We start from the raw sequence: 83286 nt of genomic DNA, 5'->3' as shown, positions 1-83286 counted from the left end.
GGGTGATTTGTCACCAACATCAGCAAGCGCCCACATGAATTACCTGATCAAATTGTTAAAGAGCTGGTCGCCGAAGCCGTGCCCCGTTGACGTGTGGCGTATACTACCCGATTTCCTATCGGGGTCAACAGTGAAACACATATTTATTAGCAAAAACCTCACATTGGACTCAACAGCACCTATGTCAGCGGCCAGTGCCTATATGTTTTAAAAGAGACAAACCTACAGGGCTGCTAAGCGTGCACGCAATTCCTCACGCCGATCATTAGTAACGAAGGCTTCATCAATAGCATTAACGGTCAATTGCCGGAACACGGACTTATCCCACCCGAATGCTTCGGCGCAAGCCATATGATTCGACAGCATGCCGCCACCAAAATAGGCAGGATCATCTGAACTAATAGTAACCTTAAGCCCTTCCGCCAGAAGTTTCGGAAGCGGGTGATCACGTAGATTTTCAACCACTTTCAAACTGACATTGGAAAGTGGGCAAACAGTAAGAACAATCTGTTCGCGACGCAAACGCGCCACCACCTCATCGCTTTCTAAGCAACGCACTCCATGGTCAATGCGCTGAACATCAAGAATATCCAATGCCTCATTGATATATTCAGCCGGCCCCTCCTCACCCGCATGCGCCACGCGCACAAGGCCTAACTGTTTAGCGCGGTTAAATAGATCGACGAACTTTGCCGGCGGATTGTTTTGCTCAGCACTATCTAAACCAATGGCATCCAGCATTTTCCAATAAGGCGCCGCTTGCTCCAGCACATGAAGCGCCTCTTCTGCAGGGCGATCACGCAGAAAAGCCATGATCAAACCTATCGTAAGATCCAGCGTTTCTTCTGCCTCTTGCTTGGCCTTTAACAGCCCACTCATCACGACGTCTAACGGCACGCCGCGCTGAAGATGTGCCTGAGGGTCAAAATGCACATCAATATGGACAACGCCCTCGCCTCGCGCACGCTTAAAATAGTCCATGGCCAGGTCGTAAAAGTCCTCCTCTTTGCGGAGCACGTTCATACCCTGAAAATAGAGAGCCAAGAACTCCTGCAGGTTGCTAAAAAGATAAGCATTTTTAGCCTCCTGCACTGTCGCATAAGGCAAATCAATGCCATTACGCTGCGCCAAAGCAAACATTAGCTCCGGCTCAAGCGAGCCCTCAATGTGCAGGTGGAGCTCTACTTTAGGAAGGTCACGTAAAAAATCATGCATTGCGGGCTCCTTACTATTGCGCGTGTTAGGTACTGCGTTCATCCATTTCAAGCAGCTTACCGGCGTCAAGATGCCAGTGGTACTCAACGCGGGGCAGCAGATCCAACGAGCCAATCTGATGAATAAAAAAGATAGCGCTTCGATTGACCAGCCACAGGTCCAACGAGAAAGCAACATGTTGCGCAGTGGGTGCATCGAGGCCAGCGAAAGGCTCGTCAAGGATGACCACGCTAGGATCGCGTAGCATCAAGCGCGCTAATGCTACGCGTCGCGCCTGCCCACCGGAAAGCTGCTGACCTCTTTCACCTACCGCAGTATCTAGCCCATCAGGAAGTTGGTTCACCCAGTCGTTCAAAGCAACAGCCTTTAATACCTCATGAAGCATTGCATCGCTCGCGTCGGGGCTAGCAATACGCAGATTTTCTGCTAATGAGGCATCAAATAAATCTACTTGCTGCGTGAGCATAGCCAATTTGCTTGCACGGCTCGCTGGCGATAGATGCCACGCATGCACACCGGCAATCATAATGTCACCCTGCGTCGCTCTTAGGCGCCCCATCAGCAGGCTGGCCAGTGAGGACTTTCCCGCTCCGGAGCTGCCGGTAATCACGGCACGCTTTCCAGCAGGCAATTCAAAGCTAATATCGCTTAACGCCGGGACAAATGACTGCGCATAGGTCATAGAAAGCTGATAAGCAGTGATGTCAAAACCTACGCCTACGGGTAGCGTAACGGGTGAACCCATTGGCTCGCGACCAGCCGTTAATTTATTTAGCCGACGCACTGCGGCGTAGCTAGCACCGAGTTTCATAAAGCTTGCGGGCAAAGCAATAAACGCCTCATTAGCACCGAGCGCAATCAGCACAGCCATAACTAAAATGGGGCCTGTCACCCACTGCTGATGAAATGCCACACTTGCGAGCCACAAAACGCCTATTACCATTAATCCACTAACGGCACCTACAAGGCAGTTAATCAAAGCTGTCCTGCGGCCTAAGGAACGCTGATTACTTAATGCCTGCTGCTCCTGACGGGCAATAAGCGACCGATGCCATTGTGAACTTTGATAACTAATTAACTCTGCGCAGGCCTGCACCTGATCGACAGTCAAGCGACGAAGAAGCTGCTGATCAACGACCTGCTGATAGCTTTGCGAAAAACCCCAGGTAGCCGCAAAAAATGTCACTACCAGCCAAAGCAAACCCAACGTTATCGCCATTAGCAACGCAACGCTTGGCAACCATATAGCCACGAACAACGACACCGCCAATACGCTAAGCAACGCCACGACAGGGGGCACCAGAATGCGTAAATAAAAATTATCCAAGGTGTCGATATCAGCCGTTAAGCGACTCAGCCAATCACTCGCCCGCTCTGCGCGCAGGCGAGCATCGTCAAACCCTGTTAAATAGCCGAATACGCGATAACGCAGATCAGCCAGCAGCGTTAGTACCGTATTGTGGTTATAGAGCCTCTCAACATAACGGGCAACGGTGCGCACAAGAGCAAAAAACCGAATGCCTCCACCAGGCACATAAACGTCTAGGCGCGCGGGAATACCCAACGCAAAGGCGATACCGGTCAATGCACTCGCGGTAATAAACCAACCGGAGAGCCCCAGTAGCGCCAGCCCAGCCATTAAAGTAATCCAGACAAGAAGAGAGCCGACTAAAAAACGCCGACGTCGCAGTATTAAAAGCTGCAACCAGGGGCGGAAATCACGATAAATATTAATCATGAGCGGACCTTTTCCAACAGGCCCTCTTTAAACACAAAATGTCGCTGAGCAGATGCAATCACCGCCGCATGATGGGTCGCGATCACCAGCGTACGCCCCTCTTTGGCTAGCGCTAGCAATGCTGTCAATACAAACTGCTCGGTCTCTACATCTAAACTCGTCGTGGGCTCATCTAATAACACTAGCGGGGCATTACTGAGGTATACACGAGCGAGAGCCAGGCGCTGCGCCTGCCCGCCTGACAGGCCCACTCCACGCTCGCCAATCAGCGTGTCCAGGCCTTTAGGCAACTGAGTTAAGAGAGAGCCTAAGCCTGCACGCTGCAGCGCGGCCAACATCTCGTCACGGGAAGCGTCTGGCGCCGCTAAACGCAAGTTATCCTCCAGGCTGCCGTACAACAAGCATGGCTGCTGATCCAACCAGGCATAACGGGCACTCTGCCAGCGCACCGTACCCGCACTCGGTGCAACAAAGCCTGCGAGCAAAGCTAATAGCGTCGACTTGCCGCTTCCCGATGCGCCGCTAATAACCACCGCATCGCCCTGCTGAATGGTTAGATCGATAGGCCCTACTACCTGGCCACGCCCGGGATAAGCAGCACAAGCAGCCGTTAGCTCGATAGCCGATGCGCCTGATAATGGCCTCGCATGTTCGTTGGCACTCACCATGTCGGGTACATTAAATATATTCACTACGCTTTCAGCGGCGCCAAGAGCCGCTGCGCGGTCATGGTAATGCTGTGAAAGCGTACGCAAGGGCTGGAAAAACTCAGGTGCTAACAACAGTACGGCTAGGCCCGTAAAAAGCGTCAAAGATGGTGAAGGCCCATATTCAATGTAGCCCAGCAGCCCGAACCCCACGTACATAGCCACAACAGCAATCGCGACGGAAGCAAAGAATTCAAGTACCGCTGAAGAGAGAAAGGCAAGGCGTAAAGTGCGCATACTCAGGCGCCGATAATCGTCGGTGGCATACCAAACATCCTGCTGCACGGCACCCGTACGACCAAATAGCTGTAGCGTTGTCATGCCGCGCACGCGGTCAATAAAATAGGCAGATAGTCGGGATACGGCGACAAACTGGTCGCGATTAAGACGCTCAGCCCCCATACCCACAAGCGCCATAAAAAGAGGAATTAACGGCGCTGAGAGAAGTAGAAAAATGGCCACTAAATAATCCAGCCACCCCACTACTATCAATATTACGAGAGGTAGAAAGAGGGTAATTAGCAGTTGAGGATAAAATCGGGCGAAATAGCCTTCCAGGGCATCGATATGCTCAACCACCTGATTGGCTAGAGAACCGCTATGCTGACTAGTTAGCCATACAGGGCCTAGTGCAGAAAGCTTGTCCAATAGCTGCGCTCTGGCTAGCTGACGAATACGCAGACCGGCTTCCAAACTCAGCGTTTCATAGCACCACTGGCACAAGGCTCGCAGCATTACACAGCCAGCTAGCAAACCAAACACGGGCAGTAGTGTTAACGGCGAGCGATCCTGCACTACCAACTGCTCGATAAGCCATGCAAGCCCCACGACTAAAACAATAGTTTGGCTACCCGCCAGCACTCCGCAAAGCGCCGCACCGAGCAAGCGGTTGCGTTGCGTTAAAGCCAATTCTTTCAGCCAACTACGCGGCGTTAAGACTGCCACTTTCGTTACCATGTGCTCAGTGATATCCCTCACCTACACGTACTTTGCCGCGGAACACCCAGTACGTCCAGGCGGTATAAGCCAAGATGACAGGAATAACAAACACCATCCCTACCAGCAGGAACAGCTGAGACTCTGGAGCGGATGCGGCGTCCCACAGCGTGTAATTGGGCGGCACGATAACCGGCCATTTGCTGACAATAAGGCCTAAGTAAGTAAAAAAGTAGATACCAATCGTGGCGAGAAAAGGGGCAAGTTCGCGACGCTTTTGCACCGTGCGATAAACAATAAAGGAACACACCAGCGCCATCGCCGGAAATATCCAAATTAGCTGAATATTACCAAACCAACGCTCCCAAACACGTGGATTTACAAAGGGTGTCCAAAGGCTAATCACCGCAAATACGAACAGCACTAGCGCGAGTAACATAGGGGTGATTTTATACGCCCAGTCTTGAACGTGGCCTTCAGATTTGAGTATCAGCCAAGTGGCGCCTAGCAATGCATAGCCTGCCATTAAGCCAAGGCCAGTCAACACAGAGAAAGGCGTCAGCCAATCAAATGCACCGCCAACATAGACGAAATCTTCAACCGGAAAGCCTTGAATATAGGCACCGACCACGGCGCCCTGAGCAAAGGCCGCAATGGCCGATCCCCAGCAAAAAGCACGGTTCCACCAATGCCGGTTACGCCGTGACTTGAAGCGAAACTCAAACGCAATGCCGCGAAATATCAAACCAGCCAGCATCAAGAAAACGCCGATATAAAGCGCTGGCAAGAAAACTGAATAAACCAACGGGAATGCGCCTAGCAGGCCAGCACCACCCAGCACTAGCCACGTTTCGTTGCCATCCCATATCGGCGCGACCGAATTCATCATTACATCGCGAGCATCTTCATCGGGCGCAAAGGGGTAGAGAATCCCCAACCCTAAATCAAACCCATCCATCAGCACATACATCATGATGCCGAAACCAATGATGAAGGCCCAGATTAACGTCAGATCAAACATTTCCATGCTCAGTTCCTCTCCGGGTCAACATCATCGTCAAAAGGGGTATTCGCAGCAGATAGTGGCCGCATAGGACGATGGACATTCATATCTGTCGTTTCACGATCGTCTTCCGGCAACATACCGTTGCGAACGACCCGCGTGAGATAATAAATCCCTGCATAGAACACCACGGCGTATACCAGGATATAACCAATCAGTGAAAACAATGCCATGGAGCCGGTGAGCGACGGCGTTAAACCCTCTGCATGCGTCATCATGCCGTAAACCAACCACGGCGCACGACCAGACTCTGTCACTATCCAGCCCGCCAGCACCGCGATAAAAGGCAGGGAAATCATGCCGGTTAAGGCCTTTAAAAATAATCGTTGGTGATAAATACGCTCGTTGCGACGCAACATCAGTCCTATCAGCGATACACCAATCATTAATAGCCCAATGCCGACCATGACCCGGAAAGCCCAGAACACAATAATCACTGGCGGCTGCTCTTCGACAGCCACTTCATTGAGGCCGGGTATTTCCCCGTCAGGCGAGTGCGTCAAAATAATGCTGGCCAGGTTAGGAATACCGAGCTCAAAATTATTGGCTTGCGCCTCTTGGTCAGGAATAGCGAACAACAGCAGCGGGACGTTAGTGGAAGTCTCCCAATGACCTTCCATAGCGGCGACTTTAGCCGGCTGGTGCTCTAGGGTATTTAAACCGTGGAAATCACCCACCACCGCCTGCGCTGGGGTTAAAAACAGCAGTAACCAGAGGCACATAGATAGCGCACGACGATTGGCCTCGGGGTCGCGACCACGCACTAAAAACCAAGCGCTCACGCCGGCAACGACAAACCCACCGGTAATAAACGACGCCAGGGCCATATGGACAAAGCGGTACGGAAAAGAGGGATTAAAAATTGCCTCAGACCAGGAAGTGATGTGAAATCTGTTGTCAATCAACTCTACGCCAGCCGGCGTATGCATCCAGCTGTTGGCTGACAGTATCCAGAAAGCGGATATAAAGGTGCCCACCGCAACCATGATGGCCGCAAACAAGTGAACTCCTTGAGGAACTTTGCCGCGCCCAAAAAGCAATATCCCCAGGAAAGCAGCTTCTAGGAAAAAGGCTGTCACGACTTCATAACTGAGCATGGGGCCTAAAAAGTTAGAGGCCGCCATCGAGAAATTACTCCAGTTCGTACCGAACTGAAACGACATTACGATGCCCGACACTACGCCCATGCCGAAAACGACAGCAAAGACTTTCGTCCAGAACAGAGCCAAACGATCCCAGGCAGGATTATGCGTTTTGAAAAACAGCCCCTGAAGCAACGCAATGTAGGAAGCGAGGCCGATGGTAAACACCGGGAAGATAGTGTGGAAACAGATCACAAACGCAAACTGCAATCGTGATAACAATAGTGGATCTAGTTCCATGTCACTCCCCCAAAACCTGAATCGGCATCCCGTTAATGGGCTAACACAAGCCTAGCTAAAGCTTAGTCGATAAAAGGCTTCTAGCTATACTCACTAAGCTTATTTAGTCACTAATATGGCCTTTCTCAAGCGCCCTCTTAGGCAAACATTATATAACAGGTGCTACGCGGCCAAGATGAGTCGCATTGACGCACCGGACAGCATAGCACCGCCTTTTTTCTGTTATATCAATCTTCCCTTACCTAGACATCACCACAATACTCACCATATACCCGGTGTAAGCCACAAAGAGCGCCAGCAAGATACCGCCTTCTAAACGATTAATTCGACGCGGGCGCCCCCGCCACGAGAATGCAAATAAAATCATAAGCAGCGTCATACACGTCATAACGCTCCAATCGCGCACCAACACCTCACGCCCTGTTTCAATGGGCGCGATCAAGCCAGCAATCCCGACCACTGCCAAGCTATTAAACAGGTTAGAGCCCACGATGTTACCCAGCACCATATCGTGCTCTTTGCGGCGCAAAGCACTAATAGAGGATGCAAGCTCTGGCAAAGACGTGCCGACGGCCACAACGGTCAACCCAATAATCAAGTCACTGACGCCAAAGCGCACGGCAATTTCAACCGCACCCCACACTAGCAATCGCGAGCTTGCCACCAACAAAATCAAGCCTAACAGCGTCCACATGATGGACTTGCCGCGGGACATGGGCTTGTTTTCAAGGGTTTCTGTCACCTCAGCGACAAGCGCATCGTTGGACTGATTACGCGAACGAATGATGCTGACAACAATGAACACAACCAGTACTAACAGCAGGCATAGCGCTTCCCAGCGCGTCACTATGCCGTCTAACAACATCCATCCAGTGACTAAAGTACATAACATTAGCAGCGGCATTTCTTTACGAATAACGCTGGAGTGCACTGCCAGCGGCGCAATAAGTGCCACAGAGCCCAGCACCAAGCCAATGTTGGCGATATTCGAGCCGTAGGCATTGCCCACCGCCAAGCCTGGATTACCTTGCATCGCGGCCAGCACCGACACCATCATTTCAGGTGCTGAGGTACCAAAACCTATAACCAGCATGCCGATCAACAAAGGCGAAAGCCCGAGCCAGCGCGACGTTGCCGCGGCGCCTTCAACAAATTTCTCGGCACTCCAAACTAGCAACGCCAATCCGAACGCAACCGCTAACACTGGTAGCAACATTTCATTTCCTTATGGGCGTAATGACAGGCACACTTTTCAGGTGCTGTTTTCAAGTTCAGTTTCAGGCGCTATTTTCAAGCAATATGGCTAAGCTTTCTATCAACGCATTGCTCTATCAACGCACTACTATAAAGTGCTATGACAAAGTGCGATTTACTAGCATCATGTTCAAATGCTATTTCATGAGTTTTACGTTTAGATACGCAGACCCAGACAGACATTGTATGAAGCTGGAATGCATTAGGCAGTGCGCATCCACTGTTTACGTCGTCCATGATCCATCGCGAAGCAATCGAGACACTCGTCGAGGCTCTGATCAAAGGCTTTTTCTTTGCGCTTTTTAGACGACATTTTAGCCAAACGACATTGCTAAAATAAGTGCTTGACCGCCTAATGCGCCACATCCTAGTAGCTTTGCTACGAATACGCACTGAGAGTTTTGGCTTTTGCCCTCACAACGCTTCATTAAACGCCGCTCGTTACCGGTTAACACACCACTTGTTGACCTTTTACCGCCTGAGACTAGAACTCAGCGTCGACGTCTGCGTGCCTGTCATGAGTGCGACTGGGTGTCGGCACTGCCGCCATTAAGCTCAGGTGAAAAAGCCACCTGCCCACGCTGTTCGCACGTGCTTGTTAAACGCCATCGCTACCCAGCACAGCGCAGCATGGCATTAGCCTTAGCAGCACTCACCGCTCTTATTCTAGCGGTGTCATTTCCCTTTATTAGTTTCAGCGTCAGCGGCGTTAGCAACCGCATTGAACTATCGCAAACCGCGACTACGCTTATTAGCTTTCATCAACCCGTAGTCGCTATTGCCGTCATCATGACCATTGTCGTGCTGCCCGCCGTTTATTTACTTGGGGTGCTGTGGCTTCAGTTTGGTCTATTACGCGACCGCCCCCTACCCTTTAGCCGTGATATTGCACGCTCACTATCGCATCTAACGCCCTGGATGATGGCCGATGTATTTATTATTGGCGCCCTGGTAAGCCTGATAAAGATAGCTGGCTTAGCCGATGTTTCTCTGGGCATTTCGTTTTGGGCGTTTTGCGCATTTGCGCTGCTATTATTAATGACCACGCAATCCATCGACGCCGACTGGATGTGGTTTTCTCTAGAAGGTGAGCCGCTCTCTCCCGACGGTACGCAAACAGGTATGCCCGCCGCTGGCCAAGCATTAACCGGCTGCCCAACCTGCGGGCTTATCAACAGACTTTCAGGGCGTGGTCGAGGGCACTGTACCCGCTGCCATGAGAAGCTGCACCAGCGCCTGCCTCATAGTTTGCAGCGCACTTGGGCTTTACTTGGCGCATCAGCCATTATGTATATTCCCGCCAACATCTACCCCATAATGACGACCACGAGTTTAGGCAATTCAACGCCTTCAACTATTATTGGCGGGGTCGTTCAGCTTATCCAAATGGGCTCATGGCCTATCGCTATGGTGATCTTTATTGCCAGCGTCATTGTCCCTATGGGCAAGCTGGGTGCGTTAACGTGGCTTTGTCTGGTCGTTAAACGAAGCAATGCGCTGAATGCCCAAAGCCGGACTCGGCTTTATCGGCTAACCGAATTTATTGGTCGATGGTCGATGGTCGACGTCTTTGTTGTGGCTATTTTAGTTGCTCTAATCCGCGCAGGATCTTTAATGTCGATTACACCAGGCCCCGCATCACTCGCTTTTGGCTCGGTAGTAGTACTAACCATGCTGGCCGCCATGACATTTGATCCACGCTTAATTTGGGATACCCCCCTCCCAGCTCGCCGCTCTCTTTTACGCCGTAAAACGGCCACCAAGGAACCTGTTGATGGCTAATGAAACACCGACAAATACCGACCAAAAAAGTACCGACCCAAGCGACGGCACGGATTTAAACAAGGCGAAGACATCGCGCCAAACGCGACTATCGCCAATTTGGGTCGTGCCCATTGTCGCTATTGCTATTGGTATGTGGCTGGTTTACGACAATTATTCCAGTCGCGGCACCCTGGTAACGCTTACCATGGACAGCGCTGAGGGCATCGAAGCAGGCAATACGCTGATTCGCAGCCGCAATGTTGAAATTGGGCGCGTGCAGAGCGTAAGGCTATCCGACGACCTTTCACATGCAGTGATGACCGCACGCATTCAGCCTGAAGTTGAAGACATGCTACGCCAAGATAGCCGCTTTTGGGTGGTCAAACCGCGTATTGGCCGTGAAGGCATCAGTGGCCTAGGCACCGTGCTGTCGGGCGCCTACATTCAGCTTGAGCCCGGCACCGATGAAGCGCCGCGTCGCGAATTCCCCGTGAGTGATATCCCCCCCGTCGCACCTGCCGGCCAAGCGGGCCTACGTCTTAGCCTCACTAGCCAGCTAGGCAACTCGCTGAGAGTAGGCGACCCTGTGTCTTACCAGGGCTATACCGTCGGCCGTATCGAGGAAAATCGCTTTGAGCCTGAGTCACGCACGATGCAACACAAGGTATTTATCGAAGAGCCCTACACACAGCTAGTCACCGACAGCACGCGTTTTTGGACAACGAGCGGCGTAGATTTTCGCTTAGGCGCCGATGGCGTGCGCATTAACGTTGAGTCCATTGAAGCGCTACTTGGCGGAGGTGTGACCTTTGGCGTCCCCGAAGAGCTTCCCATGGGGCAGCCGGTTGAAGCCGACGCACACTTCATTTTGTATGCCGATGAAGACACCGCACGAGAAGGCACGTTTAACCGCTACTTAGAGTATGTACTGCTGGTAGACGAAACCGTGCGCGGCCTTTCGAAGGGAGCACCGGTGGAGTTTCGCGGTGTCCGCATGGGTACCGTTGCAGCCGTGCCTTGGAACTTTACCGCCCCTCAGCCAGATTCACGGTCGCGCTTTGCCATTCCTGTGCTGATAAGAATTGAGCCTCAGCGCATGGGTATTGAGAATAATGATATTGATTTGGCAGAATGGGAGGGACGCTTTAATCGCATGTTTTCACTAGGCCTGCGCGCTTCGCTTAAAAGCGGCAGCCTCCTGACCGGCGCGCTTTTTGTCGACTTAAACTTCCAGCGTGACCTTAACGAAAGCTATGTGAGCGAAGAGTTCTCTGGCCGAAAAGTATTTCCAACGGTGGCTGGTGGTTTTGCACAAATACAGGCGCAGGTGACCGACTTACTCGACAAGCTCAACTCGCTGGAAGTAGAGCCCCTGTTGACCGGCCTAGATCGTAATCTGCAGGCCTCTGAAAGCGTTCTCAACGAAGTGCGTGACGTTAGTGCCTCTATCAATCAGCTGCTTAGCAACCCTGAAACTCAAGCCGTAGGCGGCAACCTCAACGCCACTCTTGAAGAGCTGCGTAGCACACTGCAAGGATTATCCCCGTCTTCACCCGCTTATCAGGATCTTACGGCGGCTATTGAACGCCTCGACCGCTTGATGCGTGATTTACAGCCATTGACACGCACGTTGAGCGATAACCCAAGGGCGCTTCTGTTTGATAATTTAGATACCCAAGATCCCATTCCGCGCGCACCACGCGACTAAAGGAGACAAATATGTTGATAGGGACAAGTTGGTTGACGTGGCTGAGGTGCCTACCGGCACTGCTGATTTGCCTTTTGGTGTCAGCGTGCGCCAGTAGCGTTTCGCCACCGGCCCGCTATATGCTGCCGAGCGATCAGGCGGTTATTGCATCAGGCCAGCCCAGCAATACACTGCGGCTGAGCGCTCCACGACTCGCCCATTACCTAGATGTCGACGGCATCGTAATGCAGCTGGACGACATTACGCTGAACGCCGCGCGTGAGCATCAGTGGGCCGAGGGTCTGGGTAGGCAGCTTGAACGCGGGCTGCGCGCTCGCTTAACTCAAGCACTGCCGACGGTCAGGGTAGTCCGTGCCGAAGGCTCACAGTCAGATGCCCTCACGCTACGCCTAGATATTGATCAGTTCCAAGGCCGCTTCGATGGTTTTGCCGTGACGAGTGGCCAGTGGCAACTGCTGGATAGCCAGGGTGAGCTGCTGGTAATGGAAAACTTCTATGCACAAACAAGGCTTGAGGAAGACGGCTACCCCGCGCTGGTGCGCGCCCTAGGCAGTAGCTGGGATCAAGCCGCTGAGCTTATCGCCCAAGAGATACGTCAAGGCGGTTACGTCGACTGACCTGTGACATCAGGTCATCACGGATACTAGGCAGCTAAACAAGCTGCCTAGTTATAACCGTGTTACACTGCCCGGCTTATTACCGACACGTAAGTTTTCTGATGTGTCCGTGCACATCAATCCGCAGCGCTTCTCAGCGCTGTCGCTTTCATGTCACCTGTCACGGTCACACACGGCTAACCAACGACCATCGCTGTCCAGTGAATTATCTGACACACTTCGCTGCCGCGCTGGTGAATCAACCTCGCTTTTTGAACATTACATCTAGTGGCACCCACTACTTACCAGTACTGACTCACTAGGTGGCTGCGGAGAACGCATGAGCTTTTCTGATCTTGGCCTGCACGCCGATTTGTTACGCGCTGTCACAGCGCAAGGTTACACCGAACCTACTCCGATTCAACGACAGGCTATCCCTGTCGTACTAGAAGGTCGTGACATGTTAGCCAGTGCCCAAACGGGCACTGGCAAAACAGCTGGTTTTACACTTCCCATGCTGCAACGACTTAACGACGGCAAACGTCCGGCAAAACGTCAGGTGCGTGCGCTAGTGCTGACACCGACACGCGAGCTTGCCGCTCAAGTAGGTGAAAGTGTTTCCACCTACGGCCAGCATCTCTCGCTGCGCTCACACATTATCTTTGGTGGCGTTGGCCAGCAGCCTCAAATCGATGCGCTTAAAGCCGGTTTGGATGTGCTCATCGCAACGCCCGGCCGCCTGCTCGACTTACACCAGCAGGGGCACGTTGACCTGTCCGCGGTTGAAATTTTAGTGCTTGATGAAGCCGACCGTATGCTCGACATGGGCTTTATTCACGACATTAAGCGCCTATTACGCTTAGTGCCTAAAAAACGTCAAAATTTACTTTTCTCGGCAACATTTTCTAATGAGATTCAAACGCTTGCTCAGCAGCTTCTGGACAACCCTGCGCTGATTGAAGTGGCACCGCGCAATACGACTGCCGAAAAAATTGAGCAAGCTATCTATCGCGTCGATCGTGAGAAAAAACGCGAGCTGCTAGCCCATTTAATCCAGCAGAACGGCTGGTTCCAAGTACTTGTTTTCACACGTACCAAGCATGGCGCTAACCGCCTAGCCGAGCAGCTCTCCAAACAAGATATTCCTGCTATGGCTATCCATGGCAATAAAAGCCAAGGTGCCCGCACTCGCGCACTAACGGCGTTTAAGAGCGGCGACCTGCAGGTGTTGGTAGCGACCGATATCGCTGCGCGCGGCCTGGATATTAACGAACTGCCTCACGTGGTCAATTTTGACCTACCCAACGTGGCTGAAGATTACGTCCACCGTATTGGCCGTACGGGGCGCGCTGGCAGCAATGGCGAAGCTATTTCGCTGGTATGTGTCGACGAAGACGCATTGCTGGGCAGCATCGAACGCCTGATCAAACAGACGCTGCCAAAGCATATTGAACCCGGATTTGAGCCTGATCCTAGCATCAAGGCTGAGCCGATCGAAAACGGCCGTCGTAACCAGCGGCAGCCGCGAGCTAAACGTAAACCCGAAGGCCAAAGTGCCAATGCCGGTGGCGGTGAACGTAAACGGCGCGCTCGTCGTTAATTGATACTGTCGGAATATGTAAAGGTCAACCCTTTGCATATTCCAAACAGCTGTTTTAGCATCTCTTTCCAGCCTTTTGGCGTGAACAATTTTTCATGGAGTGATTATGGCGTCATCCCACCTTATGGCCGACTACCGCCAATGGCTGACCTTTCAACGTCAAGAACAGCTCAGCCGTGAACATCAAGGCATTGTGCAGCGTCTCGAAGATGCGCGGGCCTCCGCAAAGCAAGTGATGCAGGCCTATCGCAGCATGGCTGAAAAGGCATCCGTTGAAGGTGCCTGCTACCGCACACTGTTTTTACGTCAGCGTGACGATGATCATGCTCTGCCTTGCGAAGGCTGGCTGTTCGTGCGGCGCGTGCTGAGCGAAGGCAACAGCACTCGCGTTCGGGTCACTCTGCTGGAAACCTTCACTCTTGAAGATGGCATTATGGCGCCCGGTGATAAGCCTGCACGCAAGCTGACCTTAGAAATATTTGATCAGCTGCACATGGATAAGGGTATGCGCACTAGCGTTAAAGTGGACAGCCTGGATACCGCACAGGACTATCACTTCATTACGTTACTTGATGCGGTTCGCGGGGACTTGCGCCCTCACCTCAAGTAACTCGTCAATGGCTAATCGTCGTTCGATTACGTTTATTTTACTGATGGTAGCGGTGGGGCTGAATTTACGCCCCGCCATGTCATCGGTTGCCCCGTTATTAACTCGCCTGCAAGAAAGTGCAGGGCTTTCTGCTACTGCCGCGGGGTTGCTAACAACGCTTCCAGTGCTATGCCTAGGCCTGTCTGCCCCGCTTGCCCCTTTGCTAGCTAAACGCATTGGCAGCGAACGTACGCTTAGTGCCGCGCTGCTATTACTTGCTGCAGGACTGATTTTGCGCGGCTTACCCGTTCCCGGTGCGCTTTTTATCGGCTCGGCAATGGCTGGCAGCGCAATCGGCATTGGCGGCACGCTACTTCCTGCGTTGGTTAAGCGGGAACTTCCCGATAGCGCAGATCTGCTCACCGGCTTATACACCATGGCGCTGTGCCTAGGGGGAGCCTTAGGGGCCGGGCTTAGCGTACCGCTAACGCAGTTGCTTGGCAGTTGGCAGGCAAGTTTAATGAGCTGGTCGCTACTGGCACTCTTTGCGCTCGCTTTATGGCATTTTCAAATGCCCCGCTCTGTGCTGACAGCCTCCCCCACTCGCTCAAAAAGTGGCACATTACGCCTGCTTAAACAGCCGCTCACTTGGCACGTTATGCTGTTTATGGGATTACAGTCCTCCATGGCCTACATTGTTTTTGGCTGGCTGCCGACGCTGCTAGTTGATCGCGGCTATAACGAAGCCGATGCGGGCTGGACAATGGCCGTTTCGATTATGTGTCAGCTTGCCTCTGCTTTGGGCGCACCATGGATTGCACGAATGGGCCGCGACCAACGCCCTGCGCTGCTGCTGGTCCTGCTGTGCACGGGTGTCGGCCTATGGATGTTACTGGTTGCACCGTTAATGTGGAAATGGCCTGGCGCGGCAATATTAGGCATTGGACAAGGCGGCAGCTTTAGCCTTGCACTAAGCCTATTAGTGTTAAGAACCGCCAACTCGCGTCTAGCCGGGCAGCTTTCGGGCCTCGTCCAGGGCGGCGGTTACACCTTGGCAGCTTTAGGCCCTTTCGGCGTCGGAGTATTGCTTCAAGCCGGTGCCGACACATCGACCATCGCCTGGCTGTTGATTGGACTCATCGGCGTTTGCTGCGGTTTTGCCCTGCTGGCAGGTCGCAACCATCGCTTAGACGATCAAACCGGCGAACTGCTAACACAGGGCGTTGGTCGCATCGGCTGATCGTCGATTTCCTACAAAGCCACAGGAGATGGCTATGGCCACCTACTCCCGTCTTGCAGACAACATTCCCCGTCAAGAACGCATTTTAGTTATCTACACCGGCGGAACCATAGGCATGCGCCAGGAGGCGCAAGGGCTTGCACCCAGCGGCGATTTCGCCTCCCGCATGGACTCAGCCTTGGCCCGACTATCTCTGGCACAGCGCCAAGCCCTACCGTCTTATGAGGTCATTAGCTACGCTACCTTGATTGACTCAAGTGCGGCAACGCCACTTACCTGGCAACAGCTAGCCAGTGATATCAATGAGCGGCTGATGGCCTACTCAGGTTTTGTGATTATTCACGGTACCGATACGCTGAGCTGGACAGCTGCTAGCCTTGCTTACCAGCTCCTAGGTTTGGATCGACCCGTGGTTCTCACCGGCTCTATGCTGCCGCTAGAAGCACCCGGCAGTGACGCACTGGATAATTTACACGGTGCGTTGCAGTTCGCCGCCAATCCCGCATTACAAGAAGTGGCTATTTACTTTGCGGGACAGCTTTTGCGCGGCACCCGCACCATTAAGCACCACAGCCAAGCACTGAAGGCGTTTGCGAGCCCAAACTATCCACTACTTGGTGAGCGCGTGGGCGACGATTTCGTTTATTACCCTAGCCGCGGGCTTGGCCTGCAGCAGCGCGGCGCTCCTCGGTTTGAATTACCCGATTACCGTTTGGTCGACCGTGGAGAAATCGTACGAATTACGCTTTGGCCAGGCATTTCAGCCTGGCAACTCGGCACATGGCTAAGCGATTCGCGAGTTAAGGGCGCGCTACTGGAGCTATGGGGTGCTGGCAATCTGCCTGACGACCCTAGCTTGCTGAACGTGCTCGCCAAAGCCAGCGGCGAAGGCAAGCTATTAGCCGCAATTAGCCAGTGCCAGCAAGGTAGCATCCACCTGGGTGCTTACGCGGCCGGGCATGGGCTTAGCGATGCAGGCATCCTTTCAGGCGATGACATGACGCCCGAAGCGGCGTTCACTAAGCTTGCGCATCTGCTAGCGCAGCCACTATCTCTAGACGATCAACGCCAACGCTTTTTGACGCCCCTCGTCGGTGAACGATAGCGCACTGATCGTTTTGCACACTGGCTTAAGATGAGATTCACGCTATGGTGTAGAGTAACGTCCCCTTTGCAGGAGCAATAGATCATGGAAAAGCCGGTTCACCATTTCAGCGAGCTCTTCGAGCAGCTAGGCCTTGCATCTGATGCCGATTCAATCGAACGCTTTATTCAGCGTAATGCGCCGCTGCCCGACACAATGCCCCTTGCCGAAGCGCCCTGCTGGAATGAAGGGCAAGCAGAGTTTCTGCAAGAAGCGGTCGCTGAGGATGCCGACTGGGCTGAGGTGGTTGACCACTTGGACGCCTCTTTGCACAAACCCCATTGACGTATTCTCTAACGATTAACTTGCGCTGCTTCGATTCGACGCCTGAACCAAGCCCCTATTAGCAGCAATAATGCTAAGGCGATGAGCGGCAGCACGACATCAAACTGCAGCGCATTTTCTTCTTCAATAGCCTCTAACGCGCCGTAAATGGCGCTACTGTAAACACTCCATTTCACGGATAAGCCTAGCGCCGCCGCCAGTAGAAACGTTTTTAGCGAAATGCCTCGCAACCCGGCTGCAAAATTAATCACCGAGTGTGGAAAGCCTGGCAATAATCTCAGCGCCGTCTGAGTCATCAAATCACTGCGTTGCTCTAGCGTGTGCATGACTTTTAACGTCAGACCGCCGGGGTTCCAGCGCTTGCCTGCCCTCGCCGCTATTTTATAAGCGCCCAATGCACCCACAACGCTACTTAGCGTCAACATCATAGTGGCCATTAACGGCGGGTAAAAGGGCGCAATCAGCCATAGGCCGATACTGCCGGGCAACCCTATCGCTAAGGTCGCTGCCATAATCAGCATCACTGAAACAATCACCGCCGGGTGATGCGATGCTTGTGATGCCCACTGCTTAATCGCCATCAAATCAGGCGAATACCATAACCACACATAAGCCAGCATGGCACAGCACGCAAAGCCAAGCGCCCATCGCCACGGATGTCTCGGCGCTTTATTCATTCAGCCTTGCCTCTACGCGCTCAAGAATCTGCCGGCTTACTTTTCCGACCAGCGGCTTAGCGGCTTTATTAACGGCTCTTTCCATTAACCGATTGCGAATTTCATAGCTCAGCGTCAGCGCTACTTCAGTACCTTCAGGCACGCCTCTAAGCTGGTAGCGGCCCTGGTTCTTAACGCCGTCCAACGACTCCCAAGCGAGAACATGCGGGGGCTGAATGTCAGTGACCTGCACATCAAATGCCCAATCCATACCTACAGCGCGAACGTGCCACCGATAGCGGTTCTCACCCAGCGTATCTATAGAGCGAATTAAATCTGAATAATCAGCAAAGTCTTCCACACGGCGCAGCAGTTCAAACACACGCTCTGGTGATGCATTAACGATTTCACTGTGCTCAATGGTAGCCATTGGTTGCCCTCTAACAGCATGGACGATTAGCGTAGCATGTTGGTATTAATGCTGCCCGCCAACCCTGCATTTCGCATAATTATGCGCTAAAACTGGTCAGTTTAGCGGTGATTGCGTAAAATGCTGCCCTTCCGGACCGGACCCCGGAACGCCGCAGCCGTTAATCACGGCCCGCGATCAATAAATTCTCCGACAAAGAGTATTTCTTATGTCATCAACACCCCCAGTGGCTGCTGGCAGCACCACGACCGTTGTTATCTATTCCGGCGGAATGGATTCTTACACCGTGCTTCATCGCGCGCTGCGTGAAGGGCTCAATGTCCATGCGCTGTCTTTCGACTACGGTCAGCGCCATGCCCGCGAGCTCGATACGGCCCGACAAGTTTGTAACGCGCTTGGGCTACCTCATCAAGTTGTCGATATTCGCGCCATTCATGGTTTGATCGATAATTCAGCGCTTACTAATCCACACCAGGCCATGCCTCAGGGCGACTACGCCGAAAACAACCTTCGCTCCACCGTCGTGCCCAATCGTAATATGATTTTGATCTCGTTGGCGATTGCCAAGGCGGTTAATATTGGCGCTGGGCGAGTCGACTATGGCGCCCATGGTGGCGATCATATTCTTTACCCCGACTGCCGCCCTGAATTTGTTGACGCTATGAACCACGTAGCGGGCATTGCCAATTTCGAACCTGTAAAGCTGCACGCTCCTTACCTTTCTGCCAGCAAGGCAGATATTCTGCGCGACGGTTTGGCCATGGGCTTAGATTATCGCCATACCTGGACATGCTATGAAGGTAGAGAACGGGCCTGTGGCGTTTGCGGCAGCTGCACTGAACGACTCACGGCCTTTGCCGCTAATGGCGTGACGGACCCACTACCCTACAGCGCAGATGTCGCAGCAGGTCAGCGCTGATGTATCACGTCAAAGAAGCCTTTTACACTCTCCAGGGAGAAGGCGCTCAGGCGGGCAGAGCGAGCGTATTTTGTCGCTTTAGCGGATGTAATCTGTGGTCAGGCCGAGAGGCCGATCGCGCAACGGCGAAATGCACGTTCTGCGATACCGATTTTATCGGTACTAACGGCCTAAATGGCGGAAAGTTTGCAGACGCCAACGCCCTCGCTGAACACATTGTATCGCTGTGGCCCGAGCTAAATAATAAGGCGACTCCCTACGTGGTATTCACCGGTGGAGAACCGTTATTACAGCTTGATGAGGCGCTCATAGAAGCCCTACACAACCATCGCTTTGAAGTAGCGGTAGAAACCAACGGCACTCTAGCGCCACCGGCTGGTATCGACTGGCTATGCGTTAGCCCAAAAGGCAACAATTCGCTAGCCGTTACGCAAGGGGATGAGTTAAAGCTGGTTTTCCCTCAGACGGATGCACCTCCAGAACAGTTTAGCGGCTTTAGCTTTACTCACTTCTACCTACAGCCCATGGACCTTGCGCCACTGAATAAAACTGCGTCTACCGTTGCCCAAGCGACGGCCTATTGCATGGCCAACCCCCAGTGGCGCCTATCGCTGCAAATACACAAATTAGCAGGTTTTGATTAATGTCCTTATTCGTTCAACAACTGACGCATATCGACGTCTCTCTTTGGTGCCCCACGCAAGGTTTGGTGGGCTGCAGCTGGCAAGTAGACGCCATACTCGATGGCGAGCTCGGCGAAGACGGCATGCTGTTTGACTTTGGTGAAGTAAAACCGTGGATTAAGCGCACGCTGGACAGCGGGTTAGATCACACTCTGCTAGTGCCGACGCTTGCACCCGGCGTAAGCATTACGGACTGCGCGGAAGGTATCTGCGTTAATGCTACCGCGCCTTACACGATGGAAGTCCGCGGCCCTAAGGAAGCATTTACTTTACTGCCCTGGCCTGCCATCACCGCCCCCCGTATAGCCGAGCACTTAAGCCAGATACTTACCGAACGTCGGCCTGACAATGTCCATAGCGTTACGCTAACGCTAAGCGAAGAGGCCACTGAAGGTGCCTCGTATGGCTATAGCCACGGCCTCAAACGCCATATCGGCAACTGTCAGCGCATTGCTCACGGGCATCGTTCCAGGCTGTATATATGGCAGCAAAATGCACGTCAGCCACAGCTTGAACAGCAATGGTCGGAGTGGCTGAATAACCGCTACTTACTCGAAGAGGCTGATATCGCCGCCCAGGATAACGAGCGCCTTACCTGCCGCTATCAGGCAGCTCAAGGCGATTTTGTCATTACCCTGCCTCAGCAGCAGTGCACGATATTGCCGGGCCCTACCACGGTGGAAAATATAGCGGTTTGGCTAGCGAAACAAGTTGCCACGCAAAGCGGACAAGCAACGCGAATCCAGGCATTTGAAGGTATTAACAAAGGCGCTATTGCTATGTCTACGCCCAGTCCCAGTGTTACGCCATGAGTGAAGGATGCCGTGCGGGGTGCGGCGCGTGCTGCATCGCGCCTTCAATTAGCTCTTATATTCCCGGCATGCCGGCAGGCAAACCGGCAGGCGTAAGATGCGTGCAGTTGGATGAGCATAACCTGTGTCGCCTATTTGGCGATCCTAGCCGCCCAAGCGTTTGCACGCGCTTTAACTTTGACCCCAGCGTCTGTGGCGAGCACTGCGATGAGGCACTCGCCACACTGACCTGGTTAGAACAAAGTACCTGCTAAAGCGGCGAAGCTCGCCACTAACCTTCCGCACCCACCGGAATAGCCGTACGGCGGTCTAATAAGCTGACCCAGCGCGTCAGCACTGGCGCATCGCTGTGGCTGACCTCGCTCAATAACCGTCTAAAGCTGTCTTTAGCCTGCTGATCATTAGGTTCAATGTGCGTCAGCCATAGCTCTAAGGCCGCTAGTTCCTGATGACGATTGCCGTGCTCTCGAGACTGATTAATAGCCATTTGTGCAAGCGCCTTCACCTCATGAGCCGGGTAGCCAAGCAAGCCGCGAACTTTTGCCAGCTGGGTGGCAAGCTCAGGTAAAAAGAGCGTCGTACGCTCACGGGCAATCACCAAGCACTGCTCAAGATAATCGTCTGCAGCGCTTAATTCGCCTAGCTCAATACAGGCGTCAGAATACCAGAATGCCGGCCGCTGATAGCGGTCGCGCCCATTAAGCTCAGCCATTTGGTCCAAACTGTCGCGAATATGCACTAAGCCTGCTGCGTCTCCCACCAGCGCTCGCTGCCAGCCAAGAATGCTCTGTGCGGAAATTTGCCACAGCTGCAGGTCTGGGGTAGCCGTCATGGCCGCTGCCCGCTCGGCGTGACGCGCGGCTAAATGCACATGACCTATTTGACGGTAAAGCGCCGCGGCGACGAGTAGAGCCATTGCCAACGTACCCGGATGAGCAATCTTTTCAGCCAAACGAATGGCGGCAGACACTTGGCGCTCGGCGCGTTGATAATCGCCGCGCAAACAAAGCGCCCAGCCTTGAAAGCAGGCGGCCGACACCTGCGGATGATCAGAGAAAGGCAGCCACTCAATCATCATCTGCGCATTGAGGGGATCAATTTCATCTAAATGATCGTGCGCCTGCTGAATACATCCTGCCCAATACTCACAGTTAGCGCGCGCATAGTCCGCCAAACGGCGATAACGTGGGTCTTCAAGGCGTGCGGCAATATCAGTAAGCGTTGAAGCCAATGCAAACGCGTCCGCATGAGCATATCGTTGGCTTCGCCCTACCCACAGCCCCCACTTCACTAAAAATACCTGCTCTAAGTCTTCTGGATCTTCCAAGCTATCAATGCCTGATTCGCGCAGCAGCTCACGGGCGCGCACAAAGCTCTCATGGGCGATAGGCGAACCGTGACCTTCTAATGAAAACGCCGCTTGGCCACGCACTGTTAGTAGGCTCACTTCACGCTCAATTTCGTGATCTACGTGGCGTAAACTGGCCAAGCCAGCATCGGCCATACGCAGCGCAGTGCGATTAGCACTCACTTTAAGCGCTTCCCGAGACGCCAATTCAAAATAGCGTGCGCCACGGGCATAGTGACCGCTACGCCGGAGGTGCGTTGCAAAATCGCCGGGATGACGACTAATCCACACCGGAAAGCGTTCCTCAATTAAGGTGACTACCTGTTGGTGTAGCTTGACACGCACATCACGCGGACAAGAGAGATAGGCCGCCTCCTGAAGCAGCTGATGGCTAAACTGATACTCGTGCACACCGCTGTCATTCTCGACCGGTTCGACAATTTCTAGTAGCCGCATATGCTCAAGCGCCTGGCCAAGGCGCGCTTGATCCCAACCGCTGCACTCAAGCAGAAAGTCCAGCCTGAAGCGCTTGCCAAGCACGGCAGAGACATGGGCAATTTCGCGATCACCTTCTAGCTGATCAATCCGGCTAGCCAGCAGCCCCAACAACCCTTTGGGAAGCTCATCAAAATGGACGCTGCGCCCTTCTCGACGGTCCATATCTAGACGACGACAAATCTCCTGCATATAAAGCGGCACGCCATCGCAGCGCTCTATAATTTGATTACGCAGCCGCGGGCTTAGGTGGATTCGGTAGCGACGTGAAAGCTGTGACAGCAGCCGCGATGATTGCAGCGCATCAAGATTGCCCAAGCTAATTTTCTGATCCCAATGCAGCTTCACCGGTAGAGCATCACGCCCATGGTGACTAGCAACCAGCATAAAAGCGGTATTGATAGGCAGACGTGCCTGCAGCCCGGAGAGCACTTTAAAAGAAGGTTCATCTAGCCACTGAAGATCATCGATCATCAGCACCAGCGTGCGCGTTTCTGCCTGGCGCTCAATTAAGCGATGCAGCAGCATGACAACTAGCTCTACGGCTTCACCGCTTTGCGCCAGCTGAGTAATCTCTTGCACTTTATGTACGCCCAGCGCCTCTTCCAACAAATGCTGACGATCAGGATCGAGAGGCTCTAATTCTAGCGTTATTTGTAGCGCCTGGATGACCTCTACACTTAACGGCTGCTTTAGATACCAGCTAACCAGCGTACGGGCGACGCCATAGGCATCAAGTGCTGACATACGCGTCGTAGGCTGCCAGCAGATAGCCGCATCGCGGCTAAGCTCCAGTTGGCGAAAACCCACCATGAGCGCAGATTTACCCATGCCCGAGGGCCCGCGAACCAGCACGCTTTGACGCAGGCCAATACCGGCCCGGGCTAACGCATCGCGCAGAGTGCGCAGTGCGGTTTCGCGACCGACTAAGCTAGGCGGCAGCGCATCGCGGCCGCCTTCATTTTGCCCCAGCACCAGTGCGCGTAATCGCACGCGGCCATCACTGGCCATCAAACGAGATACTAACCGTGGCTGAAGGTCGAGTGCTGGCGGCATGTGCTGGCTCGCTTCTTGAGAGATAACCAGCTCACTGCCTTCAGCCGCACTCATCAGTTCCAGCGACGTTTGCGTGACCTGGCCCAGCGGGTCAGCCAATTGGCGCTCGGGCAAATACACCACTCGCCCACTGTGCAAACCAGCGGCCAGCTCAAATTGCGGTACGCTGCCTTCACCGGCCCAGTGACGCACGATTTCTAACGTCAGCGCCTGACGGCAATGCTCATAAAGCGCGACTAATTCAGCCAGCTGGTGTGCAGGGCCATGGGTGCCAAAGCAGGCTAACCCTAAACCACCGGTCGCGCCCGGCAGCCAGAAACCGCCTAAATGGCGGCACTGCTGCTCCAGCCAGCGCAATAGTTCTAGCTGTAGCGCAAGGCAGTTACGCATCGCCGCACGGTCTTGCCAATCCCCTTTTAAGCGCAGCCGAATAGCCATGACCGAAAGCTGGCGAAGCTCTATTTCATCTTCACGTAGTGGTTTACTGTCAACCGCCAGTGCGCGAGAAAAAGCGCCCTGAGGACTCATCAAGCGCGAATCGTGATGGCCGTCAGACCAAAAGCTGGCCAACTGCACAAAGCTGGGTTCTGGCTGCTGCCCTGACAGCGCCAATAGCTGTAAATAGCTATTGTAGTGCTCATGAGCAGCGGCCATTTTGTTCTGCTCAGCCAACTGGCGAACCAAACGTTCGTGAAACGGACCGTAGCCGGAAAACCGACTCACCAGTGCTTCTAAAATAGCGCCCGGCAAATCAGCGTGAGCCTCCAGCACTTGCTCAGCAAAGCGAACCACGCGCTGGCGCCATTCATTACGTACCTGCACTAGCCAGCGCTGAAACTCACTACAGCTAGACAGTTGCAGCTCTTCAATGAGATCGCCTTGATAGCAGCACATTAGTGCCTCAAGGGTATCTAAATCTCGCGGCCCCTCAAGCAGCTGCTGCAGGGTATGCAAATCCACCTGCCAGTTTGCCGGCAGTTGAAAGGCAATCGTTTGACGAGACACGCTTAGCACCTGGTCAGCGCTCTCACCAAGCGACTGGCGCAAGCAGTGCAACGCATGACGCAAATTGGTTCTACCGGAGGACAGCCCTTGGTCAGGCCACAAAAGCTCTGCTAGCGCCGCCCTATTAACCGGCTGGCGATGCAGCAGCAGATAAACGAGCAAGGCTTTGACCTTGTCGTAGCTGAAATGGGTTAACGCATCCTCGCCTTGAGTGAGCGAAAAATGGCCGAAAAGAGTTAATTGATCAGTCTCACGAGCATCGCGCATGATAGACATCCTGCCTAGGCTAGTAGCGGCTTAAGCGGGCACACCGCTATGAAAACGAAAAGCCGTATCGGGCGAAGTAATCAGCTCCGCTTCACGCGCCACAAAAAAAGCGATTCGATCATCGATTGCATTCGATGTTTGCTGGCGAGCCAGCATTAGATAATCTTCAAAATGACGACCTTCTGACTTCACTAGCGTACGGTAAAACTTGGCGAGCTCTTCGTCTAAATAGGGAATTAAGCAAGCAAAGCGCTCACAGCTACGTGCTTCAATCAGTGCCCCGATAATTAATATATCGATCAAACGCTCAGGGTCATTGCTGCGCATATGCCGCCGAAGTCCCTCAGCGTAGCGGGAGGCCGTTAAATGCTGATACGCCACTCCTCTCGACTCCATCAGCGAAATCACTTGCTCAAAATGCAGCAGCTCTTCTCGCGCCAGCTGCGACATTTTGCTCAGCAGCAGAGGTTGATCAACGTAGCGATAGAGCAGGCTCATTGCCGTCGATGCGGCTTTCTTTTCACACTGCGCATGGTCAATCAACAGCGTCTCAGGATGTTCGATCGCCCATTGCAGCCACGCGACAGGCGTGGCGCAGGCTAGGAACTGATTGAGGCTTTCAGGCAGAAGATCATCGGCTCGCAGCCCATGAGGGGCGGCCTGCAAAGCACTTAACTGTATCGACATAACACAACCACCGACCCCACGTATCATTATGGTATAGCACATAAGCGCTTGGCGCTTAGTTCCCAGAGATTTACTTAGCACGCTTACTTGCATGACTCATGACTAATATAGTAAAGAGATTAAAAATCCTCCATGCCTTTTATTAGCGCATCAACAGCCTATAGCAGCTCAACCCATGGTAACGCGCTGTAACCACAATCACACCCGCCAAACGCCTAGCCTGTCACCAAAAATGCAAAAATTGCCCTATTTAGTGGCTGAGAAGGTTAATTAAACATGCTTTTAGTGGGTTGCCGTCGCAACATCAGCACAAAGCACAAGTGTCTGTTCTGCTTGCCAGCTTAACATTGTCGACAGTTTGTCGTAGAATCTCAGCCATCCAACCAGGCGCTGTTTGTCAAGCGTGTACCACATGCTATCGGCCACACTTTTGAACGCTGTGCAGCTCACACCCTGCAACGTGCAGACCGTTAGCATGAAAATGAAAAAAGCAAATGAGAGGGCCCCAACGTGATTGAAGCTTACCGCCAGCATGTCGAGGAACGTGCCGCTGAGGGCGTCCCGCCCAAGCCCCTAAACGCTGAACAAGTCGCTTCATTAGTTGAGCTACTGAAAACACCGCCGGCTGGCGAAGAGGAATTCATCCTCGAGCTGATCACCAACCGGATCCCGCCAGGCGTTGATGAAGCCGCTTATGTCAAAGCGGGCTTTTTAACCGCTATCGCTAAAGGTGAAGCAACGTCTCCGCTGATCGATAAAGTGCATGCTGTCAAATTACTCGGCACCATGCAGGGCGGCTACAACATCGTTTCTATGGTTGAGCTGCTCGATAATGAAGAGCTAGCCCGTGAAGCTGGCGAGCAGCTTAAGCACACGCTACTTATGTTCGACGCCTTTCACGATGTTGAAGCGCGGGCCAAAAATGGCAATAGCGTTGCAAAAGACGTTATTGAATCCTGGGCAGAGGCTGAATGGTTCCTGTCTAAACCTGCATTAGCAGAGAAAATCACCCTCAGCGTGTTTAAAGTACCGGGTGAGACGAACACAGATGATCTGTCACCGGCTCCAGATGCCTGGTCACGCCCCGACATTCCGCTACACGCCAATGCGATGCTCAAAAACGAGCGTGATGGCATTGAGCCAGCAGTGCCTGGCACAACGGGCCCGCTAAAGCAGGTTGAAGACGTTAAAGCACAGGGCTTTCCTGTCGTATACGTGGGCGATGTTGTAGGCACCGGCTCTTCACGTAAATCAGCAACCAACTCCGTTTTATGGTTCTTCGGTGACGATATTCCTTACGCACCGAATAAGCGCGCTGGCGGCTTCTGCTTTGGCAATAAAATCGCGCCTATCTTCTTCAATACGATGGAAGATTCCGGTGCTCTGCCGGTTGAGATGGACGTAGCCAACCTGCACATGAACGATGTTATCGACATTTATCCCTACCAGGGAAAAGTGTGCAAGCACGATACCGACGACGTCGTCACCACGTTTGAGCTTAAAACGCAGCTGATTCTTGATGAAGTACGCGCAGGCGGTCGTATTCCGCTGATCATTGGCCGTGGCTTGACAGGCAAAGCTCGTGAGTCACTGGGGCTGCCAACGTCAGAGGTTTTCCGCCTACCCGACCAGCCTAAAGATACTGGCAAAGGCTTTACCTTAGCGCAGAAAATGGTGGGTAAAGCGTGTGGTCTGGAAGGTGTTCGTCCGGGCATGTATTGCGAGCCGAAGATGACCACCGTTGGCTCACAGGATACGACTGGCCCGATGACCCGCGATGAGCTGAAAGATCTTGCTTGTCTTGGCTTCCAAGCTGATTTGGTCATGCAGTCTTTCTGCCACACCGCCGCGTATCCTAAGCCGGTCGATGTAGACACTCACCACACTCTTCCCGACTTCATTATGAACCGTGGCGGCGTATCGCTGCGTCCTGGCGATGGCATTATCCACAGCTGGCTGAACCGCATGCTGCTGCCTGACACTGTCGGCACCGGTGGCGATTCACATACGCGCTTCCCGCTCGGCATTTCCTTCCCTGCAGGCTCAGGCTTGGTAGCCTTTGCCGCGGCGACGGGCGTTATGCCGCTGGATATGCCGGAATCGGTACTGGTTCGCTTTAAAGGCCAGCGCCAGCGAGGCGTTACGCTGCGCGATTTGGTTCACGCCATTCCGCTTTACGCCATCAAACAAGGCTTGTTGACCGTCGACAAGTCGAATAAGATCAACGCTTTCTCTGGCCGTGTGCTAGAAATCGAAGGCCTTGAAGACTTGACCGTTGAGCAAGCGTTTGAGCTTTCCGATGCATCTGCCGAGCGCTCAGCGGCCGGCTGTTCGATTACGCTTTCGGATGAGAGCGTCACACAATATCTGAAATCCAACATTACGCTGCTGAAGTGGATGATGGGCAACGGCTATGGCGATGAGCGCACGATTAGTCGCCGTATTGAAGGCATGGAAGCATGGCTTGCCAATCCAAGCCTGATGCGGGCTGACAAAGACGCCGAGTACGCTGAAATTATCGAAATTGATCTGGCTGAAATTAAAGAGCCGGTTCTATGTGCGCCGAATGATCCAGACGATGCGCGCCTGCTATCTGACGTAGCGGGCCAGAAAATCGATGAGGTCTTTATCGGCTCATGCATGACTAACATCGGCCACTTCCGTGCGGCCGGAAAATTGCTTGAAAAGCAGCCGGCAGGTAGTTTAAAAACTCGCCTTTGGCTGGCACCACCGACTAAAATGGATCAGCATCAGCTGACCGAAGAAGGCTACTACGGTATCTACGGCCGCGCCGGTGCGCGGATGGAAATGCCGGGCTGTTCACTGTGTATGGGTAACCAGGCCCGCGTTGCTGCCAAGAGCACCGTGGTGTCCACGTCTACACGTAACTTCCCGAACCGACTTGGCGATGGTGCTAACGTGTACCTCGCCTCTGCGGAGCTGGCTGCCGTTGCCGCAGTAGAAGGACGCCTACCCAGCGTTGAAGAGTACCAACGTTATATGGGTGAATTTGACGCCATGGCTGGCGAGATTTATCGTTACATGAATTTTCACGAAATTGAGGAGTATCAGAAGATCGCCTCAAACGTGATTCCGGTCTCGCAAGAAGCCTGACCGCCCCATCGCCGATGCTCGCACCATCACAGCCAGCGTGACTTATCACACTGGCTGAGTCGATGACCGAACGCCCCGCCACTGTGTAACAGAGCGGGGCGTTTTTTTCTTTTGCATAAGGAGCGCATGATGCCCCATTCCATTCAAATCGTGACACCGGACCTATGCGACGCACATCCTGACGTTGCGGTGCTTGACCCCATGTTTGCCAATTTTGGTGGTCTCGACGCTTTTTATGGCCCTATCCGCACCATCAAATGTTTTGAAGACAACTCACTGGTTAAGCAAGCTGTTACCGAACCCGGCAACGGTGCCGTATTAGTAGTAGACGCAGGTGGATCATATCGCTGCGCCATGCTGGGCGATATGCTAGCAGAACAAGCGGTAGCAAACGGCTGGGCGGGCGTGGTGATGTACGGCTGCGTACGCGATGTTGATATTCTTGCCAACCTTCCACTCGGCGTTCAAGCACTAGGCAGCCATCCGCGTAGAAGCAATAAACACGGTGAAGGCCAGCGCGATGAGCCAGTGGCGTTTGCTGGGGTCACGCTTAAACCCGGCCAGTGGCTGTATGCAGATAACAATGGCATCATCCTTGCTGAGCGCGAGCTGCCGCTATCTTAAGCGAATTTTGCCATAACGGACCAATGCTTGCTTAACCACGTTGCTCTTCTACGATCCTCTTGCCAGGCGTGGCAGTTGCTGCCACTCTGGTAATTCATTCTAAACATTTAATGACAATGCAGCCGTTGACCCACCTTGGCTCTGCCTTACTACGCACATTGCGCGATCATCTGCGTCCATTGATCGCCTATCATTTATTTTTCACTCTGCTCGCTTCGGCCCTGCTGCTGCCCGCTATTACCTGGGTGATACGTGGCTTGGTTGCCCAGCTAAATCGCACCGTAGTGACCAACGATGAACTGATCGCTCTGCTGTTTAGCCCGCTGGGGCTTATCGGCATGCTGGTTGGGCTTGGGTTCACGTTTCTAATTATTTACTGGCAGCAAGCCGGCATGCTACAAGTAGCGGTCAGGCCGCGAGACAACCATTATCGTCTCGCGCTTGAGGCACTCTGGCTAAGCACCCGCCGGCTGCCTGCCCTAGCGGGCCTGGTCTTTCTCCAGGTCGGTACGCATCTACTTCTGCTAGCGCCCTTTATGGCAGCCCTTGCTTGGCTCTATAGCGTGTGGCTAAGCGGCATAGATCCCTACTATTTACAGCGTGTGCGTCCACCCGCACTATGGTATTTCATTGCATGCGCCCTGCCGCTAATCGCCGTTTGGATATGGGCAGCATCGTGGCTCTATCTACGCTGGCTGCTGGCCCTTCCATTAGTGGCGCTGGAAAATTGTCCCCCTTGGCTGGCATTAAAGCGTAGTGTTAGCCTAACTCAAGGCTGGCGGCGCTCTATTGGTGCGGCTGTACTTCTACTGTTAGTGATTATTATTAGCCTACCTTTCCTGGCTACTTTGCTGTTCGACCGCCTTTTCACACCAATGTTGTGGTGGCTTCCCGAGCACAGCGCAGTACTTATTCCCGCCATGTTGGCGTATTTAATTGGCTATGTACTACTCACGCTCACCATTACCTTTGTCGGCATTGCGACTAATGCGCTGCTTTCTGCATGCCTCTATATGCAGCTGGCTCATCATGAGCCTCGTCCCGCGCCCCCAGCAACAGATGCCAATGCAGGCAAGCTTGCCTGGGCAGTTGAGCTTAGCGTGTTTATTTTTGCGGGTCTGCAGGCCTGGTGGATACTCAATAGCTTTGAGATACGAGACAATGTTGCCGTCATTGCTCATCGCGGCAGCTCTATAGTGGCGCCTGAAAATACCCTGGCAGCCGTCGATCAGGCGCTAATCGATGGCGCTGACTATGTCGAAATTGACGTCCGCTTGAGCACAGATCAACAGGTTATGCTTTACCATGACCGAAGCTTGGCAAGATTAACCGGTGATAACCGTGAGTTTGATGATTTAACCCGAGAACAGCTTAGCCAATATGATATTGGCAGCTGGTTTGGCGATGCTTTTCAAAACGAGACCATACCGGGCTTAGATGAAGCACTCAGCCTTGTGCGCGGTAAGGCAGGCTTAATGATCGATATGAAGCCGTCACCTGGGCAGGAACAGGCATTAGCCGATGCCGTGATAGATACTTTAAATGCCGAGAGTGATCTGCGCTACCGCTGCTGGGCAACCCAACAAAGCGCCTTCGATGGATACACTGCGTGCGGTTTTCCCAATGCGCTTTTAGCTACGCGCGTTGCCACCATGTCGCCGTCCTTACTCACGCATATTCATGAACGAGCGCCAGCCCTGCGCGTCACGCTGCTGGCACAGCTAATTCTTCCTGGAACGCTAGATAGGCGCGAATTTGATGCGCTCGGGTTAAGACACAACCGTATCACTGAAGGGGAAATTCGTTTAGCGAGGCTATATGGTTACGAGATACACGCCTGGACGGTTAACAGCAGTGCCCGAATGTCGACCTTAATCGACCTGGGTGTCGATGCCATTATCACCGACTACCCAGATCGTTTAACGGCGCTTATTCACGACCGCCGCGAGTTAAGCGACGGTGCACTAATGCTGGTGAAATTGCGTAACTGGCTACGCCAATAAACCGCTAATCACCCATAACGACGCCTTCACGGCGCGGGTCAGCACCACCAAACAGCGTGCCGTCCTTACGACGCATAATGGCCTGCAGCCCGCTAGTCAGCTCACGTTCGCTGACGGTGTGTCCGCGCTCGCGCAGCGCATCTATCGTGGCTTCAGAAAAACGTCCCTCCTCAACAAACACATCACCGCCCAAGGTAATCGCATGAGGTAGATTCAGTGCTTCTTGCGCATTGAGCCCCCAGTCGCGCAGCGCAACCAATGTACGGGCCGTGTAGTGAATAATCGCTGCGCCACCTGGCGAGCCTAAGCTTGCCACTAGCTCGCCGCTTTCTTGGTCAAACACTAGCGTTGGGCTCATGCTAGAGCGCGGCCGCTTGCCCGGCTCTACGCGATTGGCCACCGGCTCACCATCCACCTCAGGTTCAAATGAGAAATCGGTCAGCTCATTATTGAGGAAGAAACCACCGGCTAAGCCTGTACCACCGTCGGACAAAATTCGTGAGCCAAACGCTTGTTCAATGGTGGTGGTCATGGCTACGGCATTGCCGTCTTCGTCGATAATACTAATATGGCTAGTGCCATATTCAGGCTGGTCTGGCTGAGAAGCCCAGGTTATCGCCAGTTCACCAGGATTACCTGGCTCGGCGCTGTCGCCCATGCTCATCTCGCCAATCAGCGCGCTGCGCTGCTGAAGATAGCTTGGTGCCAGCATCAACGACCAATCGCCACCGGGTGCGTCTACAAAGTCGGGGTCCGCAATATAACGACCGCGGTCCGCAAATGCTAAACGCGAGGCTTCTAAGAACTGATGCAACCACCCACTGCTAGAAGCACCATTATTTAACGGCGCTTCAAGCAACGGCTGCTGGTCGAGCATGCCTAGAATCTGCATGACGGTTAGATGGCCAGACGACGGCGGTGGAAAACCACACACTTCCCACTGCTGCCACGGTGTGCACAGCGGCTCGCGGTCAAAGGCTTCATAGCCGCTCATGTCCTCCAGAGTCAGGGTGCCGGGACGCTCAGGATGGCTCTGAACCAGCGCTACGATATCCTCTGCCACCGCGCCTTCATTTAAAGCATCGCTGCCTTGGGCAGCTACGCGTCGGAAAATTTCTGCTAAGGCTGGGTTTTTAAGCGTTTCACCCACGGCGATGGGCTCGCCTTCCTCATCATAATAAAATTGGCTGGCTAGAGCGTCTTGACGCAGGTATTCATCGCTAGCAAGGGTAGTATGCAGACGATTGCTAACAGCAAACCCTTCCTCTGCTAGCGTAATGGCGGGCTTAAATAGTTCTTCCCAAGCCAGCTCACCATGTTCAGCATGTGCTTTTTCAAGCATTCGAAGCGTACCCGGCACACCCACTGAAAGCCCGCTGGCCACCGCGTCCATAAATGCTATGGGCTCGCCGTCTTCCATGAATAGCTCACCGGTTACGCCTTGTGGCGCCGTCTCGCGGCCATCGTAGGCGCGAATGTCTGCGCCATCGTAATACATCAAAAAAGCACCGCCGCCAATCCCGCTGGATTGAGGCTCAACCAAATTTAATACCATCTGCACTGCGATGGCGGCATCTATCGCGTTACCACCAGCTTTTAAAATCTGGTAGCCCGCGTCGGTCGCCAACGGGTTAGCTGCAGCGACTGCAAATGAGTCGGCGGACCAACCCGGCTTTTCTTCATAGCCCGACTCGACTTCAGGCGAGATTGAAGGTGCTTCATAGCTAAAACCCCAGCCATATATCGGCACTACCAGCAAACTTGGCAGTGCAAATTTCATCTGTTTTGGGGACATCACAACGCCCTCCCGCGTTTTTTTGAAATGACCAAACTGGCGATAACAGTATCTATAAAAGCTACTTATAAAAATCACTGATGATAGCGATCTTTTGAAAGAGACTACCAGTCAACGGCAAAAACTACCCCTAGCAGGATAGCTTATGGAAACATTAACGCCCGACACACTGGCCGGACGCAACATAAAGACAAGCATTTGTAGATTAATCGATTTTTTGACCTGCCAGCATAAACCATGTTTCCAATACCGCATCTGGATTGAGCGATACAGAGTCAATACCTTGCTCCATCAGCCATTTCGCTAAATCAGGATGATCAGAAGGTCCTTGGCCGCAAATGCCCACGTACTTGCCCTTGGCTTTACACGCCTGAATCGCCATGGCGAGTAGTTTTTTAACCGCTTCATTTCGCTCATCAAAGAGATGAGCCACAATGCCCGAATCACGATCTAGCCCCAGTGTTAGCTGAGTGAGGTCATTGGAGCCAATCGAGAAGCCGTCAAAATACTCAAGAAACTCATCCGCGAGTAGCGCATTTGCCGGCAGCTCACACATCATGATGACTTTCAGATCGGAAGGCCCGCCACGCTTCAAGCCATTAGCCGCCAGCAGTTCAACGACGTTACGCGCCTCATCTGTGGTACGTACAAAGGGCACCATAATTTCGACATTTTCAAAGCCCATCTCGTCACGCACCCGCTTCAGCGCACGGCACTCAAGCTCAAAGCAGGGGCGGAAGGCCTCTGAAATGTAACGTGAGGCGCCACGAAAGCCCAACATCGGATTTTCTTCGCCAGGCTCATACAGCTTTCCGCCGATCAGATTCTCATATTCATTGGATTTAAAGTCGGACAGCCTCACGATCACGCGCTGAGGGTAAAACGCAGCGGCGAGCGTTGAAATCCCTTCGACCAGCTTGTCGACGTAAAAACTGACAGGGTCCGCATAGCCTGCCGTACGCAGATCGATAACCTGCTGCAAATCCACAGGTAGCGTGTCGTACTCAAGTAGCGCCTTAGGATGGACACCGATCATACGGTTAATAATGAACTCCAAACGCGCTAAGCCAACACCCGCGTGAGGCAAACTTGCAAACCCAAAGGCACGATCCGGATTACCGACGTTCATCATAATTTTAAAGGGAATTTCCGGCATGGCATCGACGCTGGAAATTTTGCAGTCAAAATCCAGCAGCCCAGCATAGACATTACCTGTGTCACCTTCCGAGCACGACACGGTGACATCAATACCCTCTCGCAACTGAGTCGTGGCATCGCCACAGCCAACCACCGCAGGAATACCTAGCTCACGGGCAATAATGGCGGCGTGGCAGGTACGCCCGCCACGATTAGTGACGATAGCCGACGCACGCTTCATGATCGGCTCCCAGTCTGGATCCGTCATGTCCGTGACTAACACGTCACCATCGTTAATCTTGTCCATGTCATCTGGGCTTAAAATGACTTTAACGGCACCGCGTCCAATGCGCTGCCCAATCGCCCGTCCGGTGATCAGCGTGCGGCCTTTCTCTCGCAGTTGAAAGCGCTCAAGCTTGCCGCCCTCCTGCTGGGAAACCACCGTTTCAGGGCGGGCCTGAACGATATACAGCTCACCATCATCGCCATCCAGTGCCCATTCAATATCCATTGGGCGCTGGTAGTGCTGCTCTATCGTCATTGCCTGACGCGCTAAATCCATTACCTGCTGATCATTTAGACAAAAACGCCCACGATCTTTGTGCGGAACATCGATAGTTTCTACCGACTTGCCGGCACTGGTTTCTTTGCCGTAAACCATCTTAATCAGCTTTGAGCCCAAATTGCGGCGCAGGACTGCGGGGCGACCTGCTGCTAACGTCGCTTTATGCACATAGAACTCATCCGGGTTAACCGCACCCTGCACGACCGTTTCGCCCAAGCCCCATGAGGCCGTTACAAACACGGCATCGCGAAAGCCAGATTCAGTGTCAAGAGTAAACATGACGCCAGCTGCGCCGGTTTCAGAACGCACCATTTTCTGCACACCGGCAGACAGCGCAACGTTCTCATGAGCGTAGCCGCGATGCACTCGATAGGAAATCGCGCGATCATTGAATAAAGAGGCAAAGACTTCATGCACCGCGCGCTTAACATTGTCGAAGCCTTCAATATTCAGGAAAGTTTCCTGCTGACCGGCGAAGGAGGCATCCGGTAAATCTTCGGCTGTCGCCGAGCTGCGCACGGCTACTTTTAGCTGAGAATGTTGCGCCTGCAGCTGAACGTAAGCATCACGCAGCGCTGCTTCAAACGCTGGGGGCAGCGGCGTATCAATGATCCACTGACGGATATTGCTACCCGCTTCGGACAGGGCCTTAATATCGTCTACGTCTAAGCGAGCAAGCGTTGCATTAATGCGTTCATTCAGCCCTTCGTGAGAGAGAAATTCACGATATGCGTGGGCAGTAGTGGCAAAGCCGCCGGGCACGGTGACGCCAGCACCTGACAAATTAGAAATCATTTCACCTAGCGAGGCATTTTTACCACCCACGCGCTCGACGTCCGTCATACCCAGCTGATCGAACCACAGAATGTACTCTTCCACGTAACCCCCTCGCTCTTAGACGTCGACATGACCACTGATACAGTCACGAAAACCACGGACCATGAATTATTGACTGAGACACCGTAGCACCGCGCTCACGCATTCGCCATTGGTCTAATAGCGAAGGCAGTGGAGGATTTTTACAACAGCAAGCCGTTTTAGGCCAATTCTGTAGTCAGCGCTATTTTTGGCAGACTTTTTTTTGCAGGGCGATTTTAGACAGGGCCATTTTAGACAGGAGCATTGCGCACGTTGTGCTGTTAAACCGGTCAGCCCACAATAGGTGAATCACTCACAGGCGGATTTTATTATGAAGCGCACGGCTTTTTTTATTTCTGATGGCACCGGCATTACGGCGGAAAGTTTAGGGCGCAGCCTGCTAGCCCAGTTCAGCGATGTTGACATCAACATGCTGACAAAGCCCTATATCGATACGCTAGAAAAAGCACAGGCGCTGGCAGAGATTATTGAAGCAACGGCCAGTCGTGACGGTCAGCGACCTATCATCATTGACACCATTGTTGATCAACAAATTCGCAACGTTATTCGTCAGGCGTCGGGCTTTAAAGTGGATATTTTTTCAACGTTTTTAGAGCCTTTAGAACAAGAGCTGGACACCCACTCATCGTATAGCGTTGGCCGAACGCACTCGATTGGTAGTGACGATGTGTATATGGATCGCATTCACTCGGTGCACTTCGCACTGGACAACGACGATGGCGCACGAACCCATCAATACGACAAGGCAGACATCATTCTGGTGGGGGTTTCACGCTGTGGTAAGACGCCGACCTCGCTCTACTTAGCGCTGCAGTTTGGCATTCGGGCCGCGAACTACCCGCTGACCGAGGATGATCTGGATGAAGACGGCATGCTAAAACTTCCCAAGGCGCTCGCGCCCCATCGACAAAAACTGTTTGGGCTGACCATTGATCCACGTCGTTTGGCCGCCATTCGCAATGAAAGACGCCCTAACAGTCGCTATAGTTCAATCGATCAATGTTTGCAGGAGGTAGATCAAGCGGAGTCGCTATATCGCACGATGCATATCCCTTTTATTGATGCGACACGCTTCTCAGTTGAAGAGATTTCGACACGCATGATTGCCGAAACTGGGTTAGCGAGGCGCTTTTCACCCCGCTAATATTGAATGGCGAATCGTCACATGCCTTTGGGTGCAAAAATACCCGGAGCGTTGCGCCAGTAGCCTTTATAGTCCATTCCAAAACCAAACACATAGCGGTCGGCCACTTCCAAGCTGCAGTAGTCGGCCTTTAAGCCGGGCACCGCTTTGCGATTGTGCTGTTTATCGACCAGTACAGCCGTCGTAACGCTGGCGGCCTTCGCTTCTTGGCAGTAGGCCAAAATACCGGCTAACGTTGCGCCTTCATCTAAAATGTCATCGACAATAACGACATGGCGTCCGGCCATAGGGACTTCCGGCGAGACGCGCCAAAAAAGCTCGCCGCCGCGCAGCTCATTGCGATAACGGGTGGCATGCAGGTAATCCACTTCTAGGGGGAACCCCAACCGGGTTAGCAGGTGGCCGGTGGTAATCAAACCACCATTCATTACGCAGTAAAAAACAGGTAGCTTATCGCCTAAATCTCGGGTGATCGCTTCCGCCATACGATCAAGCGCCCGCTCTACCTCTTGCTGAGAGATTAAGCAGTCGGCGTTATCCATTAACTCACGCATTGAGTCCAGTGACTCCAACGCTTCTTTATCCAACTTCGACATCTAACAACTCCGCGGCGGTTTAAAAATCGTCATATAGGTTAGCAAGTGCGCTTAAAGAGTACTGGCATTCGACTGGTTGGCCAGCGCTTCTAATTTAGCGTGGGTGCGACGCCAGCGCCCTAACGCGCTGAGTGCATCTAAATCTGGTCGTGCGCGGCTGTAACGAAGCTTGGCGGCACGCTTAGCGTCGATATCTTGGCAGGCGTTCATTACCTCAAGTGCCGCGACGCGGTCATTGCATACCAGCAGCATGTCGCAGCCTGCGGCTAAGGCTGCCCGGGCGCGATCCTTGGGTTCACCGGCTTCGTGGGCACCCGCCATGCTTAAATCATCAGAAAAGACGCAGCCCTTAAAGCCCATCGACTCACGCAGCATGCCTAACCAGCTAGGCGAAAAACCAGCGGGTCGGGAATCAAACGCGCTGTAAATAACGTGGGCGGGCATAATCCCTTCTAGCTGACCTGCCAGGTGATAAAAGGGCACTAAGTCATGCTGTTTAATCACATCAAGCGGCCGATCATCCACCGGCAGCGCGACGTGAGAGTCGGCAGCGACACTGCCATGACCTGGGAAGTGCTTACCGACAGCGGCCATCCCCGCCTCATGAAGACCTTGCACAAAAGCACCGCCAAGCACGGCCACTTGCTGCGGATCATGGCTGAAACTGCGATCGCCAATCACGCTTGATATACCGCTTTCAACATCAAGCACCGGGGCAAAGCTTAAGTCCAAGCCACAGGCGGCCATTTCCATACCCAGCAGCCAACCAGCATCTTTTGCCAACGCGAGGCCGTCTTCTGCGTTAGCGCTATAGCACTCGCCAATGCGCGCCATGGCAGGAAGGCGTGTCAAACCCTCTTTAATGCGCTGAACGCGCCCGCCCTCCTGATCAACCGCGATCAATAAATCCCCCCGCACGCGGCGAATATCACTACAGAGCTTGCGCACCTGGTAGGCGCTTTCGACGTTACGGGCAAATAAAATGACGCCCCCTACCGTGGGTTCAAGCAGCAAGTGCTTTTCATCGCGAGTTAATGCTGGGCCTTCAAGGTCAAGCATGACCGGGCCTAGAGGTTGAGTCATCGTGAGAAGTCCAATAAGAGGGGCAATGATTTTAGACGATCGTTTATCAGTGTCAAAGATGGGGGCATTTGAAGCCCGCCCCCAATACAGCTCAGCATCGTTTAGTCAAAGCACTGCCTTTCTCCGTGCAACCAAACGGGGGTGCCGGGCAACGACAATGCAAAGATATGTAGCAAATCGCTGTTGCGTAGCCGAATGCATCCGTGCGAAGCGGCGACGCCCATCGGCTGATCGGTAGGCGTACCGTGCAGATAGATATAGCGCCGCTGCGAGTCAACCTGACCGCCACGATTCACGCCTCTTTCTAACCCACACAGCCACAGAATACGCGTCAAAATCCAATCACGCTGCGGGTAGGCTTCGCCTAACGCTGGCGAGAATACTTCCTCAGTCCAGCGGCGGCCACGAAATACCGCATTCTCGGGCAAGCCACTGCCAATCGCGGCGCGCACATAGTGCCAGCCATGCGGCGTCTTACCGCTGCCATTATGCTCACCAACACCGGCAACGCCAGAAGAAATAGCGCACTCATGCAGCACTTTAGGCCCCCGCCAACAGCGCAGCAGCTGCTCGGTAGTATCTATCTCAAGCCAGATGTTCTCGGTTGGGGGTAGCTCAGCTAACCTTGGCGTTCGCATGGTGTCCTTCTTCTAAAGTTGGGGGTAGTGGCGCATTCATCGCAGCCACGACTACCGGGCGCAAGCGCCGGATTAAGTCCCGCACCGATACCTGCTCGTGGTAATCCTTTTCCGCAATATCACGCAGGGCATCAAGGCCTGACAGGGTGAAGATAACAGTGCCTAGCATGAAGTGTAGCCGCCAAAAGCGCTCTGCATCGGGCAGTTCAGGGGTTGCTTGGCGCACTAGCTCAGTGAAGCGCGTAAACACATCCCCATATTCTTGCTGTATATGTCGCCTTAAATGCCCTTGAGCCTGACTGTAGGCTAAGCCTAGCAGGCGCATAAAGACCTTCAAGCTATTACGCTCAGCGGGCACCGCAAGAACCGTCGTTGCCATAGTTTCAAGCAGCGTTTCCAGCGGTATCACCTGCCCATCATGCTGAGCCTCAAGCTCATCAAGCGCAGTGTGAAAACGCAGCGTAAAAGGATCCAGATAGCGGGAAAAAACAGCCTGAATTAAGGCTTTTTTGGAGCCAAAATGATAATTCACAGCAGCAAGATTGACGCGCGCCTTGCTAGTGATGTTGCGCAGCGAGGTTTCAGCAAAACCACGCTCTGCAAACAGCACTTCAGCGGTATCAAGTATACGGGTCACCGTATCAGATTGAGCCATGATGCTCTCCAGAGAAACAGGTGTTTAAAACATCGCAAAATACTATGCCATAACCTGGGTAGTCTCAACGCTTGATTTGTCACCACAATGCCTCGGCACTTATAAGGAAAAGCTGCATAAGAAAAAGCTTAGTTTCAAATCATTGAAGCTCCCAGAGCGGTAAATATTGGTATTGACAAGGCCATATACTGGACAGAGACACATACTGTATACTTAAACACTTACTGTTTAAGTTACCTTCATTTTATGACTGTCTATTCACAATTCTGGAGCTTGGTATGTCGCGTCCACTAACCGCTCGCCAACAGCACGTATTTGATTTTATTGTTAAAACCATGGGCGAATTTGGCTACCCTCCGACGCGCGCTGAGATCGCTAAAGCACTCGGCTTTCGCTCACCTAACGCCGCTGAGGAGCATCTACGCGCACTTGAACGCAAGGGTGTGATCCGCATCATTCGCAACACGTCACGCGGTATACGCTTGCCTAACCAAGAGCCTCAAGACGTATTGGACACATCTGTCAGTACGCTGTCTGCCACGATCGAGCCTGCTCAGGCGGGCCTGCCGGTCATTGGTGAAGTTGCCGCCGGCAGTCCTATTTTGGCTGCCGAGCATATCGACCGCTACTGCCCGCTGCCTGCTGAGTACTTCACCCCCAAAGCGGATTACTTGCTGCGCGTACGTGGCTTATCCATGAAAGATATCGGTATTTTAGAGGGTGACCTGCTGGCCGTGCACCGTACTGAGCGTGTCCGCGACGGTCAGATAGTCGTTGCCCGCTTAGATGATGAAGTCACGGTTAAACGCTTTAAGCGCCAAGGCCATCAGGTCACGCTGTTCGCAGAGAACGCCGACTTTGCGCCGATTGAAATCGATCTACGTTCCCAGTCGCTCGATATAGAAGGCGTTGGCGTTGGCGTGATTCGCGGCGGCAATGGCCAGGCGTTAGGTTAAGCCAGGCATAACGTCATTTATCAATGCCTTCATCAGACCTAATAGAGGTGGTCGCAAAAGCGGCCACCTCATAGCGATAAAGTAGCCTTATTGATAAGCCGCTTAGCTAAATACCACCGTTTTATTGCCATGGATCAGCACGCGGTCTTCTAAGTGCCAGCGTAAACCGCGTGCCAGTACCGCTTTCTCAACATCACGCCCAAAGCGCACTAAATCAGTAGGCGTATGGCAGTGGCTGACACGGTGGATATCCTGCTCAATAATGGGGCCTGCATCAAGCTCCTCGGTGACATAATGGCAGGTAGCGCCAATCAGCTTAACGCCCCGCTGGTAGGCCTGGTGATAAGGTTTTGCTCCCGCAAATGAGGGCAAAAAGCTGTGGTGAATATTGATCACTTTGCCTGAATAACGCGCGCACAGTTCGGGTGGTAGGATTTGCATATAGCGTGCGAGTACGATGCAGTCCGCCTGCGCGCTATCGATTTCAGCCTGTACCTTCGCAAATGATGCCTGTTTATCGTCAGGGTCTACCGGCACGTGGTGGTAAGGAATTCCGTACCACTGCGTCAGCGAACGCAAGTCGTCATGATTGGAAATAACGCCGACAATATCGCAATCCAGCTCCCCCGACTGCCAGCGATAAAGAAGGTCTACTAAGCAGTGCGATTCTCGCGACACCATCAGCACTACGCGCCGACGCTTTTGAGTATCAACCAATGCCCATTGCATGCTGAATTCGCGGGCTACCGGTTCAAAGGCGGCACGCAGCGCTTCTACCGAGATGCCTACTGAGTCTGCCAAGATTTCATAACGCATAAAAAAGCGGCCGGTCTCTAGGTCCGAATGCTGGCTGGCTTCAGTAATCGACCCGCCTTGCTGAGCAATAAAGCTCGACACGCGTGCAACAATACCCACCCGATCAGGGCAAGAAATAACTAAACGATAATAATGCGACATGTGGGCTACTCTTGACCTATTTCAAACATCACTAATGAAAAACTAACCGGATAAACCGGCTTAACAAACCATCACCTTGGCATGTTAACGACGCTGCATAGTGTATCGGAAGGACAACGATGATTGTTAGCCGCCCCTGCCTTCCCGTATAGTTAAGTCACTACTTTTTAGGCTTTTCATAACTGATGCATTCTTCACGCGTTCAAATTCGTCCCCGTCGTCGTCCACCGCTGCGCATATTGCCGCAGGGGGGATGTGGTGAGATCGGAATGAATCTAACGCTATACGGCTATGACAATCACTGGATTGCCGTTGATTGCGGCATGATGATTCGCCAGGATCTTCCTAACTCACCGCTTCAAGTACCCAACGTAGATACGCCGAAGGCGCTGGGGATCGTACCCAAAGCACTGTTTATCACCCATGGTCATGAAGACCACATTGGCGCAGTCGCTTGGCTCTGGCCCATGTGGAACTGCCCTATTTATGCCACGCCGCTGGCAGCAGGGCTACTCAGATTAAAATTCGCCGAACATCAGCTTAGCAGTGCGGCGATACACGTCATTGAGCCTGGCGAAGCTCTAGAAAGCGGCCCATTCACTCTACGTTATTTGCTTTTAACGCATTCCATTCCCGAAAGCTGTGCCCTGATGATGCTGGCCGGTGGCTACCGCGTTTTACATACCGGCGACTGGAAACTTGATCCCGAGCCGCTGATTGGCACGCCCATCAGTGCCGCTCAATTTAAAGCACTTGCCCCCATCGATTTAGTCGTCGGCGACTCAACCAACGCCCCTATGCCCGGTCACTCAGGCAGCGAGGGGGACGTCGCTCGGGCGTTAGCAAAAACACTCAGCCGCTGCGAAGGCCGCGTCGTGGTCTCGTGCTTTGCAAGCAACTTGGCCCGCGTGCTTGCTATAGGCCGCGCCGCACACCAGTGTGGCCGGCGTATCAGCTTAATGGGCCGCTCGATGGAGCGCATGGTCAGCGTAGCGCGCGGGCTGGGATACATGGATGACTTACCGCCCCTGGTGCCCAATCACGACTTGGGCTACCTGCCGCCCGATGAAGTCGTCATTATTGCGACAGGCAGCCAAGGTGAGTCCCGGGCAGCGCTGCAGAGGCTGGCTCAGGGCCGCCACCCTTCTGTCGACTTACAGCCCGGCGATAACGTTATTTTTTCGGCCAAGGTCATACCCGGCAACGAGCGCCCTATTGATCAGCTTAAAAAGCGCTTAACCCAGCTGGGTGTACGTATTTACGACGAGGTGAATCACCCTGAGCTGCATGCGACCGGCCACCCTGCTCAAGAAGAGTTAATTAAGCTCTACCAGTGGCTGAAGCCTAAACACTTGATGCCTGTTCACGGCGAAGCAAGACACCAGCAGGCGCATCAGACAATCGCTGAGCAGTTGGGTATTAGCGCACCGCTAACGCCGGTCAACGGTGATTTATTACGCTTTGACAACTACGGCCTTCACTGTGAAGCACACCATGTGCAGCCACCCTGCATTGTTAATCAGAACAGCGTTGTTCCACACCCCGGATTAGATGCGGCCATTTCCACGGCTCGACGCGGTAGCCTATATTTAGCACTGCCCGTGACCATTAGCGATCACGGCTGGGCGCGTATTGGCCGCTTAATGCTAGATGCAACAAATGCCAGCCCGCTGGATGAAGACAGCTTTATTGACTGGCTTGATGAGCAGCTTGATCAGATTGCCGCCGACACACTCGCAGACCTGCGACAGGCGCTGCAGCCACGCTTGATTCATTGGCTGGCAGATCATATGCAGCACATGCCTGACGTGCACCTGCAAATTACCGCGGCTGAAATGCAAGAGACGTCCTAGCAGACCAGCGTTCTTAATCGTTAGATTTTTTTCTGGGTAGCTAGATGTTTTTCCAACGCGCCACATCCTGTTGATCAGAGTGACGCTCTGCGACCCAATACTCGCCCTGTGCGGAATGCTCTTTCTTCCAGAAAGGAGCCTGAGTTTTTAGATAGTCCATAATAAAATCACAGGCTTCGAATGCTTCACGGCGATGAGCGCTGGCTACAAGCACCCGCACAATTGCATCGCCTGGCTGCATATGTCCTACGCGATGAATAATGCGCACAGCGTTTAGCGCCCAGCGCTGCCCGGCCTGCTCACCGATCGCCTCGAGCGTTCGCTCAGTCATGCCAGGATAGTGCTCAAGTGTTAAACCGGTGACATCGGGCGTTTCATTGAAATCACGCACCAGGCCCGTGAAGCTCACCACCGCACCAATATCGGTGCGCTCTGATAATACCTCATCATATGCGTAGGCCATCGAGAAAGGCGCTGCTTGAATGGCAACCTTAATATCCACGCTTAGCCCCCCGTGACCGGCGGAAAAAATGCTACTTCATCGTTATCGGTCACCAACGCATCATCATTCGCCATCACTTGATTGATCGCGCATAGCGTACGCTGATCGGCCAATAGGTTGTATCGCGAATCGCGTGCAGCCAGTGTCGCTTTTAATCCGCGAATATCACGGCTGGAAAGTGTATCCAGCCCCACGAAGGTCTCGCTCTCGCCGACGCGCTCGCGTAGCTCGGCTAAAAACTTAACGCACACGCACGGCGAAGGACAGCGCTCACTCACGCTGACTTCACCTGCAGAGCCCTCGCCGGTGACAATGGGTGCCTGCTCGCTTAAACGCTGGTAATTACCACGCTGTCCGCCCTGCTTGCTATCGAGCTGAATGGCATCGATACGCATATTTTTATCGACCGCTTTGCACATATCGTAAAGGGTCAAACAGGCGACGGAGACAGCCGTCAGCGCCTCCATTTCAACTCCTGTACGGCCATTTAAGCGACACAACGATGTGACGTGAACACAAGATTGTGCCACATCAATTTCAAACTCAATCGATACCTTAGAGAGCGCTAAAGCATGGCAGAGAGGTATTAGCTCATGGGTTCTCTTCGCTGCCTGAATACCAGCGATACGCGCAGTTGCCAGAACATCACCCTTGGGCAATTGTCCGTCACTGAGTAGCGTTAATGTTTCGGGCTGCATCACAATACGCCCTGAGGCAACGGCTTCGCGGCGGGTTTCTTGCTTATCGCCAACGTCTACCATATTGGCTTCACCACGAGTGTTGAGGTGGGTTAGATGCATAGTAATCACCTTTGCTTTTGTGAAGGCCGCGTCGTTGAGGATTGGGGCATTGAAGGTTGGGTCATTGAAGAATCGGATGCTGAAGGCAGCGCCTTATTTTTTGCATCTACCCAGCTCACGATCCAGCGCGCGATAGCATCAATATCATCAAGATCTAGCCGGGGCACACCGTCAGTCACATCAATTGAAGGCGGCTGGTTCGCTGCTATCGCCGCCACCCATGTCCCCGTCAAAATTGACGCATCGCCAATGCCATCCCGGTACAGTACCAGCTTAGGTATTGGCCAGGTTTTAAAACCTTCGACAATCACAAGGTCGGGGTGATGCGGCACCAGCATGGCGATCAACTTAGCCAAGTCAGGCTCAGCCTGCCCGGGCGTTTCCTGCATCAGTGCAAACCGCTGATGTGAAGCCACCAGCACCGGAGCCGCACCGGCGCAGCGTAGCTTATGACTGTCCTTGCCGGGCTGATCTACATCAAACGAGTGATGGGCATGCTTAATCACGGCCACTTGTAGGCCATGCTCATTCAACTGCGGCAATAGCTTTTCTAATAGCGTCGTTTTACCGGTGCCACTCCAAGCAGCTATGCCCAAAATGGGAAAGGGTGCCGCTAGTTCATTTTTCATGCTGCCGACGCTCCTGGTTACCACTGGCGCGCTGTCATCCAAGCGATGCACGCGGTGTTCAAAACGCTAATGTTATTCGCCCTCTTGCTCTTGGGGTAATAGCCAGTTCAGCACAATACCCACTAGCGCAGCTAAGCTGACGCCCTGCAGCGTAAACTGGCCATCCCCAAACTGCATACCACCAATTCCAAACACCAGTATCAATGAGACCACTACTAGATTGCGGGGTGCCGTTAGCGATTGCCCAGCACGTACAAGTGTATTCATTCCTACCACTGCGATAGAACCAAACAACAGCGTCATAATGCCGCCCATCACAGGGCCCGGAATGGTTTGCAAAAATGCGCCTAGCTTAGCAACAAAGGCTAATATAATGGCGACGATCGCGGCGACTATCATGTACTTTGGGTTAAATGCTCGCGTGAGAGTCACTGCCCCCGTTACTTCTGAATAGGTTGTATTGGGCGGCCCACCAAATAAAGCAGCTACCGTCGTTGCTAATCCATCGCCGAGTAAAGTGCGATGCAGACCCGGCTTTTCAAGATAGTTTTTGCGCGTCACCGATCCAATAGCCACCATATCACCAATGTGTTCAACCGCCGGGGCAATAGCAACGGGGATCATGAACAGGATAGCGGCCCAATGAAAACTTGGTGCTGTAAAGCTGGGCATCGATAGCCATGCGGCCTCATGAATCGGCGTAAAGTCGACCACACCCATTAGTAGCGCTAGCACATAGCCCGTAAAAATCCCGCCAATAATCGGCAATAGTCTTAGCAGCCCACGCCCAAAAACGGCGAGCAGCAGCGTCACCAGCAAGCTGGTCATTGATAAGAAAATGGCGGCACCATAGCCAATGTTATCGCTAGTTTCACCTGTGGCCATACTCACAGCGACGGGCGCCAGCGCAAGACCAATTACCATAATGACTGGCCCGACCACGACCGCAGGCAGTAGCCGGTGCAGCCAAGCGGTACCTTTTAAGCGCACGGCTTGTGAAATAACCACATACACCAAGCCAGACGCCATTAGCCCACCCATCGTAGCTGGAATGCCAAAGCTGGCTACCGAGCCTTGAATAGGTGCAATAAAGGCAAACGATGAGGCTAAAAACACCGGTACGCTTTGGCTAGTGACTGAATGGAACACCAGCGTGCCCACACCAGCTGTAAACAGAGCGACACTTGGATCAAGCCCGGTTAAAAGAGGCACTAATACCAAGGCACCAAACGCGACAAAGAGCATTTGCGTACCGGTTAATAGCACTTTTGCCCACGACTCAGTTTGGCCGGCAACGTCACACATCGGTGATATCCTAGAGATGATTAAATTGTAATGTGCAAAAAAATGCCCCTAACGCAGAACGTAAGGGGCAGTCTGAAAAAGGACGCTTAGCGCGTTCCGAAAATCTTATCGCCAGCGTCGCCTAGCCCTGGAACGATATAGCCATTTTCATCCAATCGGTCATCAACGGAAGCGGTATAAATTTCGACATCAGGGTAGGCTTCCTGCACCCGCTTAATGCCTTCCGGTGCGGCGACTAGCACAATCACTTTCATGTGTTCACAGCCGCGCTCGCGCAACATATCTAACGTGGCGACCATAGAACCGCCTGTTGCCAGCATAGGATCAATGACAATCGCCATGCGCTCTTCAATATCGTTGGCAAACTTGGCGAAATAAGGAACCGGTTGCAGCGATTCTTCATCGCGGTAAAGCCCTACGACGCTGACCCGCGCACTGGGGATAAGGTCCGTTACGCCTTCCAACATGCCAAGTCCGGCACGTAAAATGGGCACAACGGTGACTTTTTTACCCTTTAACCGACGCGTGGCGATCGGCTCGCCGTTCCAGCCCTGAATCTCATGGTCTTCAAGTTCCAGACCTTTGGTTGCTTCATAGGTCAACAGTTTGGCGACTTCACCTGCTAGTTCACGAAAGCTCTTAGTGCTCAGATCAACTTCACGCATCAGCCCCAATTTATGTTGAACAAGCGGATGGTTAATAGCGTAAACACTCATGGGACTTCCTCACTGCAGGGGATTCAGAATGGCAACCTGAGATCTTTCATTAGGCGCAAAATTGCGCACATTCTAACCGCAACCCGTTTCTAGGTTAAGGGGTTTCCGGTAATTGCCACTCAATAGGCGCTCGCCCCTGCGCTTGCAGGAACTGATTTGCTTGTGAAAAATGCCGTGTACCGAAGAAACCTCGGTACGCTGAAAGCGGTGAAGGGTGAGGTGCTTCGAGTATTAAATGCCGGCTTTGATCAATTAACGCGATCTTCTGGCGTGCATGCCCCCCCCAAAGGAGAAATACACAGGGAGGCGAATGCTGGCTAACCGTCTCGATAGCGCGATCGGTAAACGGCTCCCATCCTTTTCCTCGATGGGATGCCGCATTACCCTGCTCAACGGTGAGCGAAGTATTCAATAACAGCACGCCCTGTCTCGCCCACGCTTCCAGATGACCGTGGCGCACCGGCGTAAAGCCGACATCAGTGGCCAACTCTTTATAGATATTAACCAGCGACGGCGGCACGGGAATACCGGCCTGCACAGAGAAACACAGGCCGTGCGCCTGATGGGGGCCGTGGTAAGGATCTTGGCCTAGAATGACCACTTTCACTTCGCTTAACGGGGTCAGTTCGAAAGCACGAAACCACTGCGTAGAGTGCGGGTAGATAACTTTTTTGGCCGACTTTTGCTGTGCTAAAAATGCCTTTAGCGCCAGCATGTAATCTGCCTCAAACTCATTACCCAGCCACTGACTCCAATCGTTGGGAAGTGGATTGGCCATACTTACCTCTTCAGTTGATCAACAAGCGGCTCAACGTAAGCGACGCCCATGTCCCAGGGAAACTGGATCCAACACTGCTGAGCCACTTCTGTCAGATATTGATCGACTAAGGGGCGGCCGTCCGGCTTGGCATAAATAGTGACAAAGTGCGCCTTGGGTAGCATTTTACGCACTGCCCGCGCCGTTTTACCGGTGTCGACTAAGTCATCAACCAGTAGCCATCCGTCGCCGTCGTGCTCGACGCCCTTCATAATATCCAGACCGCCCTGATCCATATGGTCATAGCTTTTAATGCACACGGTATCGATCAGCCGGATATCCAATTCCCGCGCAATTAATGCAGCAGGAATTAAACCGCCACGCGTAATCGCCACGATGCCTTTAAAATCACGCTCGATCATCTGGTGACAAAGCGCACGCACATCGCGGTGCAGCTGATCCCAGGAAACAGTGAAGTGTTGGTGATAACGGTCGCTGCTCATGGGGATTACTCGTCTTCGTTGAAAGAACAAACTGCGAATACGCTGTAACCGGCATCGCGAATTTTCTGTGAACCACCCAGCTCAGGCAGATCAATAATAGTGGCTGTCTCAACGACGTTGCCACCGCTGCGTTGAATGAGATTTGCCGCTGCCATCATCGTGCCACCGGTCGCTATCAGGTCATCCATCAACAGAATGCGGTCATCCTTTTGGAAAGCATCGGAATGTAGCTCGACCTCCGAGTGGCCGTACTCAAGCGTGTACGTTTCACTGATGGTTTTGAACGGCAGCTTGCCCTTCTTACGCACCGGGACAAAGCTGCAACCCAATTCATATGCCAGCGGTGCGCCAATGATAAACCCACGAGCATCGATGGCCGCGATGGCATCCAGGTTCATTTCTTGATAACGATGAACAAAGCTATCAATCAGCTTGCGAAAAGCCGCGCTATTTTGTAACAAAGGAGTGATATCACGAAAATTTACGCCCTGCTCAGGCCAGTCAGGAACCGTGCGAATGACGGACTTAATGTAGTCGCCGTAGATACTCATCGCGCCTCTCATCGATTAGTAGAAAAAGTAGTAAAAAAACAGTAGAAAAGAGTCAAAATCAGGGGGTCATCACCCCATGAATAGATATCTCGCGGCAAACAGCAGCGACAAAATAATGACAGCTGGATTCAGATCGCTGAAACGGCCCGACAATGTTTTGATGGCAACATAGCTAATAAAGCCCAGCGCAATCCCCTCAGCAATGGAGAACGTCAGTGGCATCGCCAGGGCTGCAATCAAAACCGGCGCGGCATCGGTAGGGTCATCCCAGTTGGCATGCGCCAAGCTACCCGCCATCAATACCGCAACGTATAGCAGCGCACCGGCGGTGGCGTAGGCAGGAATAGAGCCGGCTAGCGGTGCAAAAAACAGGCTGATAAGGAACATCACGCCAACCACTACTGCGGTCAAACCGGTACGGCCGCCCGAGGCAATACCCGCGGTTGATTCAATATAGCTCGTCGTGGTTGAAGTACCCAACGCAGCACCCGCCATAGACGCGGTACTGTCTGCCATCATGGCGCGACCAATGCGGGGCAGCTTGCCATCTTTATCTAGCAGCTTACCCCGATGAGCAACGCCCACTAAGGTGCCCGAAGTATCAAATAGGTCCACAAACAAGAAAGCGAAAATCACGCTGAGCATCGCTACATCTAACGCACCCATCAAATCCATCGCCATAAAGGTAGGTGCAATGGAGGGCGGCATCGACATTAATCCACCGTACTGGTTATGCCCAAGCAGCATCGCCAGTACGGTGATGCCCAAAATACCGATCATTACTGCGCCGGTTACCCGCAGGTAAGAGAGAGCGGTAATAACAAAGAAGCCCAGCAAGGCATAAATAGCCGGCGGCTGAGAGAGATCTCCCAGCGAAACGAAGGTGGCAGGATTAGCAACGACAATCCCTGCGTTTTTAAGCGCAATCATCGCCAGGAACAGCCCGATACCGGCCGCAATCCCCAGCCGCAACGACATCGGAATGGCATTAATAATCCATTCGCGAATTCTGAAAATACTGAGTAAAAAGAACGTCAGACCAGAAAAGAACACCGCTCCCAACGCTGCTTCCCAGGTGTAGCCCATCCCTAGCACTACGCCATAGGTAAAGAAAGCGTTCAATCCCATACCAGGCGCCTGGGCGATGGGGTAATTAGCCCACAGTCCCATCACGAAACAACCAATAGCCGCCGCTAAGCAGGTGGCCACAAACACTGCGCCGTAATCCATCCCCGCTTCAGAAAGGATGCTTGGGTTGACAAAAATAATGTAAGCCATCGTCAGGAACGTGGTGATCCCTGCGATAACTTCTGTCTTTACATTGGTTTTGTGCTCGGAGAGCTTGAAGTAGTTATCCAGACGTTTCATGAATATTGTTGTCCTTAGCGCTAACGCCGCATCAGCATGCGTTCCGGTGCCCAGAAAAGCCGCACATACTACCGAAACGCTCCACGTGATGCGAGCGCCCCAGCATAGCGGCCCCTAATCGCGAGAAAGTCCCGCGGCTTAATGCCAAGCAATCTTCAGGCCATGGGCTAACCAATTGGTCAATTCCATAACGCACCAATATAATAATCACCGCTGCTATAGGCCTTACTATGGAAGGCCTACCTGTTAAACCCGCGGCTGCGTAGCCAGAATACGCTCTACAGTTTCAACGATGACCTGCGTTTGTGGATCGATTTCAATATTGACCTGATCCCCAGGCGCCCGGTCTTGAAGAGTAGTGCGTGCCAGCGTTTCAGGAATTAAATTAACGCTAAACTCAGCACCGGCCTCTGTTTGGCGCACGTCGCCTATCGTCAAGCTAATGCCATCGACACCGATATAGCCCTTCTCAAATACGAAGCGGCCAAGCCGTTCGGGAAGGGCAAACCACAGGCGACGATTATTGGGTGCCTCTTCAATCGCCACCACGTCTGCCATAGAAATAATATGACCCGACATCGAGTGCCCGCCAATTTCATCACCAAAGCGCGCCGCCCGCTCTATATTGACGCACTGCCCTGGCGTAATGGCACCAAGATTGGTCAAACGCAGCGTTTCGCGCATTAAATCAAAGCTTACGTTATCACCCTCGATCGACGTTACCGTCAAACACACTCCGTTATGGGCAACCGATGCGCCGATCTCAAGGCCCGCTCGCATTGAGAGAGGCATTTCAACTATGTGCACGCGAAACTCATCCAGTTCACGCACTGCCACTACCTTCGCAACCCCTTGCACAATGCCAGTAAACATAAAGCTCTTATCTCCTAAATTTCAGCGCTAGCGGAATTCTGGGCACAAGCTTACTACTGGTGCCTCGCTCTTGCGCACTCTTCTCCAATATATTGCCTGCTAACCCGATAATGCTGAATGGCTAAGCAACCTCTCACCCAGTCAAGCCAAACATATGACCAAGCATATTGATTAGTGAAAAATACGAAAAAAGTGACCAATGTCAGGAAATATCGCTATTTTTCCAGCTTAAAACATACAATCAGACGGATGTGATTGACAGGGCATGTCGGCATATTTAAACTTTGGTCGCAAATTTAATGACGCCGATTTGTACCCATATTGCGGGCGTCCACCTACTTATTGGCCAAGCCATTGTTAGGTGAAGTGCAGCTAATAGGGTGTGTCCAGCGCTGATGGTCACCCAGGCGGGTGGCTTTTTTTATTTTCAGCCCTCCCCTTGGCCACTTGAAATTTGCACCCCCGCACCCGTCTTCGGCCTACCGTTAAGGCAGACGCTATGATTGAACTTAGCAACGTCAGTAAAACCTACTTCAGCAACACCTCTGTCGGCAAAAGAAAGGGCAACGACAAAAACGCTGTCCATGCACTCAAAAATGCCAGCCTCAGCGTTCCGAAAGGCGCAATTCATGGCGTCATTGGGCTTTCCGGCGCAGGCAAGTCCACGCTAATTCGCTGCGTCAATCTACTTGAGCGGCCCACGAGTGGCAGCGTTACGGTAGATGGTCAAGAAATGACGCGCCTAAGCAACGCAGAGCTTAATCGTGCACGCCACCGAATTGGGATGATCTTTCAGCACTTCAATTTGCTCACCACACGTACAGTATTCGACAACGTCGCGCTTCCCCTTGAACTAATGGGCCAAAAACGTCACGCCGTGCTTGAGCGCGTTATTCCGCTACTGGAAATGGTTGGCCTGGCGGACAAAGCCGATCAATACCCTGCTCAGCTTTCTGGCGGACAAAAACAGCGCGTTGCCATTGCGCGTGCCCTGGCTAGCAAGCCGCAGGTTCTACTTTGCGATGAAGCGACCTCGGCACTCGACCCGCAAACTACCAGCTCAATTCTGGAGCTGCTGCGTGACATTAATCGTCAGCTTGGCATTACCATCTTATTGATTACTCATGAAATGGAGGTGGTGAAATCGATTTGCCATCGAGTGAGCCTGATTTCTGACGGCAAACTGGTTGAAGACGCTGAAGTGGGCGACTTTTTCACCGCGCCGCGCACTCAGCTGGGTCGAGAATTCCTCAATGATTTCCTGCAGCTAACGCCGCCTAAAGAGCTGATTGAACGACTCATGGACGCGCCCGGCCATAATACTCACCCTGTAGTCCGTCTCACCTTCTCGGGCGACGCGGTCTCAACGCCGCTCATTTCGCGCCTTGCCCGCGAATGCGGTGTCGACGTCAGCATTTTGCAGGCTAAAGTAGAATCTATTCAGGAACGCACCCTAGGCTTAATGATTGCAGAGCTATTAGGTACGGCGGCGCAAACTCAGCAGGCCATGGCGTATCTTGAATCTCATCAATTGCAGGTAGAGGTACTTGGCTATGTCCAGCGCAATGATTGATCTTATTTTACAGGCCACGCTGGACACTCTTTACATGGTGGCCATATCGGGGCTGATTTCAACGCTGGTTGGCCTACCGCTAGGCGTATTGCTTTACGTCACGCGCCCCCGCCAAATATTAGCAAAGCCTGTGCTTAACCAAGCGCTTAGCGTCATTACTAACATTGGCCGTTCAATCCCTTTTATCATTTTGATGGTGGCCATCATTCCTTTTACGCGCATGCTTGTTGGCACGTCGATTGGCATCAATGCGGCTTCGGTGCCGCTAACGATTGCCGCCATTCCGTTTATTGCACGCTTGGTTGAAGCGGCGCTCAATGAGCTTTCACCGGGACTCATTGAAGCCGCACAAGCAATGGGCGCCACCCCCTGGCAGATCATTTGCAAAGTACTCATTCCAGAGGCTCGCGGCGGCATCATGACGGGCTTAACGATTACCGTCGTAACGCTGGTGAGCTACTCGGCCATGGCAGGTGCAGTCGGTGGCGGTGGCCTAGGCGATTTAGGCATACGCTATGGCTATAACCGCTTCAACCCGACCATTATGCTCATTACGGTCGTGATTCTGGTCATCATGGTGCAAGGCTTCCAGAGCCTAGGCGACTACCTGGTTCGTAAAAGTGATCGCAAGTAGCTATTTATTTGGCCCATTATAATTACTCGGCCACATATAACCAAAACGAATTAGACACAGAGTTTTTATTCCCGCATCATTGCAGCATTATCTACAACGTGATTGGAGAAACGCCATGCAAAAGCTCATTATCGGTAGCCTGACAGTCCTAGCCCTTGCGGTGAATGTCGCCAACGCAGAGACTCGCAGCATCAAAATGGGTACCGTTGCGGGCCCTGAAACAGAAGTAATGGAAGTAGCGGCACGCATCGCTAAAGAAGAATACGACCTTGATGTCGAAATCATTGAATTTACTGACTTCGTCACACCTAACGTTGCGCTCGCGGATGGCAGCTTAGATGCTAATGCCTACCAGCACGAACCCTACCTAGACACCATGATTAACGACCGTGGTTACGAGCTCGCGGTGGCAGGCTACACTTTCGTTTATCCGATTGGCGCTTACTCGGAGAAATACGACAGCATTGATGACTTGCCTGACGGCGCACAAATTGCTCTACCCAATGATCCGACCAACGAAGGTCGTGCGCTGATCTTGATGCACAATGAAGGCCTGATCACCCTTAACGATCCGGAATTCCTTGAAGCAACGCCTATCGATATTGCTGAAAACCCGCGCAACTTCCGCTTCCGTGAAATTGAAGCAGCTCAGCTACCGCGCGTACTGCCCGATGTTGACATGGCGTTCATCAACAATACCTTTGCACAGCCAGCGGGCTTAAGCCTTGATGACGCCCTGATTAAAGAAGGCCCTGAGTCGCCTTACGTCAACCTGATCGCCGTGCGTGCGGGTGATGAAGAGCGCGAAGAGATTCGCCAACTGGTCGATGCCTATCAGCGTGATGAAGTCATTGAAAAAGCGGAAGAGTTATTCAAAGGCGCGGCCGTTCCCGGCTGGACTAAGTAACGCCAAGCACTGCCTCCTTCGCAGTAAAAAGATATGCTAAGCCGGCCCTGCGCCGGCTTTGTGCGCTTTGAAAAAAACACCGGTCTTATCCGGTTTCTAAACAAGGAAGCCACATGCAAACCACAGTCGATTTCTCGATGCTTAACCGCCAGCTGGAAGCGCTGCTGGACACACGGGACTGGCTAACCAACAGCGCACAGACAGGCGCGTTTATCGCTCAACAGCTTAGCGATTTAAACTGGGTAGGTTTTTACCTTCAGCGTCAATCTGACGTACTCAGCCTGGGGCCCTTCCAAGGCCATCCTGCATGCCATCCGATCCCCTTCAGCAAAGGTGTCTGCGGTGCCGCTGCGCGCCAGCAAACCACTCAGCGAATCGACGACGTACATGCAGTTGAAGATCATATTGCCTGCGATGCCAACTCACGCTCCGAGCTCGTGGTTCCTATCGTTGTCAATGGCCACCTCTGGGGCGTACTAGATTTAGATAGCCCACTGCACGGGCGCTTCACGCAGCAAGATCAAGCTGGCATTGAAGCGCTTGTTGCCACCTTTATTCAGCAAACTGATTTACCCAATTTCACCGCCGAAGCTAACTAGCACAAATACAAAAACACCTCATGCGTTATTGCACGAGGTGTTTTGAGATAATTGGTAGGACCAGGCGGATTTGAACCGCCGACCTCCACGATGTCAACGTGGCGCTCTAACCAACTGAGCTATGGTCCTAAAATTGATGCTTGTAAAATTTGGTAGGACCAGGCGGATTTGAACCGCCGACCTCCACGATGTCAACGTGGCGCTCTAACCAACTGAGCTATGGTCCTACTGGCACTGCTCGCAGACACAATCGTGCCAAGCAACGGATGCGAATTGTACGTCCTTACCACTGAATTGCAAGCTTTTTCCCTGCTCTGCTTCGCTTCTTTGCACGACTCACTCGATAACAAATTATCGTCTAACCCGTGCACTTATATTATTACATCGCAGGCTAAGTATTTTAGTATGATGGCCATTATCTATAGGGAGGTAAGCCATGCTCGGTATTTTGCTAGGAAGCATCGCCATCGCGCTGTTATTAGCCACGCTCATTGCGCGCATCGAATTGCACTGGTGGTGGATTCGCAGTTTTGAATTTCCACGCTTACAGATTGCATGCGTAGCGCTCGCGGACTTTATACTGGCGGCTAACTTTGTTGATTCAGGACGCTGGCAGTGGATTGCACTAGGCGCATCAGGCATTACCTTTTTGGTTCAGGCCTATTACATCTTGCCATGGACACCGCTTTGGCCTGTGCAGGTTCAAGCGGCAGAAAGTCCAGATAAAGGCCGCACCATTACGCTGCTAATCGCTAACGTTTTAACGCCAAATCGGCAGGCCCAATCGCTTATCGACATGATAAACAAGCATCAGCCTGACATCGTACTGACGCTTGAGTCTGATCAGTGGTGGGAAGACCAGCTAGACCCCGCATTGAAAGAAAACTGGCCCAATAGCGTTAAAATCCCGCTCGACAATCTTTACGGCATGCACCTCTACTCGCATTTGGAGCTAACCAATACTTCCATAGAGTGGCTGATCCAAGACGATATTCCGTCTATTCATACTACCGTCACGTTAGAAAACGGCGATAAGCTTTGCCTCTACGCACTGCACCCACGCCCGCCTGCGCCCAGCGAGAGTGAGAAATCTTTGTGGCGCGACGCGGAGCTGTTACTCGTCGGCAAGAAGATTTATGACAACCCACAGCCGACGCTAGTAGCTGGCGATCTTAATGACGTAGCGTGGTCACGGACAACACGGCTCTTTTGTCGCGTTGGCGGCATGCTCGACCCACGCCGAGGCCGCGGGTTATTCAGCACCTTCCACGCTAAATATCCAATGTTACGCTGGCCTCTGGACCATATTTTCGTGACCGAGCACTTCACCTTGGTAGGCATGCAGCGCCTAAGCTACTTCGGCTCAGATCACTACCCTATCCTCGCGACCTTTTGCTATCGCCCCTCGCGCAAAGACGAGCATGAAACGCCCGAAGCCAGCGCAGAGGAACAGGAAGAGGCCAGCGAAACGATTCAAGAAGGCAAAACCGAACATCAAGAAACCTAATTGCTGACGCCCCCCAAAGGCCGGGTTACTCGGGAATACCGCCTTGCGTCAATACGGCCGGATCTAACAGGCGCTCAAGCGTTTCCCTATCCAGGTCTGTATTCTCCTCAGCAACATCAATGATCGGCCTACCCGCCTGGTAGGCCTTTTTGGCAATAGCGGCCGCTGCGTTATAGCCAATCACACCATTTAACGCCGTTACCAGAATAGGGTTGCGTGCCAGGGGCGCTTTCAGATTCTCTTCACGCACCTTAAAGGTCGCAATTGCGCGATCAGCGAGCAGTCGAGAAGTATTGCTCATCAAGTTAATTGAAGTGAGCAAATTGGAAGCCACTAGCGGCAGCATGACATTCAATTGGAAGTTACCGCTTTGTCCCGCAACGGTAATCGCCGCGTCTAAGCCAATAACCTGTGCAGCGGCCTGAGCGGCTGACTCGGGAATCACAGGGTTTACTTTACCCGGCATGATTGAGCTGCCGGGCTGCAGCGCCTCAAGCTCAATTTCACCCAGCCCAGCCAGCGGTCCTGAATTCATCCAGCGCAGATCATTGGCAATTTTCATAATCACACAGGCCAGACCTTTTAACTGCCCTGACAGCTCTACCGCCGCATCTTGTGACGAGAGACTGGCAAAAAAACTATCGTTAGGAGCAAACATTAACCCCGTCTGTTCACTGAGTTCCTGAGCAACCTGCTCAGCGAATCCATCAGGGGCATTGATGCCAGTGCCCACCGCAGTGCCACCCTGCGCTAAACGGCAAAGCCTTTGCATTGCGCTATCAAACCGCTCGATGGCTTGATTGAGCTGGCTTGACCAAGCGCCTAGCTCTTGATCCATGCGTAGCGGCATAGCATCCATTAAATGGGTGCGGCCCGTTTTAACGATATGGCTTAGCTCACTAGCACGGCGGTCAATCGTGTCACGCAAATGTACCAGCGCGGGCCGGAGAGTTTCATGCACACCAATGGCGGCCGAGAGATGAATAGCGGTTGGAATCACATCGTTGCTCGACTGCCCCATATTGACGTGATCATTGGGAGTGACGTCGACACCCTCTCGGGACGCCAGGTTGGCCAACACCTCATTGACGTTCATGTTAGAGGAGGTACCTGAGCCGGTTTGAAACACATCAATGGGAAAATGCTGATCATGAATACCGGTTAGCACTTCACGCGCAGCTTTCTGGATCGCTTCTCCCCGCTCATTATCAAGCTCCCCCGATGCTTGATTGACACGTGCTGCGGCTAATTTGATGCGAACAACCGCATGAATAAAGGCCGGGGGCATGGGCGTGTGAGAAACCGGAAAGTTATTAATTGCTCGCTGCGTTTGCGCACCGTAAAGGGCATCTGCGGGCACTTCCAACTCACCCATGCTATCGCGTTCAATACGTGTTGCCATTGCTGGTCCTCCTATGAATATGACGACTCCTCCTGGTCTGAGCGCAAAGCCGTGATATCGTTCGCCAAGGGTTGCCAAACGCTTATCAAATAAAGCCTGCTTCAAAAAAAGACGTCTTCAATAAAGTCTTAACGAACTGCTCAGCACATGCGTTTAAAGCCAATGTTGCACCGCACAAAAGTCTTTGCTATGCTGCATGGCAAGATAACGCGTATAGATGCCAGTACGTAAGCAGTACCCACCTCTGGATGGCTGTTTCTGGCAATCTATTTTAGCAGTGCTGTCTCTGGCCGTGCTGTTGCAACCCTAGAGGGAATGGATATGAATACTGTTAATACGAATGAAATGACCCAGCAGTTTGACAATATGTTTATGGCGCCTGCACGTGCTTTTATGACATTAAGCGTTGATTACGCTGAAAAAATGATCAATGCTCAGATGGATGCCAGCAAAGCCTATACAGACACAGGCATCGCGCAGATGCGTCAGATGATGAACGTAAAAGACGCGGAAGGCCTGCGTAGCTATATGGAAAGCCAGCAAAACGTTGCTAAAGAATTGGCCGAGCGCGCTAAGGGCGATGCAGATAAAGTAGTGTCATTGCAGCAGGATTTTATTCAGAAAAGCCAAAAATTGACTGAAGACAATGTCAAGCAAGCGCAAACCGCCGCTAGCAAAATGAGCAAAACCGCTTAACGCTTTACCCATATTATAAGCGGGTGAACCAGCTCGTTAAAACGCCACCGCAGGCCCTGCCTACGGTGGCGTTTTAGTGGTTGTCGAATCATTTTTTACCCCTATTGATAAACCAGTCCTTACCAACCCAGGGCAGACTTTACAAACGGTATCGTCAGTTTACGCTGAGCCGTCAGCGACGCCTTATCAAGCGTTTCAACCGCACGACAAAGCTCACCTAGCTCACGCGGGCCTCGATGTAGAATATAGCGACCCACGTCGTCGGGTAGCTGTATGCCTCTCACGCTGGCACGTAGCTTTAGAGCAGCCAAACGCTCGCTGTCGTCATCTAGCGGATGAACGTGAAAAGTAACCCCCCAGGTTAACCGCGAAGCGAGATCAGGCAACTGCACATTTAATTGGCGTGGAGAGGCATTAGCAACAATCAATAGCCTTTTACCTGCGTCCCGCAGCCGATTAAAAGCGTGAAACAGGGCCTCTTCCCAGCGCTTGCGCCCGATTACGCACTCCAAATCATCGATAGCCACAAGATCCAGCCGCTCGATATCTTCCAGCATCAGCGGCGGAAAGTGGCCTAAGTCGCCCAGCGGCAAATACAGCGCGCGCTTATCTGCATCTGACGCTGCGTGACAGGCCGCTTGAAGCAGGTGACTGCGCCCTACGCCAGGCGCCCCCCACAGGTATAGAAACTGCTCACCCTCTACCGTTAGCTGCTGGGTGACATGCTCTACTAGCGAAGCGTTCGCACGCCCCGCATAGTAGTTATTAAACGTGGCATCATCACGTAAACCAATGCCCAGAGGAAGCTGTGCCGGTGTTCGGCTCATGGTGACTCCCGTTTATCATCACGACTCAACTCATCATGATATGACGAACTTACCTCGATAATTTTTGGCTGATCGTCGGTATTTTTATCGTCGTACAGCTCGCTGTGCTGATAGCGTACTTTGACTTCTTTAAGCAGCACCAAAATCACCGCAGCCACCGGTAGTGCCAACAATACCCCGGTTAAACCAAACAGCTTTCCACCCGCCAACACGGCAAAGATAACCGCTACCGGATGTAGGCCAATTTTATCGCCCAACAGCTTAGGTTGAAGTACCACGCTCTCAGCCATTTGACCAATGCTGAAGACTAAAATTACGCCCACCACAGCCCACCACGTGGCGTATTGAAAGAGCGCCACCACAAGCGCGATCACCAAGCCGACAATAAAACCCAAGAACGGTACGATGCTCACCAGCCCGGATACGAAGCCGATCAGCAGGCCGAAGTTAAGCCCCATCAGCGTCAAACCTACTGCATAAATAATCCCTAAGCAGAGCATGACCAGCAGCTGTCCGCGTAAAAATGAGGAAAGTACATCATCGCAGCGGCGCGCTAAGCGAAAGGTATCATCAGCCCACTGACGGGGGATTAAATTAGCAATATTGTCGAGCAACCGATTCCAGTCTAAAAGTAGATAAAAAGTCACCACGGGAATCAATGCAACGTAAGTCACCCAGGACGCAAACGCCATCCCCGAACGACCAATCTGGCCCAGTGCCTGCGCTAAATAACCACCCGCATCGCGCCAGTTCTCAGCGAGCGTTTCACGGGCATTGGTTAACTCTGCGGTCAAGTCATAACCTGTCCACTCCTGCACCTGGGGAGCCAGTATGTTTTCGACCCAGTTGAAAATACTCGGAATAGCTTCTCCCAACTGCTTAAGTTGCTGAACAACCAGCGGTATCAATATCAGTAAACTCACCACTAGAATGATGAGCAGGACTAAAAACACACTACTCACCGCCAGGGGCCGATTCATACCCCAGCGCTGGAAGCGATTAGCCAGCGGGTCGGCCAAATAAGCGAGAATCATCCCAGCAATAAAAGGCATCAGCACTGAATCTAGCAAATATATAGAACCGCCTATCACTACCAAAAACAGGACACCCCACCAAGAATTGCGCATGCTTCCCTCTCAAATATGGATTTAAATCGATCATTTTCACTAAGCGTTACTATGCCGTATATCAGCAAAACCTGCTCGTAAGCTTTTCAACATGTTTCACAGCGGTGCGGCCTGCGCCACTGAGTGTTACAATCCGCTTCAGTTATCGTCCAGCACTGGCCATGTCGCCAGCACTACCAGCACCGCTATTTGCTTCACAGGATCTGTCATGACCGAGACCTCTTCTTCTTCGGCTACTCCTTCCCTCAGCTACAAGGACGCAGGCGTCGATATTGATGCCGGTAACGCCCTGGTTGACCGCATTAAACACGTTGCCAAGCGCACTACTCGCCCAGAAGTAATGGGTGGACTTGGCGGCTTTGGCGCCCTGTGCGAAATACCGGCAGGCTACCGGCAGCCCGTTCTTGTCTCAGGCACCGATGGAGTCGGTACCAAGCTGCGCCTAGCCATGGATCTTGGCAAACACGACACCATTGGGATTGATTTAGTCGCGATGTGTGTCAACGACTTGATCGTCGCCGGCGCCGAGCCACTGCTATTTCTTGACTACTATGCCACGGGTAAGCTCGATGTGGATATTGCTGCCGACGTTGTCACCGGAATTGGCGCTGGCTGCGAACTGGCGGGTTGCGCGTTAGTCGGTGGCGAAACCGCCGAAATGCCGGGGATGTATGAAGGTAGCGACTATGATTTAGCAGGCTTTTGCGTCGGCGTCGTTGAAAAAGCAGACATTTTGGATGGCAGTAAAGTCTCTGAAAACGACGTTGTGTTGGGCCTTGCATCATCAGGCCCGCACTCCAACGGCTACTCGCTGATCCGCAAAATTCTTGATGTTAGCAATGCCTCGCTCGACACCGACATTGACGGTACGACCCTAGGCGATGCGCTGATGGCGCCTACCCGCATCTATGTTAAATCACTGCTGTCTTTAATGCGCGAAAGTGATATCGCCGTGCACGCGCTATCGCACATCACCGGTGGCGGGCTGCTGGAAAATATTCCCCGCGTTCTGCCTGATGACCTGGCTGCCCACATTGATATTCATAGCTGGACACGCCCCGCCGTGTTTGATTGGTTACAGGCACACGGCAATGTCAACGAAACCGAAATGCATCGCGTCCTCAACTGCGGCATTGGCATGGTGGTGGTGGTCTCACAGCAACAAGCGGATGAGGCAGTCGCTTACCTAGAAACGCAGGGCGAAACCGTGTACCGCCTGGGCAAGATCGTTAAACGCCAAGAGGAAGCCGTCATTCTGGAGAGCCTCCCGGCATGACCAATACGGACTACCAAAGCGACACCATTAAAGACGTAACGCCAGAACCTGTCGGTGCTCGACGTATCGTTGTACTGGTTTCTGGCAATGGCAGCAATCTGCAGGCGCTGATTGATGCTCAGTCACATGACCGCTTAGGCGGTGGTGAAATCGTTGCGGTCATATCCAATATCGCTGATGCCTACGGCTTAAAGCGAGCCCATGAAGCAGGTATTGAAGCGGTCGCGCTGCCCCATCGCGAATATGACAGCCGCGAAGCCTATGATGGCGCATTGATTAAAGTCATTGAACGCCACGAGCCGGATCTCATCATTCTGGCAGGCTTTATGCGTATTTTAACGCCTCGCTTTGTGCAACGTTTCCTGGGACGTATGCTCAACATCCACCCGTCGCTGCTGCCCAACTACCCGGGGCTTAATACCCACGCGCGGGCTCTGGCCGACAGCGTGGAAAGCCACGGCTGCAGTGTCCACTTTGTGACCGAAGAGCTAGACGGCGGCCCGGTGGTATTACAAGCCGAGCTACAGGTAAGTACTGATGACACGGTAGAAACGCTTCAAGAGAAGGTACGCTCGCGCGAACATCTGCTTTATCCGATTGCGGTACAGTGGTTCTTAGAAGGCAGGCTGCAGTTCAGTGCAGATGGCGCCAAAATGGACGGACAGCTGCTACCCGAATACGGAATGCGCCTCTCCCATGCCGATGCGGCGGAAGAGCTTGATGAGGAGCCTGACGACGAATCGCACCTGTAATAGCGTTCAGCAAACGCGCCAGGACTGAGTTGAAAAAATTGAAACAAAAAACGCCTGACGGAGATTGATCTTCCGTCAGGCGTTTTTCATAGCGAGCCTTAAGTGCGCGGCAACGTAACCCCGCGCTGGCCCATGTACTTGCCACCACGATCTTTATACGAAGTAGCGCATACTTCATCGGACTCTAAGAATAGCATCTGCGCAACGCCTTCATGAGCATAGATTTTCGCAGGCAAATTCGTCGTATTAGAGAACTCAAGCGTTACATGGCCTTCCCACTCAGGCTCAAGCGGCGTGACGTTAACAATAATGCCACAGCGCGCGTAGGTAGATTTACCTAAGCAAATAGTGAGTACATTACGCGGAATGCGAAAGTATTCTACCGTACGCGCTAATGCGAATGAGTTTGGCGGAATAACACAAACGTCGCCTTTAATATCGACGAAGCTTTTCGCGTCAAAGGCTTTAGGATCGACAATCGCCGAGTGAATATTAGTAAACACTTTGAATTCATCAGCACAGCGAACGTCGTATCCGTAGCTTGATGTGCCATAGGAAATGACGCGCTGATCGTTCACATAGCGCACCTGTTCAGCCTCGAACGGCTCGATCATTGCATCGCTTTTGGCCATGCGACGAATCCAGTTATCAGATTTGATACTCATCTAGTACGTTATCACTCGCTAAAGGAAATGGTAGGGCCTTCGTTTTGGCTCATGTTTACCGCTTCGGCTACTTTTTTGGCAATCGCTGCAAAGGTTTGGCTCACCGTACCTTCTGGCTCAGATACGACGCTCGGCCTGCCTGAATCCGTTAACTCACGGATAGAAAGCGTTAATGGCAGCCGTCCAAGCACTTGGGTATCGTACTCTTGGGCAATGCTATCACCGCCTCCGGTACCAAAAATAGCTGCTTCATGGCCACAATTTTCACAGTGGTAAAGACTCATGTTCTCAACAACGCCCAACACCGGCACGTTAACTTTGCGGAACATTTCAATCCCTTTACGGGCATCTAATAGAGCAATATCTTGCGGCGTTGTGACGATCACGGCGCCTGCTACCGGCACTTTTTGCGCCAGCGTTAGCTGGATATCACCGGTGCCTGGGGGCATGTCAATCAGCAGAAAATCTAGGTTATCCCATTGGGTTTGCGTCAACATCTGCTGAAAGGCACCCACCACCATCGGTCCACGCCATACCATTGGCTCACGGGTGTTAACCATAAAAGCCATCGACATGGCTTGAATACCATGGGCCTCAAGCGGTAGGAATTTATTATTGGCCGCGGCCTGTGGGCGTACGCCCTCTTTAACACCGAGCATTTGTGCTTGGCTGGGTCCGTAAATATCAGCATCAAGAACGCCCACGCGATAATTCTGTGCGGCTAACGCCAGCGCCAAATTAACGGTGACGGTAGATTTACCCACGCCGCCTTTGCCTGATGCCACTGCAATAATATGCTTAACCCCATCCATCCAATGGCACTCCTTTCATTGTTAGGCGCTTAATTAAAATAGCCCCTTAGATTAATCGTTGAGTGAATGATACTCCTCAGCGCAACAATCATAAACCAACAAGCAAAAAGCGGACGCCGGTTGCCCGGCATCCGCTCTTATTTTCAGCATCAGCGCTTAGCGATAAAGGGTAAGCGCTTAGTCACGTTTCAGCCAGCATTCTGCTCTGATTCTTGACTGCCGCCGTCGCTATCGTTGGCGCTTTCATCGCTATTGTCAGGCGTATTCTCTTCATCAGAGCTGTCTTGCGAAGTTGCTGCGGCTTCGCTGACTGAGTTTTCTGCATCCGCTAAGCGGCTGTCTAGTGTGGAAAGCTCATCACGCCATTCACCTAGCTGGCTCTCTAAACGCTGCAGCTGACTTTCACGCTCCTCAAGATTACTCTCGACACTCGCCACTTCTTCGCGTCCAGCGTCTAGAGCCGTCATCAAATCGTCAAGCTCACCCTGAGCAGTGGAAACGTCCTCATTTAGGCTAGTTTGCTGCTCGGTCGTTTGGCTAATCTGCTCTTCCAGTGCAGACAGCTCTTCTTCCTTAGCACTTAAATCGTCTACCGCTTGGTGACGCTGCTCTTCAGCCTGCTGGCGTGCAGCTTCGGCCTCTTGACGGGCATCCTCAGCGCTCTGGCGAGCTTCCTCAACCTGCTGCAAATTACTTTCTGCTTCGTCACGGGTGTTGGCGATTTCGTCTCGCTCTTCGCGCAGTCCCGTCATATCGTTTTCAGCATTTTCTAACTGCTCATTCAATGCTGAAATCTCTTCTTGCAGCTTATCCCGCTCAGCTTCAAGCTCTTCTAAGCGCGTCTGAACCTCGCTGACGTCACCCTGAGCACTCTGGAGCGCAGCGTTAGCCTCATCCTGCTGTGCCTGCAAGGAATCCCGCTCTTCCTGCAACGTAGCGAGATTCGTTTCGGCTTCATCAATTTCGCTAACGCGCTGTTTCATCTGACTGTTTTCTTGCTCAGCACTTGCTAGTTGCTCTTCAAGGCTATCGACACGATCTTGACGTGTGCTCGCATTAGACTGCGCCATGATTGCCCAAATAACCGCGATTGACGCGATGCCTGCAATGGCTTTTACTCGATTGTCTTGAAAGAGCGCTTTCATATCCGCTTGTTTGACCGGCTCCGGCTCCGGCTTGTTGGCTGGCGGCAGATTGTCTGAATGGTTATCTGAATGATTGTCTTCTGACATTATGCGTTCCTCTATGATCTACGCTTAGATTGGCAAGCCAAGGTGTGTCCAAACTGAAGAAATGCTTTAGCAACAGTGATTCCCTAGCGGCGGACGATTACCCTTTCAGCATACACAGCTCACTGCATCTAGCCAGTCTGTTAGTAAACTCTTATAGCCATGCGACGGCCGGGCTACCGCTTAGCTTAAAAGCTAATGCTGCTGACTAAGGTGAATGTTTACCTTCATGAAAGCCTGACGCCTGTCCCTCCAGCACGTCAAACCATGCAAGGGTCGTGTGTAATGACACCACGCTGCCGACTATAAGCAGCGTAGGTGGTTTTATGTCGCCCGCCAAGAAAGCATCGGGCAGCGATGAAAGGGTTCCCACGTGCGTGCGCTGCTGACGCGTAGTGCCTTGCTCGATAAGCGCAAGCGGCGTTTCTGGTGACAGTCCGTGCTCTATCAGCGCCTGACTAATGACTCTAACGCTGCCTAACCCCATATAGAACACAAGCGTTTGCGCGGGTCGGGCAAGTGCATCCCAGTCAAGCTCGCATTCCCCCTGTTGCAAGTGTCCGGTAACAAACCGAACCGACTGCGCATGGTCCCGATGGGTAAGCGGAATACCCGCATAAGCGGCGCAGCCTGAGGCTGCCGTGACGCCAGGAATGACTTCCACGCTAACCTTGGCGGCCCGCAGCGCTTCTAGCTCCTCGCCTCCTCGGCCAAATATAAATGGGTCACCGCCTTTGAGGCGTACGACGCGCTTCCCTTGATGAGCCCACGCCACCAACGCTTGATTAATCTCATTTTGAGGCACGCTATGCAGCGAACGAGCCTTGCCAACATAGTAGCGCTGCGCTTCGCTAGGTATAAACGCCAGAATTTCATCACTAACTAAGCGGTCATAGAGCACCACTTCGGCCGCTTGCAGGCGTTTATAGGCCTTGAGCGTCAGTAATTCTGGGTCACCAGGGCCGGCTCCGACCAAACTCACCCAGCCATATGGCTGATCACCGTGCTGTCGTCCTGCTTCCAAGAAACCACCTCGAGGAATAAAAATTAGATTCTATATATTAAAAAGTAATTAATTTTATCATTAAATACCGATAACGCCTCGAATAAATTAGTGCGCATGACTTTGCTATGGGGCAGGCCATGTAACGCTGAGCATAGGGGTTGCCGAGTACCGCTGCGGCGAGCCTTTAACGAGCCTCATTGAGCGAGCCGATCAGGCGCTGTATAGCGCAAAAAGCGTAGGCCGCGACTGCGTTCGTCTTCTACGCTGATAGTGACACTAATAGTTCGATAAATAAGCCGTCTTATCGCTCATCATTTCCTCACAGCAGCAGGAGCTCCATCATGGAAAAGCTCGCCAGCCTAATCTGTGAACCATGCAGTAAGAATGTGCCACCGCTGAGTCCAAAAGAGGCATTCACACGGCTAAAAAGCCTTAGCCAGTGGCAGATTGTCGAGCACGATGGCATCATGAAGCTGTCGCGATGCTTTAAGTTTCGCGATTTTGCTAGCGCCCTGGCATTCACTCAGCGCGTTGGCGATATTGCAGAGCAGGCTGGCCATCATCCCGTTATTATCACGGAGTGGGCCAAAACCACCGTTACATGGTGGACCCACACTATTAAAGGCCTGCAACTAAATGACTTCATTCTTGCCGCCAGAACTGACGAGGTAGCCGATTAAATGTTTGAGCATATTGAGCGAGTCCCAGGAGACGCCATTCTCGGGCTGATCGAAGCTTTCAAAAAAGATACCAATCCACAAAAAGTGGATTTAGGTGTTGGTGTTTACCGCGACACTCAGGGCAATACACCGGTAATGCGTGCCGTGAAGGAAGCAGAAGCTCGCCTGCTCAAGAATGAAACGACGAAAACGTATATTGGCTCTCACGGTGCCCCAAGCTATGGCGAAGTAGTGCTGCCCATGGTATTTGGCGCTGACTCCTCCGTATTAAAAGCCAATCGTGCCAGCGCTACCCAGTCACCCGGTGGTACCGGCGCCCTGCGCCTAGCGGCTGACTTCATCGCATCGCAGCTGCCAGGCAAAGGCATTTGGGTCAGCGACCCCACGTGGCCAAACCACCACGGCATTTTCACCGCCGCGGGTATTGAGCTTCACAAGTATCCCTATGTGGATCCCGATAACCGTCTGGATTTTGACGGTATGCGCGCCGCGCTAAAAAGCATTCCACAGGGCGATGTCGTTGTGCTGCACGCCTGCTGCCATAACCCGACTGGCTTTGATCTTTCCCATGATCAGTGGCAGGAAGTATTAGAGATTGTTCACGAGCGTAAGCTACTACCGCTAATCGATTTTGCTTACCAAGGGTTTGGCGAAGGTTTAGAAGAAGACGCTTACGGCGTTCGCTTGCTGGCTGAAAATCTTGATGAAGTCATTATTACCAGTTCTTGCTCGAAAAACTTCGGCATTTACTGTGAGCGCACCGGCTGCTTGATCATGGTGGCTAAAGATAGCGAGCAGATGGGCAACATCCGCTCACAGGCGGCAATCGTTGCTCGGGAAAACTATTCCAACCCACCGGCTCACGGCGGCTCTATTGTCAGCGAAATTCTACATGACGCAGAGCTTACCGCGATGTGGCGTGAAGAGCTGACCGAAATGCGCGACCGCATCAATACCCTGCGCCGCGATTTTGTTGAAGCACTGAAGCCTTACGGGCTGGACCAGAAATATGCGTGCGTTGCTGAACAGCGCGGCATGTTCTCCTACACTGGCCTAACGCCGGAACAGGTCGATCGCCTACGCGATGAATTTGGCATTTACATGGTGCGTTCAGGCCGTGCCAACGTAGCGGGGTTTTCTAATGAGAACCTGCCCTACCTTGCCAAAGCTATTGCTGCCGTCAACGACTAGCATTACGTTTTGTAATGCGCTAAATGCTCAGGCAATGCCTGGGCATTTTTGTATCTTGGGATGCCATATCGACTTGTGTACAATTACGCGCTTGCCGCCAGAGCCTGGGGCGCCCGTGCGGCGCTCATTGCAACGCAACGCCTGACCGATTAGTCAATTCCTCGGCACACTCAGCGAAGCCTTGTAAACAATCATCACACTTTAGAGGCCTATCATGGCGGCTGCTAGCACCCACTATCCTTGGTATAAAAAAGAAGATACCGACGCGTTCTTCGCGCTGTTTCAAAACAATATTGCCAATTTCGTTATCATCGCCATTACGATGCTAGGCATGGGATTCCCCTCCTCCATTGTTTATGGACAGGTATTGCCTGGCGCCGCAGTCGCCGTGATGGTGGGAAATTTTTACTATGCCTGGAGTGCGACAAGGCTGGCGCATAAAGAAAACCGCGCTGATGTGACGGCGCTGTCTTACGGCATATCAACCCCCGTTATGTTCGTGTTTTTATTCGGTGTTTTACTGCCCGCTAAGCAGCTTACCGGCGATGCGGAAATGGCCTGGAAAGTCGCCGTGGCCGCCTGTTTTATCAGTGGTGGCATCGAAGCTGCCATTAGCATTATCGGCCGTTGGGTGCAGCATCACCTGCCTCGTGCCGCCATGCTTGGAGCCGTTGCGGGTGTCGCACTCACATTCATCGCCGGTGAAATGCTATTTAAGACGCTTGAAATGCCGATCATAGGCTTGCTGGTGTTAGCGATCATCATCGTCGGCCTAGTCGCGCGGGTCAGCATGCCTTTCAAGCTGCCCGCATCCCTGTTTGCAATTATCGTCGGCACGACCATGGCCTATTTAATTGGCGATGCGGACACAGAGCGCTTTAGCGATGCTTTCACTCACCTAGGGTTCTACCCATTATTGCCTAACTTGGCATGGTTTGAAGGGTTGGGGCTGTTGCTAACGAGCATGCTCGCCATACTAACGGTAGTGCTGCCCATCACGCTCTATAACGCTATTGAAACAATGAATAACGTAGAGGCAATGGAAGCGGCCGGCGACAAATATGATGTACGCGAGTGCCAGGCAGTGGACGGTGTAGGCACCATGATTGGAGCACTATTTGGCGGCGTGTTCCCGACCACGGTATACATTGCAACGGTGGGCGCCAAGTGGATGGGCGCAGGGCGAGGCTATAGCCTGCTCAATGGAGCCGTCTATGCGCTTGCAACTATGTTTGGATTAATTGCCGCGCTGGCAGCGATTATTCCCGTTTCGGTGGTCGCGCCTATTTTAGTCTTTGTGGGCATGTCGATGATTGCGACGGCGTTTCAGGCCAACGATACACGCTACTATCCTGCTGTTGCGTTAGCCATGCTGCCCTACTTCGCAAACTATGTGATGACACGCTTCAACCGTGGCGCTGGCGAAGTGGTTAGCGACATTTCCAGCGCCATTGTGGTCATGGGTCAAGGCGCTATGTTTATGGCAATCTTGCTGGGCGCCATGACGGTGTCAGTCATCGATCACCAGTTCAAACGCGCGGCAGTCTTTGCGGCTATTGCAGCAGGCTTTTCGTTTATCGGCTTAATGCATGCGCCTAAACTCACCTTTAACGCCGCACCCGAATTTGTAATGGGCTACTTAGCGATGGCGTTACTATTTTTATATTTTTCGTTTCAAGAGTCAGTTCGAAAACGCTAATTGACGAATCCCGCCTGCCGGTGTGGGCGGGATAAAATACGCGTTAGCACTCGCCAAGCCATTAAACCTGCCAGCAGATTTCCCACTGCCCCACCGGCCGCTAGCCCCCACCAGCCGAAGAGCTGAGACCCCACCCATAGGCAAGGTAGGTAGCAAACAAATAGTCGCGCACTGGACAAAAGCATCGCGCGCAACGGCCAACCCAGGGCATTACCGGCAGATACCACTAACATGCAGACGCCAAGAGCGGCATAGCTAGGCAGTAGGAAGCGGATCAACAGCGTCAGCTCACTTTGTACATCTGGATTGCCTGCTAACGCCATGGCCAGCCAAGGAGCGCCAAGCGCCAGCACCACGCCAAGGCCTAGCTGCCAAAACAGCGCCACTTTGATAGCTAATTTCATCAGTTGGTGTATTTGCCCCCAGTCGTTCGCTCCATAGCAGCGCCCTAGCCACGGTGGCAGTGACATTGTCATTGCCAAAATCACCATTAGCGAAAGCGTTTCCAAACGGCTCGCCAGCCCCCAGGCGGCTACTTCGCTTTCACCCAGGCCTGCAACCACAGAGATAGCCAACATGGCCGCTAAGGGTGGCATCAGTTGGCTGACCATGGCCGGAGCGGCGATCCCAGTAAACGGCCGCCATGACTGTTTTGTCTCTAGCCACAATCCTTCTGAGGATGCCCACTGGCGGCGGGCCAGTTTCAAACCTGTGATCGCCAGCCCTACCGAGAAAGCAATCGCGGTAGCCCAAGCAGCGCCTGGCAACCCCCAGCCCTGCCAATCACCTACACCAAAAATAAACAAAGGATCAAGAACCAGGTTGATAAGACTGCTGAGCACCATCATTTTACCCGGTAACCGAGTGTCTCCATGGGCGCGAAATACGCTATAGCTAAAATACAGCAGCGCACCTAACCATGTAGATAGCAGCTGAGGCCCCCAGTAGACACGGATATAGGATAGCGTCGTTTCATCCGCTCCCAGCAGTTGAAAAATAGGCACATGAAATAGCCACAAAATGATTGCCAATAAGCCAATTACTCCACCGCCGGCCATCAACACTAGGCTGCTTAGGCGCCTGGCACGCTCTTCTTCTCCAGAGCCCAGCGCCCGGGATATAAGCGCGGCAATAGCGATACCCATTCCTACCTGAATACCAATAATCAAAAATGACAGCGGAAAGGTAAACGACTGAGCTGCCAATGGCGCGGTTCCCAAACGAGCAATGAACGCGCTATCAACCAGTTGAAAACCCAATAGCGCCAGCACGCCAATGGCCATAGGCCACGTTTGGCGCCATAGGGTTGTGGCCAACTCTTTTTGATGCATAACGGCTACCAAGCAGTCTCTCCTTACTCTTACTACAGGGGTTAATATATACGAGGGTTAATACATACAGGCGTTAATACATCATTGACTTAACGTAAAACGCCACCGCCCTTTTAAGGGGCGATGGCGCAAGTACTACAGTACTTAATTACTGACGAATGCCTTCGAAAGTCACATAGAGCTCAACTTCATGCATCGCTTCAGGGAAATCGCTCATGTCGATGCCGTAATCGCTCAGCAACAACGTGGTGGTGCCTTCAAAGCCGGCGCGAGAATTGCCCCACGGGTCATCGCCTTCACCCAGTAGCGTCACCGGCATTTCGATTTCTTGAGTTTCACCATGCAGCGTTAGGTCACCCGTTAGCACGCCTTCGTCTTCACCCGTTGACTCAAACCCTGTCGAGGTGAAAGTAGCCGTCGGAAACTCGCTTGCGTTCAGAAAGTCGCCGCTCAAGATATGACGATCACGCTCAGCGTGATTGCTGTTCAAGCTATCAACCTGAACTTCGATTTCAGCAGAGGATGCATCAAGGTCTTCAGAATCGTAAGAAAACTGACCGTCAAATTTTTCAAAACTACCTAAAAGATAAGAAAAACCCAGGTGGCTAATTTTAAACTGCACAAACGCATGCTGACCTTCTGTATCAAGCTGGTAATCAGCAGCCTGCGCTTGGCTCAATGGCACCAGTGCGAGCGCGGCAATAGCAGATGCAAATGCGGTCTTTTTAAACATCATTGATAATTCCTCTCTTTATTGAAAAGTCACTACTTATTGGAAAGTCACTGCGTTGGCTCAAGGCCGTCGCGTGTTTACAAAAAACGTATATTATTTAGAGAACATAGCAACCGGCAGCGCTTTTTTCTGAGTGCCAGCAGCCCAAAATGTATCAAATCAGTTTACGCCGCGAGCGCTGCGCTGGGCGTGAACAGGATTCATCATACGCACCAGAGTCTTATTACGGTCAAACCAGTGGTGTTTTAGCGCGGCAAGCGTATGGCCCGCTGCTAAAAGCATCAGCGTTAGGGCGCTATACCAGTGCACGTCGCCTGCAAGGCTTGCCTGATTGGGAAAATTTTGCAGTAACGCAGGCACTTCAAACCAACCAAAGACGCTGACGCCGCGACCATTGGCGGTAGAAATTAAGTAGCCACTGACCATGACCAATAGCACAGCCGCATATAGCCCGATATGCCCTAAGTGGGCAGCAATCACTTCTAAGCGACGACCTTCTAGCCGGGGTGTGGGCTGGAATAAACGCCACACTAAGCGCCCTAAAGTGGCGAACAAGAGCAAAATACCAATTGAGCGGTGTATCCATGGGCCTTGATTATACCAAGAATCATAATAGCCCAACCCCGTCATCCACCAGCCTAGTGCAAATAAACCAATAATGGCCAAAGCACTTAGCCAGTGAAGCAAAATACTAACAATACCCCAGCCGCGCTGCGTGTTACGCCACATTGGTTATTCCTCACTTTATTGACAACTGTCTACTGTGACGACTGGTGCCTACTGAAGGCTAATCATTTATCAGCAGTTAGCATACCCATTAGCGCTAGTGGAATCTGCTGAAAAAACCAGCAAAAACCATTCGTAAAAATCATTGATTAGCTCGCTAGCAATAGCTATCAGCAACACAGTGGCCACATTGACCTGGGTGGACATAAAGCTTAATCGTAAGAACCATGACTCAATTCATTCTAAAATATAGAATGATAAATGCAATTTAAATCAATTTTTATATTTTATTAGCAGGCTTACAATGGTAACATGTTCGAAAACGAACATGGCGAAATCGCCACCATTACATATTAAAGCACGCCAATGAGGTTAACTATCATGAACAAATTTACCGCAGCCGCCGCCATCGCTCTAACGCTTTTCTCTGGTGCCGCACTGGCAGAAAGAGGCTCGGATGAATTCAATGAAGTCGCTCACGCTACTTCCCAGGTTCAGCACCAAACAATTACCGAGCGCAACATGACGCCAAGCGATTTAACTGCCGTGAATGGCGGTGGTGCAAAAAATGCGGTTAGCCACCCAAAATCAACGGCTCAATATCAAGGTAATGGCGGAAAAGACATCGCCCTTACTGAATTGACGTCTAGAAATTCGTAATAGAGATCGCTGTCGGTTCTTATCCAAGCCGATATCCAGTGGCGCTTCGTAAATCATGCCAGTGCCGCTGGAAAACAAACAACCCCACTTCTGGTGGGGTTGAGTCGTTTCAAAACACTTAGGTAGGTCATCGGTCTTTTAGACTGTTTTGGCCATTAGTGCATCTAAACCGCGAGCTAAATCGCGCTGAATGTCCGCTTGGCTCTCAAGCCCAACCGCAACGCGAATGAGTCCCGGCGTAATTCCCGCTGAGGCTTTTTGAGCATCAGAAAGACGCCCATGTGTGGTCGTAGCTGGATGCGTAATAGTGGTTTTAACATCCCCTAAATTACCCGTAATAGAAAGCATTCGAGTCGCATCAATAACCTGCCAAGCGCCCTCTTGACCACCCTGCACTTCAAAACCTAGCACTGCGCCAAAGCCTTTTTGCTGCTGCTTGGCCAACGCATGCTGTGGATGTTCTTCCAAACCGCTGTAATACACCTTAGTCACCGCCGGGTGGGCGTGTAACCAGCGTGCAAGTATCAAGGCGTTTTCACAATGTGCCTTCATACGCAGTGACAAGGTTTCTAAACCTTTGGTAAAAATCCACGCATTGAAAGGACTCAAGCATGGGCCGCACGTACGCACTACGCCAAACACTTCTTCAAGCAACGTATGGCTACCTACCACGGCGCCGCCAATTGCGCGGCCTTGACCATCCAAGTACTTGGTTGCTGAGTGAATGACTAAATCCGCGCCAAGCGCCAGCGGCTGCTGAAGTGCCGGAGTAAGAAAGCAGTTATCAATCGCTAACAGCGCATCATGCTGCTTAGCTAACGCGGCTAGGGCCGAGATATCGGCGATCTCAGAAAGCGGATTAGACGGCGTTTCAGCAAACAATAACCGCGTCTTTGGCGTAATTGCAGCTTCCCAGGCAGAGAGATTGGAAAGCTCTACATAGCGTGTCTTGATACCTAGTTTTCCTAGGTATTTATCGAACAGACTCACCGTGGAACCAAACAGCGACCGAGAAGCAACAATTTCATCACCGGCAGAGAGTAGCGCCAGCGCGGTAGATAGAATCGCTGACATACCGGAGCTTGTCGCCACACAGCGCTCGCCACCTTCAAGTGCCGCTAGACGCCGTTCAAACGTATGCACCGTGGGGTTGGTGAAGCGCGAATAAACGTTACCAGGCTCTTGTCCACCGAATTTACGCGCGGCTTCCGCAGCACTTTCGTAGACAAAGCTGGACGTTGGAAAAATAGGCTCAGAGTGCTCCTGCTCAAAGGTGCGCTGATGACCTGCCCGGATCGCCAGCGTCTCCAATGACCACTCGTCCTGGTGATTATCGTCATGCATAGGGCTTACCTCTTAATCGTCCAGGTCATTAATCGTCCAGGTCATCGTCCTGATTGTGCATGCCGACCAGAGCATGATCACCCGCGCTCTGGTCTTTCGCGGAATCGTTGCGACTGGCTTCCAACGCCGCCAAATAGGCGTCGTCAATATCACCGGTTACGTAGTTACCGTCAAACACCGAGCAGTCGAAGGCCTCCATTTCAGGATTCACTTCGCGACAGGCCGCTTTTAGATCGTCTAGATTTTGATAGAAAATGCGATCAGCGCCAATCAGCTCACCGACTTCCTCTTCGGTCCGCCCGTGGGCAATGAGCTCAGAAGCGGCAGGCATATCAATCCCGTAAACATTAGGAAAACGTACCGGCGGTGCCGCCGAGGCAAAATAGACCTTACGTGCTCCCGCGTCGCGGGCCATTTGAATAATTTGCTTACAGGTAGTGCCGCGTACGATCGAATCATCGACAAGCAGTACATTCTTGCCGTTAAACTCAACGTCAATGGCATTGAGCTTTTGGCGAACCGACTTTTTACGCTGAACCTGCCCCGGCATAATGAAAGTGCGCCCAATATAGCGGTTTTTCATAAACCCTTCGCGGTAGGTCACTCCTAGGTGCTGCGCCATTTCAAGCGCGGAGGTTCGCGACGTGTCAGGGATAGGAATCACCACGTCGATATCGTGATCCGGCCACTCATTTAAAATACGGTCACCCAGTTTACGCCCCATCTGCATGCGGGTTCCGTAGACATAGGCACCGTCAAGCAGCGAATCTGGGCGCGCTAAATAGACATGTTCAAAGATACACGAGCGAAGCTGCGGGCGATCGGCACATACCTGAGTATGAATATTGCCTTCGATATCGACAAAAATGGCCTCACCAGGCGATAGATCACGTTCAAGTTCAAAACCACCTACATCTAGCGCTACGGATTCAGAGGCGATCATGACCGCTTGGCCGTTCTCTTCTTCACGGGTGCCAAACACAACCGGACGAATCCCGAAGGGATCGCGGAAAGCCACCATCCCAAAGCCGTTAATAATTGCCACCGCCGCGTAGCCACCTTTGCAACGACGATGAACTCTACGCACGGCATCAAAGATGTCTTCCGCTTCCAGATGCAGGCCCTGCTTACCCAGCTCATGGGCAAACACGTTGAGCAGTACTTCGGAATCAGAACTGGTGTTAATGTGGCGAAGATCCGTGGAAAATAGCTCTTGCTTCAACTGCTCTGAGTTGGTCAAGTTACCGTTATGCGCTAGGGCGATACCGTAGGGTGAGTTAACATAAAACGGCTGAGACTCCGCTTCACTCGAGGAGCCAGCAGTTGGGTAACGTACGTGGCCAATGCCCAGGTTACCTTTTAAACGAGCCATATGGCGGGTATGAAATACATCACGTACCAAACCATTACTCTTGCGCAGCAAGAAGCGTCCTTCGTTCCACGTCATCATGCCGGCAGCGTCTTGGCCACGATGCTGAAGTACGGTCAGGGCATCGTAGATTCCCTGATTTACCGCCTGCTTGCCCAGAAGGCCCACTATACCGCACATTCACGTTACCTCGCTTAATGCCATGGCTTCACCTAAGTCACTTACCTAGGCAAGCCCGTACGTTCGAAGAATCGACTTCAGTAACAGGTCAATCACCTGTCGGAATAACTTAACTACTTTGCGCTCGCGACGAGCTTAGACCTTCAAACGCCTTCGCGGGGGCGTAGGTCGGGTAAAGAAATATCGCGTAACGACGCTGGCGCTTCAGGCAATTCGCGGTCCCACTGATCTAATTGGCTAACCGCCCAGTCGCGCAGCTGGATAAAGGTCGGGCGCAGCTCAGCCTGTTGCCAGGCCTGCAACTCTGCAAGCGGAGTTAGCGTGATCAGTACCGTCGCGACCAGCAGGATAACCGCCCCGCGAGCCACGCCAAAAGCGGCGCCCGCGACGCGGTTTAACAAGCCCATGCCAACCCACTCAACCGCAGCATGCACCAAGCGAATAACAATGCCGCAAAGCAAAATAACCGCGAAGATCACTAACGCAAAGGCCAGAACCAAGCGCGCGTCAAAGCTTTCAATAAATCCGCTCATTAGCTCGGCAACCGGCTCGGCCAGCACTCTTGCCACCATCAGGGCCACAACCCAAGCGGCCAAGCCTAGCGCTTCACGAACAAATCCTCTTACAAAACCGGCCAGCATCGAAAGCGCTAGCACGGCCAGGAAAACGGCATCAATCCATGTTAATGCCATCGTTAATCTCTTACTCGCACAAGCAGCCCTTGGACATTAGCGCGCTCTTTAATCGATGTCATGGCAGCATCACCATCTTCCGATGTCGCATAAGGCCCCACAAACACGGTCGTCATGTTGTTATCCCGCTCACGCTGATAGACGGTAAAACCTTCGCCGGAAAGCTGCTCACCCAAGCGCCGGGCATTTGCCGCTTCTCCAAAGCTGCCAACTTGCACCGCCCACTGCCCTTGAGGGCTAGCGGATGGGCTGGATGAGCTCTGTGAAGCGGTATTGCTAGTACTATTACTACCACTGCCGGAATTACTGCCGCTGTTATTAGTAGCCATTAAATCAGCGATAGGGTCGTTATCGGACGTAGCCGCATCAGAGCCGCTGGCCGCAGGCCGCTGGGCTTGATCGGTCTGTGGCGTGCGAGGACTGACATCAATGGGTATATAGCCGTCACTATTCGCACTGCTAGGCGTTGACGATAATGAAGGCTCGTTAACGGTTGAAGGTCGCTCAGGCGCAGGCACATCGCGACGCTCTACTTCAGTCGGCTTTTCAATCACAAAGCTCGGCTGCGGGCGTTCTTCCCTGGGCGCGGGGTCACTCATTAGCCATGGCACAAAAATCGCCAGCAGCGCGAGTAAAATCACAATTCCGCTGATACGTTCCGTTTTACCGTATTTCATTTTCGTCTCCATCAAGCGACACTGCGCCTGTTGGCAGTGGCCTAGCTAACAAAGCCGCTACAGTAAAGAACGACCCGGTGGCCAAGACACGATCATTGAGCGTTAACACCTTCGCCAACCAATCAGCGCCTGCTTGCGGCGTGTCAGCGCAAAAGTGTACCCGCCCTCCCTGTGCAATTATTCGTTGAGACAACGCTTGGGCTTGGCAGCCACGCTCTCCCGTTAGGGTCACACACACCCAGTCAGTTATACGGGCCGACAATGCCTGTATGACACCGTCGATATCTTTATCATTCAACATGCCAATAAGGCCCCACTGCCGGCCATTGCCCGGCGGAAACGGCAAGTAGTTGGCGATATATTCCGCAGCGTGAGGGTTATGCCCGACATCCAAGCACCACTGACCCACCCACTGCATGCGCCCTGCTAGAATGACGCTACTCAGCGCCTTTTGCACGCGACCTTGTTCAAGCGTGAGTCCAGTGAGTGCAAGTGCCTGCAGAGCCGTGGCGGCATTATCAATCGGCAGCCCGGAATCAGGCAATCGATCCAGCACGATGCCCGTCTCATCTGCTTGCTGGCCCTGCCAGCGCCACGTTTTAAGCCCACTGGCAAAGGCGTCATGCTGAAAATGTTGGCCTAATCGAAATACGGGAGCTCCCAGCGTGTGCGCGTATTCAGCAACGCTTTCGGGCAATGTTAAGCTACCAAGCACTGCAGGATGCCCGGCACGAAAGATACCGGCCTTTTCACGTCCAATCTGAGCTATGTCTGTACCTAGAAAATTAGCATGATCCTGGGCGATTGTGGTCACAACTGCCACATCCGCATCAATAATATTGATCGCATCAAGCCGGCCACCCAGCCCCACTTCCAGCACGGCGAGATCAAGCTCTGCACGGGCCAAACACCACAACCCACATAGCGTGCCCGCTTCAAAATACGTCAGGCTTATTTCAGGCTCTTGTAAGCGCGCACGTTCAACGTGCTCAAAACCCTCTATCAGCAGTTGATCATCGGCCTCCTGGCCGGCGATTTTGACGCGTTCGTTATAGCGCAGTAAGTGGGGCGAGGTATAAGTACCCACCCGCTGACCGTGAGCACGGGCTACGCTATCGATCATGGCCAGGGTTGACCCCTTGCCATTCGTGCCTGCGACGGTAATAACGCAGGAGGCAATGGGACGAGAAAGCAGCCCCATACGATTAGCTACCTGCGACACCCGCTTCAGGCCCATATCAATGCCGACCGGATGCAGCGTTTCCAGATGCTGAAGCCACTGGTCTAAAGACCACCGTTTTAAAGACAACTGCTCTAAAGACGGTCGCTCTGAAGCCAATGGCGACACAGCGTCAGAATCAGGCATTGCGCGAATGGTCGTCACTCTTAGCCGTATCGAGCTTAGTCAACGTTGCTTCTGCATCGTCCGCCAAAACAGCTTCCTCAACGATTGGCTCAGAAACATCCGCCTCATCGTCTATATCGAAAGTTACTGGCGCTGCATCGTGATGCGTTAGCTTACGCAAAACGCTGCCCACGCGTGCGCGCATCTCATGACGATGGACAATCATATCTACCGTACCGTGGTCGAGTAAAAACTCGCTGCGCTGGAAACCTTCCGGCAGCGTTTCGCGTACCGTCTGTTCGATAACGCGAGGCCCCGCAAAGCCAATCAGGGCATTGGGTTCAGCAATATTCAAATCACCCAGCATCGCGAGAGACGCCGAAACACCACCAAACACGGGGTCTGTCAGTACCGAGATATACGGCACGCCCGCCTGTTTAAGCCTTTCAAGCGCCGCCGATGTTTTTGCCATCTGCATCAGTGAAAAGAGCGCTTCCTGCATGCGCGCACCACCGGAGGCCGCAAAACATACCAGCGGAATATTCTCGTTAAGCGCTAACGTAGCAGCACGCACAAACTTCTCGCCGACTACCGCCCCCATCGAGCCACCCATAAAGGTAAACTCGAACGCGACGGCAATCACCGGCAGGCCGTCTAACTCACCGCGCATCGCCACCAGGGCATCTTTCTCACCGGTGTCTTTTTGCGCTGCGGTCAGGCGATCCTTGTACTTTTTAGAGTCGCGAAACTTCAGCCGATCATTTGGCTCAAGATCGGCGGCAACCTCTTCGCGCCCGTCTTTATCCAAGAACCAGTCCAAGCGCTTGCGTGCCGTTAAGCGCAAATGGTGATCGCACTTGGGACAAACGCTATTGTGTTTCTCTAACTCAGGGAGATAGAGAACTGCTTCGCACTTGGGACATTTACGCCAGAGGCCGTCGGGCACGCTAGCGCGACGGTCTTTACGCTGGATACGACCCATTGAGGGAACGATCTTGTCTAACCAGCTCATATCAAAAAGGCTTCCGTTTTACGTCAACGCTTGGCAAAACCAAGCTTGATGAGTGTCATTAATCTATTCAGTATAGGCGATAAAGCGTTTTTCTTTAGGCATCCATCGCCGTGCGCATTTCTGCTAATACACTTTTCAACTGGCCCGCGATAGTTTCCGGGGCATCCAGGCTTTCAGCAATACGGTTAACCAAGGCGCTACCAACAATCACACCATCAGCCACTTTAGCCACTTCGGATGCGGTCGCGCCATCACGAATACCAAAGCCAACGCATAGTGGCAAATCGGTCATCCCCCGCAGCGGCGCCAAATGCTCAGCTACATCGTCTGCGTTCAGGGTGGCCGCGCCTGTCACGCCTTTCAGCGAAACATAGTACAAGTAGCCATTACCATGGGCGCATATTGTAGCGGCACGCTCGTTAGAAGTGGTAGGCGCAACGAGAAAAATCGCGGCTAAATCACGAGCCTTTAGCAACGGCCCAATTTCATCCGCTTCTTCAGGCGGCATATCGACAATCAGAACGCCGTCTACGCCAACATCAGCGGCTTGATCGGCAAAACTCTCATAGCCAATGCGCTCGATAGGGTTTAAATAGCCCATCAGCACCACCGGCGTGGTGGTATCCGCTTGGCGAAACTCTTTGACCATCTGCATTAGATCAACCAGCCGCGTACCTTGCTTCAATGCACGTTCACAGGCTTTTTGAATCACAGGGCCGTCGGCCATAGGATCAGAAAATGGTACGCCAAGTTCAATAATATCGGCGCCCGCATCCACCAGTGCATGCATAAAGCCCACGGTATACTGCGGCGCTGGATCCCCGGCGGTAATGTAAGGGATTAGAGCCTTACGGCCTTGCTGTTTAAGTTCACTGAAACGCTGATCAATACGGTTCATGCTTACCCTTAAAAAAGCTGCGCTTAAAATGACTGATTCTTAAAACTCTATGCCATCAATCTTGGCCACCGTCATGATGTCTTTGTCGCCGCGACCGGAAAGATTAACGATAATATGCTGGTCAGGACGCATGGTCGGTGCCAAAACTTTTGCATGGGCCAGTGCATGTGCCGACTCAAGGGCGGGCATAATACCTTCCATATGCGTTAGCTCGCGAAATGCTTCCAGCACCTCTTTATCATTGGCCGCCACGTAGCTAACGCGCCCGACGTCCTTCCATAGCGCGTGTTCAGGGCCTACTCCGGGATAATCAAGGCCCGCCGAAATAGAGTGGGTGTCGGACACCTGGCCTGCTTCATCGGACATTAAATAAGTACGGTTGCCGTGCAGGACGCCCCGTGGCGCGTTCGTCGTGAGGGGCGCCGCATGGCGACCAGTTTCAACGCCATCCCCACCGGCTTCAACGCCATACATAGCTACAGCGTCGTCTTCCACAAACGGGTAGAAAAGCCCCATAGCGTTAGAACCACCGCCAACACAGGCAATCAAGGCATCAGGTAGGCGGCCAATTTGCTCAAGGGACTGGCGGCGCGCCTCGCGCCCTACTACCGAATTGAAATCACGCACCAGCAGTGGATACGGGTGCGGGCCTGCCACGGTGCCGATGATATAGAAGGTGTTATCGACGTTAGTTACCCAGTCGCGCAGCGCTTCGTTCATAGCATCTTTAAGCGTGCGGGTGCCGGACTCTACCGGAATCACGCGGGCACCCAGCAGGCGCATGCGGTAAACGTTCAACTTCTGGCGCTCTACGTCTTCAGCGCCCATATAAACATCGCACTCAAGCCCTAAGCGAGCAGCCACGGTAGCAGAAGCAACGCCATGCTGGCCGGCTCCCGTTTCGGCGATAATACGCGGCTTGCCAGTTTTCTTAGCCAGCAGCGCCTGGCCAATCGTATTATTGACCTTGTGAGCACCGGTGTGATTCAGGTCTTCCCGCTTCAACCAAATTTGCGCACCGCCCAGACTCTCCGACCAGCGCTTGGCATGATAAAGCGGTGAAGGACGGCCAACGTAATGAGCAAGGTCATAGTCAAATTCAGCTTGGAAGTCGGGGTCGTCACGTAAGCTTAAGTACGTTTTCTCCAACTCTTCCAACGCGAAGCTGAGGGTTTCAGACACAAACCGACCGCCGTAGGGGCCAAAATGACCACGGGCATCCGGCATTTGGGTTAGCTCGCTGAACTTCGTTTCAAGTACAGCTTTAGAAACACCAGTCGCAGAAACGGTCACAGAGATACCTCACAAGATCGCCAGAACAGGCAAACAATAAATGGATCAACGTAAAACGCAGCTCGATAAACATAGGCTAGCGTGTGTCGGCTAACGCCACGTGGCGAACAAAAGCAGCCATTTTGGCAGCATCCTTACAGCCGTAGGCGGCTTCAATACCCCCTGACACATCAACTGCATAGGGCATAACTTGACGCACAGCCTCGGCAATATTATCTGGCGTCAGCCCACCGGCGAGGATAACAGGTTTTGCAAGATTTGCGGGGATTCTCGACCAATCGAAGGTCTCTCCAGTACCGCCCGGCGCCCCTGGACGATAGGCATCTAAAAGCAGCGCCTGTGCCTGGTGGTAGCGTTCAGCCTGTTGCGCCAAGTCTATTTCATCACGCATACGTAATGCTTTTATCCACGCCACCCCATACTGCTGGCACGCTTCAGGCGTTTCGTCACCATGGAACTGAAGCAAATCAAGATGCGGCAAACACTGCTCAATCAACTCAGTAGACTGATCCACAAACAGCCCAACGCGGGTTACAAAAGCAGGAACGCGGGCAGACAGTTCGGCCAGTTGCTCAACACTCACACCGCGCTTACTTTTTGGCCACATGACGAAGCCTACTGCATCTACGCCGACCGCGACGGCGCTATCGATATCATCTGAACGGGTAAAACCGCAAAACTTGATGCGCGTGCGCGTTAATGGATCAGCACTCAAAACGACGTCTCCTGCTCAGAGCCAGCCGCACCGTTTAGCGAGCGGCTGCGGCGATAGGCAACACGTGGCGTATCCGGCAACTCCCGCTCGCCGGTCCACTCGCCGGTAAACGAAAGAAGATGCGGCCCCAACGGTTCTTTAGGCAAG

At 52.7% G+C, this 83286-nt stretch carries 78 protein-coding genes and 2 tRNA genes (1 of these 80 cut by a window edge); 31 read left to right on the top strand and 49 right to left on the bottom strand.

Translation table 11 applies throughout. The annotated features are described in order from the left end of the window. Nucleotides 1-222: 222 nt before the first annotated feature. From ACT3TF_RS15480 to ACT3TF_RS15455, 6 genes are all read right to left on the bottom strand, one after another. A complete protein-coding gene (locus ACT3TF_RS15480; protein WP_444672477.1) occupies nucleotides 223-1215 on the bottom strand; it encodes an adenosine deaminase in 993 nt (330 codons plus the stop codon). Nucleotides 1216-1240: 25 nt separating this feature from the next. Beyond that, nucleotides 1241-2953 (bottom strand): thiol reductant ABC exporter subunit CydC, encoded by a 1713-nt coding sequence (cydC, locus tag ACT3TF_RS15475; RefSeq protein WP_444672476.1) that lies wholly within the window; start codon nucleotides 2951-2953, stop codon nucleotides 1241-1243. Next, entirely contained in the window at nucleotides 2950-4617 is a 1668-nt protein-coding gene (gene cydD / locus ACT3TF_RS15470) for a thiol reductant ABC exporter subunit CydD (RefSeq protein ID WP_096279813.1), read from the bottom strand. The genes cydC and cydD overlap by 4 nt, the downstream gene beginning before the upstream one ends. Nucleotides 4618-4621: 4 nt before the next feature. Next, a complete protein-coding gene (gene cydB, locus ACT3TF_RS15465; protein ID WP_096279810.1) occupies nucleotides 4622-5623 on the bottom strand; it encodes a cytochrome d ubiquinol oxidase subunit II in 1002 nt (333 codons plus the stop codon). Nucleotides 5624-5625: 2 nt separating this feature from the next. Further along, nucleotides 5626-7041, bottom strand: coding sequence for a cytochrome ubiquinol oxidase subunit I (locus tag ACT3TF_RS15460; protein ID WP_444672475.1), 1416 nt, complete (start codon nucleotides 7039-7041; stop codon nucleotides 5626-5628). A gap of 238 nt (nucleotides 7042-7279) precedes the next feature. Continuing rightward, on the bottom strand, nucleotides 7280-8257 hold the full coding sequence (locus tag ACT3TF_RS15455) for a calcium/sodium antiporter (RefSeq protein WP_096279806.1): 978 nt from the start codon (nucleotides 8255-8257) through the stop codon (nucleotides 7280-7282). A gap of 446 nt (nucleotides 8258-8703) precedes the next feature. Between ACT3TF_RS15455 and ACT3TF_RS15450 the strand changes: the two genes are divergently transcribed. The 8 genes from ACT3TF_RS15450 to ACT3TF_RS15415 all read left to right on the top strand — a co-directional run bounded on the left by ACT3TF_RS15450 (nucleotide 8704) and on the right by ACT3TF_RS15415 (nucleotide 17221). Next, nucleotides 8704-10077, top strand: a complete 1374-nt coding sequence (locus tag ACT3TF_RS15450) for a PqiA/YebS family transporter subunit (protein WP_444672474.1) — start codon at nucleotides 8704-8706, stop codon at nucleotides 10075-10077. Then, entirely contained in the window at nucleotides 10070-11767 is a 1698-nt protein-coding gene (gene pqiB, locus ACT3TF_RS15445; protein WP_096279802.1) for an intermembrane transport protein PqiB, read from the top strand. The genes ACT3TF_RS15450 and pqiB overlap by 8 nt, the downstream gene beginning before the upstream one ends. Before the next feature lie 11 nt (nucleotides 11768-11778). Further along, the gene (locus ACT3TF_RS15440) at nucleotides 11779-12384 is read left to right on the top strand and encodes a PqiC family protein (protein ID WP_096279800.1); all 606 of its coding nucleotides are present in this window, start codon (nucleotides 11779-11781) and stop codon (nucleotides 12382-12384) included. Nucleotides 12385-12703: 319 nt separating this feature from the next. Continuing rightward, complete coding sequence (locus ACT3TF_RS15435) at nucleotides 12704-13963, top strand: DEAD/DEAH box helicase (protein WP_096279798.1); 1260 nt, start codon at nucleotides 12704-12706, stop codon at nucleotides 13961-13963. A gap of 106 nt (nucleotides 13964-14069) precedes the next feature. After that, nucleotides 14070-14573, top strand: a complete 504-nt coding sequence (locus ACT3TF_RS15430; RefSeq protein ID WP_096279796.1) for a hypothetical protein — start codon at nucleotides 14070-14072, stop codon at nucleotides 14571-14573. Between the two features lie 7 nt (nucleotides 14574-14580). Next, nucleotides 14581-15792, top strand: coding sequence for an MFS transporter (locus tag ACT3TF_RS15425; protein ID WP_444672473.1), 1212 nt, complete (start codon nucleotides 14581-14583; stop codon nucleotides 15790-15792). Between the two features lie 28 nt (nucleotides 15793-15820). Next, nucleotides 15821-16897 (top strand): asparaginase, encoded by a 1077-nt coding sequence (locus tag ACT3TF_RS15420; RefSeq protein WP_444672471.1) that lies wholly within the window; start codon nucleotides 15821-15823, stop codon nucleotides 16895-16897. Nucleotides 16898-16981: 84 nt separating this feature from the next. Then, nucleotides 16982-17221, top strand: coding sequence for a DUF2789 domain-containing protein (locus ACT3TF_RS15415; protein WP_441686612.1), 240 nt, complete (start codon nucleotides 16982-16984; stop codon nucleotides 17219-17221). Between the two features lie 8 nt (nucleotides 17222-17229). On the opposite strand, the gene ACT3TF_RS15410 is transcribed toward ACT3TF_RS15415, so the two are convergent. Then, nucleotides 17230-17898: a TVP38/TMEM64 family protein gene (locus ACT3TF_RS15410; RefSeq protein ID WP_441686613.1), complete on the bottom strand. Its 669-nt coding sequence runs from the start codon at nucleotides 17896-17898 to the stop codon at nucleotides 17230-17232. Further along, nucleotides 17891-18307 (bottom strand): SRPBCC family protein, encoded by a 417-nt coding sequence (locus tag ACT3TF_RS15405; RefSeq protein WP_096279787.1) that lies wholly within the window; start codon nucleotides 18305-18307, stop codon nucleotides 17891-17893. The genes ACT3TF_RS15410 and ACT3TF_RS15405 overlap by 8 nt, the downstream gene beginning before the upstream one ends. Before the next feature lie 208 nt (nucleotides 18308-18515). Here ACT3TF_RS15405 and queC point away from each other — a divergent pair, with 208 nt between their 5' ends. From queC to ACT3TF_RS15385, 4 genes are read left to right on the top strand one after another with little or no spacing between them, the layout of a single operon-like run. Continuing rightward, entirely contained in the window at nucleotides 18516-19226 is a 711-nt protein-coding gene (gene queC / locus ACT3TF_RS15400; protein WP_444672470.1) for a 7-cyano-7-deazaguanine synthase QueC, read from the top strand. Next, complete coding sequence (queE, locus tag ACT3TF_RS15395; RefSeq protein WP_444625583.1) at nucleotides 19226-19870, top strand: 7-carboxy-7-deazaguanine synthase; 645 nt, start codon at nucleotides 19226-19228, stop codon at nucleotides 19868-19870. Before queC ends, queE begins: the two co-directional genes overlap by 1 nt. After that, nucleotides 19870-20721, top strand: a complete 852-nt coding sequence (locus ACT3TF_RS15390) for a 6-pyruvoyl trahydropterin synthase family protein (protein ID WP_096279781.1) — start codon at nucleotides 19870-19872, stop codon at nucleotides 20719-20721. The genes queE and ACT3TF_RS15390 overlap by 1 nt, the downstream gene beginning before the upstream one ends. Beyond that, nucleotides 20718-20975, top strand: coding sequence for a YkgJ family cysteine cluster protein (locus ACT3TF_RS15385; RefSeq protein WP_444672469.1), 258 nt, complete (start codon nucleotides 20718-20720; stop codon nucleotides 20973-20975). The genes ACT3TF_RS15390 and ACT3TF_RS15385 overlap by 4 nt, the downstream gene beginning before the upstream one ends. A gap of 17 nt (nucleotides 20976-20992) precedes the next feature. Here the strand turns inward: ACT3TF_RS15385 and ACT3TF_RS15380 are convergent, their stop codons facing one another. Together ACT3TF_RS15380 and ACT3TF_RS15375 are read right to left on the bottom strand one after the other, a co-directional pair. After that, nucleotides 20993-24892, bottom strand: a complete 3900-nt coding sequence (locus ACT3TF_RS15380; protein ID WP_444672468.1) for an AAA family ATPase — start codon at nucleotides 24890-24892, stop codon at nucleotides 20993-20995. A 30-nt stretch (nucleotides 24893-24922) separates the two neighbouring features. Further along, a complete protein-coding gene (locus ACT3TF_RS15375; RefSeq protein ID WP_441684287.1) occupies nucleotides 24923-25579 on the bottom strand; it encodes a tRNA-(ms[2]io[6]A)-hydroxylase in 657 nt (218 codons plus the stop codon). Between the two features lie 510 nt (nucleotides 25580-26089). Between ACT3TF_RS15375 and acnB the strand changes: the two genes are divergently transcribed. The 3 genes from acnB to ACT3TF_RS15360 all read left to right on the top strand — a co-directional run bounded on the left by acnB (nucleotide 26090) and on the right by ACT3TF_RS15360 (nucleotide 31320). Further along, the gene (gene acnB, locus ACT3TF_RS15370) at nucleotides 26090-28693 is read left to right on the top strand and encodes a bifunctional aconitate hydratase 2/2-methylisocitrate dehydratase (protein ID WP_444672467.1); all 2604 of its coding nucleotides are present in this window, start codon (nucleotides 26090-26092) and stop codon (nucleotides 28691-28693) included. Between the two features lie 126 nt (nucleotides 28694-28819). After that, nucleotides 28820-29317, top strand: a complete 498-nt coding sequence (gene rraA, locus ACT3TF_RS15365) for a ribonuclease E activity regulator RraA (protein ID WP_441684289.1) — start codon at nucleotides 28820-28822, stop codon at nucleotides 29315-29317. A 116-nt stretch (nucleotides 29318-29433) separates the two neighbouring features. Continuing rightward, entirely contained in the window at nucleotides 29434-31320 is a 1887-nt protein-coding gene (locus ACT3TF_RS15360) for a glycerophosphodiester phosphodiesterase family protein (RefSeq protein WP_444672466.1), read from the top strand. 4 nt (nucleotides 31321-31324) lie between these two features. Here the strand turns inward: ACT3TF_RS15360 and ggt are convergent, their stop codons facing one another. Both ggt and ppsA read right to left on the bottom strand, forming a co-directional pair. Next, nucleotides 31325-33115, bottom strand: coding sequence for a gamma-glutamyltransferase (ggt, locus tag ACT3TF_RS15355; RefSeq protein ID WP_444672465.1), 1791 nt, complete (start codon nucleotides 33113-33115; stop codon nucleotides 31325-31327). Between the two features lie 205 nt (nucleotides 33116-33320). Beyond that, nucleotides 33321-35696 (bottom strand): phosphoenolpyruvate synthase, encoded by a 2376-nt coding sequence (gene ppsA / locus ACT3TF_RS15350; RefSeq protein ID WP_096279764.1) that lies wholly within the window; start codon nucleotides 35694-35696, stop codon nucleotides 33321-33323. Between the two features lie 310 nt (nucleotides 35697-36006). Here ppsA and ppsR point away from each other — a divergent pair, with 310 nt between their 5' ends. Continuing rightward, entirely contained in the window at nucleotides 36007-36840 is an 834-nt protein-coding gene (ppsR, locus tag ACT3TF_RS15345; RefSeq protein WP_096279762.1) for a posphoenolpyruvate synthetase regulatory kinase/phosphorylase PpsR, read from the top strand. 17 nt (nucleotides 36841-36857) lie between these two features. On the opposite strand, the gene ACT3TF_RS15340 is transcribed toward ppsR, so the two are convergent. The 4 genes from ACT3TF_RS15340 to ACT3TF_RS15325 form a co-directional block, all read right to left on the bottom strand. Beyond that, nucleotides 36858-37436, bottom strand: a complete 579-nt coding sequence (locus ACT3TF_RS15340; protein ID WP_096279759.1) for a hypoxanthine-guanine phosphoribosyltransferase — start codon at nucleotides 37434-37436, stop codon at nucleotides 36858-36860. Nucleotides 37437-37487: 51 nt separating this feature from the next. Continuing rightward, the gene (nagZ, locus tag ACT3TF_RS15335; protein ID WP_096279757.1) at nucleotides 37488-38519 is read right to left on the bottom strand and encodes a beta-N-acetylhexosaminidase; all 1032 of its coding nucleotides are present in this window, start codon (nucleotides 38517-38519) and stop codon (nucleotides 37488-37490) included. 101 nt (nucleotides 38520-38620) lie between these two features. Beyond that, nucleotides 38621-39157, bottom strand: a complete 537-nt coding sequence (locus tag ACT3TF_RS15330; protein WP_096279755.1) for a L,D-transpeptidase — start codon at nucleotides 39155-39157, stop codon at nucleotides 38621-38623. Next, nucleotides 39135-39812, bottom strand: a complete 678-nt coding sequence (locus tag ACT3TF_RS15325; RefSeq protein WP_096279753.1) for a TetR/AcrR family transcriptional regulator — start codon at nucleotides 39810-39812, stop codon at nucleotides 39135-39137. The genes ACT3TF_RS15330 and ACT3TF_RS15325 overlap by 23 nt, the downstream gene beginning before the upstream one ends. A 278-nt stretch (nucleotides 39813-40090) precedes the next feature. On the opposite strand from ACT3TF_RS15325, the gene lexA reads away from it, so the two are divergent. Beyond that, nucleotides 40091-40768 (top strand): transcriptional repressor LexA, encoded by a 678-nt coding sequence (gene lexA, locus ACT3TF_RS15320; protein ID WP_096279751.1) that lies wholly within the window; start codon nucleotides 40091-40093, stop codon nucleotides 40766-40768. A 102-nt stretch (nucleotides 40769-40870) separates the two neighbouring features. Here the strand turns inward: lexA and purU are convergent, their stop codons facing one another. Beyond that, nucleotides 40871-41725 (bottom strand): formyltetrahydrofolate deformylase, encoded by an 855-nt coding sequence (gene purU, locus ACT3TF_RS15315; protein ID WP_444672464.1) that lies wholly within the window; start codon nucleotides 41723-41725, stop codon nucleotides 40871-40873. Nucleotides 41726-41994: 269 nt separating this feature from the next. On the opposite strand from purU, the gene ACT3TF_RS15310 reads away from it, so the two are divergent. Beyond that, nucleotides 41995-43578, top strand: a complete 1584-nt coding sequence (locus ACT3TF_RS15310) for a ribonuclease J (protein WP_096279747.1) — start codon at nucleotides 41995-41997, stop codon at nucleotides 43576-43578. 40 nt (nucleotides 43579-43618) lie between these two features. On the opposite strand, the gene moaE is transcribed toward ACT3TF_RS15310, so the two are convergent. From moaE to ACT3TF_RS15260, 10 genes are all read right to left on the bottom strand, one after another. Next, on the bottom strand, nucleotides 43619-44080 hold the full coding sequence (gene moaE / locus ACT3TF_RS15305) for a molybdopterin synthase catalytic subunit MoaE (protein ID WP_096279745.1): 462 nt from the start codon (nucleotides 44078-44080) through the stop codon (nucleotides 43619-43621). A gap of 2 nt (nucleotides 44081-44082) precedes the next feature. Further along, entirely contained in the window at nucleotides 44083-44880 is a 798-nt protein-coding gene (moaC, locus tag ACT3TF_RS15300) for a cyclic pyranopterin monophosphate synthase MoaC (protein ID WP_444672463.1), read from the bottom strand. 5 nt (nucleotides 44881-44885) lie between these two features. Beyond that, nucleotides 44886-45509, bottom strand: a complete 624-nt coding sequence (gene mobB, locus ACT3TF_RS15295; RefSeq protein ID WP_444672462.1) for a molybdopterin-guanine dinucleotide biosynthesis protein B — start codon at nucleotides 45507-45509, stop codon at nucleotides 44886-44888. Nucleotides 45510-45581: 72 nt separating this feature from the next. After that, nucleotides 45582-46814 (bottom strand): uracil-xanthine permease family protein, encoded by a 1233-nt coding sequence (locus ACT3TF_RS15290; RefSeq protein ID WP_444672461.1) that lies wholly within the window; start codon nucleotides 46812-46814, stop codon nucleotides 45582-45584. Nucleotides 46815-46900: 86 nt separating this feature from the next. After that, nucleotides 46901-47530, bottom strand: a complete 630-nt coding sequence (gene upp, locus ACT3TF_RS15285) for a uracil phosphoribosyltransferase (RefSeq protein ID WP_235039476.1) — start codon at nucleotides 47528-47530, stop codon at nucleotides 46901-46903. A gap of 94 nt (nucleotides 47531-47624) precedes the next feature. After that, on the bottom strand, nucleotides 47625-48308 hold the full coding sequence (gene ung / locus ACT3TF_RS15280; protein ID WP_096279735.1) for a uracil-DNA glycosylase: 684 nt from the start codon (nucleotides 48306-48308) through the stop codon (nucleotides 47625-47627). Between the two features lie 2 nt (nucleotides 48309-48310). Next, complete coding sequence (gene gpt, locus ACT3TF_RS15275; RefSeq protein ID WP_096279733.1) at nucleotides 48311-48790, bottom strand: xanthine phosphoribosyltransferase; 480 nt, start codon at nucleotides 48788-48790, stop codon at nucleotides 48311-48313. A 5-nt stretch (nucleotides 48791-48795) separates the two neighbouring features. Beyond that, entirely contained in the window at nucleotides 48796-49341 is a 546-nt protein-coding gene (locus ACT3TF_RS15270; RefSeq protein WP_096279731.1) for an adenine phosphoribosyltransferase, read from the bottom strand. Nucleotides 49342-49410: 69 nt separating this feature from the next. Continuing rightward, nucleotides 49411-50709, bottom strand: coding sequence for an NCS2 family permease (locus ACT3TF_RS15265; RefSeq protein ID WP_096279729.1), 1299 nt, complete (start codon nucleotides 50707-50709; stop codon nucleotides 49411-49413). A gap of 246 nt (nucleotides 50710-50955) precedes the next feature. Then, nucleotides 50956-51582 (bottom strand): riboflavin synthase subunit alpha, encoded by a 627-nt coding sequence (locus ACT3TF_RS15260; protein WP_444625590.1) that lies wholly within the window; start codon nucleotides 51580-51582, stop codon nucleotides 50956-50958. Between the two features lie 499 nt (nucleotides 51583-52081). On the opposite strand from ACT3TF_RS15260, the gene ACT3TF_RS15255 reads away from it, so the two are divergent. The 4 genes from ACT3TF_RS15255 to ACT3TF_RS15240 all read left to right on the top strand — a co-directional run bounded on the left by ACT3TF_RS15255 (nucleotide 52082) and on the right by ACT3TF_RS15240 (nucleotide 55295). Continuing rightward, entirely contained in the window at nucleotides 52082-53155 is a 1074-nt protein-coding gene (locus ACT3TF_RS15255; RefSeq protein WP_096279725.1) for a methionine ABC transporter ATP-binding protein, read from the top strand. Further along, nucleotides 53136-53789: a methionine ABC transporter permease gene (locus ACT3TF_RS15250; protein WP_096279723.1), complete on the top strand. Its 654-nt coding sequence runs from the start codon at nucleotides 53136-53138 to the stop codon at nucleotides 53787-53789. The genes ACT3TF_RS15255 and ACT3TF_RS15250 overlap by 20 nt, the downstream gene beginning before the upstream one ends. 115 nt (nucleotides 53790-53904) lie before the next feature. After that, nucleotides 53905-54696: a MetQ/NlpA family ABC transporter substrate-binding protein gene (locus tag ACT3TF_RS15245; protein ID WP_096279721.1), complete on the top strand. Its 792-nt coding sequence runs from the start codon at nucleotides 53905-53907 to the stop codon at nucleotides 54694-54696. A gap of 113 nt (nucleotides 54697-54809) precedes the next feature. After that, on the top strand, nucleotides 54810-55295 hold the full coding sequence (locus tag ACT3TF_RS15240) for a GAF domain-containing protein (RefSeq protein WP_444672460.1): 486 nt from the start codon (nucleotides 54810-54812) through the stop codon (nucleotides 55293-55295). Nucleotides 55296-55347: 52 nt separating this feature from the next. Here the strand turns inward: ACT3TF_RS15240 and ACT3TF_RS15235 are convergent. Next, nucleotides 55348-55424: transfer RNA gene (locus ACT3TF_RS15235), tRNA-Val, on the bottom strand. A 21-nt stretch (nucleotides 55425-55445) separates the two neighbouring features. Further along, nucleotides 55446-55522 (bottom strand) — tRNA-Val (locus ACT3TF_RS15230). A gap of 209 nt (nucleotides 55523-55731) precedes the next feature. Between ACT3TF_RS15230 and ACT3TF_RS15225 the strand changes: the two genes are divergently transcribed. Next, the gene (locus tag ACT3TF_RS15225; protein WP_441684296.1) at nucleotides 55732-56802 is read left to right on the top strand and encodes an endonuclease/exonuclease/phosphatase family protein; all 1071 of its coding nucleotides are present in this window, start codon (nucleotides 55732-55734) and stop codon (nucleotides 56800-56802) included. A gap of 25 nt (nucleotides 56803-56827) precedes the next feature. On the opposite strand, the gene ACT3TF_RS15220 is transcribed toward ACT3TF_RS15225, so the two are convergent. Further along, nucleotides 56828-58204: a class II fumarate hydratase gene (locus ACT3TF_RS15220; RefSeq protein WP_096279715.1), complete on the bottom strand. Its 1377-nt coding sequence runs from the start codon at nucleotides 58202-58204 to the stop codon at nucleotides 56828-56830. Nucleotides 58205-58525: 321 nt separating this feature from the next. Between ACT3TF_RS15220 and ACT3TF_RS15215 the strand changes: the two genes are divergently transcribed. Then, the gene (locus tag ACT3TF_RS15215) at nucleotides 58526-58900 is read left to right on the top strand and encodes a phasin family protein (protein ID WP_096279713.1); all 375 of its coding nucleotides are present in this window, start codon (nucleotides 58526-58528) and stop codon (nucleotides 58898-58900) included. Between the two features lie 119 nt (nucleotides 58901-59019). Here ACT3TF_RS15215 and hda read toward each other — a convergent pair whose 3' ends face one another. Together hda and ACT3TF_RS15205 are read right to left on the bottom strand one after the other, a co-directional pair. Continuing rightward, a complete protein-coding gene (gene hda / locus ACT3TF_RS15210; RefSeq protein ID WP_096279711.1) occupies nucleotides 59020-59727 on the bottom strand; it encodes a DnaA regulatory inactivator Hda in 708 nt (235 codons plus the stop codon). Beyond that, nucleotides 59724-60854 carry an AI-2E family transporter gene (locus tag ACT3TF_RS15205; protein WP_096279709.1) on the bottom strand — a complete coding sequence of 377 codons (1131 nt, stop codon included), beginning with the start codon at nucleotides 60852-60854 and terminating at the stop codon, nucleotides 59724-59726. The genes hda and ACT3TF_RS15205 overlap by 4 nt, the downstream gene beginning before the upstream one ends. Nucleotides 60855-61062: 208 nt before the next feature. On the opposite strand from ACT3TF_RS15205, the gene purM reads away from it, so the two are divergent. Together purM and purN are read left to right on the top strand one after the other, a co-directional pair. Next, complete coding sequence (purM, locus tag ACT3TF_RS15200; RefSeq protein WP_444672459.1) at nucleotides 61063-62130, top strand: phosphoribosylformylglycinamidine cyclo-ligase; 1068 nt, start codon at nucleotides 61063-61065, stop codon at nucleotides 62128-62130. Next, entirely contained in the window at nucleotides 62127-62882 is a 756-nt protein-coding gene (purN, locus tag ACT3TF_RS15195) for a phosphoribosylglycinamide formyltransferase (RefSeq protein ID WP_096279705.1), read from the top strand. Before purM ends, purN begins: the two co-directional genes overlap by 4 nt. A gap of 98 nt (nucleotides 62883-62980) precedes the next feature. Here purN and dcd read toward each other — a convergent pair whose 3' ends face one another. From dcd to cobA, 4 genes are all read right to left on the bottom strand, one after another. After that, complete coding sequence (gene dcd, locus ACT3TF_RS15190) at nucleotides 62981-63547, bottom strand: dCTP deaminase (protein ID WP_096279703.1); 567 nt, start codon at nucleotides 63545-63547, stop codon at nucleotides 62981-62983. An 11-nt stretch (nucleotides 63548-63558) separates the two neighbouring features. Continuing rightward, nucleotides 63559-64359, bottom strand: coding sequence for an iron-sulfur cluster carrier protein ApbC (apbC, locus tag ACT3TF_RS15185; RefSeq protein ID WP_096279701.1), 801 nt, complete (start codon nucleotides 64357-64359; stop codon nucleotides 63559-63561). A 188-nt stretch (nucleotides 64360-64547) separates the two neighbouring features. Next, nucleotides 64548-65591, bottom strand: a complete 1044-nt coding sequence (locus ACT3TF_RS15180; RefSeq protein ID WP_444672458.1) for a kinesin — start codon at nucleotides 65589-65591, stop codon at nucleotides 64548-64550. A 205-nt stretch (nucleotides 65592-65796) separates the two neighbouring features. Further along, nucleotides 65797-66612: a uroporphyrinogen-III C-methyltransferase gene (gene cobA / locus ACT3TF_RS15175; RefSeq protein ID WP_444672457.1), complete on the bottom strand. Its 816-nt coding sequence runs from the start codon at nucleotides 66610-66612 to the stop codon at nucleotides 65797-65799. Between the two features lie 127 nt (nucleotides 66613-66739). On the opposite strand from cobA, the gene ACT3TF_RS15170 reads away from it, so the two are divergent. The 4 genes from ACT3TF_RS15170 (at nucleotide 66740) to ACT3TF_RS15155 (ending at nucleotide 70164) form a co-directional block, all read left to right on the top strand. Next, nucleotides 66740-66862 carry a diguanylate cyclase domain-containing protein gene (locus tag ACT3TF_RS15170; protein ID WP_407647811.1) on the top strand — a complete coding sequence of 41 codons (123 nt, stop codon included), beginning with the start codon at nucleotides 66740-66742 and terminating at the stop codon, nucleotides 66860-66862. Between the two features lie 73 nt (nucleotides 66863-66935). Beyond that, nucleotides 66936-67274, top strand: coding sequence for a 4a-hydroxytetrahydrobiopterin dehydratase (locus tag ACT3TF_RS15165; protein ID WP_096279697.1), 339 nt, complete (start codon nucleotides 66936-66938; stop codon nucleotides 67272-67274). After that, on the top strand, nucleotides 67275-68465 hold the full coding sequence (locus ACT3TF_RS15160; RefSeq protein WP_444625594.1) for an amino acid aminotransferase: 1191 nt from the start codon (nucleotides 67275-67277) through the stop codon (nucleotides 68463-68465). A gap of 214 nt (nucleotides 68466-68679) precedes the next feature. Next, nucleotides 68680-70164, top strand: a complete 1485-nt coding sequence (locus ACT3TF_RS15155) for a uracil permease (protein WP_096279693.1) — start codon at nucleotides 68680-68682, stop codon at nucleotides 70162-70164. On the opposite strand, the gene ACT3TF_RS15150 is transcribed toward ACT3TF_RS15155, so the two are convergent. From ACT3TF_RS15150 to ACT3TF_RS15140, 3 genes are all read right to left on the bottom strand, one after another. Then, the gene (locus ACT3TF_RS15150; RefSeq protein WP_096282349.1) at nucleotides 70161-71495 is read right to left on the bottom strand and encodes an MATE family efflux transporter; all 1335 of its coding nucleotides are present in this window, start codon (nucleotides 71493-71495) and stop codon (nucleotides 70161-70163) included. The genes ACT3TF_RS15155 and ACT3TF_RS15150 overlap by 4 nt on opposite strands. A 148-nt stretch (nucleotides 71496-71643) precedes the next feature. Beyond that, on the bottom strand, nucleotides 71644-72228 hold the full coding sequence (locus ACT3TF_RS15145) for a YceI family protein (RefSeq protein ID WP_096282348.1): 585 nt from the start codon (nucleotides 72226-72228) through the stop codon (nucleotides 71644-71646). Between the two features lie 159 nt (nucleotides 72229-72387). Beyond that, nucleotides 72388-72957 carry a cytochrome b gene (locus ACT3TF_RS15140; RefSeq protein ID WP_096279691.1) on the bottom strand — a complete coding sequence of 190 codons (570 nt, stop codon included), beginning with the start codon at nucleotides 72955-72957 and terminating at the stop codon, nucleotides 72388-72390. 378 nt (nucleotides 72958-73335) lie between these two features. On the opposite strand from ACT3TF_RS15140, the gene ACT3TF_RS15135 reads away from it, so the two are divergent. Further along, entirely contained in the window at nucleotides 73336-73614 is a 279-nt protein-coding gene (locus ACT3TF_RS15135) for a hypothetical protein (RefSeq protein WP_096279689.1), read from the top strand. Between the two features lie 138 nt (nucleotides 73615-73752). Here the strand turns inward: ACT3TF_RS15135 and ACT3TF_RS15130 are convergent, their stop codons facing one another. The 10 genes from ACT3TF_RS15130 to truA form a co-directional block, all read right to left on the bottom strand. Next, nucleotides 73753-74958, bottom strand: a complete 1206-nt coding sequence (locus tag ACT3TF_RS15130; protein ID WP_096279687.1) for an O-succinylhomoserine sulfhydrylase — start codon at nucleotides 74956-74958, stop codon at nucleotides 73753-73755. 28 nt (nucleotides 74959-74986) lie between these two features. Further along, nucleotides 74987-76507: an amidophosphoribosyltransferase gene (purF, locus tag ACT3TF_RS15125; protein WP_096279685.1), complete on the bottom strand. Its 1521-nt coding sequence runs from the start codon at nucleotides 76505-76507 to the stop codon at nucleotides 74987-74989. A gap of 143 nt (nucleotides 76508-76650) precedes the next feature. Next, nucleotides 76651-77199: a CvpA family protein gene (locus ACT3TF_RS15120; protein ID WP_096279683.1), complete on the bottom strand. Its 549-nt coding sequence runs from the start codon at nucleotides 77197-77199 to the stop codon at nucleotides 76651-76653. Between the two features lie 2 nt (nucleotides 77200-77201). Continuing rightward, complete coding sequence (locus ACT3TF_RS15115; protein WP_444672456.1) at nucleotides 77202-77876, bottom strand: SPOR domain-containing protein; 675 nt, start codon at nucleotides 77874-77876, stop codon at nucleotides 77202-77204. Then, entirely contained in the window at nucleotides 77863-79242 is a 1380-nt protein-coding gene (gene folC / locus ACT3TF_RS15110) for a bifunctional tetrahydrofolate synthase/dihydrofolate synthase (protein WP_444672455.1), read from the bottom strand. Before folC ends, ACT3TF_RS15115 begins: the two co-directional genes overlap by 14 nt. Next, nucleotides 79235-80233, bottom strand: a complete 999-nt coding sequence (gene accD, locus ACT3TF_RS15105; protein WP_444672453.1) for an acetyl-CoA carboxylase, carboxyltransferase subunit beta — start codon at nucleotides 80231-80233, stop codon at nucleotides 79235-79237. Before accD ends, folC begins: the two co-directional genes overlap by 8 nt. Nucleotides 80234-80327: 94 nt before the next feature. Then, nucleotides 80328-81131 (bottom strand): tryptophan synthase subunit alpha, encoded by an 804-nt coding sequence (gene trpA / locus ACT3TF_RS15100; RefSeq protein WP_096279675.1) that lies wholly within the window; start codon nucleotides 81129-81131, stop codon nucleotides 80328-80330. Between the two features lie 39 nt (nucleotides 81132-81170). Beyond that, the gene (gene trpB, locus ACT3TF_RS15095) at nucleotides 81171-82424 is read right to left on the bottom strand and encodes a tryptophan synthase subunit beta (protein WP_407647806.1); all 1254 of its coding nucleotides are present in this window, start codon (nucleotides 82422-82424) and stop codon (nucleotides 81171-81173) included. A 76-nt stretch (nucleotides 82425-82500) separates the two neighbouring features. Further along, nucleotides 82501-83139: a phosphoribosylanthranilate isomerase gene (locus tag ACT3TF_RS15090; RefSeq protein ID WP_441684306.1), complete on the bottom strand. Its 639-nt coding sequence runs from the start codon at nucleotides 83137-83139 to the stop codon at nucleotides 82501-82503. Continuing rightward, nucleotides 83136-83286, bottom strand: the final stretch of a protein-coding gene (gene truA, locus ACT3TF_RS15085) for a tRNA pseudouridine(38-40) synthase TruA (RefSeq protein WP_444672452.1). Its footprint extends 785 nt past the window's final position; 151 of the gene's 936 nt are visible here — the last part of the coding sequence; the start codon falls outside the window, past its right edge — the gene reads right to left on this strand; its stop codon occupies nucleotides 83136-83138. Before truA ends, ACT3TF_RS15090 begins: the two co-directional genes overlap by 4 nt.

The organism is Halomonas sp. AOP25-F1-15, from assembly GCF_052378675.1.
In the GTDB taxonomy this organism is placed as follows: domain Bacteria; phylum Pseudomonadota; class Gammaproteobacteria; order Pseudomonadales; family Halomonadaceae; genus Vreelandella; species Vreelandella casei.
Note: the sequence above shows the minus strand (reverse complement) of the source record. Positions and strands in the feature narration are given on the sequence as shown.

Excerpts from the sequence above, each read along its gene's own strand:
- ACT3TF_RS15480 (WP_444672477.1), bottom strand. The coding sequence starts at position 1,215 with ATGCATGATTTTTTACGTGACCTTCCTAAAGTAGAGCTCCACCTGCAC.
- cydC (WP_444672476.1), bottom strand. The coding sequence starts at position 2,953 with ATGATTAATATTTATCGTGATTTCCGCCCCTGGTTGCAGCTTTTAATA.
- cydD (WP_096279813.1), bottom strand. The coding sequence starts at position 4,617 with ATGGTAACGAAAGTGGCAGTCTTAACGCCGCGTAGTTGGCTGAAAGAA.
- cydB (WP_096279810.1), bottom strand. The coding sequence starts at position 5,623 with ATGGAAATGTTTGATCTGACGTTAATCTGGGCCTTCATCATTGGTTTC.
- ACT3TF_RS15460 (WP_444672475.1), bottom strand. The coding sequence starts at position 7,041 with ATGGAACTAGATCCACTATTGTTATCACGATTGCAGTTTGCGTTTGTG.
- ACT3TF_RS15455 (WP_096279806.1), bottom strand. The coding sequence starts at position 8,257 with ATGTTGCTACCAGTGTTAGCGGTTGCGTTCGGATTGGCGTTGCTAGTT.
- pqiB (WP_096279802.1), top strand. The coding sequence starts at position 10,070 with ATGGCTAATGAAACACCGACAAATACCGACCAAAAAAGTACCGACCCA.
- ACT3TF_RS15440 (WP_096279800.1), top strand. The coding sequence starts at position 11,779 with ATGTTGATAGGGACAAGTTGGTTGACGTGGCTGAGGTGCCTACCGGCA.
- ACT3TF_RS15435 (WP_096279798.1), top strand. The coding sequence starts at position 12,704 with ATGAGCTTTTCTGATCTTGGCCTGCACGCCGATTTGTTACGCGCTGTC.
- ACT3TF_RS15430 (WP_096279796.1), top strand. The coding sequence starts at position 14,070 with ATGGCGTCATCCCACCTTATGGCCGACTACCGCCAATGGCTGACCTTT.
- ACT3TF_RS15425 (WP_444672473.1), top strand. The coding sequence starts at position 14,581 with ATGGCTAATCGTCGTTCGATTACGTTTATTTTACTGATGGTAGCGGTG.
- ACT3TF_RS15420 (WP_444672471.1), top strand. The coding sequence starts at position 15,821 with ATGGCTATGGCCACCTACTCCCGTCTTGCAGACAACATTCCCCGTCAA.
- ACT3TF_RS15415 (WP_441686612.1), top strand. The coding sequence starts at position 16,982 with ATGGAAAAGCCGGTTCACCATTTCAGCGAGCTCTTCGAGCAGCTAGGC.
- ACT3TF_RS15410 (WP_441686613.1), bottom strand. The coding sequence starts at position 17,898 with ATGAATAAAGCGCCGAGACATCCGTGGCGATGGGCGCTTGGCTTTGCG.
- ACT3TF_RS15405 (WP_096279787.1), bottom strand. The coding sequence starts at position 18,307 with ATGGCTACCATTGAGCACAGTGAAATCGTTAATGCATCACCAGAGCGT.
- queC (WP_444672470.1), top strand. The coding sequence starts at position 18,516 with ATGTCATCAACACCCCCAGTGGCTGCTGGCAGCACCACGACCGTTGTT.
- queE (WP_444625583.1), top strand. The coding sequence starts at position 19,226 with ATGTATCACGTCAAAGAAGCCTTTTACACTCTCCAGGGAGAAGGCGCT.
- ACT3TF_RS15390 (WP_096279781.1), top strand. The coding sequence starts at position 19,870 with ATGTCCTTATTCGTTCAACAACTGACGCATATCGACGTCTCTCTTTGG.
- ACT3TF_RS15385 (WP_444672469.1), top strand. The coding sequence starts at position 20,718 with ATGAGTGAAGGATGCCGTGCGGGGTGCGGCGCGTGCTGCATCGCGCCT.
- ACT3TF_RS15380 (WP_444672468.1), bottom strand. The coding sequence starts at position 24,892 with ATGCGCGATGCTCGTGAGACTGATCAATTAACTCTTTTCGGCCATTTT.
- ACT3TF_RS15375 (WP_441684287.1), bottom strand. The coding sequence starts at position 25,579 with ATGTCGATACAGTTAAGTGCTTTGCAGGCCGCCCCTCATGGGCTGCGA.
- rraA (WP_441684289.1), top strand. The coding sequence starts at position 28,820 with ATGATGCCCCATTCCATTCAAATCGTGACACCGGACCTATGCGACGCA.
- ACT3TF_RS15360 (WP_444672466.1), top strand. The coding sequence starts at position 29,434 with ATGCAGCCGTTGACCCACCTTGGCTCTGCCTTACTACGCACATTGCGC.
- ggt (WP_444672465.1), bottom strand. The coding sequence starts at position 33,115 with ATGTCCCCAAAACAGATGAAATTTGCACTGCCAAGTTTGCTGGTAGTG.
- ppsR (WP_096279762.1), top strand. The coding sequence starts at position 36,007 with ATGAAGCGCACGGCTTTTTTTATTTCTGATGGCACCGGCATTACGGCG.
- ACT3TF_RS15340 (WP_096279759.1), bottom strand. The coding sequence starts at position 37,436 with ATGTCGAAGTTGGATAAAGAAGCGTTGGAGTCACTGGACTCAATGCGT.
- nagZ (WP_096279757.1), bottom strand. The coding sequence starts at position 38,519 with ATGACTCAACCTCTAGGCCCGGTCATGCTTGACCTTGAAGGCCCAGCA.
- ACT3TF_RS15330 (WP_096279755.1), bottom strand. The coding sequence starts at position 39,157 with ATGCGAACGCCAAGGTTAGCTGAGCTACCCCCAACCGAGAACATCTGG.
- ACT3TF_RS15325 (WP_096279753.1), bottom strand. The coding sequence starts at position 39,812 with ATGGCTCAATCTGATACGGTGACCCGTATACTTGATACCGCTGAAGTG.
- lexA (WP_096279751.1), top strand. The coding sequence starts at position 40,091 with ATGTCGCGTCCACTAACCGCTCGCCAACAGCACGTATTTGATTTTATT.
- purU (WP_444672464.1), bottom strand. The coding sequence starts at position 41,725 with ATGTCGCATTATTATCGTTTAGTTATTTCTTGCCCTGATCGGGTGGGT.
- ACT3TF_RS15310 (WP_096279747.1), top strand. The coding sequence starts at position 41,995 with ATGAATCTAACGCTATACGGCTATGACAATCACTGGATTGCCGTTGAT.
- moaC (WP_444672463.1), bottom strand. The coding sequence starts at position 44,880 with ATGCATCTAACCCACCTCAACACTCGTGGTGAAGCCAATATGGTAGAC.
- mobB (WP_444672462.1), bottom strand. The coding sequence starts at position 45,509 with ATGAAAAATGAACTAGCGGCACCCTTTCCCATTTTGGGCATAGCTGCT.
- ACT3TF_RS15290 (WP_444672461.1), bottom strand. The coding sequence starts at position 46,814 with ATGTGTGACGTTGCCGGCCAAACTGAGTCGTGGGCAAAAGTGCTATTA.
- upp (WP_235039476.1), bottom strand. The coding sequence starts at position 47,530 with ATGAGTGTTTACGCTATTAACCATCCGCTTGTTCAACATAAATTGGGG.
- ung (WP_096279735.1), bottom strand. The coding sequence starts at position 48,308 with ATGGCCAATCCACTTCCCAACGATTGGAGTCAGTGGCTGGGTAATGAG.
- gpt (WP_096279733.1), bottom strand. The coding sequence starts at position 48,790 with ATGAGCAGCGACCGTTATCACCAACACTTCACTGTTTCCTGGGATCAG.
- ACT3TF_RS15270 (WP_096279731.1), bottom strand. The coding sequence starts at position 49,341 with ATGAGTATCTACGGCGACTACATTAAGTCCGTCATTCGCACGGTTCCT.
- ACT3TF_RS15265 (WP_096279729.1), bottom strand. The coding sequence starts at position 50,709 with ATGAAACGTCTGGATAACTACTTCAAGCTCTCCGAGCACAAAACCAAT.
- ACT3TF_RS15260 (WP_444625590.1), bottom strand. The coding sequence starts at position 51,582 with ATGTTTACTGGCATTGTGCAAGGGGTTGCGAAGGTAGTGGCAGTGCGT.
- ACT3TF_RS15255 (WP_096279725.1), top strand. The coding sequence starts at position 52,082 with ATGATTGAACTTAGCAACGTCAGTAAAACCTACTTCAGCAACACCTCT.
- ACT3TF_RS15250 (WP_096279723.1), top strand. The coding sequence starts at position 53,136 with ATGTCCAGCGCAATGATTGATCTTATTTTACAGGCCACGCTGGACACT.
- ACT3TF_RS15245 (WP_096279721.1), top strand. The coding sequence starts at position 53,905 with ATGCAAAAGCTCATTATCGGTAGCCTGACAGTCCTAGCCCTTGCGGTG.
- ACT3TF_RS15240 (WP_444672460.1), top strand. The coding sequence starts at position 54,810 with ATGCAAACCACAGTCGATTTCTCGATGCTTAACCGCCAGCTGGAAGCG.
- ACT3TF_RS15225 (WP_441684296.1), top strand. The coding sequence starts at position 55,732 with ATGCTCGGTATTTTGCTAGGAAGCATCGCCATCGCGCTGTTATTAGCC.
- ACT3TF_RS15220 (WP_096279715.1), bottom strand. The coding sequence starts at position 58,204 with ATGGCAACACGTATTGAACGCGATAGCATGGGTGAGTTGGAAGTGCCC.
- ACT3TF_RS15215 (WP_096279713.1), top strand. The coding sequence starts at position 58,526 with ATGAATACTGTTAATACGAATGAAATGACCCAGCAGTTTGACAATATG.
- hda (WP_096279711.1), bottom strand. The coding sequence starts at position 59,727 with ATGAGCCGAACACCGGCACAGCTTCCTCTGGGCATTGGTTTACGTGAT.
- ACT3TF_RS15205 (WP_096279709.1), bottom strand. The coding sequence starts at position 60,854 with ATGCGCAATTCTTGGTGGGGTGTCCTGTTTTTGGTAGTGATAGGCGGT.
- purM (WP_444672459.1), top strand. The coding sequence starts at position 61,063 with ATGACCGAGACCTCTTCTTCTTCGGCTACTCCTTCCCTCAGCTACAAG.
- purN (WP_096279705.1), top strand. The coding sequence starts at position 62,127 with ATGACCAATACGGACTACCAAAGCGACACCATTAAAGACGTAACGCCA.
- dcd (WP_096279703.1), bottom strand. The coding sequence starts at position 63,547 with ATGAGTATCAAATCTGATAACTGGATTCGTCGCATGGCCAAAAGCGAT.
- apbC (WP_096279701.1), bottom strand. The coding sequence starts at position 64,359 with ATGGATGGGGTTAAGCATATTATTGCAGTGGCATCAGGCAAAGGCGGC.
- ACT3TF_RS15180 (WP_444672458.1), bottom strand. The coding sequence starts at position 65,591 with ATGTCAGAAGACAATCATTCAGATAACCATTCAGACAATCTGCCGCCA.
- ACT3TF_RS15165 (WP_096279697.1), top strand. The coding sequence starts at position 66,936 with ATGGAAAAGCTCGCCAGCCTAATCTGTGAACCATGCAGTAAGAATGTG.
- ACT3TF_RS15160 (WP_444625594.1), top strand. The coding sequence starts at position 67,275 with ATGTTTGAGCATATTGAGCGAGTCCCAGGAGACGCCATTCTCGGGCTG.
- ACT3TF_RS15155 (WP_096279693.1), top strand. The coding sequence starts at position 68,680 with ATGGCGGCTGCTAGCACCCACTATCCTTGGTATAAAAAAGAAGATACC.
- ACT3TF_RS15150 (WP_096282349.1), bottom strand. The coding sequence starts at position 71,495 with ATGCATCAAAAAGAGTTGGCCACAACCCTATGGCGCCAAACGTGGCCT.
- ACT3TF_RS15145 (WP_096282348.1), bottom strand. The coding sequence starts at position 72,228 with ATGTTTAAAAAGACCGCATTTGCATCTGCTATTGCCGCGCTCGCACTG.
- ACT3TF_RS15140 (WP_096279691.1), bottom strand. The coding sequence starts at position 72,957 with ATGTGGCGTAACACGCAGCGCGGCTGGGGTATTGTTAGTATTTTGCTT.
- ACT3TF_RS15135 (WP_096279689.1), top strand. The coding sequence starts at position 73,336 with ATGAACAAATTTACCGCAGCCGCCGCCATCGCTCTAACGCTTTTCTCT.
- ACT3TF_RS15130 (WP_096279687.1), bottom strand. The coding sequence starts at position 74,958 with ATGCATGACGATAATCACCAGGACGAGTGGTCATTGGAGACGCTGGCG.
- purF (WP_096279685.1), bottom strand. The coding sequence starts at position 76,507 with ATGTGCGGTATAGTGGGCCTTCTGGGCAAGCAGGCGGTAAATCAGGGA.
- ACT3TF_RS15120 (WP_096279683.1), bottom strand. The coding sequence starts at position 77,199 with ATGGCATTAACATGGATTGATGCCGTTTTCCTGGCCGTGCTAGCGCTT.
- ACT3TF_RS15115 (WP_444672456.1), bottom strand. The coding sequence starts at position 77,876 with ATGAAATACGGTAAAACGGAACGTATCAGCGGAATTGTGATTTTACTC.
- folC (WP_444672455.1), bottom strand. The coding sequence starts at position 79,242 with ATGCCTGATTCTGACGCTGTGTCGCCATTGGCTTCAGAGCGACCGTCT.
- accD (WP_444672453.1), bottom strand. The coding sequence starts at position 80,233 with ATGAGCTGGTTAGACAAGATCGTTCCCTCAATGGGTCGTATCCAGCGT.
- trpA (WP_096279675.1), bottom strand. The coding sequence starts at position 81,131 with ATGAACCGTATTGATCAGCGTTTCAGTGAACTTAAACAGCAAGGCCGT.